This window comes from Pseudomonas asiatica, assembly GCF_040214835.1.
Taxonomy (GTDB): domain Bacteria; phylum Pseudomonadota; class Gammaproteobacteria; order Pseudomonadales; family Pseudomonadaceae; genus Aquipseudomonas; species Aquipseudomonas putida_Z.
Window position 1 is genome coordinate 408734 of sequence record NZ_CP157874.1, and the last position, 88767, is coordinate 497500.

Annotated in this window: 79 protein-coding genes, 1 tRNA gene and 1 pseudogene (2 of these 81 only partly in view); 37 read left to right on the forward strand and 44 right to left on the reverse strand. The window is 63.7% G+C overall.

Going from position 1 to position 88767, the window contains the following annotated elements; genetic code table 11:
* On the reverse strand, positions 1 to 34 hold the 5' end (the start) of the coding sequence (locus tag ABNP31_RS01780) for a malate synthase G (protein ID WP_350012933.1). The gene continues 2144 nt to the left of window position 1, outside the view; the window shows 34 of its 2178 coding nt (coding positions 1-34); its start codon is at positions 32 to 34; its stop codon lies off the left edge, out of view.
* 451 nt (positions 35 to 485) lie between these two features.
* Between ABNP31_RS01780 and ABNP31_RS01785 the strand changes: the two genes are divergently transcribed.
* A complete protein-coding gene (locus tag ABNP31_RS01785) occupies positions 486 to 1004 on the forward strand; it encodes a glycine cleavage system protein R (protein WP_085591348.1) in 519 nt (172 codons plus the stop codon).
* A 330-nt stretch (positions 1005 to 1334) separates the two neighbouring features.
* On the opposite strand, the gene rarD is transcribed toward ABNP31_RS01785, so the two are convergent.
* The 4 genes from rarD to ABNP31_RS01805 all read right to left on the reverse strand — a co-directional run bounded on the left by rarD (position 1335) and on the right by ABNP31_RS01805 (position 5041).
* Positions 1335 to 2222, reverse strand: a complete 888-nt coding sequence (gene rarD / locus ABNP31_RS01790; RefSeq protein ID WP_013970552.1) for an EamA family transporter RarD — start codon at positions 2220 to 2222, stop codon at positions 1335 to 1337.
* A 64-nt stretch (positions 2223 to 2286) separates the two neighbouring features.
* The gene (locus tag ABNP31_RS01795; protein WP_075044386.1) at positions 2287 to 3261 is read right to left on the reverse strand and encodes a serine/threonine protein kinase; all 975 of its coding nucleotides are present in this window, start codon (positions 3259 to 3261) and stop codon (positions 2287 to 2289) included.
* 111 nt (positions 3262 to 3372) lie between these two features.
* A complete protein-coding gene (locus tag ABNP31_RS01800) occupies positions 3373 to 4137 on the reverse strand; it encodes a TOBE domain-containing protein (RefSeq protein ID WP_238067173.1) in 765 nt (254 codons plus the stop codon).
* A gap of 172 nt (positions 4138 to 4309) precedes the next feature.
* Positions 4310 to 5041 carry a ComF family protein gene (locus tag ABNP31_RS01805; RefSeq protein ID WP_350012934.1) on the reverse strand — a complete coding sequence of 244 codons (732 nt, stop codon included), beginning with the start codon at positions 5039 to 5041 and terminating at the stop codon, positions 4310 to 4312.
* Positions 5042 to 5130: 89 nt separating this feature from the next.
* Here ABNP31_RS01805 and bioB point away from each other — a divergent pair, with 89 nt between their 5' ends.
* The 9 genes from bioB to ABNP31_RS01850 all read left to right on the forward strand — a co-directional run bounded on the left by bioB (position 5131) and on the right by ABNP31_RS01850 (position 15684).
* A complete protein-coding gene (gene bioB / locus ABNP31_RS01810) occupies positions 5131 to 6189 on the forward strand; it encodes a biotin synthase BioB (protein WP_013970556.1) in 1059 nt (352 codons plus the stop codon).
* A 1-nt stretch (position 6190) separates the two neighbouring features.
* On the forward strand, positions 6191 to 7363 hold the full coding sequence (gene bioF / locus ABNP31_RS01815; protein WP_085664096.1) for an 8-amino-7-oxononanoate synthase: 1173 nt from the start codon (positions 6191 to 6193) through the stop codon (positions 7361 to 7363).
* A complete protein-coding gene (locus ABNP31_RS01820; RefSeq protein WP_085664095.1) occupies positions 7356 to 8087 on the forward strand; it encodes an alpha/beta fold hydrolase in 732 nt (243 codons plus the stop codon). Before bioF ends, ABNP31_RS01820 begins: the two co-directional genes overlap by 8 nt.
* Positions 8080 to 8898 (forward strand): malonyl-ACP O-methyltransferase BioC, encoded by an 819-nt coding sequence (bioC, locus tag ABNP31_RS01825; RefSeq protein ID WP_085664094.1) that lies wholly within the window; start codon positions 8080 to 8082, stop codon positions 8896 to 8898. The genes ABNP31_RS01820 and bioC overlap by 8 nt, the downstream gene beginning before the upstream one ends.
* A gap of 10 nt (positions 8899 to 8908) precedes the next feature.
* The gene (bioD, locus tag ABNP31_RS01830) at positions 8909 to 9589 is read left to right on the forward strand and encodes a dethiobiotin synthase (RefSeq protein WP_085664093.1); all 681 of its coding nucleotides are present in this window, start codon (positions 8909 to 8911) and stop codon (positions 9587 to 9589) included.
* A 230-nt stretch (positions 9590 to 9819) separates the two neighbouring features.
* Entirely contained in the window at positions 9820 to 10116 is a 297-nt protein-coding gene (locus tag ABNP31_RS01835; protein WP_003258614.1) for a hypothetical protein, read from the forward strand.
* A gap of 286 nt (positions 10117 to 10402) precedes the next feature.
* The gene (locus ABNP31_RS01840) at positions 10403 to 12208 is read left to right on the forward strand and encodes a phenylacyl-CoA dehydrogenase (RefSeq protein ID WP_350012935.1); all 1806 of its coding nucleotides are present in this window, start codon (positions 10403 to 10405) and stop codon (positions 12206 to 12208) included.
* Between the two features lie 290 nt (positions 12209 to 12498).
* On the forward strand, positions 12499 to 13782 hold the full coding sequence (locus ABNP31_RS01845) for a GGDEF domain-containing protein (protein ID WP_025337436.1): 1284 nt from the start codon (positions 12499 to 12501) through the stop codon (positions 13780 to 13782).
* Positions 13783 to 13905: 123 nt separating this feature from the next.
* The gene (locus ABNP31_RS01850; protein ID WP_350012936.1) at positions 13906 to 15684 is read left to right on the forward strand and encodes an acyl-CoA dehydrogenase C-terminal domain-containing protein; all 1779 of its coding nucleotides are present in this window, start codon (positions 13906 to 13908) and stop codon (positions 15682 to 15684) included.
* A 356-nt stretch (positions 15685 to 16040) separates the two neighbouring features.
* Here ABNP31_RS01850 and ABNP31_RS01855 read toward each other — a convergent pair whose 3' ends face one another.
* The gene (locus tag ABNP31_RS01855) at positions 16041 to 16964 is read right to left on the reverse strand and encodes a LysR family transcriptional regulator (protein ID WP_350012937.1); all 924 of its coding nucleotides are present in this window, start codon (positions 16962 to 16964) and stop codon (positions 16041 to 16043) included.
* 209 nt (positions 16965 to 17173) lie between these two features.
* On the opposite strand from ABNP31_RS01855, the gene ABNP31_RS01860 reads away from it, so the two are divergent.
* Both ABNP31_RS01860 and ABNP31_RS01865 read left to right on the forward strand, forming a co-directional pair.
* Positions 17174 to 18454, forward strand: a complete 1281-nt coding sequence (locus tag ABNP31_RS01860) for an aspartate aminotransferase family protein (protein ID WP_350012938.1) — start codon at positions 17174 to 17176, stop codon at positions 18452 to 18454.
* A 152-nt stretch (positions 18455 to 18606) separates the two neighbouring features.
* The gene (locus ABNP31_RS01865; protein ID WP_009681539.1) at positions 18607 to 18765 is read left to right on the forward strand and encodes a YqaE/Pmp3 family membrane protein; all 159 of its coding nucleotides are present in this window, start codon (positions 18607 to 18609) and stop codon (positions 18763 to 18765) included.
* Between the two features lie 132 nt (positions 18766 to 18897).
* On the opposite strand, the gene ABNP31_RS01870 is transcribed toward ABNP31_RS01865, so the two are convergent.
* From ABNP31_RS01870 to ABNP31_RS01910, 9 genes are all read right to left on the reverse strand, one after another.
* Positions 18898 to 20721, reverse strand: coding sequence for a S9 family peptidase (locus tag ABNP31_RS01870; protein WP_085664089.1), 1824 nt, complete (start codon positions 20719 to 20721; stop codon positions 18898 to 18900).
* Positions 20687 to 21847, reverse strand: a complete 1161-nt coding sequence (gene pqqE / locus ABNP31_RS01875; RefSeq protein ID WP_025337440.1) for a pyrroloquinoline quinone biosynthesis protein PqqE — start codon at positions 21845 to 21847, stop codon at positions 20687 to 20689. The genes ABNP31_RS01870 and pqqE overlap by 35 nt, the downstream gene beginning before the upstream one ends.
* A complete protein-coding gene (gene pqqD, locus ABNP31_RS01880) occupies positions 21819 to 22094 on the reverse strand; it encodes a pyrroloquinoline quinone biosynthesis peptide chaperone PqqD (RefSeq protein WP_004375207.1) in 276 nt (91 codons plus the stop codon). Before pqqD ends, pqqE begins: the two co-directional genes overlap by 29 nt.
* Entirely contained in the window at positions 22091 to 22846 is a 756-nt protein-coding gene (gene pqqC / locus ABNP31_RS01885) for a pyrroloquinoline-quinone synthase PqqC (RefSeq protein WP_003255592.1), read from the reverse strand. Before pqqC ends, pqqD begins: the two co-directional genes overlap by 4 nt.
* 153 nt (positions 22847 to 22999) lie before the next feature.
* A complete protein-coding gene (gene pqqB / locus ABNP31_RS01890; RefSeq protein ID WP_024086143.1) occupies positions 23000 to 23911 on the reverse strand; it encodes a pyrroloquinoline quinone biosynthesis protein PqqB in 912 nt (303 codons plus the stop codon).
* 78 nt (positions 23912 to 23989) lie between these two features.
* Positions 23990 to 24061, reverse strand: coding sequence for a pyrroloquinoline quinone precursor peptide PqqA (pqqA, locus tag ABNP31_RS01895; RefSeq protein WP_003243383.1), 72 nt, complete (start codon positions 24059 to 24061; stop codon positions 23990 to 23992).
* 158 nt (positions 24062 to 24219) lie between these two features.
* Positions 24220 to 26520, reverse strand: a complete 2301-nt coding sequence (gene pqqF, locus ABNP31_RS01900) for a pyrroloquinoline quinone biosynthesis protein PqqF (RefSeq protein WP_350012939.1) — start codon at positions 26518 to 26520, stop codon at positions 24220 to 24222.
* Between the two features lie 157 nt (positions 26521 to 26677).
* Positions 26678 to 27472, reverse strand: a complete 795-nt coding sequence (locus tag ABNP31_RS01905; RefSeq protein WP_085664087.1) for a carbon-nitrogen hydrolase family protein — start codon at positions 27470 to 27472, stop codon at positions 26678 to 26680.
* A 14-nt stretch (positions 27473 to 27486) separates the two neighbouring features.
* Positions 27487 to 29169: a flavin monoamine oxidase family protein gene (locus ABNP31_RS01910; RefSeq protein WP_013970572.1), complete on the reverse strand. Its 1683-nt coding sequence runs from the start codon at positions 29167 to 29169 to the stop codon at positions 27487 to 27489.
* A 612-nt stretch (positions 29170 to 29781) separates the two neighbouring features.
* Here ABNP31_RS01910 and ABNP31_RS01915 point away from each other — a divergent pair.
* Positions 29782 to 30072, forward strand: a complete 291-nt coding sequence (locus ABNP31_RS01915) for a hypothetical protein (protein ID WP_025337447.1) — start codon at positions 29782 to 29784, stop codon at positions 30070 to 30072.
* Positions 30073 to 30085: 13 nt separating this feature from the next.
* Here the strand turns inward: ABNP31_RS01915 and ABNP31_RS01920 are convergent, their stop codons facing one another.
* Positions 30086 to 30547: an Lrp/AsnC family transcriptional regulator gene (locus ABNP31_RS01920; protein WP_015268712.1), complete on the reverse strand. Its 462-nt coding sequence runs from the start codon at positions 30545 to 30547 to the stop codon at positions 30086 to 30088.
* Positions 30548 to 31081: 534 nt separating this feature from the next.
* Between ABNP31_RS01920 and ABNP31_RS01925 the strand changes: the two are divergent.
* Positions 31082 to 31720 (forward strand): annotated as a pseudogene (locus tag ABNP31_RS01925) (antitoxin Xre/MbcA/ParS toxin-binding domain-containing protein).
* A 74-nt stretch (positions 31721 to 31794) separates the two neighbouring features.
* Here ABNP31_RS01925 and ABNP31_RS01930 read toward each other — a convergent pair.
* The 5 genes from ABNP31_RS01930 to rpsU form a co-directional block, all read right to left on the reverse strand.
* Positions 31795 to 31871: transfer RNA gene (locus tag ABNP31_RS01930), tRNA-Ile, on the reverse strand.
* Positions 31872 to 31887: 16 nt separating this feature from the next.
* A complete protein-coding gene (locus ABNP31_RS01935) occupies positions 31888 to 35631 on the reverse strand; it encodes an EAL domain-containing protein (protein ID WP_238067184.1) in 3744 nt (1247 codons plus the stop codon).
* Between the two features lie 201 nt (positions 35632 to 35832).
* A complete protein-coding gene (gene rpoD, locus ABNP31_RS01940) occupies positions 35833 to 37683 on the reverse strand; it encodes an RNA polymerase sigma factor RpoD (RefSeq protein ID WP_025337450.1) in 1851 nt (616 codons plus the stop codon).
* Positions 37684 to 37750: 67 nt separating this feature from the next.
* Positions 37751 to 39733, reverse strand: a complete 1983-nt coding sequence (gene dnaG, locus ABNP31_RS01945) for a DNA primase (protein WP_350012940.1) — start codon at positions 39731 to 39733, stop codon at positions 37751 to 37753.
* Between the two features lie 303 nt (positions 39734 to 40036).
* Entirely contained in the window at positions 40037 to 40252 is a 216-nt protein-coding gene (gene rpsU / locus ABNP31_RS01950) for a 30S ribosomal protein S21 (protein WP_003255575.1), read from the reverse strand.
* 204 nt (positions 40253 to 40456) lie between these two features.
* Here rpsU and tsaD point away from each other — a divergent pair, with 204 nt between their 5' ends.
* Positions 40457 to 41482 carry a tRNA (adenosine(37)-N6)-threonylcarbamoyltransferase complex transferase subunit TsaD gene (gene tsaD / locus ABNP31_RS01955; protein WP_350012941.1) on the forward strand — a complete coding sequence of 342 codons (1026 nt, stop codon included), beginning with the start codon at positions 40457 to 40459 and terminating at the stop codon, positions 41480 to 41482.
* Between the two features lie 3 nt (positions 41483 to 41485).
* Here the strand turns inward: tsaD and plsY are convergent, their stop codons facing one another.
* Positions 41486 to 42055: a glycerol-3-phosphate 1-O-acyltransferase PlsY gene (gene plsY / locus ABNP31_RS01960; RefSeq protein ID WP_013970581.1), complete on the reverse strand. Its 570-nt coding sequence runs from the start codon at positions 42053 to 42055 to the stop codon at positions 41486 to 41488.
* Between the two features lie 74 nt (positions 42056 to 42129).
* Here plsY and folB point away from each other — a divergent pair, with 74 nt between their 5' ends.
* Together folB and folK are read left to right on the forward strand one after the other, a co-directional pair.
* A complete protein-coding gene (folB, locus tag ABNP31_RS01965) occupies positions 42130 to 42486 on the forward strand; it encodes a dihydroneopterin aldolase (protein WP_004375185.1) in 357 nt (118 codons plus the stop codon).
* Complete coding sequence (gene folK, locus ABNP31_RS01970) at positions 42477 to 42986, forward strand: 2-amino-4-hydroxy-6-hydroxymethyldihydropteridine diphosphokinase (RefSeq protein WP_085664083.1); 510 nt, start codon at positions 42477 to 42479, stop codon at positions 42984 to 42986. The genes folB and folK overlap by 10 nt, the downstream gene beginning before the upstream one ends.
* A 110-nt stretch (positions 42987 to 43096) precedes the next feature.
* Here folK and ABNP31_RS01975 read toward each other — a convergent pair whose 3' ends face one another.
* From ABNP31_RS01975 to ABNP31_RS02025, 11 genes are all read right to left on the reverse strand, one after another.
* Positions 43097 to 44203, reverse strand: a complete 1107-nt coding sequence (locus tag ABNP31_RS01975; RefSeq protein ID WP_238067185.1) for a multifunctional CCA addition/repair protein — start codon at positions 44201 to 44203, stop codon at positions 43097 to 43099.
* A gap of 55 nt (positions 44204 to 44258) precedes the next feature.
* Positions 44259 to 45827, reverse strand: a complete 1569-nt coding sequence (locus ABNP31_RS01980; RefSeq protein WP_025337455.1) for a SpoVR family protein — start codon at positions 45825 to 45827, stop codon at positions 44259 to 44261.
* The gene (locus ABNP31_RS01985) at positions 45824 to 47095 is read right to left on the reverse strand and encodes a YeaH/YhbH family protein (protein WP_013970586.1); all 1272 of its coding nucleotides are present in this window, start codon (positions 47093 to 47095) and stop codon (positions 45824 to 45826) included. The genes ABNP31_RS01980 and ABNP31_RS01985 overlap by 4 nt, the downstream gene beginning before the upstream one ends.
* Before the next feature lie 130 nt (positions 47096 to 47225).
* Positions 47226 to 49148 (reverse strand): PrkA family serine protein kinase, encoded by a 1923-nt coding sequence (locus ABNP31_RS01990; RefSeq protein WP_015268718.1) that lies wholly within the window; start codon positions 49146 to 49148, stop codon positions 47226 to 47228.
* A gap of 283 nt (positions 49149 to 49431) precedes the next feature.
* Entirely contained in the window at positions 49432 to 49761 is a 330-nt protein-coding gene (gene glpE / locus ABNP31_RS01995; RefSeq protein ID WP_061303896.1) for a thiosulfate sulfurtransferase GlpE, read from the reverse strand.
* 14 nt (positions 49762 to 49775) lie between these two features.
* On the reverse strand, positions 49776 to 50642 hold the full coding sequence (locus ABNP31_RS02000; RefSeq protein WP_238067186.1) for a symmetrical bis(5'-nucleosyl)-tetraphosphatase: 867 nt from the start codon (positions 50640 to 50642) through the stop codon (positions 49776 to 49778).
* Positions 50642 to 51022 carry a Co2+/Mg2+ efflux protein ApaG gene (apaG, locus tag ABNP31_RS02005; RefSeq protein WP_012270198.1) on the reverse strand — a complete coding sequence of 127 codons (381 nt, stop codon included), beginning with the start codon at positions 51020 to 51022 and terminating at the stop codon, positions 50642 to 50644. Before apaG ends, ABNP31_RS02000 begins: the two co-directional genes overlap by 1 nt.
* Before the next feature lie 206 nt (positions 51023 to 51228).
* Positions 51229 to 52029 carry a 16S rRNA (adenine(1518)-N(6)/adenine(1519)-N(6))-dimethyltransferase RsmA gene (gene rsmA / locus ABNP31_RS02010; RefSeq protein ID WP_238067187.1) on the reverse strand — a complete coding sequence of 267 codons (801 nt, stop codon included), beginning with the start codon at positions 52027 to 52029 and terminating at the stop codon, positions 51229 to 51231.
* Positions 52026 to 53015, reverse strand: a complete 990-nt coding sequence (pdxA, locus tag ABNP31_RS02015) for a 4-hydroxythreonine-4-phosphate dehydrogenase PdxA (protein WP_085664079.1) — start codon at positions 53013 to 53015, stop codon at positions 52026 to 52028. Before pdxA ends, rsmA begins: the two co-directional genes overlap by 4 nt.
* Positions 53012 to 54331, reverse strand: a complete 1320-nt coding sequence (locus tag ABNP31_RS02020) for a peptidylprolyl isomerase (protein ID WP_350012942.1) — start codon at positions 54329 to 54331, stop codon at positions 53012 to 53014. Before ABNP31_RS02020 ends, pdxA begins: the two co-directional genes overlap by 4 nt.
* Positions 54312 to 57119 (reverse strand): LPS-assembly protein LptD, encoded by a 2808-nt coding sequence (locus ABNP31_RS02025; protein WP_350012943.1) that lies wholly within the window; start codon positions 57117 to 57119, stop codon positions 54312 to 54314. The genes ABNP31_RS02020 and ABNP31_RS02025 overlap by 20 nt, the downstream gene beginning before the upstream one ends.
* A 130-nt stretch (positions 57120 to 57249) precedes the next feature.
* On the opposite strand from ABNP31_RS02025, the gene ABNP31_RS02030 reads away from it, so the two are divergent.
* The 3 genes from ABNP31_RS02030 to ABNP31_RS02040 are packed head-to-tail and all read left to right on the forward strand — an operon-like array spanning position 57250 to position 59706.
* Complete coding sequence (locus ABNP31_RS02030; RefSeq protein WP_039613249.1) at positions 57250 to 58269, forward strand: aminoglycoside phosphotransferase family protein; 1020 nt, start codon at positions 57250 to 57252, stop codon at positions 58267 to 58269.
* Positions 58266 to 58937, forward strand: coding sequence for an N-acetylmuramate alpha-1-phosphate uridylyltransferase MurU (murU, locus tag ABNP31_RS02035; protein WP_085664077.1), 672 nt, complete (start codon positions 58266 to 58268; stop codon positions 58935 to 58937). The genes ABNP31_RS02030 and murU overlap by 4 nt, the downstream gene beginning before the upstream one ends.
* Position 58938: 1 nt before the next feature.
* The gene (locus ABNP31_RS02040) at positions 58939 to 59706 is read left to right on the forward strand and encodes a TerB family tellurite resistance protein (RefSeq protein ID WP_025337464.1); all 768 of its coding nucleotides are present in this window, start codon (positions 58939 to 58941) and stop codon (positions 59704 to 59706) included.
* 106 nt (positions 59707 to 59812) lie between these two features.
* Here the strand turns inward: ABNP31_RS02040 and ABNP31_RS02045 are convergent, their stop codons facing one another.
* The gene (locus ABNP31_RS02045) at positions 59813 to 60805 is read right to left on the reverse strand and encodes an alpha/beta hydrolase family protein (protein WP_350012944.1); all 993 of its coding nucleotides are present in this window, start codon (positions 60803 to 60805) and stop codon (positions 59813 to 59815) included.
* 94 nt (positions 60806 to 60899) lie between these two features.
* Between ABNP31_RS02045 and ABNP31_RS02050 the strand changes: the two genes are divergently transcribed.
* From ABNP31_RS02050 to trpE, 9 genes are all read left to right on the forward strand, one after another.
* Positions 60900 to 63287: a PAS domain-containing sensor histidine kinase gene (locus ABNP31_RS02050; RefSeq protein ID WP_350012945.1), complete on the forward strand. Its 2388-nt coding sequence runs from the start codon at positions 60900 to 60902 to the stop codon at positions 63285 to 63287.
* A gap of 7 nt (positions 63288 to 63294) precedes the next feature.
* Complete coding sequence (locus tag ABNP31_RS02055) at positions 63295 to 63927, forward strand: response regulator (RefSeq protein WP_170929296.1); 633 nt, start codon at positions 63295 to 63297, stop codon at positions 63925 to 63927.
* A gap of 296 nt (positions 63928 to 64223) precedes the next feature.
* Positions 64224 to 65348: an ABC transporter ATP-binding protein gene (locus ABNP31_RS02060; protein WP_012270208.1), complete on the forward strand. Its 1125-nt coding sequence runs from the start codon at positions 64224 to 64226 to the stop codon at positions 65346 to 65348.
* Between the two features lie 40 nt (positions 65349 to 65388).
* Positions 65389 to 66423, forward strand: a complete 1035-nt coding sequence (locus ABNP31_RS02065) for an ABC transporter substrate-binding protein (protein ID WP_075044415.1) — start codon at positions 65389 to 65391, stop codon at positions 66421 to 66423.
* A gap of 157 nt (positions 66424 to 66580) precedes the next feature.
* Entirely contained in the window at positions 66581 to 67828 is a 1248-nt protein-coding gene (locus ABNP31_RS02070) for an ABC transporter permease (protein ID WP_013970602.1), read from the forward strand.
* 11 nt (positions 67829 to 67839) lie between these two features.
* Positions 67840 to 68667 carry an ABC transporter permease gene (locus tag ABNP31_RS02075; RefSeq protein ID WP_013970603.1) on the forward strand — a complete coding sequence of 276 codons (828 nt, stop codon included), beginning with the start codon at positions 67840 to 67842 and terminating at the stop codon, positions 68665 to 68667.
* Between the two features lie 194 nt (positions 68668 to 68861).
* A complete protein-coding gene (rpe, locus tag ABNP31_RS02080; RefSeq protein ID WP_075044416.1) occupies positions 68862 to 69536 on the forward strand; it encodes a ribulose-phosphate 3-epimerase in 675 nt (224 codons plus the stop codon).
* A complete protein-coding gene (locus ABNP31_RS02085; RefSeq protein ID WP_085618962.1) occupies positions 69533 to 70351 on the forward strand; it encodes a phosphoglycolate phosphatase in 819 nt (272 codons plus the stop codon). The genes rpe and ABNP31_RS02085 overlap by 4 nt, the downstream gene beginning before the upstream one ends.
* 69 nt (positions 70352 to 70420) lie before the next feature.
* The gene (gene trpE, locus ABNP31_RS02090; protein WP_013970606.1) at positions 70421 to 71902 is read left to right on the forward strand and encodes an anthranilate synthase component I; all 1482 of its coding nucleotides are present in this window, start codon (positions 70421 to 70423) and stop codon (positions 71900 to 71902) included.
* 121 nt (positions 71903 to 72023) lie between these two features.
* Here the strand turns inward: trpE and estP are convergent, their stop codons facing one another.
* Entirely contained in the window at positions 72024 to 73904 is a 1881-nt protein-coding gene (estP, locus tag ABNP31_RS02095; protein ID WP_238067193.1) for an esterase EstP, read from the reverse strand.
* A gap of 369 nt (positions 73905 to 74273) precedes the next feature.
* On the opposite strand from estP, the gene ABNP31_RS02100 reads away from it, so the two are divergent.
* The 4 genes from ABNP31_RS02100 (at position 74274) to ABNP31_RS02115 (ending at position 77644) form a co-directional block, all read left to right on the forward strand.
* On the forward strand, positions 74274 to 74867 hold the full coding sequence (locus ABNP31_RS02100) for an aminodeoxychorismate/anthranilate synthase component II (protein ID WP_003259809.1): 594 nt from the start codon (positions 74274 to 74276) through the stop codon (positions 74865 to 74867).
* Positions 74868 to 74876: 9 nt separating this feature from the next.
* Positions 74877 to 75926 carry an anthranilate phosphoribosyltransferase gene (gene trpD / locus ABNP31_RS02105; protein ID WP_085664071.1) on the forward strand — a complete coding sequence of 350 codons (1050 nt, stop codon included), beginning with the start codon at positions 74877 to 74879 and terminating at the stop codon, positions 75924 to 75926.
* Complete coding sequence (gene trpC / locus ABNP31_RS02110) at positions 75923 to 76756, forward strand: indole-3-glycerol phosphate synthase TrpC (protein WP_085693437.1); 834 nt, start codon at positions 75923 to 75925, stop codon at positions 76754 to 76756. Before trpD ends, trpC begins: the two co-directional genes overlap by 4 nt.
* 183 nt (positions 76757 to 76939) lie before the next feature.
* On the forward strand, positions 76940 to 77644 hold the full coding sequence (locus ABNP31_RS02115; RefSeq protein WP_085664070.1) for a lipoate--protein ligase family protein: 705 nt from the start codon (positions 76940 to 76942) through the stop codon (positions 77642 to 77644).
* Here ABNP31_RS02115 and crp read toward each other — a convergent pair.
* Complete coding sequence (gene crp, locus ABNP31_RS02120) at positions 77641 to 78285, reverse strand: cAMP-activated global transcriptional regulator CRP (protein WP_012270218.1); 645 nt, start codon at positions 78283 to 78285, stop codon at positions 77641 to 77643. The two genes, ABNP31_RS02115 and crp, sit on opposite strands and share 4 nt — an antisense overlap.
* Before the next feature lie 191 nt (positions 78286 to 78476).
* On the opposite strand from crp, the gene ABNP31_RS02125 reads away from it, so the two are divergent.
* Positions 78477 to 78905, forward strand: a complete 429-nt coding sequence (locus tag ABNP31_RS02125) for an OsmC family protein (RefSeq protein WP_350012946.1) — start codon at positions 78477 to 78479, stop codon at positions 78903 to 78905.
* Between the two features lie 116 nt (positions 78906 to 79021).
* Here the strand turns inward: ABNP31_RS02125 and ABNP31_RS02130 are convergent, their stop codons facing one another.
* The 6 genes from ABNP31_RS02130 to hemJ all read right to left on the reverse strand — a co-directional run bounded on the left by ABNP31_RS02130 (position 79022) and on the right by hemJ (position 83448).
* Positions 79022 to 80062, reverse strand: a complete 1041-nt coding sequence (locus tag ABNP31_RS02130; RefSeq protein WP_350012947.1) for a DUF2157 domain-containing protein — start codon at positions 80060 to 80062, stop codon at positions 79022 to 79024.
* 10 nt (positions 80063 to 80072) lie between these two features.
* Entirely contained in the window at positions 80073 to 80720 is a 648-nt protein-coding gene (coq7, locus tag ABNP31_RS02135) for a 2-polyprenyl-3-methyl-6-methoxy-1,4-benzoquinone monooxygenase (RefSeq protein WP_350012948.1), read from the reverse strand.
* 65 nt (positions 80721 to 80785) lie between these two features.
* Complete coding sequence (locus ABNP31_RS02140) at positions 80786 to 81124, reverse strand: histidine triad nucleotide-binding protein (protein ID WP_013970615.1); 339 nt, start codon at positions 81122 to 81124, stop codon at positions 80786 to 80788.
* Between the two features lie 63 nt (positions 81125 to 81187).
* Entirely contained in the window at positions 81188 to 81970 is a 783-nt protein-coding gene (locus ABNP31_RS02145; protein ID WP_085618970.1) for an SDR family NAD(P)-dependent oxidoreductase, read from the reverse strand.
* 67 nt (positions 81971 to 82037) lie between these two features.
* Positions 82038 to 82994 (reverse strand): NAD(P)H-dependent flavin oxidoreductase, encoded by a 957-nt coding sequence (locus ABNP31_RS02150; protein WP_085664068.1) that lies wholly within the window; start codon positions 82992 to 82994, stop codon positions 82038 to 82040.
* Positions 82995 to 83022: 28 nt separating this feature from the next.
* Positions 83023 to 83448, reverse strand: coding sequence for a protoporphyrinogen oxidase HemJ (gene hemJ, locus ABNP31_RS02155; protein WP_003258833.1), 426 nt, complete (start codon positions 83446 to 83448; stop codon positions 83023 to 83025).
* 141 nt (positions 83449 to 83589) lie between these two features.
* Here hemJ and argC point away from each other — a divergent pair, with 141 nt between their 5' ends.
* Positions 83590 to 84624 (forward strand): N-acetyl-gamma-glutamyl-phosphate reductase, encoded by a 1035-nt coding sequence (gene argC, locus ABNP31_RS02160; protein WP_013970618.1) that lies wholly within the window; start codon positions 83590 to 83592, stop codon positions 84622 to 84624.
* A gap of 146 nt (positions 84625 to 84770) precedes the next feature.
* Positions 84771 to 85121 (forward strand): iron-sulfur cluster insertion protein ErpA, encoded by a 351-nt coding sequence (gene erpA, locus ABNP31_RS02165; protein WP_015268740.1) that lies wholly within the window; start codon positions 84771 to 84773, stop codon positions 85119 to 85121.
* A 59-nt stretch (positions 85122 to 85180) separates the two neighbouring features.
* On the opposite strand, the gene ABNP31_RS02170 is transcribed toward erpA, so the two are convergent.
* Together ABNP31_RS02170 and ABNP31_RS02175 are read right to left on the reverse strand one after the other, a co-directional pair.
* Positions 85181 to 86272: an anhydro-N-acetylmuramic acid kinase gene (locus ABNP31_RS02170; RefSeq protein ID WP_085618976.1), complete on the reverse strand. Its 1092-nt coding sequence runs from the start codon at positions 86270 to 86272 to the stop codon at positions 85181 to 85183.
* A gap of 4 nt (positions 86273 to 86276) precedes the next feature.
* The gene (locus ABNP31_RS02175) at positions 86277 to 87698 is read right to left on the reverse strand and encodes a peptidoglycan DD-metalloendopeptidase family protein (RefSeq protein ID WP_085664067.1); all 1422 of its coding nucleotides are present in this window, start codon (positions 87696 to 87698) and stop codon (positions 86277 to 86279) included.
* Positions 87699 to 87911: 213 nt separating this feature from the next.
* On the opposite strand from ABNP31_RS02175, the gene tyrS reads away from it, so the two are divergent.
* On the forward strand, positions 87912 to 88767 hold the 5' portion of the coding sequence (gene tyrS / locus ABNP31_RS02180; protein WP_025337483.1) for a tyrosine--tRNA ligase. It continues 344 nt past the right edge of the window; the window shows 856 of its 1200 coding nt (coding positions 1-856); its start codon is at positions 87912 to 87914; the stop codon falls past the right edge of the window.

Here is an 88767-nt window from a genome sequence, read left to right on the forward strand (position 1 = left end):
CCTGAAGGCCACCGACTTGAACGTATCCAGTCATTGCTTGCCTCACTCTGCTCAGCTATTTCGCTCTTCTGTATTAAGCCTGTAGCGCTTCTCTAAACACGGCACCAGTGCATGCCCCCGAGTAAAGCCCCGAGCGCGGCTGGGTGCGGCCTGCCAGACCGGCTGGCAGACAGTGTGCGTATTTTCACAGGCGCCTTGGCAGACATCCAAACGACGTTTTGTAGTCCGCGCCACGGGATACTACATGAAGCAGTAGACGGGGCAAAATCAGACTAAAAGCGCCGTTATGCGACCCGTTGGTCGCGTATGGTCACGCTGGGAGTGAGTATGTTCGCAAAAAACAGGTGGATTGTTCCAGATAAATCTTGAAACAGTACACGATTCGTTATGCGGATTGCCCTGCGGCAGGTTGCCGCGCCTTGCCTATACTGAGTCGATCCCCCGATTTTCTGCCGCACGGCGCGGTCCGACACGAGGAAGGGCTTGTGGATCATCTTGTACTGACTGTGATTGCCCCTGACAAGGCCGGCCAGGTCGAGCGCATTGCCCAGTGCATCGCCGACCACAGTGGCAACTGGCTGGAAAGCCGCATGTCGCGCATGGCCGGGCAGTTTGCCGGCATCCTGCGGGTGGCGGTGCCGGCGGAAAACTACGACGAGTTGGTGGCTTCGCTGCAGGGGTTGGTCCGATATGACATTCGCGTGCTGATCGCCGAGAGCGGCATCGAGCCGTCGTGTACCTGGAAGCCGATAGCAATGGAGCTGGTAGGTAATGACCGGCCGGGGATCGTGCGTGATATCACCCGCTTGCTGGCGGACCTGGGGGTGAACCTTGAGCGGTTTACCACTGAGGTGCGGCCGGCGCCCATGAGCAGCGAACCGCTGTTCCATGCCGATGCCTTGCTGGCATTGCCGTTGACCCTGTCGCTGGAGGATTTGCAGCAGAAGCTGGAGAGCCTGGCGGACGACTTGATGGTGGAGTTGAAGCTGCGGCCGGAGGATTGATCCGAGATTGCCGGGCCGCTTCGCGGCCATCGCGACACAAGGCCGCTCCTACAAGGGTTACGCGTTCCCCTGTAGGAGCGGCCTTGTGTCGCGATGGGCTGCAAAGCAGCCCCCTGCGGTTATCCCGATATCACGGGGAAGGGCCTGTGGATAACCTGGGGGTTCCCCTCTCCAGCCCAGGCCACGCGCGCCTTGCACGGCTTTGATCAAAAAACACCCAAAAATCAGCAGCTTGTGCACAAAGCACGGGGACGAGGGTGTGGATAACCTTTGGAGATGTCTCTGCAGGCCACGAATCACAAGGCCTGCAGAGTTGTGATCATTTTTTGATCAGCTACGCTTGCGCAAACTGACCCACGCATCGACGCTGTAAATCGCCAAACCCGCCCAGATGAACATGAACGCCACCAAGTTGCTCGACGACAAGTGCTCATCGAACAGCAGCACCGCCTGCAGCAGCACCAGGGTCGGCGCCAGGTACTGCAGGAAGCCCAGCGTGGTATACGGCAAGTGCCGCGCGGCAGCGTTGAAGCACACCAGCGGCACCAGTGTCACCGGCCCCGCAGCCATCAGCCACAACGCTTCGCTGCTGGTGTAGAACGCGCCCTGGGCACTTGTCGCCGCCGGGTGCAGCAACAGCCAGCCAAGGGCCAGCGGTACCAGCATCCAGGTTTCCACCACCAGGCCCGGCAGCGCCGCCACCGGTGCCTGTTTGCGAATCAGCCCATAGAAGCCGAAGCTCAGCGCCAGCACCAGCGACACCCACGGCAGGCTGCCCACCTGCCACACCTGCTGGGCCACACCCACGGCGGCCATGGCCACGGCCAGCCACTGCAGGCGGCGCAGGCGCTCGCCGAGAATCAGCATGCCCAGCAGCACATTGATCAGTGGGTTGATGTAGTAACCCAGGCTGGCCTCGAGCATGCGCCCGTTGTTCACCGACCATACGTAGGTCAGCCAGTTGCCGGCGATCAGCGCCCCGCTCAGGGCCAGGATGCCCAGCCGGCGCGGGTTGTCACGCAGTTCACGCCACCAGCCAGGGTGTTTCCACACCAGTAGCAGCAACGAGCCGAACAAAGCCGACCAGAGCACCCGGTGGACAATGATCTCCACCGCCGGGACGCTCTGGATTGCCTTGAAGTACAGGGGGAACAGCCCCCAGATGATGTAGGCGCTGAGGCCCAGTAGGTACCCGCGACGCGGGTTTGCGGCGTGCATGCAGAATCCTTGCTTAGGTAGCTAAATAAAGCGACGCCTATTGTAGACAGAGGCGGGCGTGCTTCTAGAACAATTTCAGCGGCGCTTCATCCAGTGCGGCCATTTGCTCGCGCAGGGCGAGAATCTGGTCTCCCCAGTAGCGTGGCTGGCCGAACCAGGGGAAGCTGGGCGGGAATGCCGGGTCGTCCCAGCGCCGCGCCAGCCAGGCGCTGTAGTGCAGCTGGCGCAGGGCGCGCAGGGGCTCGATCAGGGCCAGCTCGCGCGGGTCGAAGTCGTGGAACTCGTTGTAGCCGTCGATCAGTTCGGCCAGTTGCCCCAGGCGCTCCTCGCGGCTGCCGGCCAGCATCATCCACAGGTCCTGCACCGCCGGGCCCATGCGGCAGTCGTCGAGGTCGACCACGTGGTACACCTCGTCGCGGTGCATCAGGTTGCCGGGGTGCAGGTCGCCATGCAGGCGGATGAGCTGGTGCGGCGTGCGGGCATAGATGTCCTCCACCCGCTTGAGCAGGTCGCGAGCTACCGATTCGAACGCTGGCAGCAGTTCGCGGGGGACGAAGTCGCCTTCCAGCAGGGTATTCAGCGATGCATGGCCGAAGTTGTCCACAGCCAGCGCTTCGCGGTGCTCGAACGGTTTGCTGGCGCCCACGGCGTGCAGGCGGCCGAGCAACTGGCCGAGGCGGTAGAGCTGGTCGAGGTTGCCCGGCTCTGGCGCGTGGCCGCCGCGGCGGGGGAACAGGGTGAAGCGGAAGCCCTGGTGTTCGAACAGGGTGCGGCCGTCGTGCTGCAGCGGGGCGACCACCGGCACTTCGCAGTCGGCCAGTTCGGCGGTGAAGCTGTGCTCTTCGAGGATGGCCGCGTCGCTCCAGCGGCCTGGGCGGTAGAACTTGGCGATCAGCGGTTGCGCGCCCTCGATGCCCACCTGGTAGACGCGGTTTTCGTAGCTGTTCAGCGCCAGCACCCGGGCATCGCTGAGAAAGCCCAGGCTTTCCACGGCGTCCAGGACCAGGTCGGGGGTGAGGGTGTCGAAGGGGTGGGACATGGTGGCTCCGGGGGTAGGCGGCGTGGGGGCCATGGTAGCGCGTTATGCCTGTACCGGCCTCTTCGCGGGTAAACCCGCTCCCACAGGTGCATCGTTTCCCTGGCGGCCAGGCTATGCAGGAATCCCAAGCAATACATAAGAGGGATGAAATTGAACCCGCACCAAACTGCCTGCTGCCACCCGCTGCCCAGCCAACCAATCCGTCTCGGCAAACGCACACAACGTCTGCCCATTCCCCAACGCCAACCGGACCTCACCAGGCCCATCAGCCTCCGCCAGCACCTCCTCCACCGTCGCCCGCAGGCAATTGCTACCCACTTCGGCCTCTTCCTCGTCGGCCAGCAACCTCACCCACCCTGCCTTGAGCAGCGCCACTACCGTCGTACCCAGCGTCAGTTCCAGCCGTGCGGTGCTGTCCTGGGTGATCAACGCCTCGATCTCCAACCCTCCGCCCAACGCCAGGCTGACGCGATCATGCCGTCCCTCGCGGCGCAGGCCACTGACCTGGCCCTGCAACTGGTTGCGCGCGCTGGTACGCAGCATCAGCCGGCCGAGCAGGTCGAGGTCGCTGGACTCCTCGGCCGCTTCGAGGATTTGCGCCTGAAGGGCCTGCAGCCTCTGATACAGGCGCAGCACCCGCTGGCCTTCCGGCGACAGACGGGCACCACCGCCACCACGCCCGCCGGTACTGCGCTCGACGAGGGGCTGGCTGGCCAGGTTGTTGAGTTCGTCGATGGCGTCCCAGGCGGCCTTGTAGCTGATGCCCGCAGCCTTGGCGGCGCGGGTGATCGAACCTTCTTCGGCAATGTGCTGCAGCAGCGCGATGCGCTGGGGGCGGCGGGCGATGTGCTGGGTGAGGTGGGGGGGCAGGGGCATGGGCATTCGGTCTTGTGGGGGCCTGAGGATGGATAGTGTGTAGGAGCGGCCTTGTGTCGCGAAAGGGGCGCGAAGCGGCCCCACGATTCATGCCTTGGCAAATATCGCTGGGGCTGCTGCGCAGCCCGATCGCGACACAAGGCCGCTCCTACACCGGGCGATCCGCGCTTGCTCATACATACCCCGGCTTGGGCGTGCGCGCCAGGCAATACACATCCACCCGCCGCGCACCGGCCTTGCGCAGCACTTGGGCAACCGCCTGCGCGGTCGCACCGGTGGTCAACACGTCATCGACAATGGCGACGTGTTTGCCCGTCAGCTTGCCCGTGACGGTAAACGCCAGGCGCAAGTTGCGTCGCCTGGCCTTGGCGTCCAGTTGTTGCTGCGCAGGTGTCTCCCGTGTGCGCAGCAGCAACCGCTCGTCGCAACGTACCCCCACCTGCGACGACAGCCAGCGCCCGAGCATCCCCGCCTGGTTGAACCCCCGCTCCCGTAGTCGACGTTTGGCCAAGGGTACAGGCAACAACAGGTCGGGGCGCGGCAGCCCTTCGGTAAAGCGGTGCAGCAGCCCATGCGCGAGCAATTCGGCCATCAGGCGCCCCAAGGGCCACTGGCGGTTGTGCTTGAAACGGCTGATCAGCGTGTCCACCGGAAAGCCGAAATGCCACAGTGCAAGCACCTGCTCGAAGGCCGGTGCGCGGCGCTGGCACTGAGCGCAGGTCAGGCCGGCCATGGGCAACGGCAGGGCGCAGCGCAGGCAATGATCGCCCAGCCAGGGCAGTTCCTGCTCGCAGGCGACGCACAGCGGGTAGGCCTGCTCGGCAGGTTCATCGCACAGTAAACACGATTGGTTAATAAGTGAGCACTTGTAAACCAGTCTTTTCCAGTGTGGTTGACAGTTCATAGGCCTTCCATGACTATGCGAGCTATACGTGATGCGCTGGCGGGCTTTCCTGTCCCGGCGCCTGCTTCAGCCTAAACAAGGAAACGCCAATGAGCGCCAGCACAACTGCAACAACACGTCACGACTGGTCCCTGGCCGAGGTCAAGGCGCTGTTCCAGCAACCATTCAATGACCTGCTGTTCCAGGCGCAGACCGTGCACCGCGCGCATTTCGACCCGAACCGCGTGCAGGTTTCGACCCTGCTGTCGATCAAGACCGGCGCCTGCCCGGAAGATTGCAAATATTGTCCACAGTCCGGCCACTACAACACGGGGCTGGAAAAACAGAAGCTGATGGAAGTGCAGAAGGTGCTGGAAGAAGCCGCCCGCGCCAAAGCCATCGGTTCTACCCGCTTCTGCATGGGCGCGGCGTGGAAGCACCCGTCGGCCAAAGACATGCCCTACGTGCTGGAGATGGTCAAAGGCGTGAAGGCCATGGGCCTGGAAACCTGCATGACCCTCGGCAAGCTCGACCAGGAGCAGACCAAGGCCCTGGCCCAGGCCGGCCTGGACTACTACAACCACAACCTCGACACCTCGCCGGAGTTCTACGGCAGCATCATCACCACCCGCACCTACAGCGAGCGCCTGCAGACCCTGGCCTACGTGCGCGATGCCGGGATGAAGATCTGCTCCGGCGGCATCCTCGGCATGGGCGAGTCGCTGGACGACCGCGCCGGCCTGCTGATCCAGCTGGCCAACCTGCCCGAGCACCCGGAGTCGGTGCCGATCAACATGCTGGTCAAGGTGGCCGGCACGCCGCTGGCCGAGGAAGAAGACGTCGACCCGTTCGACTTCATCCGCATGCTGGCCGTTGCCCGTATCCTCATGCCCAAGTCGCACGTGCGCCTGTCCGCCGGCCGCGAGCAGATGAACGAGCAGATGCAGGCCCTGGCCTTCATGGCTGGCGCCAACTCGATCTTCTACGGCGAAAAACTGCTGACCACCGCCAACCCGCAGGCCGACAAGGACATGCAGCTGTTCGCACGCCTGGGCATCAAGCCCGAAGCGCGTGAAGAGCACGCCGACGAAGTGCACCAGGCGGCCATCGAGCAGGCGCTGGTCGAGCAGCGCAGCAGCGAGATGTTCTACAACGCCGCGACAGCCTGAAATGGCCTTCGACCTGGCGGCGCGCCTGGCCGAACGGCGCGCCGCAGACCTGTATCGGCAGCGGCCACTGCTGGAAAGCCCGCAGGGGCCGGAAGTGGTGGTCGATGGCCAGCGTATGCTGGCCTTCTGCAGCAATGACTACCTGGGCCTGGCCAACCACCCCGAGGTGATTGCCGCCTGGCAGGCCGGCGCAGAGCGTTGGGGTGTCGGTGGCGGTGCCTCGCACCTGGTGATCGGCCACAGTACGCCGCACCACCAGGTGGAAGAGGCCTTGGCCGAACTCACCGGGCGCCCGCGCGCGCTGTTGTTCTCCACCGGCTACATGGCCAACCTGGGCGCCATCACCGCGCTGGTGGGGCAGGGCGACACGGTGCTGCAGGACCGCCTGAACCACGCGTCGCTGCTGGATGGCGGCTTGCTCAGCGGCGCCCGTTTCAACCGCTACCTGCACAACGACCCGGCCAGCCTGGCCAGCCGCCTGGACAAGGCCGTCGGCAATACCCTGGTAGTGACCGATGGCGTGTTCAGCATGGACGGCGACCTGGCCGACCTGCCGGCGCTGGCCGATGTCGCCCGCGCCCGCGGTGCCTGGCTGATGGTCGACGATGCCCATGGCCTGGGCACCCTCGGCACCCAGGGTGGCGGTATCGTCGAGCACTTCGGCCTGGGCGTTGAAGATGTGCCGGTGTTGATCGGTACGCTGGGCAAGGCCTGTGGTACCGCTGGCGCCTTTGTGGCTGGCAGCGAAGAACTGATCGAGGCGCTGGTGCAGTTCGCCCGCCCGTACATCTACACCACCAGCCAGCCACCGGCGCTGGCCTGCGCCACCCTCAAGAGCCTGGAACTGCTGCGTCGCGAGGCCTGGCGCCGCGAGCACCTGGCCGCGCTGATCCGCCAGTTCCGTGAAGGCGCGCAGCAGATCGGCCTGGCATTGATGGACAGCCCGACGCCGATCCAGCCGATCGTCATCGGCGACAGCGCACAGGCCCTGCGCCTGTCACGCATGCTGCGCGAGCGCGGCTTGCTGGTGACGGCCATCCGCCCGCCCACCGTGCCGGCGGGCAGCGCACGCCTGCGGGTGACATTGAGCGCCGCGCACAGCGAGGCGCAGGTGCAGCTATTGTTGAATGCATTGGCCGAGTGTTATCCACAATTGGAGAGCGCCGATGCGTAATCGACTTGTTCTGTTGCCTGGTTGGGGCCTGGGCACTGCTTCTCTGGAGCCGCTGGCCGCCAGCCTGCGTGCCCAGGACGCCCGCCTGCAGGTAGAGCTGATGCCCTTGCCGGAACTGGCCGACAGCGATGTGCAGGCCTGGGTCGACCACCTCGACCGCAAGCTGCCGAGCGATGTCTGGCTGGGCGGCTGGTCGTTAGGCGGCATGCTGGCCAGCGCGCTGGCGCACAAGCGCGGCGACCATTGCTGCGGCCTGCTGACCCTGGCCAGCAACCCCAGTTTCGTGGCGCGCCCCGACTGGCCCCACGGCATGGCCGAAGACACTTTCGGCACCTTCCTCGACGGCTGCCGCAGCCATACCCAGGTCACCCTGAAGCGCTTCCGTACCTTGTGCAGCGACGGTGCCCTGCAACCGCGTACCCTGCTGCGCCAGCTTGGTGTCGGCGTACCGGACACCGACCCGCTGTACCTGGCCACCGGCCTTGAGGTGCTGGCCAGGCTGGACACCCGCGAAGCACTGCAGGCCTACGGTGGCCCGCAGTTGCACCTGTTCGCCGGCAGCGATGCGTTGGTGCCGGCAGAGGCGGCAAAAGCGCTGAGCGAGCTGCTGCCCGATGTGGAAGTGGGCCTGGTCGAAGACAGTTCCCACGCGTTCCTGCTGGAGTACCCGCAGGAACTGGCGGCGGGCATCAAGAGTTTCCTGCATGAGAGTGGCGATGACTGACCTTTCCCGTCCAACCTTGCCCGGCGCGCTGCCCGACAAGCGCCAGGTAGCGGCCTCGTTCTCCCGCGCCGCAGCCAGCTACGACAGCGTGGCAGCCTTGCAGCGCGCGGTGGGTTCGAGCTTGCTGGAGCAGTTGCCGGAAGGCCTGCAGCCGTCACGCTGGCTGGACCTGGGCAGCGGCACCGGCCATTTCAGCCGGGCGCTGGCCGAGCGTTTCACCCAGGCCAGCGGTGTGGCGGTGGATATCGCCGAGGGCATGTTGTGCCATGCCCGCAACGAACAGGGCGGGGCGCTCTATCACGTGGCCGGTGACGCCGAGCGTTTGCCGCTGCGTGATGCCAGCGTCGACCTGGTGTTCACCAGCCTGGCCGTGCAGTGGTGCGACCAGTTCGCCAGCGTGCTGGCAGAAGCGCTGCGAGTGCTGCGCCCGGGCGGCGTGCTGGCCTTCAGCAGCCTGTGTGTGGGTACGCTCGATGAACTGCGCGCCAGTTGGCAGGCGGTGGATGGCCTGGTGCATGTGAACCGCTTCCGCCGTTTCGAGGACTATCAGCGCCTGTGCGCAGCCAGCGGCTTCGAACAGCTCGGGCTGCAGCGCTGCCCGCACGTGCTGCACTACCCGGATGTACGCAGCCTGACCCATGAACTCAAGGCCCTCGGTGCTCACAACCTGAACCCTGGCCGACCTTCCGGGCTTACCGGCCGGGCACGCATTCAGGGCCTGCTGCAGGCTTATGAGGCGTTTCGCCAGCCTGAGGGGCTGCCAGCCACCTATCAGGTGGTCTATGGTTTGTTGCGCAAGCCACAGGTGTAAGGGGAGCGAGATGAACCAGGCCTATTTCATTGCCGGTACCGATACCGATGTTGGCAAGACCACCATCGCTGCCGGGCTGTTGCATGCGGCACGGTTGCAGGGCATGAGCACGCTGGGGGCCAAGCCGGTGGCCTCCGGTTGCACCATGACACCGAAAGGCTTGCGCAACAGTGACGCCCAGGCGCTGATCGATGAAAGCACGATCAAGCTGCCCTACGAACAGGTCAACCCGTTTGCCTTCGAACCGGCTATCGCACCCCATGTGGCAGCGCGCGAGGCGGGAGTAACGCTTGCCGTGCCGGAACTGTTGGCGGCGATGCGCAATGTGCTGCAACAAGATGCCGACTTCACCCTGATCGAGGGGGCCGGTGGCTGGCGCGTGCCGTTGTCGGGGCAGGCCAACTTGTCCGATCTGGCCATTGCCTTGAAGTTGCCGGTGATCCTGGTGGTGGGGGTGCGACTGGGGTGCATCAGCCACGCCTTGCTCAGCGCCGAGGCGATTGCCCGTGACGGGCTGCAATTGGCGGGATGGGTGGCGAACATCATCGAGCCGCGTACTTCGCGCCTGGAAGAGAACCTGGCCAGCCTGGCCGAGCGTTTGCCAGCGCCATGCCTGGGGCGTGTGCCCAAATTGAAGCAGGCCAGTGCCGACATGGTGGCTGAACACCTTCAGCTGGATCTGCTGGATTAGCCGTTTCCAGGCCAGGCCCTTTCGCGGGTAAACCCGCTCCCACAGGATCTCCACAGTTTTTGAGACTTGTGCAGTACCTGTGGGAGCGGGTTTACCCGCGAAGAGGCCAGTGCAGGAATACCCAAGGCCTATCAAATGGCACCAGGCCATTAGGGATTTAAACGGGCCTTTTCACCCCTGGCCTGCTTTAATTGGGCCTGTTCGTCATCCAGCGTCAATGGAGTCCTGACATGGAAATCACCGGTAGCTCCGCCTACTACGCGGGCCTGAGCGCAATCCAGACCGGCCAGAACCGCGTCGATCAGGCCGCCAGCCAGATCGCCAGCACCACCGCCGAACGTAGCGCCACCAGCCAGTCCAGCGATTTTCAGGCCGAACGCCTGCGCGCGGTCGACCGCAGCCAGCAGATGGACCTGGCCACCAGCACCGTGCAGCTGGCCGTGGGCAAACTCGAAGTCGAGCTTGGCGCAAAGGTCGCCAAGGCATCCGACGAAATGCTCGGCCGGATCATCGACACCTACGCCTGATACGGCGGCCCTTCCCGAACCTAACGCTATCCCTGTGGGAGCGGGTTTACCCGCGAATGCGTCCGCCCGGACACCTCTTTTTTCCGGGCTGGCCCATTCGCGGGTAAACCCGCTCCCACAGGGGTACATATCATGGCTTGGCGCTTTTGCCATTTTTCGTGGCGTAAATGGCACCATAGTCCATCCTTGACATAAGGCGGAGCTAAACGTAAGTTTCAAACAACTGTTTGATCGACGGCCGCCAAGTGCGGGTCACCCCACAGAACTCACCTAGAGGTTCATCGCAATGCCTGATTACAAAGCCCCCTTGCGTGATATCCGCTTCGTTCGCGACGAGCTGCTCGGCTATGAGGCGCACTATCAGAGCCTGCCGGGTTGCCAGGACGCCACGCCCGACATGGTCGACGCGATCCTCGAAGAAGGCGCGAAGTTCTGTGAGCAGGTGCTGTCGCCGCTGAACCGCGTGGGTGACCAGGAAGGTTGCACCTGGAGCGAATCGGGCGTGAAAACCCCTACCGGCTTCAAAGAGGCCTACGAACAGTTCGTCGAAGGCGGCTGGCCGAGCTTGGCGCATGACGTCGAGCACGGCGGCCAGGGCCTGCCGGAATCGCTGGGCCTGGCCCTGAGCGAAATGGTCGGTGGTTCGAACTGGTCGTGGGGCATGTACCCGGGCCTGTCGCACGGCGCGATGAACACCATCTCTGCGCACGGCACCGCCGAGCAGCAGCACACCTACCTGACCAAGCTGGTATCCGGTGAGTGGACCGGCACCATGTGCCTGACCGAGCCGCACTGCGGTACCGACCTGGGCATACTGCGCACCAAGGCCGAGCCACAGGCTGATGGCAGCTACAAGGTGTCGGGCACCAAGATCTTCATTTCGGCCGGTGAGCACGACATGGCCGACAACATTGTCCATATCGTCCTGGCCCGCCTGCCGGACGCACCGGCTGGCACCAAGGGCATCTCGCTGTTCATCGTGCCGAAGTTCCTGCCCAACGCCGAAGGCGGTGTGGGCGAGCGCAATGGCGTGAGCTGCGGCTCGATCGAACACAAGATGGGTATCCACGGCAACGCCACCTGCGTGATGAACTTCGACGGCGCTACCGGCTACCTGATCGGCCCGGCCAACAAAGGCCTGAACTGCATGTTCACCTTCATGAACACCGCTCGCCTGGGTACCGCGCTGCAAGGCCTGGCCCACGCCGAAGTAGCGTTCCAGGGTGGTCTGAAGTACGCCCGTGAGCGCCTGCAGATGCGTTCCCTGACCGGCCCGAAAGCACCGGACAAGGCTGCTGACCCGATCATCGTCCACCCGGACGTGCGTCGCATGCTGCTGACCATGAAGGCCTTCGCCGAAGGCAACCGCGCGATGGTGTACTTCACTGCCAAGCAGGTGGACATCGTCAAGTACAGCCAGGATGAAGAAGAGCGCAAGAAGGCCGATGCCCTGCTGGCGTTCCTGACCCCGATCGCCAAGGCGTTCATGACCGAGGTCGGCTTCGAAGCCGCCAACCATGGCGTGCAGATCTACGGTGGCCACGGCTTCATCGCCGAGTGGGGCATGGAGCAGAACGTGCGCGACAGCCGCATTTCCATGCTGTACGAAGGCACCACCGGCATCCAGGCCCTGGACCTGCTCGGCCGCAAGGTGCTGATGACCCAGGGCGAAGCGCTGAAGGGCTTCACCAAGATCGTGCACAAGTTCTGCCAGGCGCAGGAAGGCAACGAAGCGGTCAAGGAGTTCGTCGAACCGCTGGCGGCGCTGAACAAGGAATGGGGCGAGCTGACCATGAAAGTGGGTATGGCCGCCATGAAGGACCGCGAAGAAGTGGGTGCGGCCTCGGTGGATTACCTGATGTATTCCGGCTACGCCTGCCTGGCCTACTTCTGGGCCGACATCGCCCGCCTGGCGGCCGAGAAACTGGCTGCCGGCACCAGCGAAGAAGCGTTCTACACCGCCAAGCTGCAGACCGCGCGCTTCTACTTCCAGCGCATCCTGCCGCGTACCCGTACCCACGTGGCGACCATGCTGTCGGGTGCCAACAACCTGATGGCGATGGACGAAGAGCACTTCGGCCTGTCGTACTGATCCTGCCGCTGTAAACCAAACCCGCCTGCCCTCACCGGCAGGCGGGTTTTTTATTTCTTCAGGTCCAGCGCGGTCCCCTTGTAGGAGCGGCCTTGTGTCGCGATGGGCTGCAAAGCAGCCCCGGCGATCTTTGCTGTGGCAGAAATCCTGGGGCCGCTACGCACCCCGATCGCGACACAAGGCCGCTCCTACAAGGAATCGAGTCTGATTCGAAATTCAACTGTTCATGTGCACTGCCGATGAAGTAAGGGCACAATGCCACCATTGATCTGCCGGGTTGGAGATTACCCTTGTTTCGTTTTAACGCTGTTCGCGCGAGCCACTTCCTGCCTTCGCTGATTCTTTTGCTGGCAGGCCTCGCCGCGGCCTATGTGAGAGACCTCAGTGTCTTTTTCACATCGCTGTTCAACGTCCTGCCCACCTTGGTCCTGCTGCTGGGCGGAGCCTACTGTGCGGTGTACCGTCGCCAGCGCGAGCTGTTCCTGATGCTCACGGTGTACATCGCCTACTACCTGCTCGACACCCAGACCGACTTCTACCGTGACCATGGCCGCGTGCGCGAGGACGCGGCGGTGATCTTCCACCTGGTGTGCCTGCTGCTGCCCACCCTGTTCGGGCTGTATGGTGCCTGGCAGGAGCGCACCCACCTGCTGCAGGACCTGGTCGCCCGTGGCGCCGTGCTGTTTGCCGTGGGCAGCGTGGCAGTGGCCCTGGAGCAAAGCTACCCCGAAGCGCTGCTGACCTGGTTGGCGGAAATCCGCTGGCCAACCTTGCATGGCCAGTGGATGAGCCTGATCCAGATGGTCTACCCGCTGTTCCTCGGCGTATTCATCCTGCTGGTGGTGCAATACCTGCGTGCGCCACGGCCGCTGCACGCTGCGCAGGTGATGGGCCTGCTGGGCATCTTCTGGATGCTGCCGCAAACCTTCATCCTGCCGTTCACCCTGAACATCATGTGCAGCCAGGTGATGCTGATGATCGCCGCAGCGGTGGCGCACGAGGCCTACCAGATGGCCTTCCGCGACGAGCTGACCGGCCTGCCGGGGCGCCGTGCGCTGAACGAGCGCATGCAGCGCCTGGGGCGCAACTATGTGATCGCCATGACCGATGTCGACCACTTCAAGAAATTCAACGACACCCACGGCCACGACGTCGGCGACCAGGTGCTGCGCCTGGTTGCCAGCCGCCTGTCCAAGGTCACCGGGGGTGGCCGCGCCTACCGCTATGGCGGCGAGGAATTCGCCCTGGTGTTTGCTGGCAAGACCGCGGAGGAATGCGTGCCGCACGTGGAGGCCGTGCGCGAAGTGATCGCCAATTACGTGATGCACCTGCGCGACCAGCACAACCGCCCGCAGGACGATACCACCGGGCGCCAACGGCGGGCGGGCAGCAGTGGCGGCACGGTGTCGGTCACCATCAGCATCGGCGTGGCCGAGCGCCAGGCCGATCATCGTAACCCCGAAGCCGTGCTGAAATCCGCCGACCAGGCGCTGTACAGCGCCAAGGGCGCGGGGCGCAATTGTGTCATGGTGCATGGGCAACAATCGCAGCGAGGGGCAGTACGCACGGCGTGACCGAAATAGACTGTACGGTCTAGTGATGACCCTATGTCTCGTAAAAGTTGTTCGGTTACACTGCCTGCAACCCAGTGTCGCGGTTCCCCGAGACCGCCCCGAACCGACTAGCGAGAGGTTGTCATGGCTGAATATAAAGCGCCCCTGCGCGACATGCGCTTCGTACTGAATGAAGTCTTCAACGTGGCCGAGCAGTGGGCGCAGTTGCCCGGGCTGGCCGAGGTTGTCGATGCCGACACGGCCATGGCGGTGCTGGAAGAAGCCGGCAAGGTCACTGCCAAGTCCATCGCACCGCTCAGCCGTGCCGCCGACGAAGAGGGCTGTCACTGGGAAAACGGCGCGGTAAGTACCCCAGCCGGTTTCATCGAGGCCTACAACACCTACGCCGAAGGCGGTTGGGTGGGCGTGGGCGGCGACCCGCTGTTCGGCGGCATGGGCATGCCCAAGGTCATCTCGGCCCAGGTCGAGGAAATGGTCAACGCCTCCAGCCTGTCCTTCGGCCTGTACCCGATGCTGACTGCCGGCGCCTGCCTGTCGATCAATGCCCACGCCAGTGAAGCGCTGAAGGAAAAGTACCTGCCGAACATGTACGCCGGCGTGTGGGCCGGTTCCATGTGCCTGACCGAGCCGCATGCCGGTACCGACCTGGGCATCATCCGCACCAAGGCCGAGCCCCAGGCCGACGGCAGCTACAAGGTCAGCGGCACCAAGATCTTCATCACCGGCGGCGAGCACGACCTGACCGAGAACATCATCCACCTGGTACTGGCCAAGCTGCCGGACGCACCGGCGGGGCCGAAAGGCATTTCGCTGTTCCTGGTGCCGAAGTTCCTGGTCAATGAAGACGGCAGCCTGGGGGCGCGCAACCCGGCCACCTGTGGCTCGATCGAGCACAAGATGGGCATCCAGGCCTCGGCCACTTGCGTGATGAACTTCGACGAAGCGGTCGGCTATATCGTCGGTGAGCCGAACAAGGGCCTGGCGGCCATGTTCACCATGATGAACTACGAGCGCCTGGGTGTTGGTATCCAGGGCCTGGCTTCGGCCGAGCGCTCCTACCAGAATGCCGTGGAGTACGCCCGCGACCGCCTGCAAAGCCGCGCCCCGACCGGGCCACAAGCCAAGGACAAGGCCGCTGACCCGATCATTGTCCACCCGGACGTGCGCCGCATGCTGCTGACCATGAAGGCGCTGATCGAGGGTGGCCGTGCCTTCTCCAGCTACGTGGCCATGCAGCTGGACAGTGCCAAGTACAGCGAAGACCCCGCCGTGCGCAAGCGCAGCGAAGAGCTGGTGGCACTGCTGACGCCGGTGGCCAAGGCCTTCCTCACCGACCTGGGCCTGGAGTGCGCGGTGCACGGCCAGCAGGTGTTCGGCGGGCATGGCTACATTCGCGAATGGGGGCAGGAGCAACTGGTGCGCGATGTGCGTATCACGCAGATCTACGAAGGCACCAACGGCATCCAGGCCCTCGACCTGATGGGGCGCAAGGTGGTGGCCAGTGGTGGGGCGTACTACCGGCTGTTCTCCGACGAGATTCGCCAGTTCATTGCCAGCGCGGGTAGCGAGCTGGATGAATTTGCCAAGCCGTTGGCTGCCGGTCTCGATCAACTCGACGGGCTGACCGAGTGGGTGCTGGAACAGGCCAAGGGCAACCCGAACGAGATTGGCGCGGCTTCTGTCGAGTACCTGCATGCCTTTGGTTATGTCGCCTATGCCTACATGTGGGCATTGATGGCGCGGGCGGCGAAGGCGGGTGAGGGGGATGCAGCGTTCTATTCGGGCAAGCTGGGTACGGCGCGGTTCTACTTTGCGCGGTTGCTGCCGCGGGTGGATTCGCTGGTGGCTTCGGTGAAGGCGGGGAGTGAGTCGTTGTACCTGCTGGATGCCGAGCAGTTCTGAGGGATTTTGGGGGGCTGCTTTGCAGCCCATCGCGACACAAGGCCGCTCCTACAGGTACCGCGCAAGCTCGAATGGCTATGCGTTCCCCTGTAGGAGCGGCCTTGTGTCGCGATGGGCCGCCAAGCGGCCCCTGTCGTGTAAGCTTTTTCCTACACAACGTGGTGACTTTTCACCACTGTTCTCAGATTGGATCCACGGCTATTCTTTACCACATGGACGTTGCGCAGGAAGCGCAAAGGACAGATCAAGGATGACGACGAAGGACCACCTGCCAGGATGGCGGGGCGATACGGATGTCACAGGGAAACAGTCTGGAAAACCCCGCTTCGGCGGGGTTTTCTTTGTGCGCGTGTTTTTCAGCCCAGCACATCCAGCGGTGATGCGCCCAACAGGCGGGCGTCCGTCTCTTCCTCCAGCAGCGTGCGCAGCAGCTCCACAGAGGCCTGCTGGCGCTGGGCATCGCGGAACACCAAGCCAACCTTCAGCGGTACCCGCGGCTCGCTCAACGGCTTCCACAGCAGCCCCTGGTCATCCTCGGCGGCCTCCTTGGCCCGCCCCGGCAGGATGGTGGCCAGCGCGGTATGGGCCAGGCTGTCGAGAATCCCCGCCATGTTGTTCATCTCTGCCTGCACCTGCGGCCGACGCCCCTGGCTGGCCAGCTGCGCCTGCCAGATCTGGCGGATCTGGAACTCCTCGCCCAGCATCAGCATGGGCAGCTCGGCGGCCTGGCGGATGGACACCTTCTTGAAGTCCTTCAGCGGGTGGGTAGCGGGGATGACGAGTTGCAGCTCATCTTCGTACAGCAGCAGACCATGCAGCCCCGGCTGGCGTGGCGGCAGGTAGCTGATACCGATGTCCAGGCTGCCATTGAGCAAGCGCCGTTCGATCTCCAGCCCCGACAATTCGTAGATCTGCACCACAAGGTGCGGCTGTGCCCTGCGCAGGCGATCGAGCAGCTGCGGCACCAGGCTCGGTCGCACGGTCTGCAGCACGCCGATGGCCAAAGTACGCAGCGACTGGCCCTTGAAGTTGCGCATGGCCTCGTGGGCTCGCTGCAGCCCGTCGAGCAGCGGCAGGGCGTGGTTGTACAGGGTGTGGGCGGCCAGAGTCGGCAGCAGCCGCTTGTTGCTGCGTTCGAACAGGCTCAGGTCGAGGCTGTGCTCCAGCTGGCGGATCTGCTGGGAAAGCGCTGGCTGGGACAGCGACAGGCGTTCGGCGGCGCGGCCCACGTGGCCTTCTTCATACACCGCGACGAAATAACGCAGTTGGCGGAAATCCATAAGTGATACTTATCGAAAATGCTGGAAAAACGAAATGGTCGAAAACCCTCGCGAGGCCTAGTCTATCGCTGTATTCCAACGGGTTACAGCGATGAATCGATCGATTGTTACCCCGGATGAAAAACCCTTTTGATAGGCAAGGCAAAATATCGAGTGCCGGCACCCAGACCGCACCGTGGCCGCCCCTGTCGTGATTGGTTGGAGCCCTGATGAACCTGTTCAACCTGCGCCGCCCGGCCCCTGCCGCCGTCGCCGAGCCCAAGCGTGCGCCGGTGATCGTGCCGGAAGCGCCGCAGCTGTCGCGTGAGCGCCTGATGCCCAGCACCGAACGCGCAGCGCAGGTGTTCGTGCGTGGCCAGGGCTCCTGGTTGTGGGACAACGAAGGGCATGCCTACCTGGACTTCACCCAGGGTGGTGCAGTCAACAGCCTGGGCCACAGCCCCAGTGTGCTGGTGAAGGCGCTGGGCAACCAGGCCCAGGCGCTGATCAACCCGGGCTCGGGCTTCCACAGCCGTGGCCTGCTGGGGCTGGTCAACCGCCTGTGCCAGAGCACCGGCAGCGACCAGGCCTACCTGCTCAACAGCGGTGCCGAAGCCTGCGAAGGTGCGATCAAGCTGGCGCGCAAGTGGGGCCAACTGCACCGCAACGGCGCCTATCACATCATTACCGCCAGCCAGGCCTGCCATGGCCGCAGCCTGGGCGCGTTGTCGGCGTCCGACCCGCTGCCATGCAACCGCTGCGAGCCGGGCCTGCCGGGCTTCAGCAAGGTGCCGTTCAACGACTTGGCGGCGCTGCACGCCGAGGTGGACTCGCGCACCGTGGCGATCATGCTCGAGCCGATCCAGGGCGAGGCAGGTGTCATCCCGGCCACGCAGGAATACCTCAAGGGTGTGGAAACGCTGTGCCGCGAACTGGGCATCCTGCTGATCCTCGACGAGGTGCAGACCGGCATCGGCCGCTGTGGCGCGCTGCTGGCCGAGGAAACCTACGGCGTGCGCGCCGACATCATCACCCTGGGCAAGGGTCTGGGCGGTGGCGTGCCGCTGGCGGCCTTGCTGGCCCGGGGCACGGCGTGCTGCGCCGAGCCTGGCGAACTGGAAGGCAGCCACCATGGCAACGCGCTGATGTGCGCCGCCGGCCTGGCCGTGCTGGATACCGTGCTGGAGCCTGGCTTCTTCGTTCAGGTACAGGACAACGGCCGCCACCTGCGTGAAGGCCTGAGCCGGCTGGCCGGGCGTTATGGCCAGGGCGAAGTGCGCGGGCAAGGCCTGCTGTGGGCCCTGCAGATGAAAGAAAACCTAGCCCGCGAGCTGGTGGCGGCTACCCTGCACGAAGGCCTGCTGCTCAACGCACCGCAGGCGGATGTGGTGCGTTTTTCGCCAGCGCTGACCGTGAGCAAGGGCAACATCGACGAAATGCTGCTGCGCCTGGCCCGTGCCTTCGCCCGCCTGCACGCCCAGCAGCAGGCCCGCCGCGAAATGCCAGCCTAGCGGCCTGGTGACATCGAGAATTCTACGAACCGTCTGGCGTTCCTGCGCATCGCCCTTGGCCTGTTTCATTCGGCCCGGGGCGTTTTTTTTGCCTGTTGAACCTCTGTGGCGGGCGGCTAGTCTCTGATGTAACCCCTTCAGGAGAAACTCGCATGGACTTTATACGCATCATCATCGCCATCATCCTGCCACCGCTGGGCGTGTTCCTGCAGGTGGGGTTTGGCGGGGCGTTCTGGCTGAATATCTTGCTGACCTTGCTGGGGTATATTCCGGGGATCGTGCATGCGGTGTATATCATCGCCAAGCGCTGAGATTTTTGGGGCTGCTTTGCAGCCCATCGCGACACAAGGCCGCTCCTACAGGTACAGCGCCACATTCGGGCTTGTGCGATCCCTGTAGGAGCGGCCTTGTGTCGCGATGGGCCGCAAAGCGGCCCCAGAATCTCAGCCCTCCAACACCCGGCAATAGAACTTCCACTCTTCTTCCAAGGCATGCGCCAGGTTCTCCGCCTTGCGGAACCCATGACGCTCCCCCGCATAGAAATGCCCTTCGGCCTCTATCCCGTTAGCCTGCAACGCCGCCAGCATCGACCGCGTCTGCTCCGGCACCACCACCGCATCCAGCTCACCCTGGAAGAAAATCACCGGTACCTTGATCTGCCCCGCATGCAGCAGCGGCGTACGCTGGCGATAGCGCTCGGCATCCTGCAGCGGATCGCCGATCAGCCAGTCCAGGTAGTCCCCTTCGAACTTGTGGGTGGCCCGGCCCAGGGCAACCGGGTCGCTGACCCCGTACAGGCTGGCGCCAGCGCGGAACACATCATGGAACGCCAGGGCGCACAGTGTGGTGTAGCCGCCCGCGCTACCGCCGCGGATGAACGCCTTGCGGCTGTCGACCAGCCCACGTCCGGCCAGGTATTCCACCGCCGCGCAAGCATCGGCCACATCGCTTTCGCCCCAGCGCAGATGCAAGGCCTGGCGGTATTCACGGCCATAGCCGGTGCTGCCCCGGTAGTTCAGGTCGGCGACGGCGAAGCCGCGTTGGGTCCAGTACTGGATGCGCGGGTCGAGCACGGGATAACAGGCCGAAGTCGGCCCGCCGTGGATGAACACCACCAGCGGCGCGGCCCCTTGCGAGCGGGCTGCCGGGTAGAAGAAGCCATGGGCGCGGTGGCCGTCACTGCCGTAGTGGATCGACTGTGGCAGGCTGATATGCCTTGCCGGCAGTATTTCGGCGCCACCAGCCAATACGCTGACCTCGTGGTTGCTGCGGGCGATGGCGATGACCGCCGGCGGGCTGATCGGCGAGGCGGCAATCGCGTACAGGTGTTCGGCATCCATGGCCAGGCTGCGAAAACGCGTGTAGGCGCTGGCGAAACGCTCCAGGCGGCCATCGGCAGTACGCAGCCCCAGTTGCCCGAAGCCGTCTTCGAACCAGCTGGCCAGATAGCTTTGTGGCCCCAGCGCCAACCAGGTACTGGCGCCCAGTTGCCAGGGTGCCGCAGCGTGGTCCGCGGGCTCGGCAGGCAGGGCCTGCCAGCAGCCATCGACCTCGCCCCAGGGTTGCCAGAAGCCATTGCGGTCAGACAGGCAGTAGAGTCGGCCTTCGCTATCGAAGCGCGGCTGCTGCAGCGATTCGTCAGCGCCGGCCACACATTGCGCGGGCCCCCAGCGGCCACTTGCATCACGTGTGCGGCACATCAGCCTGGTGACGGTCCAGGGTTGTGCCGGGCGGTCCCATTCGACCCACGCCAGGCGCTGGCCGTCGGTACTCACCGTAGGCGAGGCATAGAAGTCGGCACCCTCGGCGAGTACTTCGCGGGCTTGTTCCCCCAGGGTGACCAGGCGATGCTCGACCCGTTCGCCATGCTGCTCCTCGACCGCCAGCACCAGGCCGTCGTGCCACTGCACATCGCCATAGCGGCAGCTGGCATCATCGGTCAGGGCACGCGGTACCGCGCCTTCCAGGGCCTGGGTATAGACCTGCTGGTCCTTTTCGTTGACGAACAGTAGCCCGTCACCACCCAGGCAAAAACTGCCACCGCCGTATTCGTACACCCGGCTACGCACGCTGAAGCCATCGGGGGTCAGGCAGCGGGCCTGCTGGTGCTGCCAGTGCCAGATGCGACAGGCACCATCGGCCGGGCGAAACTCGTTCCAGAACAGCCCCGCGGCGCTGACCTTGAGTTCGGCGAAGTCAGTGCCGGCAGCAACTGCCTGGGCCGCGCTGAACTCAGCCGCGGACGATGACACGGGAGTTTCGTTCATTGCGGAAGGTCATCTCTTCAATGGTGAGCTGGGCGCTTTCCGCCTCCTCGCGGGCCTTGAGGATGATGCCGTGGTCGGCCGACTTGGCGCACACCGGGTCGGCGTTGCTGGCATCGCCGGTGAGCATGAAGGCCTGGCAGCGGCAGCCGCCGAAGTCCTTTTCCTTCTCGTCGCAGGAACGGCAGGGTTCGGGCATCCACTCATAGCCGCGGAAGCGGTTGAAGCCGAACGAGTCGTACCAGATGTGGTGCAGGTCGTGGTCGCGCACGTTGGGGAACTGCACCGGCAACTGGCGCGCGCCATGGCAGGGCAGGGCGGTGCCGTCCGGAGTGATGGTGAGGAACAGGCTGCCCCAGCCATTCATGCAGGCCTTGGGGCGCTCCTCGTAGTAGTCCGGGGTGACGAAGATCAGCTTGCACGGGTTGCCCTCGGCCTTGAGCTTGTCCCGGTACTCGTTGGTGATGCGTTCGGCCCGTTCCAGCTGCGCGCGGGTCGGCAGCAGGCCCAGCCGGTTGAGGTGGGCCCAGCCGTAGAACTGGCAGGTGGCAAGCTCGACGAAGTCGGCTTCCAGTGCGATGCACAGCTCGATGATGCGGTCGATCTTGTCGATGTTGTGCCGGTGGGTGACGAAGTTGAGCACCATCGGGTAGCCATGGGCCTTCACCGCACGGGCCATTTCCAGCTTTTGCGCAAAGGCCTTCTTCGAGCCGGCCAGCAGGTTGTTGACCTGCTCGTCGCTGGCCTGGAAGCTGATCTGGATATGGTCCAGGCCGGCCTTCTTGAAGTCGGCGATGCGCGCCTCGGTCAGGCCGATGCCCGAGGTGATCAGGTTGGTGTAGTAGCCCAGCCGGCGGGCCTCGCCGATCAGTTCGGCGAGGTCCTGGCGTACCAGCGGTTCTCCGCCGGAAAAGCCGATTTGCGCGGCACCCATTTCCCGGGCTTCGGCCATCACCTTGAACCACTGCGCGGTGCTCAGCTCCTGGCCCTGGGCGGCGAAGTCCAGCGGGTTGGAGCAGTACGGGCATTGCAGCGGGCAGCGGTAGGTCAGCTCGGCCAGCAGCCACAGCGGCAGGCCGACTGCGGGCGTGGGCGGTAACTCAGGCGAGGACGATCCAGTGTTCGGCACGGGCCACCTCCATGAACTGCTCGATGTCATCGGCCACTTCCGGGACACCGGGGAACTGTTGTTCGAGTTCGCTGATGATCGCGGCAACGTCGCGTTGGCCGTCGATCAGGCCACCGATCAGGGCCGCGCTGTCGTTGAGCTTGATCATGCCCTCGGGGTACAGCAGCACATGGCCCTTTTGCGCCGGCTCGTACTGGAAGCGGTAGCCGGGGCGCCAGGCTGGCACTTGATTACGGTCGAAACTCATAGGGTGATCCCTTTGTGCCACACCCGTTCCTGGGTGACGGAGTGATAGGGCGGGCGGTTCAGCTCGTAGGCCATGCTCATGGCGTCGAGCATGCTCCAGAGAATATCCAGCTTGAACTGCAGTATCTCCAGCATACGCTCCTGGCCCGCGCGGGTGGTGTAGTGCTGCAAGGTAATCGCCAGGCCGTGCTCCACGTCACGCCGGGCCTGGCCCAGGCGGGTGCGGAAGTATTCGTAGCCGGCCGGGTCGATCCACGGGTAGTGCTGCGGCCAGCTGTCCAGGCGCGACTGGTGGATCTGCGGGGCGAACAGCTCGGTCAGCGAGCTGCTGGCCGCTTCCTGCCAACTGGCCCGGCGGGCGAAGTTGACGTAGGCGTCCACGGCAAAGCGTACACCGGGCAGTACCAGCTCCTGGGAGCGCAGCTGGTCCGGGTCCAGGCCCACGGCCTGGCCCAGGCGCAGCCAGGCTTCGATACCACCGTCCTCGCCGGGCGCGCCATCGTGGTCGAGCAGGCGCTGGATCCACTCGCGGCGTACTTCGCGGTCCGGGCAGTTGGCCAGGATCGCGGCATCCTTCATCGGGATGTTGACCTGGTAGTAGAAGCGGTTGGCCACCCAGCCCTGGATCTGTTCGCGGGTGGCGCGACCCTGATACATCGCCACGTGGTACGGGTGATGAATGTGATAGTAGGCGCCCTTGGCGCGCAGGGCCTGCTCGAATTCGGCAGGGGACATTGGCAGTGCGTCGCTCATTCGGCTGGCTCCTGTATAGCTGAGTCTCGGCGCGATCCCTGTGGGAGCGGGTTTACCCGCGAACACCGGCGAAGCCGGTGCCATACACTGTGTGGGATTCTTCGCGGGTGAACCCGCTCCCACAGGGCCTGTGTTGCTTGTGCAATCTGGCTGTTACAACTCGATACTCATGCCATCAAAGGCCACTTCCACACCCCGGCGCAGCACTTCGGCACGCTCGGGCGAGTCTTCGTCGAGAATCGGGTTGGTGTTGTTGATGTGGATAAGTACCTTGCGCTGGCGCGGGAAGCCATCCAGCACCTCCAGCATGCCGCCGGGGCCGTTCTGCGCCAGGTGGCCCATTTCGCGGCCGGTGCGGGTGCCCACGCCACGGCGCTGCATTTCATCATCTTCCCACAGGGTGCCGTCGACCAGCAGGCAGTCGGCGCCGTGCATCATCGTCAGCAGCTTGTCGTCCACCTGGCCCAGGCCCGGGGCGTAGAACAGCTTGCCGCCGGTGCGGGTGTCCTCTACCAGCAGGCCAAGGTTGTCTCCCGGGTGCGGGTCGAAGCGGTGCGGCGAGTAGGGCGGCGCGGCGCTGCGCAGGGGGAACGGGGTGAAGCGCAGGTTGGGGCAGGCGTCGATGACGAAGCTGCCTTCCAGCTCGATGCGGTTCCACTGCAGGCCGCCGTTCCAGTGGCTGAGCATGTTGAACAGCGGGAAGCCGGTGGTCAGGTCCTGGTGGACCATGTCGGTGCACCACACCTGGTGCGGGCAGCCTTCGCGCAGGCTGAGCAGGCCGGTGGTGTGGTCGATCTGGCTGTCCAGCAGGATGATGGCGTTGATGCCGGTGTCGCGCAGGGCGCGGGCCGGCTGCATCGGCGCAAAGGCCTGGAGCTGGGCGCGAATGTCGGGCGAGGCATTGCACAGCACCCAGTGCACGCCGTCGTCGGACAGGGCGATGGACGACTGGGTGCGTGGCGTGGCACGCAGGGTGCCGTCACGCAAGCCCTTGCAGTTGACGCAGTTGCAGTTCCACTGTGGGAACCCGCCGCCGGCGGCGGAACCGAGAACCTGGATGTACATGGCCACTCTCTCTGCAGAAACCGTAGCGAAAAAACGAAAACGCCCCGGCAGGCCGAGGCGTTGAACCGTAAGCCGGGCTTAGCGGTTGGCGAAGTACATGGTGACTTCGAAGCCGATGCGCAGATCAGTGTATGCAGGTTTGGTCCACATGGAATTACTCCTTCCGGATGAGGGGGTGGGTTTGTCAGCTACTACTTGGGTACCGCCATTGGCTGGAGGTTCCCATGGTTGGGATTGCGCTATCTTACAAGAAAAATTTGTACCGAAAGGTTAATTATTCGAAAACTCCGTTGCGGTTTTCGTAACAATCATGGGGTTGTACCCAGCCAGGAAGCATCTGGTGCGGCAGCGTTGGCAAGGCATAGCCAAGTGGAGCCTGTATCGAGCAAGTGGCTCAGCAGATGGTCCAGATCCGTCTGCCGCGTTTTCAGGATAGACCTGCGCAGCGCATCCAGCTTGCCGGGTTGTGTGGCCAGGAATGTCTGCCACGCCCATTCGGCGACTTCGGCGTTGCCCATCGCCGGTTCATCGAATTGCCCGGCCAGGGCCTGACCAGCGGCAGGGGCCAGGGTGACGCCCTGGCGCAGCAAGGTGAGCAGGTGGTCGAGGATCTGTACCTGGCTGGCATGAGGCGACTGGACCCCGAACAGCAGGCCGCCGACCCCCTCGACCTGACGAAAGGTACTGAATACCGCATAGCCGAGTTGCAATTCTACCCGCAGCCGTTGGTAAACCGGCCCTTGCAGCAATTGGGCGAGCAGGCGGCCAGCGGCTTCCATGGCCGCCGGCAGTGGGCAGAACAGCAGCAGGGCATGCTCACTGCCAGGTACTTCGGCATGTTGCCAACGGTGGTTGGCCCAGGCGGGCAGAGGGCCAGGCGCCGAGCCTTGGCCAGGGCAGTGCTGCAGCACGGTGCCCAATGCGTTCAGGGCGGCATCGTCGAAGCCGGCAGCCAGGCCGTGCCAGCGTGCTTGCTGCCACAGGCTGTCGAGATGCGTCTGTGCCAGGGTGCAGGCCGGAGCAGGTGCAGGCGCGGCGCCCAGCACTGCGTCGGGCAGCTGCTTGAGTAGGGCCCGGATGGGGATCAGTGCCGGAGGCTGCGTCGAACTCGGCAGCCAGCTTCCTGCCGGGGGCTTGAGCATCAGTGCCAAGGCCTGCTCCACAGTGCGCAATACCGCTGCCGGCAGCCCGGCGCAGCGCAGTTGCCAATATTCGCCAGCGGTACTGAACTGCAACTGCACCGATACGCGCTCGCAGCGCTCCTGCAGGGGGTGCAAGGCGCGTTCGAGCAGCGCATGCAGGCGCTGGCGCAAGGGGGACGGGACATGCCAGCGCAGGTACAGCGCCGCGTACTGACGGGCGCCAGGCAGCTGGTCGCTCACTTTCAGTGCCGCTGGCAGCGGGTGCGGACTGGCATCAGGCAAGTCGGCCAGGAGCAAGGGGTCGACGGCGGGCGGTTGCCAATGCCCATGTGCGCGGCCCGGCAGGCCTTCCAGCAGGGCACGAAGGGCCTGCAAGCCTTGTGTGTCCAGGCCGGCGAACGGCTGGCCGGCGCTGTCCCGGCGGGCCAGCTCAAGCGCACTGGCACTGCGTTCGCGACTTTGCTGCAGCAGCTCGAACTCGGCACTCAATTGCTCAGGGGCGGCCTGGCGGATGAAGCCGAACCAGCCCTGCAACAGGGCATCGACTTCCTCTGGGCAGGCGTCCTCGCTCAGCTTCAGGTCAATGTGCCACAGCAACTGCCCGGCAAAGGCATACAGCGCCTCGGCCTTGAAGCCTTGCAGCCAGCCACGCTGGCGAAGCGCATGCAGCCAGGTGCCCGGGCGGCTATCGCCGAGGCAGGCGATCAGCAACTCAAGGGCCTGGTCGGCACCTGCCGGCAGGTTTTCGTGGCTGAACAACAGGTGCGTGTCGGTCGTCGATAAAGGCGGTGGCAGAGCTTGTGGCACCCGTTCACCCGTTGCGAACAGCTTGGCGTGCTGCCGGCCCAGCAATTCCAGTTCATCCAGCGATTGCGGGCCGCACAGGCTCAGGGTGACCTGGCCGCCTTGGTAGAAGCGCTGGTGAAAGCCACCGAGCGCTTGCTGGAAGGCAGGATCCTGCAAGGCCAGGGTGTGCCGGTTACCGGCATGAAAAGCGCCCAATGGATGGCCGGGCGCTGCCGATTGCAGCAAGGCGAACTGCTGCTGCGCCTGAGGGTTGCGCGACCAGGCAATGAACTCGGCATGGATTACTTCGCGTTCGCGGCGTTGGCGCTCGATGCCCAGGTCTGGCTCGGCCAACATCTGGCACAGGCGCTCCAGCCCCCCGGCCAGGGCGCTGGGCGGGACCTCGAAGAAGAAGTCGGTGGTGCGTTCGCGAGTGCTGGCATTGACCTGGCCGCCGAGGGCCTGCACGTAGCGCATCAGGCCGTCGTCCAGAGGGAAGCGCGAGGTGCCGAGGAAGAACAGGTGCTCCAGAAAGTGGGCCAGGCCGGGCCATCTGGTCGGCGCGTCGTGGCTACCCGCGTGCACCCGCAGGGCGGCGGCCGAGCGCTTCAGGCGCGGGGCGTGGCGCAGGGTCAGCTGCAGGCCGTTGGCGAGGGTGAGGTGGCGGGTGGCGTCAGGCATGGAAACTCCGGGGCAGGTGTTCATGCTAACCCATTTGTTTGCAGGGCCGGCCTCTTCGCGGGTAAACCCGCTCCCACAGGCACTGCACAGCTTTCAGGCCTGTGATTTACCCTGTGGGAGCGGGTTTACCCGCGAATGGGCCGCACAGCGGCCCCTGTCAGCCTTTACGCAGGTACAGCTCCTGGCGCAGATCGCTCAGGTAAGGAAACGCCGCCCGCCCCTGCACCACCCGCTCATGCTCCAGTTCCGCCAGCAACTGGCACTCATCCCGCCCGGCCATGGCCAGCAGGCTGCCATCCGGGCCGATGATGCTGCTCTGCCCGCAATACTGGATCTCGCCTTCCGAGCCGCAATAGTTGGCATACACCAGGTAGCACTGGTTCTCCTGCGCCCGCGCCCTCACGGTCACCTGGCAGATGAAGTCGTACGGCGACATGTTCGCCGTCGGCACCAGGATCAGCTCGGCACCGTCCAGCGCCAGGCGCCGGGCATTCTCCGGGAACTCGATGTCGTAGCAGATCAGCAGGCCGACCTTCCAGCCATCCAGCTCCACCACCGGGAATTGATCGGAACCTGCGCTGAACATCGAGCGGTCCAGCTCGCCGAACAGGTGGGTCTTGCGATAGTTGCTCAGGCTGCGGCCGTGCGCATCGATCAACTGCACGCTGTTGTAGATCGCGCCATCATCGCCACGCTCCGGGTAGCCATAGACGATGGCGATGCGGTGCGCCTGGGCGATCTCCACCACCGCCATGGCCGCCGGGCCATCGACGGCCTCGGCCAGGCGCTCGACCTGGGCCAGGCCGATGTTGTAGCCGGTCAGGAACATCTCCGGGCACACCAGCAACCGGGCGCCGCGTTCGGCCGCCAGTTGCGCCTGGTGGCGCAACCTTTGCAGGTTGCCGGGTACGTCCAGTGGCTTGGGGGCGCCCTGGAACAGAGCGATGCGCATGCTGCCTCCTTGTCTCAGTCCGGCAGGGCGATCGGGCCGATTTCGTCGAACACGTCGCCTGGGCCGGGGTTGTCCGGGTGGGTGCGGCCACCGAAGTGATTCATGATACCCCACACCGCATTCAGCGATGTCTGTACCGCGCCTTCCACCCAGGCCGGCGTCCACGACACATCGTCACCGGCGATGAACATGCCGCGCTGCTCGGCAGGCATGTCCTGCTGCATGAAGTGCGCGTACATGCGTTGGTTGTAGCGGTAGTGCCCAGGCAGCGCGCCCTTGAAGGCGCCGAGGAAGTGCGGGTCGGCTTCCCAGGAAACGGTGATCGGGTCGCCGATGATGTGCCCGGCAATGTCGGTCTTCGGGTAAATCTTCTTCAGTGCATCCAGAGCCAGTTGCACGCGTTTTTCCACCGGGTGCGGCAGCATCTTCAGCGCGTCGCTCATCCACGAGTAGGACAGGCAGATCACCCCCGGCTTGTCGTCACCGTTGTCGAACAAGTAGGTGCCACGGGTGAGGCGATCGGTGAGGGTCATGCTCATAAGGTCGCGGCCGGTTTCCGGGTCCTTGTCCTTCCAGAACGGCCGGTCGACCATGACGAAGGTCTTCGACGACTGCATGTAGCGGGTGCGGTCCAGGGCCATCCACATCTTTTGCGAAAACAGCGATTCCTCGCAGTCGATCTGGGTGGTCAGCAGCCAGGTCTGGCAGGTGGCGAGCACGGCACTGTAGTGACGGGTGTCGCCCCAGTTGTCGGTGACCGCCAGGCGGCCATCGGCAGCGCGGGCGATGCGCTTGACCCCGGTACGCGGTGCGCCGCCATGCAGCCCGCTCAGGCTGGTGCCTTCCGGCCAATGCACGCAGCGCTCCGGTACATGGCGCCAGATGCCTTGCGGTACCTGCTCCACACCGCCGACCACCAGGTGTTGGTGGTCGTCGCAGTTGGTCATCACCACGCGGAAGATTTCCAGCATCGAGTTGGGGAAGTCCGAGTCCCAGCCGCCGGTGCCGAAGCCGACCTGGCCGAACACTTCGCGGTGCTGGAAGCTCAGCTGGGCGAACGAGCGCGAGGTGGCGACGAAGTCGTAGAAGGTGCGGTCGTCCCACAGCGGTACCAGCTTGTTCCACAGCTCTTTCAGGCGCGGTACGTCACGGTCGCGGATGGCCTGCTGGATGTCGGCGAACCGGGCACCGCTTTCCAGTGCGTCGGCCCAGGCATCGGCCACTTCGTGGAACAGCTTGGGCAGGTCGGTGGGTTTTTCGGCGTAGTAGGTCTGGCCTTCCAGGTCGATCACCGTGCTGCCCGAGGCCGGGGTCAGCGGGTTGGGGAACGGTTTGGTCTCCAGGCCCAGCTTGTCCACGTAGTGGTAGAAGGCAGTGGACGACACCGGGAAGCGCATGCCACCCAGTTCGGCGATGATCCCGTCGGTGCCGTTGAAGGTTTGCGAGCGCAGCCGGCCACCCAGCTTGGATGCTTCGTACACCACCGGCTTGAGGCCCAGCTTCATCAGCTCGTAGGCCGCCACCAGGCCGGCAATGCCGGCGCCCACGATTGCCACTTCCTCACCATGGCGCTCGGCCGGGATGCTGCCCAGGCCTGCGGGGTGTTCCAGCCAGTCGTCGAAGGCGAAGGGGAAATCCGGGCCGAAGATGGTGACGGGTTTTTTACCATCGGCGGGGTGGCGGTTTTTCTTGTTCATGAAGTGACCTTGCCAGAGAGGCTGCGCAACGGGCGGAGCCTGAGTATAGGAGATGCCTGGGGGCCATTTTAGGGAGTGGGGTGTTCGTTATTAAGGTACAGATTGTTGTCTGAATGTAGCTTGTGTCGTCGAAATAGAACTATTTAGGAGCATTACGACGAAGCAGGCGATTGACTAATCCAAGAGTGGAACCGGTCTATGTGGGAGCGGGTTTACCCGCGAATGCTGCAGTGAATCTACCGACGCATTCGCGGGTAAACCCGCTCCCACAGGGGGCTGTGTTGCCCTTGCCATGCGGTCGATCAGAAATTGCCTACACCCATGCCATGAAATAGGGAACTACCCTACGCCCTCTACCGCCTCGGTCTGGCATCGCGGGAATCGCTTCATCGTTAACTTCACTGGGTCGCCGGAAATTCGGCGATCGGGCGTGAGAACCCGCGGACCATTCTGGAGGCGCACTGCTATGGCAGCTGTGCGCGGGCAGGCTTTGCCTGGCCGGGTACGCGCCTCCAAGTTCGCCGGTTCTCACCTCGTGCATGGCTGCCACCCAATTCCCGTGAGAAGGATGCGATTGGCCGCCGATCACCCTTGTGATTTGGAGGCTATACCATGACCAAACGCTTACCCGACCAACCCGAAAAACTGAAACCCACCGCAGAAAAAACCTTCTGCAACTGCGAATCCAGCCACCCGCCATTATTCGCCATACGCCCCGGCATCGATGCCGCAGACGCCTTGGTCCACGCCTGCCTGCTAGCCCGTGGCCTCAATCAGATCGCCACCGACTACGCCCAGCATCACGCCCCCGAGCGCAGCCGTGACATTGTCTGGTCGATGCAGCATTCCGCCGAAAGCCTTTCGGCGATTCTGGAAGGCCTGCTCGACGGCCAGGAGGCCTGACCGCCAGCCAGGTTCAGAGCGGCTGCCCGCGGTCCACCTTACTGCTGAGAATGATCGACGTGGTGGTCTTCTCCACCCCGTCGACACTGCCGATCTGGTCGAGCAACTGGTCCAGTTGCTCGGGCGAATCCGTACGCAGCCAGGCCACATAGTCGAACTCCCCGCTCACTGCGCACAGCTGCTGCACCTGGCCCATGGCACTCAGGCGCCGCACCACCTCCTTGCCCGAGCGCGGCTGCACCTTGATCCCCACATACGCCTGCAGTCCACCACCCATCACCCGCTGGCCCAGGCGCACGCCATAGCCGGAGATGACCTTGTTCTTCTCCAACCGCTCCAGGCGCGAGTTGACGGTGGTGCGGGCGATGCCCAACTGACGGGCGAGGGTGGCGACGCTTTCGCGGGCGTTTATCTGCAGCAGGGCGATCAGCTGGCGATCGATTTCATCCAGCGTGATGGAGCGGGAATCCGACATGGCGAGTCTCTACGGTTGACCCGCTAGCCTAGCCAGCCAGTGCTGGCCAGAGCAAGGGCAGTCACGGCTTGCCACGCTGACGCGGTCCCTTGTGGGAGCGGCCTTGTGTCGCGATAGGGCTGCGCAGCAGCCCCAGCAATATTTGCATCAGCGCCGAAATCCCGGGGCCGCTTTGCGGCCCTTTCGCGACACAAGGCCGCTCCTACAGCCTCCGCGCCGGCATGTAAGCATCGGGCGCAATGGCAGAACTGCTCGATTGGTGCGGCAGGTCGAGGTGCGGTCCAGGGTGGGATAGGGCTCACAAAATCTAACGATTTATCGCTGTCTAGATAGCCATGCCTGAGCAGAGAATGGCCCTCTCACGAACGTTGTGTTTCGGAGGACGAGGATGCCAGCCTACAACCTTGCATCAGCTCCCTCATTGCGCAATACTGCCGATAACAACTAACCCTCACGACCGGCGTGGCATGACCATCTGGTTGGAGGGGGAAAAAGCCGGCTTAAGCCGGTTTTTTCGTTTCTGGAGTGCAAAAAATGCAGAGAAAGCTTGATTCTGAGCCTCTGCGCACTCGTATCTATATCGACGGCTACAACTTCTACTACGGCTGCTTGCGCGGCACTCCGTACAAGTGGCTCGACCTGTTGCCTCTCTTTGAAAAGCACATCTTGCCGTACTGGTCACGGACAGCCATGGCCAGATCAGGGCATCGCGGCTCCTGGAATCCCCCTCGATCAAATATTTCACGGCAAAGATCATCCAGTCGGTCGCCCGTGCCAGCGATTCGGTATTGTCACAAGCTCGCTACCACACCGCTTTGCGCAAGCTGCATGACGGTCGAGGCGAATACCGACCTGATCAAGTTTGCGCATTGGAAGCGAGAGCACATCAATTCAGGCGAGCTTGCGGCTTGTCAGCTACCGAGAGTGATTCCAGGGAGGAAACCAACCATCAAGCCGGAGTCTTGGTATGGGCAACCTGAACTGCTGCAGGAAATTCTGGATCTGGCCATTCCTGTACGCGGAAGCAGGGCGGCAGCGTTCAAGTGGATGGAGCAGCCCAATCAGTTCCTTAGTGGTGAGCGGCCGATAGAGCTGGTGGAAACTGCCGAAGGTGCGACACGGGTTCTTCAGTACATACACAGCTGGATAGCCCAGCAAGAGGAGTTGCCCTAGTCAGGAGAACATGACGACTGCAGTCCCTGAAATGACAAAGGCCTACGTTCTGCAACGTAGGCCTTTGAGTTTTCTGGTGGGCCCACACGGACTCGAACCGTGGACCAAAGGATTATGAGTCCTCTGCTCTAACCGACTGAGCTATAGGCCCTCAGTAAGTGGCCGGATTATAACGAGGGTTTCGCACCTGTGCCATCTGAAAGATCCGATAGTGCTATGCGAAGAAACGTCGCCGCGAAGTCGTCCGGGGGCAGGGGCAGGCTGACGATGTAGCCCTGGATCTGCTCACAGCCTTCAGCCGCCAGGAAGCGTTGCTGGGCCTGGTTTTCCACACCCTCGGCAATGATGGTCAGCTGCATGCTGCGGCCCAGGGCGATGATCGCGCGGGCGATGGCAGCGTCATGAGGGTCGTCGGGCAGCCCGCGGATGAAAGATTTGTCGATCTTGAGGATGTCCAGCGGCAGGCGCTTGAGGTAGCTCAGCGATGAATAACCGGTGCCGAAGTCGTCGATGGCCAGCTGCACGCCCAGCTTCTTCAGCTGGTACAGCACGGCCAGGGCTTCCTCTGCCTGGCTCATGATGAAGTTTTCGGTGATTTCCAGCTGCAGGTCGCCAGCCTTGAGCTGGTAGTGCTTCAGCAACTGTTCGATGCGCCGGGCAAGGTGGGGGTGGCGTAGCTGGGCGCCGGCGAGGTTGATCGACAGCGGGCCGAAGGGGTCGTAGTGCATCTTCCAGGCCTGCATCTGCCGGCAGGCCTGTTCCAGCACCCAGTCGCCGATCTGGAGGATGGTGCCGTTCTCTTCCGCCAGGTGGATGAAGTGCTCTGGCGGCACTTCACCAAAGGTCGGGTGGCTCCAGCGGATCAGCGCTTCGGCGCCGACCAGGCTCTGGGTCTTGAGGCTGAGCTTGGGCTGGAAGCACAGGCTCAGTTCGTTGCGCTCGATGGCGCGGCGTAGTTCGTGCTCCAGGGCGATGCGTTCGCTGGCCTGGGCGGTGAGGTCGAGGGTGTAGGCTTCGACGCGGTTGCGGCCCTTGGCCTTGGAGCGGTACATGGCTGCGTCGGCGTTGCGAATCAGTGTGGCAACGTCGGTGCCGTCCTGTGGATAAAGGCTGATGCCGATGCTGGCGCTGGTGAAGAACTCGTGCTCGCCGGCCTGGAACGGCGCGTTGAAGCAGGCCAGCAGCTTGTTGGCGATGGCGCTGGCGTCACTGGGTTTGTGCAAGCCGGGCAGCAGGATGATGAACTCGTCGCCGCCCAGGCGGGCCACGGTGTCGACATCACGCACCTGCTCCTTCAGGCGTTGGGCGATGCCCTTGAGCAGCAGGTCGCCGACCGGGTGGCCGAGGCTGTCGTTGATGTGCTTGAAACGGTCGAGGTCGAGGAACAGCACCGCGCCCTTGCGGTTGGACACTTGCGAGCAGGTGAGCGCGGCCTGCAGGCGGTTCTCGAACAGGGCACGATTGGGCAGGCCGGTCAGCGGGTCGTGGTGGGCCTGGTAGTCGAGCTTGGCCTGGGCATGCTTGAGGCTGGAGATGTCGGCGAACACGGCGACGAAGTGGGTGATCTCGCGTTCTCTGTTGCGCACGGCGCTGATGGTCAGCCAGCCGGGGTACAGCTCGCCGTTCTTGCGCTTGTTGTAGATCTCGCCTTGCCAGTGGCCTTCGTCGGTCAGCTGGTGCCACATGGCGACATAGAACGCGCTGTCGTGCTGGCCGGAGGCAAGCAGGCGCGGGGTCTGGCCGAGGGCTTCGATCTCGCTGTAGCCGGTGATTTCGCTGAAGGCGCGGTTGACGGCACTGATGCGCTGGTCGATGTCGGTGATCAGCACGCCTTCGGCGGTGTTCTCGAACACGGTGGCGGCCAGCTGCAGCTTTTCCTGCATCAGGTGGCGCTCGGTGATGTCGCGGGCGATGGTCAGCATGCAGTCGTCGCCAGCAATCGGCAGCGGCCGTGCAGAGAGCTCGCAGAGGCGAATCTGCCCATCACTGCGGCGCAGGTGGCACGTGAAGTCGCGTACGAAACCGTCGCGGTTGAGCTGTTCGACCAGGCGCTTGCGCTCGTTGAGGTCGACCCAGATGCCCAGGTCCAGCGAGGTCTGGTCGAGCGTCGGGCTGAGGTCATAGCCGGTGAGGCGGCAGAAGCCCTCGTTCACTTCAAGCAGCAAGCCGTCGCTCTGGCGCGACAGCAGCAGGCCATCGGGCGAGGCATGGAAGGCCTTGGCGAATTTCTCTTCTGAGATTTGCAGCTGCTCCTGGGTTTCCTTGAGCTGGCTGATATCGCGTACCGCTACCACCAGCGCGAGGTTGCCGTCGAGCTCGAAGGTTTCGGCCGAGGTCAGGCCGGTGAACAGTTGGCCGTTGCTACGGCGGAAGCTCATTTCCAGGTTGCGGATACCGCCCCGGTGCAGGCGTTCAAGCAGCCGCGGGCCGGTGCCTTCGACGCCCCACAGGTTGAGCTCGGTGGCGGTGCGGCCGATTACCTGGCCCGGGGTGAGGCCGATCTGCTCTTCGAAGGCTTCGTTCACCTCCAGCAGACAGCCGTCGCTGTGGCGGGCGATCAGCAGGATGTCGGGGCACTGCTGGAACACCGAGGCGAACTTCTGCTCGGACAGGCGCAGGGCGTCCTCGGTGCGCTTGGTCTCGCTGATGTCGATCATCAGGCCACGCATCACCGGCTGGTGGCCATGCTCGATCATGCTGACGATGTTGCGTACCCACAATGGCTGGCCATCGGCCCGGATTACCCGGTAGTCGAGGCTGTGGTCGCGCCCGGCGGCGGTTTCGCTGTCGCAGTAGGCCTGGGCCCAGAGGGCATCCTCCGGGTGCAGGATGCTGCGCCAGAAGCCGGGCTTGAGCCAGTCGGCCAATGGGTAGCCGAGCAGGCCTTCGGCGTGGGGTGAGACGTAGCTGTAGGTGAAGTCGTTGGCGTCGGCCTCCCAGGCGATGGCGGACAGGCTCTCGACCAGGCTGCGATAGTGGTACTCGCTGCTGCGCAGTTCCTGTTCCAGGGCGATGCGTCGGGAAATTTCCGAACTGAGCCGGCGGTTGATACGGATGACCACTGCCAGCACGGCCATCAATACCAGCACCGCCGGCAGGCCGTATACCAGCAGGTCCGACCAGAACATCCGTTGGTCGACCACATTGCCTACCCAGCGTTGCTGGATCTGGCTGACTTCAGCGCTGCTCATGTCGGCCATCACTTTGTCGAGAATGCCGACCAGCACCTTCTTGTCGCGCGGGGCGGCCATGGCCAACTGGTAGCGGTAGGGCGTTTCACCGCTGACGTAGAGACCATCGAGCTTGAGCTGGCGCAGGCTCCAGATGCTTGACGCGAGGTCACCGACCACCGCGTCCACTTCGTCGGTGGCCAGGGCCTGCAGGGTGGAGCTGACGTTGGGCAGGGCCACCAGGTTGAGGTCCGGGTGGTGGGTGCGCAGCAGTTCGTGCGGGGCGTAGTTTTCGACCACGGCAATCTTCAGACCGTACAGGTCGTCCAGGTTGCGCGGCTGTGCGCCGCCTTTGTGGGCGAGGATGACGATCGGGAAGTCGAGGTACGGCCGGGTGAAGGCCAGGTAGCCTTGGCGTTCGGGGGTGGACATGATGCCGGGCAGCAGGTCGATGCGGCTTTCGCGTGCTTGCGCCAGTACCTCGGTCCAGCTGCTGGGTTCGACCGGTTTGAGCGTCACACCCAGGCGTTGCTGGATCGTGGCGATGTAATCGGCGGCCAATCCCTGGTATCGGCCCTCCTGGTCGCGAAACTCGAACGGTGGCCAAGAGGCGTCTACACCCAGGCTCAGCTGCGGGTGGGCAGCCAACCAGGCTTTCTCCTCGTCTGTCAGGGTCAGGGCGCCGGCCGCTGTGTTCCACAAAATCAGGAGCAGCAACAGGATGGCCGGCATCAGCGGCATAGCGGCCTCACATTCAAGTGGTATGAAGTCGAGTGTAGACGGGCATTGCTGCAGGTGTGCGGTGGAAGGGCGGGCTTTGTGTTCGGAAGGGGGGTAATGAGGAAATGGGGCTGCTGCGCAGCCCATCGCCGGCAAGCCGGCTCCCACAGGGATCGCGCAGGGCCGGAAAAGAAAAACCCCGGCCTGGGCCGGGGTTTGTCATCACTCGTCGAGGAAGGAGCGCAGATGCTCGCTGCGAGTCGGGTGGCGCAGTTTGCGCAACGCCTTCGCTTCGATCTGACGGATCCGCTCGCGGGTCACGTCGAACTGCTTGCCCACCTCTTCGAGGGTGTGGTCGGTGTTCATGTCGATACCGAAACGCATGCGCAGCACCTTGGCTTCGCGTGCGGTCAGGCCCGAGAGCACGTCACGGGTGGCTTCCTTGAGGCTTTCGACCGTGGCCACGTCGATCGGGGACTGCATGGTCGAGTCCTCGATGAAGTCGCCCAGGTGCGAATCTTCGTCGTCACCGATCGGGGTTTCCATGGAGATCGGCTCTTTGGCGATCTTCAGTACCTTGCGGATCTTGTCCTCAGGCATTTCCATGCGCTCGCCCAGCTCTTCCGGGGTCGGTTCGCGACCCATTTCCTGCAGCATCTGGCGGGAAATACGGTTGAGCTTGTTGATCGTCTCGATCATGTGCACCGGAATACGGATGGTGCGCGCCTGGTCGGCGATCGAACGGGTGATCGCCTGGCGGATCCACCAGGTGGCGTAGGTCGAGAACTTGTAGCCGCGACGGTATTCGAACTTGTCCACCGCTTTCATCAAGCCGATGTTGCCTTCCTGGATCAGGTCGAGGAACTGCAGGCCACGGTTGGTGTACTTCTTGGCGATGGAGATCACCAGACGCAGGTTCGCCTCGACCATTTCTTTCTTGGCGCGGCGGGCTTTGGCTTCACCGATCGACATGCGACGGTTGATTTCCTTGATCTCGGCAACGGTCAGGCCGGTTTCGGTCTCAAGGTCGATCAGCTTCTGCTGGCAAGCGACGATGGCAGCGTCCTTTTCACCCAGGGCGGCAGCCCACTTGGTGTTGCGCTTGGCCAGGTCACCGCTCCAGGTCTGGTCGGTTTCGTTGCTCGGGAACATGCGCAGGAAGTCGGCACGCGGCATGCGGGCGTCACGCACGCACAGCTGCATGATGGCGCGTTCCTGCTGGCGCAGGCGGTTCAGGGCGTCACGAACACGCTCTACCAGTACCTCGAACTGCTTCGGTACCAGCTTGATCGGCATGAACAGGTCGGCCAGGGCCTGCAGGGCGTCGATGCTTTCCTTGTGGGCGCGACCGTTCTTCTTCAGGACCTTGTTGGTGGCCTGAAGCTGGTCGTTGACCGCACCGAAACGCTGGCGAGCGACTTCCGGGTCCGGGCCGCTCTCGGCCTCTTCCTCGTCGTCACCGCTTTCGGATTCTTCCTCGTCGTCGTCGGACTCTTCCTTCGCGGCAGCGGCCTTGGTGCCCGGGATCGGCACTTCTTCGGTCGGCGCGGCGATATTGTCATCAGGGTCGATGTAACCGCTGAGAACGTCGGACAGACGGCCACCTTCGGTGGTGACACGGTCATATTCGCCGAGAATGTAGTCGACAGTGCCCGGGAAGTGGGCGATGGCGCCCATGACTTCACGGATGCCTTCCTCGATACGCTTGGCGATTTCGATCTCGCCTTCGCGGGTCAGCAGCTCGACGGTACCCATTTCGCGCATGTACATGCGCACCGGGTCGGTCGTGCGGCCGATATCGGTTTCAACTGCCGCCAACGCAGCAGCGGCTTCTTCGGCCGCGGCTTCGTCGGTGTCGGCTTCCGCCAACAGAAGGGCATCCGCATCCGGAGCACTCTCGAATACGTTGATCCCCATGTCGTTGATCATGCGGATGATGTCTTCCACCTGTTCCGGATCTGAAATATCCTCAGGCAGGTGGTCGTTGACCTCCGCGTAAGTCAGGTAGCCCTGCTCACGACCGCGGGTGATCAACTCTTTGATACGAGACTGCTGTTGCGCTTTTCCGGACATAACACCCTATCCACTGAAGGTCTTGGCGGGCAAAAAACAAGCCGAGGATTATACCCGAGCATGGGCCTCACGCGCCAGATGAGGTCGGCGTTTGTGCGGGAACATTCCGGCTCAGCAGGGCGAGGAGCTGGGTTTTTTCCTCGCTGGTCAATTCGCTTTGACGTGATTTCCTGAGCAGTTGTTCCAGGCTGCGCTCGCGTTGGCGGGCGGACAAGCTAGTTATAGTGTCGAAAAACTGTTGTTCAAGGTTGTCGGCCACGATCAGCCATTCCTTTTCCGCCAGAGCCCGCAGCAGGCGCCCCTGTTCGGTGCCGTGCCAACGTGCGATCAACTGCATTGAGCTTAGCCCAGGATTTTTCTGCGCGGCTTCGATCAGTGCCACCAGAAGCTGGCTGTACAGGTGTTCTTCGTCGGCGAAGTGGCTGGCATCCTCCACCTTGCCGGCCAGCAGCGGGTGGTGCAGCAGGGTTCGCAGGGCGGCCAGGGTGGGCGGCTCGACCGGGGCCGGTACGCGTGGTGGCGCTTCGTCACGTTGCTGCCATGGCTTGCCACCCTTACGGTTCTTGTCCCAGGGTTTGTCGCTCCACTGCTTCTTGCCAGCGCCCTTGTTCGGCTTCCACTCCTGTTCCTGATGAACGGGGGTGAAGTCGTGCTGCGGCATGTCGCCGTAGTCGGGGGTGTAGCTGGCCATGGCGTCGTAGTCGTAGCCAGGGTCGTAGTCCGGCACGCTGCTGGCGGCCGGGGCGTGTTGCGCCAGTTGTTCGACCTGCTGCGGGTCGAGGCCGGTGATTTCCTTCAGGCGGTTGCGCATCAGCTGGCGCAGGTTGGCGCCGGGGATCTTTTCGATCAGCGGTGCGGCCAGGGTCGCCATGTGCGCCTTGCCTTCCAGCGAGCGCGGGTCGGCTTCGACGCCTAGTTGCTCGAAGAAGTAATCGGCCAGCGGCTGGGCGTGCTGGTTGATGCGGGCCATGAAGGCATCGGTGCCTTCGGCGCGCACCAGGCTGTCCGGGTCTTCGCCTTCGGGCAGGAACAGGAAGCGCGCGCGGCGGCCGTCCTGCAGGTTCGACAGGGTCGACTCCAGGGCGCGCCAGGCGGCCTTGCGCCCGGCCTGGTCACCGTCGAAGCAGAACAGCACGCTGGGTACCACGCGGAACAGGCGCTTGAGGTGCTCTTCGCTGGTGGCGGTACCGAGGGTGGCCACGGCGTTGCGCAGGCCCTGCTGGGCCAGGGCAATCACGTCCATGTAGCCCTCGACGACGATGATTTCGTCGAGGTTGCGGTTGTGCTTGCGTGCCTCGTACAGGCCGTAGAGTTCCTGGCCCTTGTGGAACACCGGGGTTTCCGGGGAGTTCAGGTACTTGGGTTTGTCGTCGCCGAGCACCCGGCCACCGAAGGCGATGATGCGCCCGCGGCTGTCGCGGATCGGGAACATCACCCGGTCGCGGAAGCGGTCATAGCGCTTGCCGCTTTCGGCGTTCTCGATCAGCAGGCCGGCATCGATCATCACCTTCTGCTGCAGAGTGTCGGCACCCAGGTGCTTGAGCAGGTTGTCCCAGCCTGGCGGGGCGAAGCCCAGGCCGAAGTCGCGGGCGATTTCCCCGGACAGGCCGCGGCCCTTGAGGTAATCCACCGCCGCCTTGCGGGTCGGGTGGCTGCGCAGGGCCTGGCGGTAGAACTCCGAGGCGGCGTCCAGCAGCGGGTACAGCGGCGAATCGGTTGGCTGGCGCGGCTTGTGGTCGCGGCGGCCTTGCTCGCGGGGCACTTCCATGCCGGCGGCGCGGGCCAGCTCCTCGACGGCCTGGGGGAAGTCCAGGTTGTCGTGGTCCATGACGAAGCCCAGGGCGTTGCCGCCGGCACCGCAGCCGAAGCAGTAGTAGAACTGCTTGTCGGGGCTGACCGTGAAGGAAGGGGTCTTTTCCTTGTGGAACGGGCAGCAGGCGGAGTAGTTCTTGCCGGTTTTTTTCAGCTGGACGCGCGAACTCACCACGTCGACGATGTCGAGGCGGTTGATAAGGTCGTCGATGAAACTCTGGGGAATCAGCCCGGCCATGGCAGTCTCGTCATCTGGCAGCTGGCAAGTCTAACCGCTCACGCGCCGAATGGGGCGAGTGCCGCTTGGGAAAGTGCGAGGGAATGTGTGCTCGTCGCCGGCCCCTGAGGGCCCGTCAGTCGGACGTGCACGTCTGGTCATACAACAAGGAGGACCAGCTCTGACGTTTCAGGCAGGTTGCCCATGTGCAGTTCGCATGAAGCTTGTGCAGGGCCTTGAGCTAGCTGCTCAAGTTTGAAACGACCACTGCCATCGCCCGGCGGTTAGCCGGGCAGGGCAGAAGCTTTGCGTAGAACGTCTGTATTAGTACAGACGAACGGCACGGCGCTGTTCGCGCTGAACTTTCTTGGCGTGACGCTTAACAGCAGCAGCTGCTTTGCGCTTACGCTCGGCGGTCGGCTTCTCGTAAAACTCGCGGCTACGAACTTCAGCCAGTACACCGGCTTTTTCGCAGGAGCGCTTGAAACGACGCAGAGCTACGTCGAAGGGTTCGTTCTCTTTAACTTTGACGGCTGGCATCCAGGGCTACCTTAATTCATTACCGGGGTAGACGTGCTCCTGGCAAAACAAAGGTGTGCTGGAGAACGTCGGTTTTCAAGGGTTGCGGATGTTAACCCTTAGCAAGCCGGAATGCAAAGCCTCTGATCGAAAACCGCTGGTCGGCATCCGACACGGGGACTATCATGCGCGGCTTCGAATTCAGCCCCCACAAGGGACGAACCCATGCTAGTACTGGGATTGGAAACATCCTGCGACGAAACTGGCGTCGCATTATACGACAGCGAACGCGGTTTGTTGGCCGACGCGCTGTTCAGCCAGATCGACCTGCACCGCGTGTTCGGCGGTGTGGTGCCAGAGCTTGCCTCGCGTGACCACGTCAAGCGCATGCTGCCACTCATCCGCCAGGTGCTGGATGAGGCCGGCTGCGTCGCCACCGAGATCGACGCCATCGCCTACACCGCGGGCCCTGGCCTGGTCGGTGCCCTGCTGGTGGGGGCCTCCTGCGCCCAGGCGCTGGCCTTTGCCTGGGACATTCCGGCGATTGGCGTACACCACATGGAAGGCCACTTGCTGGCACCCATGCTGGAAGAAAACCCGCCGGAGTTTCCGTTCGTCGCTTTGTTGGTTTCCGGTGGCCACACGCAGTTGGTGCGGGTCGATGGCATCGGCCAGTACGAGCTGCTGGGCGAGAGCCTGGACGACGCCGCCGGCGAAGCGTTCGACAAGACCGCCAAGCTGATCGGCCTGAACTACCCCGGTGGCCCGGAAATCGCCCGCCTGGCCGAGCGCGGCGTGCCTGGCCGCTTCGTGTTCCCGCGGCCGATGACCGACCGCCCGGGCCTGGAGTTCAGCTTCAGCGGCCTGAAAACCTTTGCCCTGAACACCTGGCAGCAGTGCCGCGATGCCGGCGACGACAGTGAGCAAACCCGTTGCGACCTGTCCCTGGCATTCCAGCAGGCGGTGGTGGAGACTTTGACCATCAAGTGCAAGCGGGCGTTGAAGCAGACTGGCCTCCAGCGCCTGGTCATTGCTGGTGGCGTCAGCGCCAACAAGGCCTTGCGAGCGTCCCTCGAGGACATGCTCGGCAGCATCAAGGGCAACGTTTACTACGCACGCCCGCAGTTCTGCACCGACAACGGCGCGATGATCGCCTATGCCGGCTGCCAGCGGTTGTTGGCCGGGCAAAAGCAGGACCTGGCAATCAGCGTGCAGGCACGTTGGCCGATGGAGCAGTTGCCGCCGGTTTAAGCGTTAGAAGTGCCGTTCGCGGCCTGCGAACAGGTCGCGCAGGTTGCTGCGGTGGCGCCATACGATCATCGCCGTCAGCACAGTGATCGGCAGCAGGGCCTCTGGCTCGCGCCAGGCCAGCAATGGCAAGGTCAGCGGTGTGGCGATCAGCGCCGCCAGCGAGCTGGTGCGGGTGAGGTAGAAGGTCAGCAGCCAGGCACCGATGGCCAGCAGCGCGGCCGGGAAGTACAGGGCCATGAGCATGCCGGCGGCGGTTGCCACGCCCTTGCCGCCCTGGAAGCGGAAGTACAGCGGGAACAGGTGGCCCAGCACTGCGCACACGCCAACCCAGGCCTGCGCGTGCAGGTCCAGCCCGGCACCGCGGGCGAGCAGTACCGGCAACAGGCCCTTGCACAGGTCGCCAAGCAGGGTCAGGATCGCCAGTTTGCGGCCTGCCAGGCGTAGCATGTTGGTGGCGCCGGCATTGCCTGAACCGCTGGAACGCGGGTCCGGGCTGCCCGTAAGGCGGCTGAGGACGATGGCGAAGGACAGCGAGCCGAGCAGGTAGGCGAGCAACGCCAGTAACCAAAACATGCTAACTATTCCGGGCGAGGACGCCCTGATTCTAACGGCGCCAGTCGCCCTTGTCGTGCTGTGGAGAGAAGTGCTTGGACAGAGTGTTCATCGAAGGCCTGGAAGTCGATACCGTCATCGGTGCCTATGACTGGGAGCGGGATATTCGCCAGTGCTTGCGCCTGGACCTGAGCTTTGCCTGGGACAACCGCCCGGCTGCGGCCGGTGACGACCTGAACCTGGCGCTGGACTATGCCAGTGTGTCGGCGCGCATCCAGGCGTTTGCCGAACAGGCCCGTTTCGAGTTGGTGGAAACCTTCGCCGAGCGCCTGGTGGCGACGTTGATGGAAGAGTTCCACATCCCGTGGGTGCGGTTGAAACTGACCAAGCCGGGTGCGGTGCCGGCGGCCCGTGGTGGTGTTGGCGTGGAGATCGAGCGCGGATGTCTCTGAGCACGGTTTACCTGGGCCTTGGCAGCAACATCGATCGCGAGGCGCACTTGTGCGCCGGGCTCGATGCGTTGGCGGGCATCCTGACCGACATGCGCTGTTCGCCGGCGTTCGAAAGCCAGGCGGTGGGGATCAAGAGCGGGCCATTCATCAACTTCGTGGTGACCGGGCAGACTGCGTTGCCGTTGATCGAACTGGACCGCCGGTTGAAGTTCATCGAGGCCGACAATGGCCGCTATGCCCCGGACCGCAAGGGCCTGCCGCTGGATATCGACGTGCTGATGTATGACGGCCTGCACGGCACGTTCGATGGGCTGGTGTTGCCTCGGGCCGAGATCCTGAAGAACGCCTTTGTGTTGTGGCCGCTGTCGCTGCTGGCGCCGGAGCTGGTGCATCCGGGGGTAGGCAAGACAATGGCGCAGTTGTGGCAGGAGGCGCGGATTGATCAGGTGTTGGCCCCGGTTGCCTTTGAGTGGCGTGGGTTGCAGCTGACTCCCGCGTAAGCCTGTACCGGCCCTTTCGCGGCTAAAGCCGCTCCCACAGGTACAGCGACAACCTCGAGAGCAACGCCGTACCTGTGGGAGCGGCTTTAGCCGCGAAAGGGCCGGTATGTTCAGCCGAGCTTGTAAGCCTCGAGCGCTCTCAGCCGTTCACCTTTGAGCGCTTCCCCCAAGGCCTGGCCAGTCAGCCCAGCCTGCACCAACGGCTTGACATCCACTGCCCGCGCCGCCGCCGCTGCCCCTCGCAGGTAGTCGGCCTGTGGATAACCCGCTTTGCCCTCGCCCAGCGCTGTCATCTCGCAAGCGATCAGGAAGTCTTCGAACCGCTGTGGCCGCCGGTACACATCGAACTTCTGCAACAGCTCCAGCAGTGCCGTGGCAGGCAGTTCCAGCGCCTGGTTGCCCAGTTTCAGGCACTCACCCGTCAGCAATGCCAACTCCTGGCACTCTCGCGGCGCCTTCAGGCGCTGGTTGATGACTTTGATCGCGGCCGGTGTCAGCGACTGCAGCAGGCAGGCCCAGCGTACATGCAGGGGCCGTTCGTGCATTGCCGCCTGTTCCAGCGCCGCCAGGGCCTCGGGAGCGTCATCAAGCTCTGGCAGCAGCTCCCGCAGGGCTCCACAAGCATGCAGCACCTGGAAGAACACCTGCGGCTGCGCCTCCATCAGTGCCCGCTCGATTTCCTTCCAGCTGCGCTCGGCGGTCAGTGCCTGCAGTTCGCCCGAGGCACTGATCTGGCGCATCAGCTCAAGCGTCTCATCGGCAACCCGGAAACCCAGCGGCGCATATCGGGCAGCAAAGCGCGCAACACGCAGCACGCGCAAAGGATCTTCGGCGAATGCCGGGGAAACATGGCGTAAAAGGCGCTGATCGAGATCGCTCTGGCCGTGATAGGGGTCGTACACCGTACCCGTCTCGTCCTCGGCCATTGCATTGATGGTCAGGTCACGGCGGATCAGGTCTTCTTCCAAGGTCACATCGGGGCTGGCGTGGAAGGTGAAGCCGCCGTAGCCGCGCCCGCTCTTGCGCTCGGTGCGCGCCAGGGCATATTCCTCGCCGGTTTTCGGGTGCAGGAACACCGGGAAATCAGCGCCGACCGGACGAAAGCCCTTGGCGTGCATTTCCTCGACCGTGGCGCCGACCACCAGCCAGTCGATATCGCTGACAGGGCGGCCGAGCAGGCGGTCGCGCACGGCGCCGCCGACTTTGTAGATGTGCATGTGCAGCTCTCCATAACTGCCGACAGGATACCCTGTCGGCACTCATGGCGTGGCACTAGAGGTGGTGGATGACAGCCAGGTCCATGCGGCCGTAGTCGGCACTTTCGCCGTGCTCGCCGCGTGGTGGCATGTGGTGGGTCTTCATCACCTGCTCGCCCTGGACGGTCTCCAGGTGGATGTCGAAGCCCCACAGGCGGTGCAGGTGCTTGAGCACTTCATCGGTAGAATCGCCCAGCGGTTTGCGGTTGTGCTGCTGGTGACGCAAGGTCAGCGAGCGGTCGCCGCGGCGGTCGACGCTCCAGATCTGCACGTTCGGTTCGCGGTTGCCCAGGTTGTACTGCGCCGCCAGCAGTTCGCGAATGGTCCGGTAGCCGGCCTCGTCGTGGATGGCAGGTACATACAGGTCGTCGCGCTGGTCGTCATCGAGGATGCTGAACAGCTTCAGATCGCGCATGACCTTCGGCGACAGGTACTGCAGGATGAAGCTCTCGTCCTTGAAGCTGCTCATGGCGAACTTGATGGTAGAAAGCCAGTCACTGCCGGCAATGTCGGGGAACCAGCGGCGATCTTCTTCAGTCGGGTTTTCGCACATGCGGCGGATGTCGGTGTACATCGCAAAGCCCAGTGCGTAGGGGTTGATGCCGTTGTAGTAGGGGCTGTCGAAGCCGGGCTGGAACACCACGCTGGTGTGCGACTGCAGGAACTCCATCATGAAGCCTTCGGTGATCAGCCCCTCATCGTACAGGTCGTTCATCAGCGTGTAGTGCCAGAACGTCGCCCAGCCTTCGTTCATCACCTGGGTCTGGCGCTGCGGGTAGAAATACTGGGCGATCTTGCGCACGATGCGCACCACTTCACGTTGCCAGGGCTCCAGCAGCGGGGCGTTCTTCTCGATGAAATACAGGATGTTTTCCTGCGGTTCGGCGGGGAAGCGTGCATCATCGCGCTCGTTACCCTTGTCGGCACTCTTCGGAATGGTGCGCCACAGGTCATTGATCTGCCGCTGCAGGTGCTCCTCGCGCTCCTTCTGGCGCCGCCGCTCCTCTTCGGCGGAAATCGGATAAGGCCGCTTGTAACGGTCGACGCCGTAGTTCATCAGGGCGTGGCAGGAGTCGATCAGGTCTTCCACGGCATCGATGCCATGGCGCTCTTCGCACTGGGCGATGTACTGCTTGGCGAACACCAGGTAGTCGATGATCGAGCTGGCGTCGGTCCAGGTGCGGAACAGGTAGTTGCCCTTGAAGAAACTGTTATGGCCGTAGCAGGCATGGGCGATAACCAGTGCCTGCATGCACATGGTGTTTTCTTCCATCAGATAGGCGATGCACGGGTCGGAGTTGATCACGATCTCGTAGGCCAGGCCCATCTGGCCACGGCTGTAGGACTTCTCCGTGCTGAGGAACTGCTTGCCGTAGGACCAGTGGTGATAACCCAGCGGCATGCCGACCGAGGCGTAGGCGTCCATCATCTGCTCGGCGGTAATCACCTCGATCTGGTTGGGGTAGGTGTCCAGGGCGTAACGCTCGGCCAGACGGCTGATTTCCCGGTCGTAGGTCTGGATCAGTTCGAACGTCCACTCGGACCCGGTGGAAATAGGTTGGCGTCTCTGTGCTCTGGCGGTCATGTGGCTAACCTGCGCTGGAAGAGTTCACGGAAGACCGGGTAGATATCGCCGGCCGATACCAACTGCTGCTGGGCGAACGTGTCGGGGAAGGCTTCGCCGATGCGCTCGTATTCGTACCACAGCGCCTGGTGTTCACGCGGGGTGATTTCAACGTAAGTGTAGTACTGCACATGCGGCATGATCTGCTTGGCCAGGATGTCGCGGCAGATCGGCGAGTCGTCGTTCCAGTTGTCGCCGTCGGAAGCCTGGGCGGCGTAGATGTTCCAGTCGCTGGCCGGGTAGCGTTCGGCCATGACCTCCTGCATCAGCTTCAGCGCGCTGGAAACGATGGTGCCGCCGGTTTCCCGCGAATAGAAGAATTCTTCCTCGTCGACTTCACGGGCGCTGGTGTGGTGGCGGATGAACACCACTTCGATGCGGTCGTAGTTACGCTTGAGGAACAGGTACAGCAGGATGAAGAAGCGCTTGGCGATGTCCTTGGTGGCCTGGGTCATCGAGCCGGACACGTCCATCAGGCAGAACATCACCGCCTTGGAGCTGGGGTTGGGCTGCTTGACCAGCAGGTTGTACTTGAGGTCGAAGGTGTCGAGGAAGGGCAGGCGGTTGATGCGTGCCTTCAGGCGTTCGATCTCGTGTTCGACTTCCTGGATATCGGTGAAGTTGTCGGGTTCCTCGACCTTCAGGCGGGCGAGTTCCTTCTGCGCTTCGCGCAGCAGTGCGCGGCTGCTGCCGGTCAGGGCGATGCGCCGGGCATGGGCCGAACGCAGGGTGCGCACGATGTTGATGCGTGACGGGTTGCCTTCGTTGGCGATACCGGCGCGCACGGTCTTGAAGGTGTCGGCCCCGGTCAGGTGACGTTTGACCAGGTTGGGCAGTTCGAGGTCCTCGAACATGAACTCGAGGAATTCTTCCTGGGTGATCTGGAAGACGAAGTCGTCCATGCCTTCGCCGGAGTTGCCGGCCTTGCCTCGGCCGCTGCCACCGCCACCGCCTTGTGGCCTGGGGATGTGTTCACCGGCGGTGAATTCCTTGTTGCCTGGGTGCACGATGGTCTGCTTGCCCCCGCGACCATGGTGCAGCACCGGTTCGTCGATGTCGCGCCCCGGGATGCTGATCTGCTCGCCATGTTCCATGTCCATGATGGAACGGCGGCTTACCGCCTCTTCGACGGCTTTCTTGATGTGTTCGCGGTACCGCCGCAGGAAGCGCTGGCGGTTCACCGTGCTCTTGTTCTTGCCGTTCAGGCGTCGATCTATAACGTAGCTCATGGTCCCTCCGGTAGCTGGGAACAGCTGCACGCTTCAAGCTACGAGCTGCTGCACGTAAAGGCAGCAAAGCAGCTGCCGCCGCCCAGGGCTGGCATAGCAGCCCTGGGCGCGCGGTGGGTAGCTTGTCGCTTTATTGCGATTTCCTGACCCGCAGGTACCATTCCGACAGCAGACGAACCTGTTTGTCGGTGTAGCCACGCTCCACCATGCGTGTGACGAAGTCGTTGTGTTTCTGTTGGTCCTCCTTGCTTGCCTTGGCGTTGAAGCTGATGACCGGCAGCAGGTCCTCGGTGTTGGAGAACATTTTCTTCTCGATCACCACCCGCAGCTTTTCGTAGCTCAGCCAGCTCGGGTTCTTGCCGTTGTTGTTGGCCCGGGCACGCAGCACGAAGTTGACGATTTCGTTGCGGAAATCTTTCGGGTTGCTGATGCCGGCCGGCTTCTCGATCTTCTCCAGTTCTTCGTTGAGGGCGATACGGTTGAGGATTTCGCCGGTTTCCGGGTCGCGGTATTCCTGGTCCTGGATCCAGAAGTCTGCGTACAGCACGTAGCGGTCGAAGATGTTCTGGCCGTATTCGCTGTAGGATTCCAGATAGGCGGTCTGGATTTCCTTGCCGATGAACTCGATGTAGCGCGGGGCCAGGTACTCCTTCAGGTAGCGCAGGTAGCGTTCGCGCACCTCGGCCGGGAACTGTTCCTGCTCGATCTGCTGCTCCAGCACATACAGCAGGTGCACCGGGTTGGCAGCCACTTCATGCGGGTCGAAGTTGAACACCTTGGACAGGATCTTGAAGGCGAAGCGGGTCGACAGGCCGTTCATGCCTTCGTCGACGCCGGCGGCATCGCGGTACTCCTGGATCGACTTGGCCTTCGGATCGGTGTCCTTGAGGTTTTCCCCATCGTACACCCGCATCTTCGAATAGATGTTGGAGTTTTCCGGCTCTTTCAGGCGCGATAGTACGGTGAACTGGGCGAGCATCTTCAGCGTGTCTGGCGCGCAGTGGGCCTTGGCCAGCGAACTGTTGATCAGCAGCTTGTCGTAGATCTTGATTTCGTCGCTGACGCGCAGGCAGTACGGCACCTTGACGATGTAGATCCGGTCGATGAACGCCTCGTTGTTCTTGTTGTTACGGAAGGTGTGCCATTCCGACTCGTTGGAGTGGGCCAGCAGAATCCCGGAGTAGGGGATGGCGCCGAGGCCTTCGGTACTGTTGTAGTTGCCTTCCTGGGTGGCGGTGAGCAACGGGTGCAGGACCTTGATCGGGGCCTTGAACATCTCGACGAATTCCATCAGGCCCTGGTTGGCCCGGCACAGCGCGCCCGAATAGGCATAGGCGTCGGCGTCGTTCTGCGGGAATTCCTCGAGCTTGCGGATATCCACCTTGCCGACCAGCGCCGAAATGTCCTGGTTGTTCTCGTCACCGGGTTCGGTCTTGGCGATGGCGATCTGGTTGAGGATCGACGGGTACAGCTTCACCACCTTGAACTTGCTGATGTCGCCGCCGAACTCCTGCAGGCGCTTGGTGGCCCAGGGCGACATGATGGTGTTCAGGTAGCGCCGCGGGATGCCGAACTCTTCCTCGAGGATGGCCCCGTCTTCGGTGGCGTTGAACAGGCCCAGGGGCGACTCGAATACCGGCGAGCCCTTGATGGCGTAGAACGGTACCTTTTCCATCAGCTGCTTGAGTTTTTCGGCCAGCGACGACTTACCGCCGCCCACCGGGCCCAGCAGATAGAGGATCTGTTTCTTTTCCTCCAGGCCTTGGGCGGCGTGGCGGAAGTAGGACACGATCTGGTCGATGCACTCTTCCATGCCATGGAAGTCGGCAAAGGCCGGATAGCGGCGGATAACCTTGTTGGAGAAGATTCGCGACAGTCTGGAGTTGGTTGAGGTGTCGATCAGCTCCGGCTCACCGATGGCCAGCAACAGCCGTTCGGCCGCCGATGCGTAGGCACTGCGATCCTCTTTGCACAGCTCGAGGTACTCCTGCAGCGAGAGTTCTTCCTGGCGCGTAGACTCGAAACGTTGTTGGAAGTGGCTAAAAATACTCATGACGTCACCTCGCTCGATACGTGGAGACGACGCCGGATCAGTCAGCTGATGCTGGCATGCAACCGGGGTTGCCGATTGCTGTATACCCCCCAGAACACCCTGTAACGCTACCGATGACCCGCACGCCGGTGTACCGGCTCTCCCCTTTTTCTGGATGGCCTGCGCTTAAGAATAGTTGGTTATCCGCAAGGTCAAGGGCGAGGGGCGGAGAAGTTGCGAACGACCGTTCGTCAGATAAGCCGCAAGCCCGCATGGGGCGCGGGCTGCAGTAAAAATGAAAAAATTATTCGGCAGTGCCCTGGGCGGTTTCGGCCGGGTAGGTGGCGCGCCACAGCTCAAAGCCGCCGTCCACGCTGTATACGTCCGAGAAGCCCTGGTTCACCAGATAGGCCGCGGCGCTCTGGCTGGAGTTGCCGTGGTAGCACACCACCAGGGTTGGGGCATCGAGGTCGGCATTGCGGATGAACTCGGCGACCGAATGGTTATCCAGATGCTTGGCACCGGTGATGTGGCCGGCGGCAAAGGCCTGCGGGTCGCGAATGTCGACGACTACCGCACCTTGCGCGCGCAGGGCCAGGGCCTGTTCGGGAGGGATGCGCTTGAATTCGCTCATGGGTACGGCTTCCTTCAGGATTGATCGTTCAGTGTAGGCGTTTGGGTGGGGAGGCGTAAGTTGCCGTCGTCGCTGCAGTCACAACGGTGGTATTCGCCGCTGTCGACGTTGTACAGGGTCATGGCACCGCCCCACACGCAACCGGTGTCCAGGGCGATGATGCCGGGCTCGTCGACCTGCCCCTGCAAGGCGGCCCAGTGGCCGAAGATGATCTTCACGTGGCGTGAGCGGCGGCCTTTGTGTGCGTACCAGGGCTTGTAGCCCTTGGGGGCGGTGTCCAGGCCTTCCTTGCTCTTGAGGTCGAGCTTGCCCTCGGCGGTGCAGAAGCGCATGCGCGTGAGGCAGTTGGTGATGACCCGCAGGCGTTCGATGCCGCTGAGGTTCTTGCTCCACTTGTTCGGCTCGTTGCCGTACATGCCGTCCAGGTACAGTTTCAGGCGCTCGTCGTCGCGCAGCACTTCCTCGACCTCGGCGGCCAGCTCCAGGGCTTTGCCCAAGGTCCATTGCGGTGGAATGCCGGCGTGAACCAGGGCAATGCCACGGGGTTCGTCGTAATGCAGCAGCTTTTGCTGGCGCAGCCAGTCGAACAGCTGGTCGGCGTCCGGCGCTTCGATGATCTCGCGCAGGGTGTCGCTTTTCTTCAGGCGTTCGACGTTGTGCCAGGCGGCCAGCAGGTGCAGGTCATGGTTGCCCAGCACGCACACCAGCGACTGGCGGATCGAATAAAGGAAGCGCAGGGTTTCCAGTGACTCGGGGCCGCGGTTGACCAGGTCGCCGACCAGCCACAGGCGGTCGACGGCGGGGTTGAAGTTGACCCGTTCGAGCAGGCACTTGAGTGGCTGCAGGCAGCCCTGCAGGTCACCGACGGCGTAGGTAGCCATCAGTGCAGCGCCCCGGGCACCGCCAGGCGGAAGGGGGCGATCTCGGCATCGAAGCGTTTGCCGTCTTCGGCGAACATCTGGTAGCTGCCCTGCATGGTGCCCACGCGGGTGCTGATGACCGCGCCGCTGCTGTAGGTATGGCTCTGGCCCGGGTCGATATTGGGCTGCTGGCCGACCACGCCGGCGCCACGCACCTCCTCGACCTCGCCGTCACCGTTGGTGATCAGCCAGTGGCGCGACAGCAGCTTGGCCTTGAGCGAGCCATTGTTCTGCACGGTGATGGTGTAGGCGAAAGCGAAACGACTGTTTTCGGGGTCGGATTGTTCTTTGAGGTAGCGGGTCACGACGCTGACGTCGATCTGATAGCGGGGGTCGGACATGCAAGGGCCTTGGGCGAACTGACGCAATAATGCAGTCTAGGCCATTGGGAGGGGGGAGGGCCAGCGGTGAGGGGCTTGGGGATTGTGTTGTCTGTCCCGGCCCTTTCGCGGGTAAACCCGCTCCTACAAGGTACTGCGCAGATTTTGAGAGCTGTGCAGTACCTGTGGGAGCGGGTTTACCCGCGAAGAGGCCGGTACAGGAGATATCAGGCTTGTTGGTCAGCCAACTGGTCAGCCAGGCGCACGAAGGCGGCCAGGTCCAGCTGTTCAGGGCGCAGGCTGCCGTCCACGCCGGCAGCTTCGATGGCCGCGCTGTCGAGCAGGCCTTTCATGGTGTTGCGCAGGGTCTTGCGGCGCTGGTTGAAGGCATCGCGTACCACCTGCTCCAGCAGCTTTGCGTCCTTGGCCGGGTACGGCAGCACTTCGTGCGGCACCAGGCGGACGATGGCCGAGTCCACTTTCGGCGGCGGGTTGAAGGCGCCAGGGCCAACGTTGAACAGGTGCTCGACCCGGCAGTGGTACTGCACCATGATCGACAAGCGCCCCCAGTCACCACCGCCAGGGCCGGCGGCCATGCGCTCGACCACTTCCTTCTGCAGCATGAAGTGCATGTCGCGGATCAGCCCGGCATGGCTGAGCAGGTGGAAGATCAGTGGGGTGGAGATGTTGTAGGGCAGGTTGCCCACCACCTTGAGGCTGCGCGGTGGCACGCCCAGCTGGTTGAAGTCGAACTTCAGGGCGTCGCCCTGGTGCAGGCGGAAATTGCTGCGGCCGGCAAACTTGTGCTGCAGGATCGGCACCAGGTCCTTGTCCAGTTCCACCACGTCCAGCTGTGCCCCGCTGCCCAGCAGGCCTTCGGTCAGGGCGCCCTGGCCGGGGCCGATTTCCAGCAGATGTTCGCCGGCCTTGGCGTTGATGGCACGCAGGATGCGGTCGATGATGCCGGCGTCGTGCAGGAAGTTCTGGCCGAAGCGCTTGCGCGCCCGGTGTTGGTATTGCTCGTTCATGGTCGGTTCTCGGCCATCTGGTAGGCGGTTTCCAGCGCGACGCGCAGGCTGCCGGTGTCGACCTTGCCGGTGCCGGCCAGGTCCAGGGCGGTGCCGTGGTCGACCGACGTGCGGATGATCGGCAGGCCCAGGGTCACGTTGACTGCAGCGCCGAAGCCTTTGTACTTGAGTACAGGCAGGCCCTGGTCGTGGTACATCGCCAGCACCGCATCGCAGTGCTCCAGATATTTGGGGGTAAACAGGGTATCGGCCGGCAGCGGCCCGCGCAGGTCCATGCCTTCGGTGCGCAGGCGGGCCAGGGTCGGCTCGATGATGTCGATTTCCTCGCGGCCCAGGTGGCCGCCCTCGCCCGCGTGCGGGTTGAGGCCGCACACCAGGATGCGCGGGTTGGCAATGCCGAACTTGTCGCGCATGTCGGCATGCAGGATACGGGTTACACGCTCGACGCGCTCGGCAGTGATGGCGTCGGCAATGTCGCGCAGTGGCAGGTGTGTGGTCACCAGGGCCACGCGCAGGCCACGGGTGGCCAGCATCATCACCACTTGCGCGGTGTGGGTCAGCTCGGCAAGGAATTCGGTATGCCCGGAGAAGGCGATACCGCTTTCGTTGATCACGCCCTTGTGTACAGGGGCGGTGATCATCCCGGCGAAGTGCCCGTCCAGGCAGCCTTGCCCGGCACGGGTCAGGGTTTCCAGCACGAACGCGGCATTGGCCTTGTCGAGCTTGCCCGGCACTACCGGGGCCGCCAGGGGGGTATCCCAGACGTACAGGCTACCCGCTGGCGCCGGCTGCTCGGGCCATAGGCCCGGCGCTACCGGCAGCAGGTTGACGGCCAGCCCCAGCTGCGTGGCCCGCTCGGCGAGCAGGTCACGGCTGGTGATGGCGATCAGGGGGTGGGGCTGGGCGTCTGCGGCGAGCAGCAGGCACAGGTCGGGGCCTATGCCGGCCGGCTCGCCGGGGGTGACGGCGAAGCGCAGGGGCTTCACTGGGCGGCCTGGTCAGCGCCAGGCAGCTTGATTTCAACGTAGGCCTCGTCGCGGATCTGGCGCAGCCAGGTCTGCAGCTCTTCGTCGTACTTGCGGTTGCGCAGTACGTTCATGGCCTGTTGCTCACGAGCCTGCTCGGTGCTGTCGGTGGCGCGACGGCCCAGCACTTCCAGGACATGCCAGCCGTACTGGGTCTTGAACGGACGGGTGACTTCGCCTTGGGCGGCGTTGGCCATCTGCTCGCGGAACTCCGGTACCAGGCTGTTCGGGTCAACCCAGTTGAGGTCGCCGCCGTTGAGCGCCGAACCCGGGTCTTCCGAGAAGCTCTTGGCCAGCTCGCCGAAGTCTTCGCCGTTCTTGATGCGCTCGTACAGGCGCTCGGCCAGTTGCTCGGTGGCAGCCTCGCTGCGGATCTCGCTAGGCTTGATCAGGATGTGGCGAACGTGCACTTCGTCACGCAGCACGTTCTCGCTGCCGCCACGCTTCTCCTCGAGCTTGAGGATGATGAAGCCGTTGGGGATGCGGATAGGCTGGGTAATTTCGCCAACCGGCATGCTGCTGAGCATCTTGGCGAAGTCTGGCGGCAGCTGGCCGGCTTTACGCCAGCCCATCTCGCCGCCTTCCAGGGCGTTTTCGCTGGCGGAGCGGGCAATGGCCATCTGGCCGAAGTCCGCGCCCTGCTTGAGCTGCTGGTACACATCGCCAACCTGGCGCGCGGCGGCCTGGATGGCTTCCGAGTTGGCCGCTTCCGGGGTCGGGATCAGGATGTTGGCCAGGCGGTACTCTTCCGACATCTGCATCTTGCCAAGGTCGGAGTTGAGGAAGTTCTTCACTTCCTGCTCGGACACCTGGATACGCTCGGCCACGCGGCGCTGGCGCACGCGGCTGATGATCATCTCGCGCTTGACCTGCTCGCGGGCGTCGTCGAACGACATGCCGTCACGGGCCAGGGCGGCGCGGAACTGGTCCAGCGACATGCCGTTGCGCTGGGCAATGGTGCCCATGGCCTGGTTCAGTTCTTCGTCGGTGATGCGGATGCCGGAGCGCTCGCCGATCTGCAGCTGCAGGTTTTCGACGATCAGACGCTCCAGTACCTGCTGGTCCAGCGCGCCGGCAGGCGGCATGCCGCCGCCGCGCTTGGCGATGGTTTGCTGGACCTCGCGGACACGCTGCTCCAGCTGGCTTTGCATGACCACGTCGTTGTCGACGATGGCCACCACGCGATCAAGAGGTTGCACCGCGGCATGCACCGCGCCACTCAGCAATGCAACGCCCAGCAACGCCGGGCGCAGTCGATCAATAAGCTTGGTCTTCACGTTCACGATAACCTTGAATGCCTTGGTCGAGGAAAGATTCGACCTTGTTGCCGACTACACCACCGAGGCCTTTCAGGACGATCTGAAGGAAGATGCCGTGGTCGCCTTTTTCGTTCGTCGGAAGTGCTTGGCTGAAGTCGTCGTAATCGATCCAGTAACGGTTGATCAGACGCAGCTTCCAGCAGCAGTTGTCGTACTCGAAGCCGCCCATGGCTTCCAGGGTGCGGTTGCGGTTGTAGTCATGCTGCCAGCGAGCGATGACGCTCCACTGCGGAACGATCGGCCAGATGACCGAGAAGTCATGCTGCTGGATCTTGTAGTAATCCTTGATGTAGTTCTCGCTGCCTGGGACGCCGTAGTCGCCACCGCCCACTTTCCAGGTACCGGTCGTGGAGTCGTAGGAGATGGTGTCGTTACGGTAGCGATAACCGAGGTTGACCACTTTGTTCGGGTTGTCTTCAGGCTGGTAGTGGAACATCGCGCTGCCCGAGCGGGTGCTGCGGCTGTCCGGGTCCCAGTTGAAGTCCGAATTGAAGCGCCAGTCGCGGTTGAAGTAGTAGTTGTACACCAACGCGTACGGCGACACATCGGACTGCGAGTCTTTGCGGTTCTGGTAGTTGATACCCGGCAGCTGGACTTTGCGGTCCTTGAAGTAGTACGCCTGACCGATACTGAAGTTTTGGCGCTCGAATCCGTTTTCTTCGATCCAGCGGGTAGTCACGCCCAGTGACAGCTTGTTCTCGTCGCCGATACGGTCGGTGCCGCTGAAGCGGTTGTCACGGAACAGCGAGTCGTAGCTGAACAGGGTTTCGCCGGAGTCGAACAGTGGTATATCCCTCTGGTCCTTGTAGGGGACGTAGAGATAGAACATGCGCGGTTCGAGGGTCTGCTTATAGTTGGTGCCGAACAACGACGTATTACGGTCGAAGTAAAGTCCGCTGTCCACGCTGAAAATCGGTACATCACGGTTCACCGTACCGCTGTAGCTACCGTATGCCACCGGGTCTTGGTTCTTAAGACGGATGGCATCGGCTTTGCCCTTGCTATCCAAATCAAGATCGTAGTGGGTGTAGGCGTACTTAAGCTTCGGTGTCAGGTAGCCATAACTGGCTTCCATAGGCAGGCTGATAGAAGGAGCGAAATTCAGGCGTGTACCGTTAGCGCGGGCAATGCCTGCAATATTTTCATCAAGACGCTGGCCGTCTGGGCCAGCTGTAGTGTCCAATATTCCATCTTCGTTATAGACCGGACCTGTCTTCAAGTCGCGATCGAAGCGAACTGCCTCAGTCTCATACGCAAGGTTCAACCCACCTGGCTCGTACGGCAGCTTACCGTTGAAGGTAATCTGCGGCAGGCGATCATACGGGGTGATCTTCGAGATGGTCGCCATCTCGTAGGCATGCACATTCAACCGCGCGGTGTAGTTGTCACCACGGTAGGTCAATGCACCCTGCTGGTTCAGCAGGTCCTGGGTTTCAATACCGATCTGGTCGGATTCCAGGTCCTGGAAGTAGAACGGATCGCTGATGTCGGTGTAGTCCACCTCGGTCATCAGGCGCTCGTCCAGCCCGCCCTTGTGCTGCCAGTTGACCATCCAGCGCTGCTCTTTGTAGTCAGTCTGGTCTTTGCGGTCGTCGTTCTTGTCGTTGAGGTACGCGCCACCGAACTGGCCTTCGCTGGAAGGCGTCAGGTAGCGGAACTCGCCTTCCATCAGCAGGCCGCGCTTGGTCATGTAGCGCGGGTACAACGTGGCGTCATAGTTCGGCGCCAGGTTGAAGTAGTACGGCGTGACCAGCATGAAGCCGGTGTCGCTGGTGCTGCTGAACGATGGCGGCAGGAAGCCGGACTGGCGACGGTCGTCGATCGGGAAGTAGATGTACGGTGTGTAGAACACCGGGAAATCCTTGACCCGCAGCGTAACGTTGGTCGCGGTACCGAAACCGGTGGCCGGGTTCAGGGTGATGTTGTTGCCCTTCAGCTGCCAGGCGTTGCTGCCCGGTTCGCAGGTGGTGTACGTACCGTCCTTGAGGCGGATGATGGCGTTCTCGCCACGCTTGGCGTACAGGGCACTGCCGCGGATGTGCGACTTGTGCATCACGTATTCGGCGTTGTCGACCTGGGCCTCGCCCGTGTCGAGCTGGATCTGTGCCTCGTCACCGACCACCAGCGAACCGTTGTCACGGATCTTGACGTTGCCCTTGAGCTCGCCACGGTTTTCGGTCTGGTAGAGGTTGGCCTCGTCGGCCTCGGCCTGCATGCTGCCCTGGCGCATCACCACGTCACCGGCGAGGGTAGCGATCTGCTGCTCTTGCTGGTACTTGGATACCTTGGCGTTGATGTAGGTCGGCGACTCGTCCTTCGGCGTGGTGTCGGCCATGCCAGGGCGGGTTGGCTCGATGTAGGCGCCACCGCAGTACGGGCCGGTTTCGGCCAGCTGTGCGGCAGTGAGCTTTTCACGCGGAACCCAGTCCAGGTGGCTGTAGTCTTCGCTACGCGACTTCAGGCCACGGCCCTTGGCCTCGGTGACCAGCATCGGCCGGTCCGCGGTTTCGCCTTCGCTCGCGGCTTCGGTGCCGGTGCTGACTGCAGCACCCTCGTGCACCGGGCGCGGCGGCAGGTTGTTGGTTGGGGTCTTGGGCTTGCAGTCCCAACCACCGGAGGCGGACACTTGGCAGTCGAACTGTTCGGCTGCCACCACGTAAGACGTGGCCAGAGGTTGCAGGGCCAGCAGACCGCCGGTTACCAGCAACGGAAACTTTCTACGAAACGCGGGGGATTTCAATGCCATCTTATTAGTCCGGGCTTCCTGCGTGCCATCTGCCCGCGTGTGGGGCCGCACGCCTCTCGATGGTCTGAAAAAGATGCTGGATAATAAAGCATGACCCGCTTGACGGCTAGGGCCGTCGGAGACCCTTGTAATGCCTGAACACGATGTACGCCTGCAACAACTGACGGTCTGGCTCGATGAGCAGCTCAATGATCTTTTCCGGAAAAACGCCTGGGGCGACGTGCCTGCAGGCAGCTTGACCGCGGCCAGCAGCGACGCCAGCTTCCGCCGTTATTTCCGCTGGCAGGGTGCCGGCCACAGCTTCGTGATCATGGATGCACCACCTCCACAGGAAAACTGCCGACCGTTCGTCGCCATCGACCACCTGCTGGCCAGCGCCGACGTGCACGTGCCGCTGATCCATGCCCAGGACCTGGAACGTGGTTTCCTGCTGCTGGGTGACCTGGGCCACCAGACATACCTTGATATCATTGATGCGGACAACGCCGACGGCCTGTTCGCCGATGCCATCGACGCGCTGCTGGCGTTCCAGCGCCTGCCGATGGACGCGCCGTTGCCCAGCTACGACGATGCGCTGTTGCGCCGTGAAGTCGAGTTGTTCCCGGAGTGGTACGTGGGTCGTGAGCTTGGCCTGGCCTTCAGCGATGCCCAGAAAGCCACCTGGCAACGAATCAGCCAGCTGCTGATCGACAGCGCACTGGCCCAGCCCAAGGTGCTGGTGCACCGCGACTACATGCCGCGCAACCTCATGCAGAGCACGCCCAACCCCGGCGTGCTGGACTTCCAGGATGCCGTGTATGGCCCGGTCACCTACGACATCACCTGCCTGTTCAAGGACGCGTTCCTCAGCTGGCCGCAGGCGCGGGTCGAAGGCTGGCTGCGCGACTACTGGCAGAAGGCGCAGGCTGCCGGCATCCCGGTGCAGGCCGATTTCGAGGCGTTCCAGCGTGCCAGCGACCTGATGGGTGTACAGCGCCACCTGAAGGTGATCGGTATTTTCGCCCGTATCTGCCACCGTGACGGCAAACCCCGTTACCTGGGCGACGTACCGCGCTTCTTCGCCTATATAGAAGAAGTGATCAGCCGCCGGCCCGAATTGGCGGAGCTGGGTGAGCTGATTGCCGAGTTGCAGGCCGGAGCGCGTGCATGAAGGCAATGATCCTGGCAGCGGGCAAAGGCGAGCGCATGCGCCCGCTTACCCTGCACACCCCCAAACCGCTGGTCCCGGTCGCCGGCCAGCCATTGATCGAGTACCACCTGCGGGCCCTGGCTGCGGCGGGCGTCACCGAGGTGGTGATCAACCATGCCTGGCTCGGCCAGCAGATCGAGGACCACCTGGGTGACGGCAGCCGTTTCGGCCTGAGCATCCGCTATTCGCCCGAAGGCGAGCCGCTGGAAACCGGCGGTGGCATCTTCAAGGCCCTGCCATTGCTGGGTGACGCGCCGTTCCTGCTGGTGAACGGCGATGTCTGGACCGACTATGACTTCGCGCGCCTGCTGGCTCCCCTGCAAGGCCTGGCCCATTTGGTGCTGGTCGATAACCCAGGCCATCACGGCCGCGGCGACTTCCGCCTGGTGGGCGAGCGGGTGGTCGATGGTGATGATGCCCCTGGCACGCTGACCTTCAGCGGCCTTTCGGTGCTGCACCCGGCGCTGTTCGAAGGCTGCCAGCCTGGCGCCTTCAAGCTGGCGCCGTTGCTGCGCAAGGCCATGGCTGCGGGCCAGGTCAGTGGCGAGCACTACCGTGGGCACTGGGTTGATGTCGGTACTATCGAGCGCCTGGCCGAGGCCGAGCGCCTGATCGGCGAGCGCGCCTGACATGTGGTGGCCAAGCACGGTGATTGGTGCCGGTGCCGGCTTTGCCGTTGCCAGCATCCCCGGGGCCTTGCTCGGCGCGTTGCTCGGCCAGGCCATGGACCGCCGCCTGCGTTTGCAAGGCTGGGAGGACATGCGTGAACGCCTGGGCGGGCGTCCGGCCTTGCAGGACGATGAGTTGCTGTTCGTGATGCTCGGGCGCCTGGCCAAGTGCGATGGCCGGGTGGGCGAGCAGCATATCCAGCAGGCGCGCCAGGAGATGGTGCGCCTGGACCTGGCCGAAGCGGCCCGGCTGCGTGCGATTGCCGCGTTCAACCGTGGCAAGGCGGGCAAGGACCGGCTGAGTGGGCACCTGCGGCGCATTCGCCAGCAGCCGCATGCGGCCGAAGGCACCCTGCGTGCCTGTTGGCGCATGGTCTGGGCCGACGGCAAGATGGGCAACAAGGAGCGTGAACTGCTGTTGGACTGGGGTCAGAAACTGGGCCTGAGCCGGCGGCAGGTGCAAGCCATGTCGCTGGAGTACGAACCACGCAAGGCGGCGGGGCCGGAAGGGGTCGCCATGACCTATGCGGCGGCGTTGCGCTTGCTGGCGGTCGAGGCGGATACCGATGCCGACAAGGTCAAGCAGGCGTATCGTCGGCTGGTCAGCCGGCACCACCCGGACAAGCTGGCGGGCACTGGTGCCAGTGAGGCGCAGGTGCGTGAAGCGACCGAGCGGACCCGGGAGTTGCATCAGGCCTATGCAATGATCCGTAAGCGGCGCGGCCTGTAGGAGCGGCCTTGTGTCGCGATGGGGCGCGCAGCGGCCCCTAGTAGTCAGCTTCGCAACAGATATCGCTGGGGCCGCTTTGCGGCCCTTTCGCGACGCAATGCCGCTCCTACAGGCTCATCCACCCCCGCACCCGGCGGAACAGTTGCTCCTGCTCGGCCACCTTGTTCCCCGGCATGGCAATCAGCGACAACTGCCGGTACTGGCTGTCCTTCTGCCGCTTGCTGGCCTGCAGGCGCTGCGCGGCAGCATTGCGGTCAGCGCTGCGGGTGGCGTAGTAGATGTCGGCAGTCGGCACTTTCAAGGTCGGCGCCAGGCTTTCCAGGTCATGCTCCACCCGCGCCGGTGTCTGCGCGGCAACCATCACCAGTTTCTGCACCTGCGGTGGCTGTTTCTCGCTCAGGTAGCGGGCCGCCCAATACGCGCCGCTGCCATGGCCGATCAGCACGATGCTGCGGGCGTTGTGCTGCTGGGCAAAGGCCACCGCAGCATCCAGGCGGGCGAAAATGCGCTCGGCATCGGCCGGGTCGGTTTGCTCGCTGGCCTGTTTGGCGTCAGTGCTTTCCGCGGTGTCGGCATCGGCTGCGGTGGCCTGGGCGACGTTGGCATTGGCATCGGCCGGCACGTCCTTGGCCGGGGCGCTTTCGCCGTTGTCTGGCTGCGGCTCGGCAGCCGGCTTGGCCTCGATCCGCGCCTGCGGGCTGTCGGCAAGCAGGTCGGGCAGGCTGATGCTCAGGCTGTGCCAGCCGATATCGGGGAACTTCTGCCGCAGCGGGCCGACCGCATTTGGCCAGTCAGCCGTTTCGCCAGCCCCCGGGACGATGATGACCGCCCCCTGCGGGTCGCTGTCGTTGGCCGGTTTCCACAGGGCCAGGAAACTGTCGGCACCGGCCTGCAGGGTCTGCTGTTCGGCCTTGGGCACCAGCCGCTCCAGCGCCTGGGCGTCCTCCTGGCTGCGCTCCAGCAGCGGCGGGCGAGGGGCTTGGGCAGCGGGTGCCTCGGTGGTGGTGGATGGTTTTTCGGCATCGGCGGCCAGGGCGCCGAGTGGAAGGATCGAGGCCAGGCAGCACATTGCCAGCGTCGTGCGATAAAGTGTGGACATGAGTCAACCCAGGGCCAGAATGATACCGGCAGCCTAATAGTATTTGCCCGTGACGGCCATGCTGCATGGCCGCCTTGCCAAGACGAGCGTGTAGATGAAGCGAGTGCGTCGCCTGTTGGTTATCGGCTGCTTTTGGCTGCCCTTGATTGCATTGGCCAGTCCCGAAGCGGTGCCCACGGTTGCCCTGGAACCGGCCCAGCAGGAATGGCTGGATACACACCGCAGTCTGCGTGTCGGCCTGGTGTTGCAGGCGCCCTACGCTCAGTTCGACCGGCGCCTGCAGCAGCTGTACGGGGCCAACGTGGAATTGGTGAGCAGCCTGGCGCAGGCGCTGCGGCTGGACCTTACCTGGCGCAACTTCGCCGACCAGGCCAGCCTCGAGCATGCCCTGCAGGCCGGCGAAATCGACTTTGCCCCGGGGCTTACCCAGACCCCTGCCAGCCTGCGTCTGTGGCTGTTCAGCGACCCGTACATGCGCGTGCCGCAACTGGTGGTTGGGCCGCGCACCGGGACCATGGCCGTGGAACTGGAAACGCTCGAGGCCGAGCAGCGGGTGGCGGTGCGCATGCCCAGCCAGCTGGCGGACTACCTGCGTGGCAACTACAGCAACCTCAACCTGCAAGGGGTGCCCAACGAGCGCGAGGCCCTGCAACTGGTGGTGGGCGGCCAGGCCAGTTTCGCAGTGCTGGACGAAGCCCAGCTCAGCCGCCTGTCGCGCGAAAGCGAGTTCGGCGAGCTGGCGGTGGTCGGCGATATCGGCCTGCCGCAACTGTTGCGCATCGGTTCGCGGCGCGACTGGCCACTGCTGGCCGATGTGCTCGAGCGTGGCCTGCAGACGCTGCCGGCCAAGGAACTGGAGCAACTGCACCAGCGTTGGCTGCAGCCAAAGTACCCACGCCTGAGCGAGTCGACGGGGTTCTGGCAGAACCTGGCCCTGCTGTTCGGCATGCTGCTGTTGTGCGTGCTGGCCACCCTGGTGTGGCAGCGTCGGCAGCAGCGCCAGCTGGAGCGCAGCCTGCTGGCCACGCGCGAAAGCCTGGTGGAGCGGCAGGTGCGCGAAGAAGCGTTGCGCCTGAGCCAGTTCGCCATCGACCAGAGCACGGTGGGCATCCTCTGGGTCAACTGGGACAGCCACGTACGCTACGCCAACCATGCCGCCGAGCGCATGCTGGGCTACGGCGAAGGCGCGCTGCTGGAGCGGCCGCTGAGCGACTTTGAACCCAGCCTGACCATGGACCGCTGGCTGGAGCTGTGGAAGGGCGCGCGCACCGGGGCGGGCGGTGTCGGCCAGTTCGAGACGCAGTGCCGCCGGGCTGACCAGAGCCTGCTGCCGGTCGAGCTGTCGCTGAGTTTTCTGCGCTTTCGTGATTCCGAGTACCTTGTGGTTTACCTCGCCGATGTTACCGAGCGCCACCGCGCCCTGGCGGCCCTGCGCGAAAGCGAGGCGCGGCTCAAGGGCATTGCCGGCAACGTGCCGGGGTTGGTGTTCCGCCTGGAGCGCGACCCGGCCGAGGGCGACCTGGAATTCCCCTACATCAGCGAGGGCAGCGAGGCCTTGGTGGGCTATTCGCCCAGCGAGATCCAGCACCCGCAGATGGGCCTGCGCAACCTGGTACATCCCGAGGACCGCGCCGATTACCACCGAGTGCAGGACCTGGCCCTGGCCAGTGACCAGGACTGGTCCTGGCAGGGGCGCATCCTCACCCGCCAGGGTGAACAGCGCTGGGCCGACATCAAGGCCAGCACCCGGCGCCTGGGCAACGGCCAGGTGGTGTGGGACGGCGTGGTGTGGGACATCACCCAGGGCAAGCGGGCCGAGTTGGCGCTGGCCAGGTCCCAGGAGCAGCTGCGCGAACTGTCGGCCCACCTGGAGAGCGTGCGTGAGGAAGAAAAGGCCCGCATTGCCCGGGAAGTGCACGATGAACTGGGGCAGATGCTGACCGTGCTCAAGCTGGAGGTGTCGATGTGCGAGCTGGCCTTCGCCGAGCTGGACCCGGGCCTGAACGAGCGCCTGACCAGCATGAAGCGCCTGATCGCCCAACTGTTCCAGCTGGTGCGCGACGTGGCCACCGCCTTGCGCCCGCCGATTCTCGATGCCGGCATCGCCTCGGCCATCGAATGGCAGGCGCGGCGCTTTGAAGCACGCACGCAGATCCCCTGCCTGGTGCAAGTACCGGATAATCTGCCAGCATTGAGCGATGCCAAGGCCACCGGGCTGTTCCGTATCCTCCAGGAGGCGCTGACCAACGTGATGCGCCATGCCCAGGCGCACAGCGTGGAGATCGAACTGGTGCGTGAGCACGGGCAATTGCGCATGACTGTCAGCGATGACGGCCAGGGCTTTTGCCGCGACCAGCCACGGCCCACCTCGTTCGGCCTGGTAGGGGTGCGTGAGCGGGTGCTGATGTTGGGCGGCAGCATGGCGCTGGACAGTGAACCGGGCGAAGGCACCAGCCTGAGCGTGGCCATACCGTTGGAGTAGGAGAGCGATCGTGATTCGAGTGCTGGTGGCCGAAGACCACACCATTGTCCGTGAGGGCATCAAGCAGTTGATTGGCCTGGCCAAGGACATGCAGGTGGCGGGGGAGGCCGGTAACGGTGAGCAGTTGCTGGAAACCCTGCGGCACACGCCGTGCGAGGTGGTACTGCTGGATATCTCGATGCCGGGTGTGAATGGCCTGGAGGCGATCCCGCGGATCCGAGCGTTGCACGACGCCCCGGCGATCCTGATGCTGTCGATGCACGATGAAGCGCAGATGGCGGCGCGGGCGCTGAAGGCCGGGGCGGCGGGCTATGCCACCAAGGACAGCGACCCGGCGCTGTTGCTGACCGCAATTCGCCGGGTTGCCGCTGGCGGGCGTTATATCGACCCGGCGCTGGCCGACCGCATGGTCTTCGAAGTGGGCCTGACCGAGTCGCGGCCGTTGCACACGCTGCTGTCGGAGCGGGAGTTTTCGGTGTTCGAACGCCTGGCCCAGGGCGCCAACGTCAACGACATCGCCCAGCAGCTGGCGCTGTCGAGCAAGACCATCAGCACCCACAAGGCGCGCCTGATGCAAAAGCTGAAAGTGAACTCGCTGGCTGAGCTGGTGAAGTACGCGATGGAGCACAAGCTGGTCTGAATGCGACATGCGCTTCCTGCGTCCTGTAGCGAATCCCTGTGGGAGCGGGTTTACCCGCGAAAGGGCCTGACCTGCCATCTGCGGTGCCTGGGCTGGCCTCTTCGCGGGTGAACCCGCTCCCACAGGGGCGCGCCGGAGGGCTGAGAGAAGTATTCCAAACCCGCCATCTTTGTAGGGGAATCCCTACAACAAATCTTCCATCCGGATGATGGCATTCTCTCAGCACCCCCGATTTTCCGGCGCTTGCCGCTTGTCTAGTCTTTGCCTACGCAGTCATCCAACAAGAAGGTGCAGGCATGAGCGAGGCGAAGTCGAACGCTGCAACCAGCGAAACGCTGGTCAGCTTCCGTGGTGTGCAGAAGAGCTACGACGGCGAGTCGCTGATCGTCAAAGACCTCAACCTGGATATTCGCAAGGGCGAGTTCCTCACCCTGCTTGGCCCGTCCGGCTCGGGCAAGACCACCAGCCTGATGATGCTGGCCGGCTTCGAAACCCCCACCGCCGGTGAAATCCAGCTGGCCGGGCGCTCGATCAACAACGTGCCGCCGCACAAGCGCGACATCGGCATGGTGTTCCAGAACTACGCGCTGTTCCCGCACATGACCGTGGCCGAGAACCTGGCCTTCCCGCTGACCGTGCGCAACCTGAGCAAGACCGACATCAGCGAGCGGGTCAAGCGGGTGCTGAACATGGTCCAGCTCGATGCCTTCGCCAAGCGTTACCCCGGCCAGCTGTCCGGCGGCCAGCAGCAGCGTGTGGCCCTGGCCCGGGCACTGGTGTTCGAGCCGCAGCTGGTGCTGATGGACGAACCGCTGGGCGCGCTGGACAAGCAGCTGCGCGAGCACATGCAGATGGAGATCAAGCACATCCACCAGCGCCTGGGCGTGACCGTGGTGTACGTGACCCACGACCAGGGCGAAGCGCTGACCATGTCCGACCGGGTGGCCGTGTTCCACCAGGGTGAAATCCAGCAGATCGCTGACCCGCGCACGCTGTACGAAGAACCCTGCAACACCTTCGTCGCCAACTTCATCGGCGAGAACAACCGCATCAACGGCACCTTGCTGGCCAGTGATGGCAAGCGCTGCCAGGTGCAGTTGCCGCGCGGCGAGCGGGTCGAGGCGCTGGCGGTGAATGTCGGCCAGGCCGGCGAGCCGGTGACCCTGTCGATCCGCCCGGAGCGCGTGCGCCTGAACGGCCACAGCGAGAGCTGCGTGAACCGCTTCTCGGGCCGGGTGGCCGAATTCATTTACCTGGGCGACCACGTGCGGGTGCGCCTGGAGGTTTGCGGCAAGGGCGACTTCTTCGTGAAACAGCCGATTGCCGAGCTCGACCCGGCCTTGGCCGTGGGCGATGTGGTACCGCTGGGCTGGGAGGTGGAGCACGCCCGCGCGCTCGATCCGATTGCCGAAGCCCATTGATCGATTGCTTCACCAACCCTGTACTGTGGAGAGAATAATAATGCGCAAGCAGTTGAAACTGACCGCCCTGGCCCTGGGGCTGTTCGCCGCTGGCCAGGCCATGGCCGCAGACCTCACCGTGGTCTCGTTCGGCGGTGCCAACAAGGCGGCCCAGGTCAAGGCGTTCTACGAACCGTGGGAGAAGGCCGGCAAGGGCAAGATCGTCGCAGGCGAGTACAACGGCGAGATGGCCAAGGTCAAAGCCATGGTCGACACCAAGAGCGTGTCCTGGAACCTGGTGGAAGTCGAGTCGCCAGAACTGGCCCGCGGCTGTGACGAGGGCATGTTCGAAGAACTCGACCCGGCCCTGTTCGGTAATGAGGCCGACTACGTGCCGGGTGCCATCCAGCCATGCGGCGTGGGCTTCTTCGTATGGTCCACGGTGCTGGCCTACAACGCCGACAAGCTGAAGACCGCACCGACCAGCTGGGCCGATTTCTGGGATACCAAGAAATTCCCGGGCAAGCGCGGCCTGCGCAAGGGCGCCAAGTACACCCTGGAATTCGCCCTGATGGCCGACGGCGTGGCGCCGAAGGACGTGTACCAGGTGCTGGGCACCAAAGAGGGCGTGGACCGTGCCTTCAAGAAACTCGACGAACTCAAGCCAAGCATCCAGTGGTGGGAAGCCGGCGCCCAGCCGCCGCAGTACCTGGCCTCGGGTGACGTGGTCATGAGCTCTGCCTACAACGGCCGCATCGCTGCGGTGCAGAAAGAGAGCAACCTGAAGGTGGTATGGAACGGCGGCATCTACGACTTCGACGCCTGGGCCATCCCGAAAGGCGCCAAGGATGCCGAGGAAGCGAAGAAATTCATCGCCTTCAGCGTGCAGCCCGAGCAGCAGAAGACCTACTCCGAGAACATCGCCTACGGCCCGGCCAATTCCAAGGCCGTGAGCCTGCTGTCGGACGCGGTTAAGAAGGACATGCCGACCACGCCTGAAAACATCGCCAACCAGGTGCAGATCGACGTGGCCTTCTGGGCTGACAACAGCGAGCAGCTGGAGCAACGCTTCAACGCCTGGGCGGCGAAGAAGTAAACGACCAGCGTAGGGGGCCGCTTTGCGGCCCATCGCCGGCAAGCCAGCTCCCACAGGGGGCCGCTGCCCTGGAGCCAGCGGAGTATCTGTAGGAGCTGGCTTGCCGGCGATGGGCTGCGCAGCAGCCCCATTTTCAGTTCGTATCGCGGAGTTCGCCATGGCCATTGCAGTGCCCCTCAAAGAAGGCGCAGGTCCAAGTCTCAAGCAGCGCCTCAAGCACGCCGAGCGGGTCAACCGCTGGAAGGCGCAGGCGTTGATCGCGCCGCTGGCGCTGTTTCTCCTGCTGGTGTTCCTGGTGCCGATCGCGGCGCTGCTGTACAAGAGTGTCGGCAACCCGGAAGTGGTTGGCGGCCTGCCGCGCACCGTGGGCGTCATCACCCAGTGGGATGGCAAGAGCCTGCCGGGCGAGGACGTGTACAAGGCGTTGAGCCAGGACCTGGCCGAGTCGCGCAAGAACCAGACCCTGGGCGACCTTTCCAAGCGCCTGAACATGGAGCTGGCCGGTTACCGCAGCCTGTTGGCCAAGACCGCGCGGGCGCTGCCGTTCAAGAGCGAACCCGCTTCCTATAAAGATGCCTTGCAGGCCCTCGACGAGCGTTGGGGCGACCCGGCCTACTGGCAGGCGATCCGTCGCAACACCAGTACGGTCACCTCGTTCTACCTGCTGGCTTCGCTCGACCACCGTATCGATGACCTTGGCGAACTGGCCAAGGCCACCCCGGACCAGGCCATCTACCTGGATATCTTCGCCCGCACCCTGTGGATGGGTGTGGTGATTACTGCCATCTGTCTGGTGCTGGCCTACCCGCTGGCCTACCTGCTGGCCAACCTGCCGACCCGGCAGAGCAACCTGCTGATGATCCTGGTGCTGCTGCCGTTCTGGACCTCGATCCTGGTGCGGGTGGCGGCGTGGATCGTGCTGTTGCAGTCGGGTGGCCTGATCAACAGCGCGCTGATGGCAATGGGCATCATCGACCAGCCGCTGGAGCTGGTGTTCAACCGCACCGGCGTGTACATCTCGATGGTGCACATCCTGTTGCCGTTCATGATCCTGCCGCTGTACAGCGTGATGAAGGGCATTTCGCCAAGTTACATGCGTGCGGCGATCTCGCTGGGCTGCCACCCGTTCGCCAGTTTCTGGCGGGTCTACTTCCCGCAGACCTACGCCGGGGTTGGCGCTGGTTGCCTGCTGGTGTTCATCCTGGCCATCGGCTACTACATCACCCCGGCACTGCTGGGCAGCCCGAATGACCAGATGGTCAGCTACTTCGTGGCCTTCTACACCAACACCAGCATCAACTGGGGCATGGCCACCGCGCTGGGCGGGCTGTTGCTGCTGGCGACCGTGCTGTTGTACCTGATCTATAGCTGGCTGGTCGGCGCCAGCCGCCTGCGCCTGAGCTGAGGAGCCTTGTCATGCTGAGCCCTTACATGTCGCCCGTGGAGCGGGTGTGGTTCTACAGCCTGCGCATTCTTTGCGGCTTGATCCTGCTGTTCCTCATATTGCCGGTGCTGGTGATCGTGCCGCTGTCGTTCAACAGTGGCAGTTTCCTGGTGTACCCGCTGCAGGGCTTCTCGCTGCAGTGGTACCAGGACTTCTTCGGCTCGGCCGAGTGGATGCGGGCCTTGAAGAACAGCATCATCGTCGCCCCGGCAGCCACGGTGCTGGCCATGGTGTTCGGCACCCTGGCGGCCATCGGCCTGACCCGTGGCGACTTCCCGGGCAAGTCGCTGGTGATGGCGCTGGTGATTTCGCCGATGGTGGTGCCGGTGGTGATCATCGGTGTGGCCAGCTACCTGTTCTTTGCCCCGCTGGGCATGGGCAACAGCTTCACCTCGCTGATTCTGGTGCATGCGGTACTGGGCGTGCCGTTCGTCATCATTACTGTGTCGGCGACCTTGCAGGGCTTCAACTACAACCTGGTGCGCGCGGCAGCCAGCCTGGGCGCCTCGCCGCTGCTGACTTTCCGCCGGGTGACCCTGCCGCTGATCGCGCCCGGGGTGATTTCGGGGGCATTGTTCGCCTTTGCCACGTCGTTTGACGAAGTAGTGGTGACCCTGTTCCTGGCCGGGCCGGAGCAGGCGACCCTGCCGCGGCAGATGTTCAGTGGTATTCGCGAGAACCTGAGCCCGACCATTGCTGCGGCGGCGACCTTGCTGATTGCCTTCTCGGTGGTATTGCTGCTGACCCTGGAGTGGTTGCGTGGGCGTAGCGAGAAGCTGAGGACCCAGCAGCCTGGTTGAAGGTAAGTTGCCTGTGCGGGCCTCTTCGCGGCTAAAGCCGCTCCCACAGGATTTGTGCAGCTTTCGATGTCTGCGCGGTCCCTGTAGGAGCGGCTTTAGCCGCGAAGAGGCCGGTCCAGGTTGATGCTAATCAGCCTTCATCCGCTTCCCTGGGTTACAATGCGCGCCACCGTGATTCTGCCAACAGGTGCGCCATGCAGCCCTACGCTATTGCCCCCTCCATTCTCTCCGCCGATTTCGCCCGACTGGGCGAGGACGTCGACAAGGTATTGGCCGCGGGTGCCGACATCGTCCACTTCGATGTCATGGACAACCACTACGTCCCCAACCTGACCATCGGCCCGATGGTCTGCACCGCCCTGCGCAAGTACGGCGTCACCGCCCCGATCGACGTGCACCTGATGGTCAGCCCGGTCGACCGCATCATCGGCGACTTCATCGAGGCTGGTGCCACCTACATCACCTTCCACCCGGAAGCCTCGCAGCACATCGACCGTTCGCTGCAGCTGATCAAGGACGGTGGCTGCAAGGCCGGCCTGGTGTTCAACCCGGCCACCAGCCTGGACGCGCTGAAGTACGTGATGGACAAGGTCGACATGGTGCTGCTGATGAGCGTCAACCCGGGCTTCGGCGGGCAGAAGTTCATCCCTGGCACCCTCGACAAGCTGCGCGAGGCGCGTGCGCTGATCGACGCCAGCGGTCGTGATATCCGCCTGGAAATCGACGGTGGCGTCAACGTCAACAACATCCGCGAGATCGCTGCCGCTGGCGCCGACACCTTCGTGGCCGGCTCGGCAATCTTCAACGCCCCGGACTACCAGGAAGTCATCGCCAGGATGCGTTCCGAACTGGCTCAGGCCCGCCCATGAGCGGCTTCGAGCAGCTGTTCCCGGGGACGCTGCCCAGGCTGGTGATGTTCGATCTGGACGGTACCCTGATCGATTCCGTGCCAGACCTGGCCGCCGCCGTGGACCGCATGCTGCTCGAACTGGGGCGCCCGCCTGCCGGCCTGGAGGCGGTGCGCCACTGGGTGGGCAACGGTGCCCAGGTGCTGGTGCGCCGGGCGCTGGCCGGTGGCATCGACCACGCTGCCGTGGACGATGCGCTGGCCGACCAGGCGTTGGCGTTGTTCATGGACGCCTATGCCGAAAGCCACGAACTGACCGTGGTCTACCCCGGTGTGCAGGACACCCTGCGCTGGCTGCGCAAACAGGGCGTGGAAATGGCGCTGATCACCAACAAGCCCGAGCGCTTCGTTGGCCCGCTGCTGGACCAGATGAAGATCGGCAACTACTTCCGCTGGATCATCGGCGGCGACACCCTGCCGCAGAAAAAGCCCGACCCTGCGGCGCTGCTGTTCGTCATGCAGATGGCCGGTGTCACCCCGCAGCAGTCGCTGTTTGTCGGCGATTCACGCAGTGACGTGCTGGCGGCCAAGGCGGCTGGCGTGCAGTGCGTGGGCCTGACCTACGGCTACAACCACGGCCGACCGATCCACGACGAAGCCCCCAGCCTGGTGATCGACGACCTGCGCGCATTGCTGCCCGGTTGCGCAGACCCGGCCACTGGGATAACGTTGGCGGACCTTCAAGCCTCACAAGACAGAGAGTCCACCGTGGCGGTTACCGGCAAATTCTGGATGAAAGTCATCAAGGCCCTGGCCCGTTGGCGTTGGCGCGCCTGACTTCAGCCTGCCGGCGCGTGCCGGCCCGTCCGTTTGCCTGACCTATTGCTGCTTGCCACGAGGCTACCCATGACCCGCGAAGAATTCCTGCGCCTAGCCGCTGCCGGCTACAACCGCATTCCCCTGGCCTGCGAAACCCTGGCCGACTTCGACACGCCGCTGTCGATCTACCTGAAACTGGCCGACCAGCCCAACTCGTACCTGCTCGAGTCGGTGCAGGGCGGCGAGAAATGGGGCCGTTACTCGATGATCGGCCTGCCGTCGCGCACGGTGATGCGTGTGCACGGCTACCACGTCAGCATCCTGCAGGATGGCGTGGAGGTGGAAAGCCACGATGTCGAAGACCCGCTGGCCTTCGTCGAAACCTTCAAGGACCGTTACAAGGTCGCCGATATCCCTGGCCTGCCGCGCTTCAACGGCGGCCTGGTCGGCTACTTCGGCTACGACTGCGTGCGCTATGTGGAAAAGCGCCTGGGCGCCAGCCCCAACCCGGACCCGCTGGGTGTGCCGGATATCCTGCTGATGGTGTCCGATGCGGTGGTGGTGTTCGACAACCTGGCGGGCAAGATGCACGCGATCGTGCTGGTCGACCCGGCTGAAGAGCAGGCTTTCGAACAGGGCCAGGCACGCCTGCAAGGCCTGCTGGAAACCCTGCGTCAGCCGATCACTCCACGCCGTGGCTTGGACCTGAGTGGCCCGCAGGCTGCCGAGCCGGAATTCCGCTCCAGCTATACCCGCGAGGATTACGAGAATGCCGTCGGCCGCATCAAGGAATACATCCTGGCCGGTGACTGCATGCAGGTGGTGCCGTCGCAGCGCATGTCGATCGACTTCAAGGCTGCGCCAATCGACCTGTACCGCGCGCTGCGCTGCTTCAACCCGACGCCGTACATGTACTTCTTCAACTTTGGCGACTTCCATGTGGTCGGCAGCTCGCCCGAGGTGCTGGTACGCGTCGAGGACAACCTGGTCACCGTACGCCCGATTGCCGGCACCCGCCCGCGTGGCGCTACCGAAGAGGCCGACCGCGCGCTGGAAGACGACCTGCTGTCGGACGACAAGGAAATTGCCGAGCACCTGATGCTGATCGACCTGGGCCGTAACGACGTCGGTCGCGTGTCCTCGACGGGCAGCGTGCGCCTGACCGAGAAGATGGTGATCGAGCGTTACTCCAACGTGATGCACATTGTGTCCAACGTCACTGGCCAGCTGCGCGAAGGGTTGACGGCGATGGACGCACTGCGGGCGATTCTGCCGGCCGGTACGCTTTCGGGTGCGCCGAAGATTCGCGCGATGGAGATCATCGACGAGCTGGAGCCGGTCAAGCGTGGGGTTTACGGTGGAGCCGTCGGTTACTTCGCATGGAACGGCAACATGGATACCGCCATTGCAATCCGTACCGCGGTAATCAAGGACGGTGAGCTGCATGTGCAGGCCGGGGGCGGCATCGTTGCCGACTCGGTGCCGGCGCTGGAGTGGGAAGAAACCATCAACAAGCGCCGGGCGATGTTCCGCGCGGTGGCGTTGGCTGAGCAGACTTCGGCCAAGTAATTCAGTGGGCATTGGGGCTGCTTTGCAGCCCATCGCGACACAAGGCCGCTCCTACAGGGAAACACGATCGCCTGTAGGAGCGGCCTTGTGTCGCGAAGGGCCGCAAAGCGGCCCCATCAATTCAAAAGTCGACGCTGACGCCCACACTCACCCCCTGCTGCGTCAATTCATCACTCTTGCGCCAGTTATAGTTACCGCGCAAATGCACCCCCGTCACCACTTCATGGCTCACCCCCAGGCTCGCCCGGGTCAGGTCGCTGTGCGGCGTATACCCTGTCAGGGTGAAGTCATTCGCCGGCAGGCTGGTCAGGTGCATCGTCACATCCTGCTGGTCATCCTCGAACTCATGCTCCTGCGCCACCTCGGCGAACAGCCGGGTACTCGGCAGCACCTGCACACTGCCCAGCAACCCCACGCCCAAACGGCGTGATGTACGTTCCTGGTCATCGAAGCCCAGCGCCGTCGAGCGCCCGCTTTTCTCGTCATAGCCATCCACCTTCACCCGCGCATAGTCGGCACTGATGAACGGAGCCAGCTGCCAGTTGCTGCTCTCGGCTGCCAGGTTGTAGCCCAGCCGCCCCGACATAGCCCAGGCCTCGCCATCGGTATCGCCCTTTTCGCTGCGGGCGTTCACGCCAAGGGCGAAGGTGCGCTTGAGGTCGCTGTAGTCCAGGTGCCCCGCGGTCAGCGCCGCGTCGGCCCACCAGCGGTCCTGGCGGTATTGGGCGAAGGCGCTGGCAAGGTAGCTGTCCAGCTTGTAGTCCGAATCCTGTGCGCCGGCTTCCAGCTTCTGCCGGTACACGCCGCCGGCCAGGCCCAGGCGCCATGCATCGTTCAGGCGATAGCTGCCGCCCAGGGTCAGGTTGTAGCCGCGGCCATCGCCGCTGGCCGCGCTGCGCTGGCCGTCGAAGTCCAGGTCCTGGGCGCCGGTGGCAACGAAGGCTTGCCACTGGCCAACTGCCTGCCAGGGTGTCTGCCACTGGTTGCGCAGTTCGTCCTGGTGGGCACGCAGGCTGGCGTGGGCCATTTCCGGGAGCAGGGTCAGTTCCCAGGGGGCGGCGATAATCGAATAGGCGTAGTCGGCAATCAGTTGCTGGCCGGCGATGGTCGGGTGCACCGAGTCGTTGAACAGCAGCTTGGTCGGGTCTGGCGTGGCGCCGTTGATGCCGTACACCGGGTTTTCCAAGCAGCCTTCGCCGCTGTAGCAGGTGCCGACCAGGTTCTGACCGCTGGCCAGGCCGAACTGCTCGGGGCTGGCCAGCGCTTCGCTCAGCAGCACGGGGATGTTCAGCGGAATGATTTCGGCATCGATCTGCCCCAACTGGCTGAGCAGGGACTGGTTGAACGCGCCGGAAAGCAGCGACAGCGGGTTTTGTTGCGGCGTACCGCTGAAGTTCGGTGTCTGCCCGAGGTCGGGCAGCAGCCAGACCATGATGTAACGGGCACCGCCTTGCTGCAGGGCCTGGGCGCTGGCGGCCAGGCGGGCGCCAGCGGCCACGGCATCAGCCGGGCTGTTGACCAGGCCTTGCAGGAAGTCATTGCCGCCGCCAGTCAGGTAATACAACGCGTTGGGGTCGGCGCGCAGGCCGTTGGCCAGGTAGCCCGGTTTATCACGCAGTACCTGCCCGGCGCCGGGGCGCCCTGGCGGGATGACGGTCTCGGAGGTAGTGGTGATCGAATCCAGGATCTGCTGGGTGGTGTAGCCACCGACTGCCCAGTTGTTGCCGTCGGGAAGGCCCAGTACCGGATTGACCGGGGAGGTGGAAGGGCCAAGCTCGGTCGGGCTCACACCGAGCCGCCCGCCCAGGATCATCGGTGACACTGGCGCATAATTGCCATTGGCATCGCGGTTGGTGAAGCGCACCCCGCCAAACTGCCCGGCGTCGCTGAGGCTGTCACCAAACACGATCATGCTGGAGTAGGGCGAGGGTGCTGCGAACGCCTGGCTGCAGGCCAGTGCCAGTGAGGCAACGGTAAAGCGCAATAACGGTGCTTTTCGCATCGGTGAACATCCTTTTCTTTGTTTTTATGAAGGACAACCCGATCGACCTTAGCAAATCGCAGTGCATCCCTCCCAAGTCCATTCGTTTCCCCGTGTTTACAGGCATATTGCGCCCGCCGCCCCGGTAGGCTACTGTGCCGGGACGTATGAGCGAGACCTATCCTGTGTTGATCGTCAGCAAACTCTTGATGCGCGTAATCAAGGCCCACGCCCGTTGGCGTTGGCGCGCCTGACTTTATCCCCTGCCGGCCCGTCCGGCCCGCCCCCGTTTGCCTTCCTGTCTACCGCCCCTTGTGGCAAAGCCGCGCCTGTTGGCTGGTGCAGAAAGGTTCGAATTCTGAAGTCAGTAGATTCAAGAGGTTTAACCCGATGTTACTGATGATCGACAATTACGACTCATTCACTTACAACGTCGTTCAGTACCTTGGCGAGCTGGGTGCCGAGGTAAAGGTCATTCGCAATGACGAAATGACCATCGCCCAGATCGAAGCCCTCAACCCCGAGCGCATCGTCGTATCTCCAGGCCCGTGCACGCCGAGCGAGGCGGGCGTGTCCATCGAGGCCATCCTGCACTTTGCCGGCAAGCTGCCGATCCTTGGCGTATGCCTGGGCCACCAGTCCATCGGCCAGGCCTTTGGTGGTGATGTGGTACGTGCCCGCCAGGTGATGCACGGCAAGACCAGCCCGGTACATCACCGTGACCTGGGCGTGTTCGCCGGCCTCAACAACCCGTTGACCGTGACCCGTTACCACTCGCTGGTGGTAAAGCGCGAAACCTTGCCCGAGTGCCTGGAAGTGACCGCCTGGACCGCCCATGCTGACGGTTCGGTCGACGAGATCATGGGCCTGCGCCACAAGACGCTGAATATCGAAGGGGTGCAGTTCCACCCCGAGTCGATCCTGACCGAACAGGGCCACGAACTGTTCGCCAACTTCCTCAAGCAGACCGGCGGCCGCCGCTAAGGATCGAACATGGATATCAAGAGTGCGTTGAGCCGTATCGTCGGCCAGCTGGACCTTTCCACCGAAGAAATGCGCGACGTCATGCGCCAGATCATGACCGGCCAGTGCAGCGAAGCGCAGATTGGCGCATTCCTGATGGGCATGCGCATGAAGAGCGAAAGCATCGACGAAATCGTCGGTGCGGTGTCGGTGATGCGCGAGCTGGCCGACAAGGTCGAACTGCAGAGCCTCGATGGCGTGGTCGATATCGTCGGTACCGGCGGTGATGGCGCCAACATCTTCAACGTGTCCACCGCCTCGTCGTTCGTACTGGCGGCGGCAGGCTGCACCGTGGCCAAGCATGGCAACCGCGCGGTATCAGGCAAGAGCGGCAGTGCCGACCTGCTGGAGGCCGCCGGTATCTACCTGAACCTGACGCCCACCCAGGTGGCCCGCTGCATCGACAGCCTGGGCATCGGCTTCATGTTCGCGCAAAGCCATCATTCGGCCATGAAGCACGCTGCCGGCCCGCGTCGCGACCTGGGGCTGCGCACCCTGTTCAACATGCTCGGCCCGCTTACGAATCCGGCCGGGGTGAGGCACCAGGTGGTCGGTGTATTTGCCCAGACCCTGTGCCGCCCGTTGGCTGAAGTACTGCAGCGCCTGGGCAGCAAGCACGTGCTGGTGGTGCACTCGAAGGATGGCCTGGACGAGTTCAGCCTGGCTGCGCCGACCTTCGTTGCCGAACTGAAGAATGGCGAAATCACCGAATACTGGGTAGAGCCGGAAGACCTCGGCATGAAGAGCCAGAGCCTACACGGCCTGGCCGTCGAGAACCCGCAGGCGTCGCTGGAGCTGATCCGCGATGCGCTAGGCCGACGCAAGACCGAAAACGGCCAGAAGGCCGCCGAGATGATCGTGCTCAATGCGGGCGCGGCGCTGTATGCCGCTGACCATGCCATGAGCCTGAAAGCCGGTGTGGAACTGGCCCACGACGTACTGCACACCGGGCTGGCCTGGGAGAAGCTGCAGGAGCTGGGTGCCTTTACTGCAGTATTCAAGGTGGAGAACGAAGCATGAGTGTGCCGACGGTGCTGGAAAGGATCATTGCCCGCAAGTTTCAGGAAGTGGCCGAGCGCAGCGCGCGCGTCAGCCTCGCCGAACTGGAGGGCCTGGCCAAGGCTGCCGACGCCCCGCGTGGCTTTGCCAAGGCCCTGATCGAGCAAGCCGCGCGCAAGCAACCGGCGGTGATTGCCGAAATCAAGAAGGCCTCGCCGAGCAAAGGCGTGATTCGCGAGCATTTCGTGCCGGCGGAAATCGCCGTCAGCTACGAGAAGGGCGGGGCGACGTGCCTGTCGGTGCTGACCGATGTGGACTACTTCCAGGGCGCCGACGAGTACCTGCAGCAGGCCCGCGCGGCGGTGTCGCTGCCGGTGATCCGCAAGGACTTCATGGTCGACCCGTACCAGATCGTCGAGGCCCGGGCCCTGGGCGCGGACTGTGTACTGCTGATCGTGTCGGCGCTGGATGACGTGAAGATGGCCGAACTGGCGGCCACGGCCAAGGATGTCGGCCTCGACGTGCTGGTGGAAGTGCACGACGGCGATGAGCTGGAGCGCGCGTTGAAAACCCTGGATACACCGCTGGTGGGGGTGAACAACCGCAACCTGCACACCTTCGAGGTCAGCCTGGAAACCACCCTCGACCTGCTGCCGCGTATTCCGCGTGATCGCCTGGCGATTACCGAGAGTGGCATCTTGAACCGGGCCGATGTGGAGCTGATGGAGATCAACGAGGTCTACTCTTTCCTGGTCGGTGAGGCGTTCATGCGCGCCGAGCAGCCGGGGCTGGAGCTGCAGCGGTTGTTCTTCCCGGAACAGGTGAAGAAGACTGTTCAGCAACTGGACTGATCAAATGAAGCCGGCGTTATTGCCGGCTTTTTTGTATGCCTGTAATGGCCCCTTCGCGGCGGTCCGACGCTTCGGCACGCCCGCTCCCACAGGTTCTCCATCACCCTCGGGGCCTGTGGTAATCCCTGTGGGAGCGGGCGTGCCCGCGAAGAGGCCCTGAATAACAACATCAAAGGTGGATCAATGACCGATCAACCCCTGGCCCTGACCGTAGAACAAGGCCTGCACGCCGAACAGGAATTGCTGGCCGCCGTCTGCCGCGGCGAGCGCGACAGTGGCGTGCTGTTCTGGCGCCCGACCGACCACGCCCTGGTCATGCCCCGGCGCATGAGCCGTCTGGACAATTTCGAAGCCGCCTGCTCGGAGCTGGCGATTGCCGGCTGGCCGGTGCTGCTGCGCGAGACCGGCGGCGAGCCGGTGCCGCAATCACACGCCACGGTGAACGTTGCTCTGGTCTATGTTGCCCCCCGCAGCGAAGGCGACCACGGCCGTATCGAAAACGCCTACGAGCGCCTGTGCCTGCCGCTGTGTGACGTGCTGCGCGAGTGGGGCGGGGTGGCGTCGGTGGGCGAAATCGACGGCGCCTTCTGCGATGGCCGCTACAACGTCAACCTCAATGGCCGCAAACTGGTGGGCACCGCCCAGCGCTGGCGCCAGGGGCTGGGTGGCAAGCGCCCGGTGGTGCTGGTGCACGGTGCGCTGCTGCTGGACAACGAGCGTGAATCGATGGTGGCGGCGGTCAACCGCTTCAACGAGTGCTGCGAGCTGGAACAGCGCTGCCGCGCCGATGCGCACATCGCCCTGCACGAAGTGGCGCCTGCGGCCCCATGGTTCGAGCGGCTGTCGCAGGCCTATGCCAAGGTGCTGGCCGACCTGCCCAAGGACTAGCGGGTACCGTAGACCACCATGGTCTTGCCCTTGACCTGCACCAGGCTGCGTTCTTCAAGGTCCTTGAGGACGCGGCCGACCATTTCCCGCGAGCAACCGACGATGCGGCCGATTTCCTGACGAGTGATCTTGATCTGCATGCCATCGGGGTGGGTCATGGCGTCGGGTTGCTTGCACAGTTCCAGCAGGCAGCGGGCGACACGCCCGGTAACGTCGAAGAACGCCAAGTCGCCGACCTTGCGCGTGGTGTTGCGCAGGCGCTGGGCCATCTGGCTGCCCAGGGCATAGAGGATTTCCGGGTCCTGGCGCGCCAGTTCGCGAAACTTCTCATAACTGATTTCGGCTACTTCGCATTCGGTCTTGGCGCGCACCCAGGCACTGCGCTGCTGTTCACCCTCGACCGGTTCGAACAGGCCCAACTCGCCGAAGAAGTCGCCATTGTTGAGGTAGGCGATGATCATTTCATGGCCGTCATCGTCCTCGATGAGGATGGTGACCGAACCCTTGATGATGAACGACAGTGTCTCGGCCCGGTCGCCGGCGCAGATGATGTTGCTTTTGGCGGTATAGCGACGGCGCTGGCAGTGCACCAGCAGCTTGTCGATGTTCTTGATCTTGGCGGGTAGGGCGGAAGCAACCATCACGAAATCCTGTTCGATATGACGCATAGGCTTTTTATAAAGGTCGGCTGGCGGAACGCGCCAGTCATTTGGCGCCAGCTTATCAGACACTACAGGATGTTTCGGTACTAAACCGACACGACTCGTGCTTTTCCCACGGCCGCACAAGGTCTAAGCTGACACCCTTTTCCGAAAATCAGGAGTCCGGGTAGATGAAGGCACGTATCCAGTGGGCCGGTGAGGCGATGTTTCTCGGCGAATCGGGGAGCGGCCATGTCGTCGTGATGGACGGCCCGCCCGAGGCCGGCGGCCGTAACCTGGGCGTGCGCCCGATGGAAATGCTGTTGCTGGGCCTGGGTGGCTGCAGCAGCTTTGACGTGGTCAGCATTCTGAAGAAGTCGCGCCAGGCGGTGGAAAGCTGCGAGGCGTTTCTGGAGGCCGAGCGTGCCAGCGAAGACCCGAAGGTGTTTACCAAGATCCACATGAACTTCGTGGTGAAAGGGCGTGGGCTGAAGGAGGCCCAGGTCAAGCGTGCGGTAGAGCTGTCGGCGGAGAAGTATTGCTCGGCTTCGATCATGCTCGAGCGTGCCGGGGTTGATATTACCCACGGGTACGAGATTGTAGAGCTGGGTCAAGGCTGACATTTTGGGGCCGCTTTGCGCCCCATCGCGACACAAGGCCGCTCCTACAGGGGATCGCGTACCACCTGCAGGAGCGGCCTTGTGTCGCGATGGGGCGCAGAGCGGCCCCGACAATTTCAGCTGCGAAGCGCCGGCAGCGCAGCCCGCACCCACCCCGGCAAACAATCGCGCATCACCCGGCTCAACCGCTCCCGCCGCTTCTGGTAAACCAGCCCCAGCCCGATAACCCCCAGCCCGATCAAGGTCACCACCACCGGGAACAGCAGCGAGTCGGCAAACACCTCGTACGACAGGTACCCCAGGTAAGCCGCCACGCCCAACGCCCCGAAAACCATGAACACCGGCCGACGCAACAGCACCGCCATACCCATCAGGGCAATATTGATCAGGCAGTACAAGGCCTTGCCCAGCTCGCTGCCACTGTCTACCAGCGTCAGCCCGCCCCAGAATGCCGCCAGCCCGGCCAGGTAGCCCCAGTGGGCGTAGTCTTCGCGGGTGCGGCCGTCCACCCCGACGAACACCACCAGCAACCCGAGCCCGAACCACAGCGAAACCTCGCGGCGCTGTTCCCAGCTGAATGGCGAGCCGAAGAACCATTCGCTCAGGTCCATAGACATGAACCACAAGGCCACGGCAATCGGCATGACGATGAACGGGTAGGGGATCAGCCTCAGCATCAACAGCCCGGCAAGCACCGTGGCTGATTCCATTGCCAGCCAGCCGCTCTGCACGTAGGTGTAGTACTGGTGATAGTTTGCCTGCGCATCATCCATTGGCCACCAGCCAGCCAGCCGTTCGATGGCGAACACCGCCAATGGCACGATGCTGACCGCGACTGCTGCCAGCACCCCGGCCGCGACGGGCTGTACGCGCCGTTGCAGGTTAACGGCGAACAGCGTGAGCAGCAGGATATAGAGGCTGGCGATGACCAGCAGCGCCCAGTCGCCGATGCGCATCCAGGCTTCGGTGAGCAACCAGCCCATGGCTGCCATGATCAGCATGGCGCCGAAGTAGAAAGCGACATGGGCCAGCTGGAAGCTGCCGCGCTGTGCCGGCTGCTGGCGCAGGAAGGCCAGCAGGGCCTGGTCCTGGCCCGGCTGGAGAATGCCGGCTTGCACGGCGCGCGCCAGGTCCTTGGCGTCGAAACGGTCCGTCATGGTGATGCCTTCAGATACGGTAGGTGCTCTTGGTCATGACCTTGGCCAACAGGCTCATGCCAAAGCGAACAGGGGCGGGGAAGCGATAACCGCCGGCTTCCAGTGCAGACTCGGCGTGCTGTTCCTCATCGATGCGCATCTGCTCGAGGATGGCCCGGGACTTTTCGTCTTCCTGCGGGATCTGCTCCAGGTGCTCGTCGAGGTGCTTGCACACCTGGTGCTCGGTGGCGGCGACGAAGCCCAGGCTGATCTTGTCGCTGACCAGCCCGGCGAGTGCGCCGATACCGAACGACATGCCGTAGAACAACGGGTTGAGCACGCTGGGGTGGCTGTTCAGCTGGCGAATGCGCTGTTCGCACCAGGCCAGGTGGTCCACTTCTTCCTCGGCGGCGTGTTCCATGGCCTTGCGCACTTCGGGCAGCTTGGCGGTCAGGGCCTGGCCCTGGTACAGCGCCTGGGCGCAGACTTCACCGGTGTGGTTGATACGCATCAGCCCGGCAACATGACGAGCCTGCTGTTCGTCCAGGTCGACGTCCGGCTGGACGATGGCCGGCGATGGGCGGGCGGGTTGGCCGCTGAAGGGCAGCAAGGTGCGCATGGCGGTATCGGCCTGCAGCAACAAGCGGTCGAGCGGCGAGTAGTGACGTTCGGTAGCCATCGGGCACCTCCGCAAGAATGTGCCCGACAGTTTACCGCAATAGTGGCAGGGTCGCTTGCCGTGGATCAGCCCGGTGGCCAGTGCATCTGGCGCTGGCCAAGCACGTGCATGTGGATGTGGTAGACGGTCTGGCCGCCTTGCTCGTTGCAGTTCATCACTACGCGGAAGCCTTCCTCGCAGCCAAGTTCCTTGGCCAGACGCTGGGCGGTGAACAAGATATGACCAGCCAGGCCTTTGTCTTCTTCGGTCAAGTCATTGAGGGTGCGGATGTGCTTTTTCGGGATGACCAGAAAATGCACGGGCGCCTGGGGGGCGATATCGTGGAACGCCAGAACCTGGTCGTCCTCGTAGATGATCTTCGCCGGGATCTCCCGGTTGATGATCTTGATGAATAAATCGTCCACAGCACTTGCTCCATGGTGAGGGTCGGGCCGAGTGTACTCAGCCGGGCGCCGCTCGCCCAGTGGCTATTCCATGCCTACCGGGCAATAGCGGCGGTGGATGGCCCCTGCCAGCTTGCGCACCAGCCACCGTGGCAGCAGGCGCGGGGCGAACGCCAGCCAGCGGTTGCGACGACCGGGCAGTATCAGTGCACGGTTCTTGTCCAGCGCGCGCACGGTGTACAGCGCCACTTCCTCAGGGCTGAGGCAGCGTGGCTTGCCATCCAGCCGCGGAATGCGCCGGCGCGAGGAGCGCACCGGGCCGGGGCACAGTACCGAAACCTTGATGCCGGTGCGCTTGAGTTCTTCACGCAAGGCCTGGGAGAAGCTCAGCACATAGGCCTTGCTGGCGGCATAGGCGGCCATCCACGGGCCAGGCGCCACCCCGGCCAGGCCGGCGACATTGAGGATCTGCCCGCCGCCCTGCACGGCCATCAGGTTACCGATGGCGTGGCACAGGCGGCTCAGGGCCAGCACGTTGACTTCCAGCAGGTCCTGTTCGTCGGCCCACTCATGGGCCAGGAATGGCCCGTAGGTGCGCAGGCCGGCACAATTGACCAGCAGGTCGATGCGCCGCTCGCCTTCCTCCAGTTCCAGCACGAAGCCCGACAGGCGCAACGGCTGGCTGAGGTCGCAGGCACGGAACAGCACCTCGACACCGAAGCGTTGGGTCAGCTCGATGGCCACCGGTTCCAGCGTTTCACGCTGGCGTGCCACCAGGATCAGATTGCGCCCGCGCCGCGCCAGGGCTTCCGCCAGGGCCAGGCCCAGGCCGCTGGAAGCACCAGTGATCATGGCGTAACGGGTCATGCAAGGCTCCTGGGGGCTGAAGAGGGCGCCTAGTGTACAGCTTGGCCGGGCAAGGTGTTGCCTTTTGCTACAGGGTGCGGGCGCGCAGGGCCTGGCAGCGTTCCAGGGCGTCCCGGTATTCGTCATGCAGCCGTCCGATCAGCGCGCTGGCGCTGGGCAGGTCGTCGATACCGCCGACCCCCTGGCCCGCCGACCACACGGTCTTCCAGGCCTTGGCTTCGTCGTCGATCGGCTTGAGCTTGCCTTGCTCATGGCCGCCCTTGATGGCGTTGATGTCATAGCCGGCCTGTTCCAGGCTCGGGCGCAGGAAGCTGGCGGGGACGCCGGACACCGCCGGGGTGTGGACGATGTCGGCGGCATGGGAATCGAGCAGCATCTGCTTGTAGGCGTCCGGGGCCTGGCTTTCTGCGGTGGCGATGAAGCGGGTGCCCATGTATGCAAGGTCCGCCCCCAGCATTTGCGCGGCGAGGATCTCATGGCCGTGGTTGAGGCAGCCGGCCAGCAGCAGGGTCTTGTCGAAGAACTGGCGAATTTCCGCGGCCAGGGCGAACGGGCTCCAGGTGCCCGCATGGCCGCCTGCGCCTGCAGCAACGGCGATCAGGCCATCGACACCGGCTTCGGCGGCTTTCTCGGCATGGCGGCGGGTGGTGACATCGTGGAACACCAGGCCGCCGTAGCCATGCACGGCATCGACCACTTCCTTCACCGCGCCGAGGCTGGTGATGACGATCGGCACACGATGTTCCACGCACAACGCCAGGTCGGCCTGCAGGCGCGGGTTGGTCGGGTGGACGATCAGGTTGACGGCATAGGGGGCTGGCGCCTGCAGCTGTGCCAGGCCTGCCTCGATTTCCTCCAGCCAGGCCTTGAAGCCGGCGCTGTCGCGCTGGTTCAGGGCCGGGAAGCTGCCGACCACGCCGCTGGAGCAGCAGGCCAGTACCAGCCTGGGGTTGGAGATCAGGAACATCGGTGCGGCAACCACGGGCAGACGCAGGCGTTGTTCGAGGGAGGCAGGTAACGACATGGCAAGGCTCCTTGAGCGGGTGGCTATGTCAGAACGGTTTGACCACCACCAGAATTACGATACCCAGCAGGAACAGCACGGGCACTTCGTTGAACCAGCGATAGTAGACGTGGCTGCGGGTGTTGCTGCCGCTGGCGAAGCGCTTGCGCTGGGCGCCGCACATGTGATGGTAGACGGTCAGCAGGATGACCAGGGTCAGCTTGGCATGCAGCCAGCCCTGGCTGAGCCAGCCGGGCGTGAGGTAGAGCATCCACGCGCCGAACACGTAGGTGGCGATCATCGCCGGGTTCATGATGCCGCGAAACAGCTTGCGCTCCATGGTCACGAAACGTTCCTGGCTGATGCTGTCCTGGCTTTGGGCGTGGTAGACGAACAGCCGCGGCAGGTAGAACAGGCCGGCGAACCAGCAGACCACGCTGACGATATGCAGCGCTTTGATCCATAGGTAAAGCATGGGGGAGTTCCTTCAGGTATTCACGGTCGTCAGATAGTAGTGGTCAAGCGCCCGAAGGGTCACCCGAAGAGTTGTTACAGGCGCCTTGCGCCCCTATTATCGTGCGCTTTCCAGACGGCTCGTTGATAAGGGGCAAGCGTTATGATCAAGGTCGGTATCGTCGGCGGCACGGGTTACACCGGCGTCGAACTGTTGCGTCTGCTGGCACAGCATCCACAGGCCGAAGTGGCGGTCATCACTTCGCGCTCCGAGGCGGGCGTTGCAGTGGCGGACATGTACCCGAACCTGCGCGGCCACTATGACGGGCTGGCGTTCAGCGTGCCGGACAGCAAGACCCTGGCCGCCTGCGACGTGGTGTTCTTCGCCACCCCGCACGGTGTTGCCCACGCCCTGGCTGGCGAACTGCTGGCGGCCGGTACCAAGGTGATCGACCTGTCGGCCGACTTCCGCCTGCAGGACGCCGCCGAGTGGGGCAAGTGGTACGGCCAGCCGCACGGTGCGCCAGAGCTGCTCAAGGACGCGGTATACGGCCTGCCTGAAGTCAACCGCGAGAAGATTCGCCAGGCACGCCTGATCGCTGTGCCGGGTTGCTACCCGACCGCCACCCAACTGGGCTTCCTGCCGCTGCTGGAAGCTGGCCTGGCCGACCCGTCGCGCCTGATCGCCGACTGCAAGTCGGGTGTCAGCGGCGCTGGCCGTGGTGCGGCGGTGGGCTCGCTGTTCTGCGAGGCCGGCGAAAGCATGAAAGCCTACGCAGTGAAGGGCCATCGCCACCTGCCGGAAATCAGCCAGGGCCTGCGCCTGGCCGCTGGCAAGGATATCGGCCTGACTTTCGTGCCGCACCTGACGCCAATGATTCGTGGCATCCACGCCACCCTGTACGCTACCGTCGCCGACACCTCGGTCGACCTGCAGGCGCTGTTCGAGAAGCGTTACGCCAATGAACCGTTCGTCGATGTGATGCCGGCTGGCAGCCACCCGGAAACCCGCAGTGTGCGCGGCGCCAACGTCTGCCGCATTGCCGTTCATCGCCCGCAAGGTGGTGACCTGGTGGTGGTGCTGTCGGTGATCGACAACCTGGTCAAGGGCGCGTCCGGCCAGGCGGTGCAGAACCTCAACATCCTGTTCGGCCTGGACGAGCGCATGGGCTTGTCACACGCGGGCCTGCTGCCGTAAGCCGCCAGCGTTCGAAAAGGCCCGCGTCGTGCGGGCCTTTTTGTAGGTCGCGACTAAAGCCGCACAATTCTTGACCGATTTTCTCGGGAAAGCGGATAATGCGCGTCATCGAGTTTTATGGCGGCTACCACGCCGGGAGAATCAACATGAGCGTCGAAACCTTCACCCCCACCGCTTTGGAATTCACCCACGGCGCTGCGCAAAAGGTGAAGAACCTGGTTTCCGAGGAAGGCAACGATCGTCTGAAGCTGCGCGTGTTCGTCACCGGTGGCGGCTGCTCGGGCTTCCAGTATGGCTTTACCTTCGATGAAGACGTGGCCGAAGACGACACCATCGTCGAGCGCGAAGGTGTTTCCCTTGTGGTCGACCCGATGAGCTTCCAGTACCTGGCCGGCGCCGAGGTGGATTACCAGGAAGGCCTGGAAGGCTCGCGCTTCGTGATCAAGAACCCGAACGCTGCCACCACCTGTGGCTGCGGCTCCTCGTTCTCGATCTGAGGCCTGGCCATACGAAAACGCCGCGCAATTGCGCGGCGTTTTGCTTTCTGGCGTAACGTTCAGGCCGGGTAGATTGCGCCGAGTACGCGCAGGCCCTTGGCCGCTGTCACGCTAGGGCGATTGGCAGCGATGCCTTCCAGGCAACAGTGGGCCAGCCAGGCGAAGGCCATGGCTTCGACCCAGTCCGGGTCCACGCCATGGGCGCCGGTGCTGGCGACACGGGCGTCGGGCAGCAACTGGCCGAGGCGTGCCATCAGGGCGCCGTTGCGCGCACCGCCACCGCAGACCAGCAGCGCTTCGGTGCCTTGCTGGGCGTTGCTCAACGAGTCGATGATGCTGCGTGCGGTCAGTTCCAGCAATGTTGCCTGTACGTCCTCGTCGCGGTAAGCGGGCAGGCGGGTCAGGTGGCCATCCAGCCAGGGCAGGTTGAATACTTCGCGGCCGGTGCTCTTCGGGCCGCTGCCGGCGAAGAACGGGTCGGCCAGCAGTGCGCTGAGCAAGTCGGCCTGCACCACGCCCGAGGCAGCCCAAGCCCCATCCGCATCGTAGGCCTGGCCGCGCTTGCGTTCGATCCAGGCATCCAGCAGCACGTTGCCCGGGCCGCAGTCGAAGCCGTGGACTGGCTTGTCGTGTTCGATCAGGCTGAGGTTGCTGAAACCGCCCACGTTGAGAATGGCCAGGCGCTGGCCCAGGTGGCTGAACAGGGTTTCATGGAAGGCCGGCACCAGTGGCGCACCTTGGCCGCCGGCGGCCACATCGCGACGGCGGAAGTCGGCGACCACGCTGATACCGGTAAGCTCGGCCAGCAGCGCCGGGTTGCCGATCTGCACGGTAAAGCCGCGTGCAGGTTCGTGGCGGATGGTCTGGCCGTGGCTGCCGATGGCGCGGATGGCTCCGGCCTGCAGCCCTTGCCTGGCCAGCAGTTGGCGGATGCCTTCGCCTGCCAGGCTGGCCCAGCGGTTTTCCGCCAGTGCAGCGCGGGCGATCTCGTCAGGGCCGCTGCTGCAAAGGCCCAGCAGTTCCTGGCGCAGGTCGCCGGGCATGGGCAGGTAGTGGGTGGCGAGCAGTTCGAGCTGTTCGCCTTGTTCGATCAAGGCAATGTCCAGGCCATCGAGGCTGGTGCCGGACATCACCCCCAGGTAGAGCGCCATGGGCTTAGCGCTTGTTCGCTGCGAGCAGGGTGGCCTTTTCCTGATCCATGCGGGCGATCAGGGGTTGGCTTTGCTGCAGGAAACGCTGGCGCTCGTTCCTGGCGATCGGGTCGGCCATCGGCACTTTCTGGCTCAGCGGGTCGACGTGCACACCGTTGACCTGAAACTCGTAGTGCAGGTGCGGACCGGTGGACAGGCCGGTGGTGCCGATGTAGCCGATGATCTGGCCCTGCTTGACCGAGCCGCCGGTCTTGATGCCCTTGGCAAAGCCCTGCATGTGGCCGTACAGCGTCTTGTAGCGGTTACCGTGCTGGATGATCACGGTGTTGCCGTAACCACCGCGGCGCCCGGCCAGCTCGATGCGGCCGTCACCGGCTGCCTTGATCGGAGTGCCGCGCGGGGCGGCGTAGTCGACGCCCTTGTGGGCACGGATCTTGTTCAGGATCGGGTGCTTGCGGCCGGCGGAGAAGCGCGAGCTGATGCGGGCGAAGTCGACCGGGGTGCGGATGAAGGCCTTGCGCAGGCTGTTGCCATCAGCGGTGTAGTAGCTGGTGTTGCCCTGCTTGTTGGTATAGCGCACGGCGGTGTAGGTCTTGCCGCGGTTGGTGAAGCGCGCGGACAGGATGTTACCGGTGCCGACGACCTTGCCGTCCATTACCTTCTGCTCGTAGACCACGTCGAATTCATCGCCCGGGCGAATGTCCTGGGCGAAATCGATGTCGTAACCCAGCACGCGGGCCATGTCCATGGTCATGCTGTGGGACAGGCCGGCGCGCTGGGCCGAGGCCGACAGCGAGCTTTTGATCACGCCGTGGGCGTAGGCGGTACGCACTACCGGCTTGCTGATTTCGCGGTTGAAGGTATAGCCCTTGTCGGTCTTGGTCAGGCGAATGGTTTCGAGGTTGCTGACCTTGCTGTGCAGGCTGGCCAGCTGGCCGTCCTTGTCGAGCTCGAACTGCAGCACCTGGCCGTGCTTGAGCTGGCTGAACTGCTTGGCCTGCTTGTTGCTGGCCAGCAGGTCGTGCACCGCATTGGTCGGCAAGCCGACCTTGGCGAACAGGGTGGACAGGGTATCGCCCCGGGCCACGGTGACTTCACGGTGGCTGGGTTGCTTGGCGGCTTCGACGACCGGTTCGGCGGCAGGGGCTTCCTGCTCGGCCTTCTGGGTCTCGGGGGGGGCCTCTTCGATCTGGGCGAATGGCGAGCCTTGCTCACCTTCTGCCTGCACCAGGGGCGCAGCGCGGGATTCGTCCTTCAACTGCTCGGCAGGGCTCTCCAGCTCGAGGTTGAGGGTGGTTTTCTTGGCTTCCACTTCGCTGGAGGGGAACACCAGCAGGGCCAGGCTGAGCAGGGCGGCGATGCCGCTGGCGGCCAACAGATGGCTTTTCGGATAAAGCGGGGGCGCTTTAGGCGGTTCGTTGGTCATGGGCAAGGTGACTTTGAAAAAGGTGAAATGGAAAAGATGAATGACATGATGAAGATGAAATAACTGTATAAAATATAACCAAATCCATTTTCACGCAAGGGCGCGTAGACGCCGCAAGCCCGTGTTCGGGTCACATTCCTTTGCGAAACTTGTAATTGACGGCCGATCTTGTATGGTTGGCTCCCCCTGAATCTGAGCCTTGCGGGTTTGTCTATGAAGTCGGTTGAAGAGCAGCTGGCGCTTATCAAGCGCGGTGCGGAAGAAGTACTGGTCGAGTCGGAACTGGTGGAGAAGCTCAAGCGCGGCCAGCCTCTGCGCATCAAGGCCGGCTTCGACCCGACCGCGCCTGACCTGCACCTTGGGCACACGGTGCTGATCAACAAGCTGCGCCAGTTCCAGGACCTGGGGCACCAGGTCATCTTCCTGATCGGTGACTTCACCGGCATGATCGGTGACCCGAGCGGCAAGAGCGCCACGCGCCCGCCGCTGACCCGCGAGCAGGTGCTGGAAAACGCCGAGACCTACAAGCAGCAGGTGTTCAAGATCCTCGATCCGGCCAAGACCGAGGTCGCGTTCAACTCCACCTGGATGGACAAGCTGACCCCGGCCGACTTCATTCGCCTGGCGTCGCAGTACACCGTGGCGCGCATGCTCGAGCGCGATGACTTCGACAAGCGCTACACCACCAACCAGCCTATTGCCATCCACGAGTTCCTGTACCCGCTGGTGCAGGGTTATGACTCGGTGGCCCTGAAGGCGGATGTCGAGCTGGGTGGTACTGACCAGAAGTTCAACCTGCTGATGGGGCGTGAGCTGCAGCGCGCCTATGGCCAGGAAGCGCAGAACATCGTGACTATGCCGCTGCTCGAAGGGCTCGACGGCGTGAAGAAGATGTCCAAGTCTCTGGGTAACTATGTAGGTATCCAGGAAGCGCCGGGGGTGATGTACAGCAAGCTGGTGTCGATCCCGGATACCCTGATGTGGCGCTACTTCGAACTGCTGAGCTTCCGTTCGATGGAAGAGATCGAGCAGTTCCGTGCCGACGTCGCCAATGGTGCCAACCCGCGCG

Excerpts from the sequence above, each read along its gene's own strand:
- ABNP31_RS02070 (WP_013970602.1), top strand. The coding sequence starts at position 66,581 with ATGGCCATTGCAGTGCCCCTCAAAGAAGGCGCAGGTCCAAGTCTCAAG.
- ABNP31_RS01980 (WP_025337455.1), bottom strand. The coding sequence starts at position 45,827 with ATGACCGCCAGAGCACAGAGACGCCAACCTATTTCCACCGGGTCCGAG.
- dnaG (WP_350012940.1), bottom strand. The coding sequence starts at position 39,733 with ATGGCCGGGCTGATTCCCCAGAGTTTCATCGACGACCTTATCAACCGC.
- tsaD (WP_350012941.1), top strand. The coding sequence starts at position 40,457 with ATGCTAGTACTGGGATTGGAAACATCCTGCGACGAAACTGGCGTCGCA.
- ABNP31_RS01935 (WP_238067184.1), bottom strand. The coding sequence starts at position 35,631 with ATGCCGCTGATGCCGGCCATCCTGTTGCTGCTCCTGATTTTGTGGAAC.
- ABNP31_RS02115 (WP_085664070.1), top strand. The coding sequence starts at position 76,940 with ATGACCGATCAACCCCTGGCCCTGACCGTAGAACAAGGCCTGCACGCC.
- argC (WP_013970618.1), top strand. The coding sequence starts at position 83,590 with ATGATCAAGGTCGGTATCGTCGGCGGCACGGGTTACACCGGCGTCGAA.
- ABNP31_RS02145 (WP_085618970.1), bottom strand. The coding sequence starts at position 81,970 with ATGACCCGTTACGCCATGATCACTGGTGCTTCCAGCGGCCTGGGCCTG.
- ABNP31_RS02025 (WP_350012943.1), bottom strand. The coding sequence starts at position 57,119 with ATGGCATTGAAATCCCCCGCGTTTCGTAGAAAGTTTCCGTTGCTGGTA.
- ABNP31_RS01860 (WP_350012938.1), top strand. The coding sequence starts at position 17,174 with ATGAACCTGTTCAACCTGCGCCGCCCGGCCCCTGCCGCCGTCGCCGAG.
- ABNP31_RS02130 (WP_350012947.1), bottom strand. The coding sequence starts at position 80,062 with ATGACGGACCGTTTCGACGCCAAGGACCTGGCGCGCGCCGTGCAAGCC.
- pqqF (WP_350012939.1), bottom strand. The coding sequence starts at position 26,520 with ATGCCTGACGCCACCCGCCACCTCACCCTCGCCAACGGCCTGCAGCTG.
- ABNP31_RS01990 (WP_015268718.1), bottom strand. The coding sequence starts at position 49,148 with ATGAGTATTTTTAGCCACTTCCAACAACGTTTCGAGTCTACGCGCCAG.
- apaG (WP_012270198.1), bottom strand. The coding sequence starts at position 51,022 with ATGTCCGACCCCCGCTATCAGATCGACGTCAGCGTCGTGACCCGCTAC.
- coq7 (WP_350012948.1), bottom strand. The coding sequence starts at position 80,720 with ATGGCTACCGAACGTCACTACTCGCCGCTCGACCGCTTGTTGCTGCAG.
- rarD (WP_013970552.1), bottom strand. The coding sequence starts at position 2,222 with ATGCACGCCGCAAACCCGCGTCGCGGGTACCTACTGGGCCTCAGCGCC.
- ABNP31_RS01915 (WP_025337447.1), top strand. The coding sequence starts at position 29,782 with ATGACCAAACGCTTACCCGACCAACCCGAAAAACTGAAACCCACCGCA.
- glpE (WP_061303896.1), bottom strand. The coding sequence starts at position 49,761 with ATGAGCGAATTCAAGCGCATCCCTCCCGAACAGGCCCTGGCCCTGCGC.
- ABNP31_RS02040 (WP_025337464.1), top strand. The coding sequence starts at position 58,939 with ATGTGGTGGCCAAGCACGGTGATTGGTGCCGGTGCCGGCTTTGCCGTT.
- ABNP31_RS02100 (WP_003259809.1), top strand. The coding sequence starts at position 74,274 with ATGTTACTGATGATCGACAATTACGACTCATTCACTTACAACGTCGTT.
- ABNP31_RS01870 (WP_085664089.1), bottom strand. The coding sequence starts at position 20,721 with ATGAACGAAACTCCCGTGTCATCGTCCGCGGCTGAGTTCAGCGCGGCC.
- rpsU (WP_003255575.1), bottom strand. The coding sequence starts at position 40,252 with ATGCCAGCCGTCAAAGTTAAAGAGAACGAACCCTTCGACGTAGCTCTG.
- rsmA (WP_238067187.1), bottom strand. The coding sequence starts at position 52,029 with ATGAACGAGCAATACCAACACCGGGCGCGCAAGCGCTTCGGCCAGAAC.
- rpoD (WP_025337450.1), bottom strand. The coding sequence starts at position 37,683 with ATGTCCGGAAAAGCGCAACAGCAGTCTCGTATCAAAGAGTTGATCACC.
- ABNP31_RS02065 (WP_075044415.1), top strand. The coding sequence starts at position 65,389 with ATGCGCAAGCAGTTGAAACTGACCGCCCTGGCCCTGGGGCTGTTCGCC.
- ABNP31_RS01905 (WP_085664087.1), bottom strand. The coding sequence starts at position 27,472 with ATGCGCATCGCTCTGTTCCAGGGCGCCCCCAAGCCACTGGACGTACCC.
- ABNP31_RS01920 (WP_015268712.1), bottom strand. The coding sequence starts at position 30,547 with ATGTCGGATTCCCGCTCCATCACGCTGGATGAAATCGATCGCCAGCTG.
- ABNP31_RS01850 (WP_350012936.1), top strand. The coding sequence starts at position 13,906 with ATGGCTGAATATAAAGCGCCCCTGCGCGACATGCGCTTCGTACTGAAT.
- ABNP31_RS02125 (WP_350012946.1), top strand. The coding sequence starts at position 78,477 with ATGAAGGCACGTATCCAGTGGGCCGGTGAGGCGATGTTTCTCGGCGAA.
- ABNP31_RS02030 (WP_039613249.1), top strand. The coding sequence starts at position 57,250 with ATGCCTGAACACGATGTACGCCTGCAACAACTGACGGTCTGGCTCGAT.
- hemJ (WP_003258833.1), bottom strand. The coding sequence starts at position 83,448 with ATGCTTTACCTATGGATCAAAGCGCTGCATATCGTCAGCGTGGTCTGC.
- folK (WP_085664083.1), top strand. The coding sequence starts at position 42,477 with ATGTCTCTGAGCACGGTTTACCTGGGCCTTGGCAGCAACATCGATCGC.
- trpE (WP_013970606.1), top strand. The coding sequence starts at position 70,421 with ATGACCCGCGAAGAATTCCTGCGCCTAGCCGCTGCCGGCTACAACCGC.
- ABNP31_RS01840 (WP_350012935.1), top strand. The coding sequence starts at position 10,403 with ATGCCTGATTACAAAGCCCCCTTGCGTGATATCCGCTTCGTTCGCGAC.
- ABNP31_RS02170 (WP_085618976.1), bottom strand. The coding sequence starts at position 86,272 with ATGGCGCTCTACCTGGGGGTGATGTCCGGCACCAGCCTCGATGGCCTG.
- ABNP31_RS02075 (WP_013970603.1), top strand. The coding sequence starts at position 67,840 with ATGCTGAGCCCTTACATGTCGCCCGTGGAGCGGGTGTGGTTCTACAGC.
- ABNP31_RS02150 (WP_085664068.1), bottom strand. The coding sequence starts at position 82,994 with ATGTCGTTACCTGCCTCCCTCGAACAACGCCTGCGTCTGCCCGTGGTT.
- ABNP31_RS02045 (WP_350012944.1), bottom strand. The coding sequence starts at position 60,805 with ATGTCCACACTTTATCGCACGACGCTGGCAATGTGCTGCCTGGCCTCG.
- pqqC (WP_003255592.1), bottom strand. The coding sequence starts at position 22,846 with ATGAGCGACGCACTGCCAATGTCCCCTGCCGAATTCGAGCAGGCCCTG.
- ABNP31_RS01865 (WP_009681539.1), top strand. The coding sequence starts at position 18,607 with ATGGACTTTATACGCATCATCATCGCCATCATCCTGCCACCGCTGGGC.
- trpD (WP_085664071.1), top strand. The coding sequence starts at position 74,877 with ATGGATATCAAGAGTGCGTTGAGCCGTATCGTCGGCCAGCTGGACCTT.
- estP (WP_238067193.1), bottom strand. The coding sequence starts at position 73,904 with ATGCGAAAAGCACCGTTATTGCGCTTTACCGTTGCCTCACTGGCACTG.
- ABNP31_RS01800 (WP_238067173.1), bottom strand. The coding sequence starts at position 4,137 with ATGCCCCTGCCCCCCCACCTCACCCAGCACATCGCCCGCCGCCCCCAG.
- pqqD (WP_004375207.1), bottom strand. The coding sequence starts at position 22,094 with ATGAGTTTCGACCGTAATCAAGTGCCAGCCTGGCGCCCCGGCTACCGC.
- ABNP31_RS02000 (WP_238067186.1), bottom strand. The coding sequence starts at position 50,642 with ATGGCTACCTACGCCGTCGGTGACCTGCAGGGCTGCCTGCAGCCACTC.
- ABNP31_RS01835 (WP_003258614.1), top strand. The coding sequence starts at position 9,820 with ATGGAAATCACCGGTAGCTCCGCCTACTACGCGGGCCTGAGCGCAATC.
- ABNP31_RS02060 (WP_012270208.1), top strand. The coding sequence starts at position 64,224 with ATGAGCGAGGCGAAGTCGAACGCTGCAACCAGCGAAACGCTGGTCAGC.
- ABNP31_RS01985 (WP_013970586.1), bottom strand. The coding sequence starts at position 47,095 with ATGAGCTACGTTATAGATCGACGCCTGAACGGCAAGAACAAGAGCACG.
- ABNP31_RS02085 (WP_085618962.1), top strand. The coding sequence starts at position 69,533 with ATGAGCGGCTTCGAGCAGCTGTTCCCGGGGACGCTGCCCAGGCTGGTG.
- pqqB (WP_024086143.1), bottom strand. The coding sequence starts at position 23,911 with ATGTACATCCAGGTTCTCGGTTCCGCCGCCGGCGGCGGGTTCCCACAG.
- ABNP31_RS01855 (WP_350012937.1), bottom strand. The coding sequence starts at position 16,964 with ATGGATTTCCGCCAACTGCGTTATTTCGTCGCGGTGTATGAAGAAGGC.
- bioF (WP_085664096.1), top strand. The coding sequence starts at position 6,191 with ATGGCCTTCGACCTGGCGGCGCGCCTGGCCGAACGGCGCGCCGCAGAC.
- trpC (WP_085693437.1), top strand. The coding sequence starts at position 75,923 with ATGAGTGTGCCGACGGTGCTGGAAAGGATCATTGCCCGCAAGTTTCAG.
- ABNP31_RS02175 (WP_085664067.1), bottom strand. The coding sequence starts at position 87,698 with ATGACCAACGAACCGCCTAAAGCGCCCCCGCTTTATCCGAAAAGCCAT.
- rpe (WP_075044416.1), top strand. The coding sequence starts at position 68,862 with ATGCAGCCCTACGCTATTGCCCCCTCCATTCTCTCCGCCGATTTCGCC.
- ABNP31_RS01805 (WP_350012934.1), bottom strand. The coding sequence starts at position 5,041 with ATGAACTGTCAACCACACTGGAAAAGACTGGTTTACAAGTGCTCACTT.
- ABNP31_RS01975 (WP_238067185.1), bottom strand. The coding sequence starts at position 44,203 with ATGCACATCTACAAAGTCGGCGGCGCCGTGCGCGACCGCCTGCTCGGC.
- crp (WP_012270218.1), bottom strand. The coding sequence starts at position 78,285 with ATGGTTGCTTCCGCCCTACCCGCCAAGATCAAGAACATCGACAAGCTG.
- murU (WP_085664077.1), top strand. The coding sequence starts at position 58,266 with ATGAAGGCAATGATCCTGGCAGCGGGCAAAGGCGAGCGCATGCGCCCG.
- bioB (WP_013970556.1), top strand. The coding sequence starts at position 5,131 with ATGAGCGCCAGCACAACTGCAACAACACGTCACGACTGGTCCCTGGCC.
- ABNP31_RS02050 (WP_350012945.1), top strand. The coding sequence starts at position 60,900 with ATGAAGCGAGTGCGTCGCCTGTTGGTTATCGGCTGCTTTTGGCTGCCC.
- bioC (WP_085664094.1), top strand. The coding sequence starts at position 8,080 with ATGACTGACCTTTCCCGTCCAACCTTGCCCGGCGCGCTGCCCGACAAG.
- bioD (WP_085664093.1), top strand. The coding sequence starts at position 8,909 with ATGAACCAGGCCTATTTCATTGCCGGTACCGATACCGATGTTGGCAAG.
- plsY (WP_013970581.1), bottom strand. The coding sequence starts at position 42,055 with ATGTTTTGGTTACTGGCGTTGCTCGCCTACCTGCTCGGCTCGCTGTCC.
- ABNP31_RS01910 (WP_013970572.1), bottom strand. The coding sequence starts at position 29,169 with ATGAACAAGAAAAACCGCCACCCCGCCGATGGTAAAAAACCCGTCACC.
- ABNP31_RS01820 (WP_085664095.1), top strand. The coding sequence starts at position 7,356 with ATGCGTAATCGACTTGTTCTGTTGCCTGGTTGGGGCCTGGGCACTGCT.
- erpA (WP_015268740.1), top strand. The coding sequence starts at position 84,771 with ATGAGCGTCGAAACCTTCACCCCCACCGCTTTGGAATTCACCCACGGC.
- ABNP31_RS01795 (WP_075044386.1), bottom strand. The coding sequence starts at position 3,261 with ATGTCCCACCCCTTCGACACCCTCACCCCCGACCTGGTCCTGGACGCC.